Origin of the sequence: Sulfurimonas aquatica (assembly GCF_017357825.1) — a bacterium.
Taxonomy (GTDB): domain Bacteria; phylum Campylobacterota; class Campylobacteria; order Campylobacterales; family Sulfurimonadaceae; genus Sulfurimonas; species Sulfurimonas aquatica.
The window spans coordinates 285,606-400,948 of record NZ_CP046072.1; the positions used below are offsets into that span (position 1 = coordinate 285,606).

At 35.7% G+C, this 115,343-nt stretch carries 84 protein-coding genes, 5 tRNA genes and 3 pseudogenes (2 of these 92 cut by a window edge); 60 read left to right on the forward strand and 32 right to left on the reverse strand.

Going from position 1 to position 115,343, the window contains the following annotated elements:
- The 4 genes from GJV85_RS01480 to GJV85_RS01495 all read left to right on the forward strand — a co-directional run.
- Positions 1–327, forward strand: partial view of an aldo/keto reductase gene (locus tag GJV85_RS01480; protein ID WP_207562115.1) — the 3' end only. It extends 891 nt beyond the left edge of the window; 327 of the gene's 1,218 nt are visible here — the last part of the coding sequence; its start codon lies beyond the left edge, outside the window; it ends in the stop codon at positions 325–327.
- A gap of 82 nt (positions 328–409) precedes the next feature.
- Complete coding sequence (locus tag GJV85_RS01485; protein ID WP_207562116.1) at positions 410–685, forward strand: NifU family protein; 276 nt, start codon at positions 410–412, stop codon at positions 683–685.
- A 66-nt stretch (positions 686–751) separates the two neighbouring features.
- The gene (locus GJV85_RS01490; RefSeq protein ID WP_207562117.1) at positions 752–1,345 is read left to right on the forward strand and encodes a hypothetical protein; all 594 of its coding nucleotides are present in this window, start codon (positions 752–754) and stop codon (positions 1,343–1,345) included.
- Entirely contained in the window at positions 1,335–2,630 is a 1,296-nt protein-coding gene (locus GJV85_RS01495; RefSeq protein ID WP_207562118.1) for a UDP-N-acetylmuramoyl-L-alanyl-D-glutamate--2,6-diaminopimelate ligase, read from the forward strand. Before GJV85_RS01490 ends, GJV85_RS01495 begins: the two co-directional genes overlap by 11 nt.
- Before the next feature lie 5 nt (positions 2,631–2,635).
- Here GJV85_RS01495 and GJV85_RS01500 read toward each other — a convergent pair whose 3' ends face one another.
- Together GJV85_RS01500 and GJV85_RS01505 are read right to left on the reverse strand one after the other, a co-directional pair.
- Positions 2,636–3,256, reverse strand: coding sequence for a hypothetical protein (locus GJV85_RS01500; RefSeq protein WP_207562119.1), 621 nt, complete (start codon positions 3,254–3,256; stop codon positions 2,636–2,638).
- Between the two features lies 1 nt (position 3,257).
- Entirely contained in the window at positions 3,258–3,812 is a 555-nt protein-coding gene (locus GJV85_RS01505; protein WP_207562120.1) for an outer membrane protein, read from the reverse strand.
- A 154-nt stretch (positions 3,813–3,966) separates the two neighbouring features.
- Between GJV85_RS01505 and GJV85_RS01510 the strand changes: the two genes are divergently transcribed.
- The 6 genes from GJV85_RS01510 to tkt are packed head-to-tail and all read left to right on the forward strand — an operon-like array spanning position 3,967 to position 8,818.
- The gene (locus GJV85_RS01510; RefSeq protein WP_207562121.1) at positions 3,967–4,341 is read left to right on the forward strand and encodes a (2Fe-2S) ferredoxin domain-containing protein; all 375 of its coding nucleotides are present in this window, start codon (positions 3,967–3,969) and stop codon (positions 4,339–4,341) included.
- 9 nt (positions 4,342–4,350) lie between these two features.
- A complete protein-coding gene (gene panD / locus GJV85_RS01515) occupies positions 4,351–4,716 on the forward strand; it encodes an aspartate 1-decarboxylase (protein WP_207562122.1) in 366 nt (121 codons plus the stop codon).
- Between the two features lie 3 nt (positions 4,717–4,719).
- Positions 4,720–5,034 (forward strand): YbaB/EbfC family nucleoid-associated protein, encoded by a 315-nt coding sequence (locus tag GJV85_RS01520; protein ID WP_207562123.1) that lies wholly within the window; start codon positions 4,720–4,722, stop codon positions 5,032–5,034.
- Positions 5,035–6,015: a DUF7488 domain-containing protein gene (locus tag GJV85_RS01525; RefSeq protein WP_207562124.1), complete on the forward strand. Its 981-nt coding sequence runs from the start codon at positions 5,035–5,037 to the stop codon at positions 6,013–6,015. It begins immediately after the preceding gene.
- A gap of 19 nt (positions 6,016–6,034) precedes the next feature.
- Entirely contained in the window at positions 6,035–6,886 is an 852-nt protein-coding gene (locus GJV85_RS01530; protein WP_207562125.1) for a polyprenyl synthetase family protein, read from the forward strand.
- A gap of 12 nt (positions 6,887–6,898) precedes the next feature.
- Positions 6,899–8,818 carry a transketolase gene (gene tkt / locus GJV85_RS01535; RefSeq protein WP_207562126.1) on the forward strand — a complete coding sequence of 640 codons (1,920 nt, stop codon included), beginning with the start codon at positions 6,899–6,901 and terminating at the stop codon, positions 8,816–8,818.
- A 4-nt stretch (positions 8,819–8,822) separates the two neighbouring features.
- Here tkt and GJV85_RS01540 read toward each other — a convergent pair whose 3' ends face one another.
- Together GJV85_RS01540 and GJV85_RS01545 are read right to left on the reverse strand one after the other, a co-directional pair.
- Complete coding sequence (locus GJV85_RS01540; protein ID WP_207562127.1) at positions 8,823–9,038, reverse strand: hypothetical protein; 216 nt, start codon at positions 9,036–9,038, stop codon at positions 8,823–8,825.
- The gene (locus tag GJV85_RS01545; RefSeq protein ID WP_207562128.1) at positions 9,039–10,592 is read right to left on the reverse strand and encodes a nitroreductase family protein; all 1,554 of its coding nucleotides are present in this window, start codon (positions 10,590–10,592) and stop codon (positions 9,039–9,041) included.
- Positions 10,593–10,715: 123 nt separating this feature from the next.
- Between GJV85_RS01545 and GJV85_RS01550 the strand changes: the two genes are divergently transcribed.
- The 3 genes from GJV85_RS01550 to GJV85_RS01560 all read left to right on the forward strand — a co-directional run bounded on the left by GJV85_RS01550 (position 10,716) and on the right by GJV85_RS01560 (position 24,224).
- Positions 10,716–12,155, forward strand: coding sequence for a protein adenylyltransferase SelO (locus GJV85_RS01550; RefSeq protein ID WP_207562129.1), 1,440 nt, complete (start codon positions 10,716–10,718; stop codon positions 12,153–12,155).
- 68 nt (positions 12,156–12,223) lie between these two features.
- Complete coding sequence (locus tag GJV85_RS01555; protein WP_207562130.1) at positions 12,224–12,460, forward strand: hypothetical protein; 237 nt, start codon at positions 12,224–12,226, stop codon at positions 12,458–12,460.
- Positions 12,461–12,686: 226 nt separating this feature from the next.
- On the forward strand, positions 12,687–24,224 hold the full coding sequence (locus tag GJV85_RS01560) for a carboxypeptidase regulatory-like domain-containing protein (protein ID WP_207562131.1): 11,538 nt from the start codon (positions 12,687–12,689) through the stop codon (positions 24,222–24,224).
- 71 nt (positions 24,225–24,295) lie between these two features.
- On the opposite strand, the gene GJV85_RS01565 is transcribed toward GJV85_RS01560, so the two are convergent.
- Positions 24,296–25,204, reverse strand: coding sequence for an AEC family transporter (locus GJV85_RS01565; RefSeq protein WP_207562132.1), 909 nt, complete (start codon positions 25,202–25,204; stop codon positions 24,296–24,298).
- A 27-nt stretch (positions 25,205–25,231) separates the two neighbouring features.
- Between GJV85_RS01565 and GJV85_RS01570 the strand changes: the two genes are divergently transcribed.
- Positions 25,232–25,552, forward strand: coding sequence for a thioredoxin family protein (locus tag GJV85_RS01570; RefSeq protein ID WP_207562133.1), 321 nt, complete (start codon positions 25,232–25,234; stop codon positions 25,550–25,552).
- A 4-nt stretch (positions 25,553–25,556) separates the two neighbouring features.
- Here the strand turns inward: GJV85_RS01570 and GJV85_RS01575 are convergent, their stop codons facing one another.
- The 3 genes from GJV85_RS01575 to GJV85_RS01585 all read right to left on the reverse strand — a co-directional run bounded on the left by GJV85_RS01575 (position 25,557) and on the right by GJV85_RS01585 (position 28,886).
- The gene (locus GJV85_RS01575; protein ID WP_207562134.1) at positions 25,557–26,306 is read right to left on the reverse strand and encodes a TrmH family RNA methyltransferase; all 750 of its coding nucleotides are present in this window, start codon (positions 26,304–26,306) and stop codon (positions 25,557–25,559) included.
- Positions 26,307–26,355: 49 nt separating this feature from the next.
- Positions 26,356–28,611 (reverse strand): CHASE2 domain-containing protein, encoded by a 2,256-nt coding sequence (locus GJV85_RS01580; protein WP_242689812.1) that lies wholly within the window; start codon positions 28,609–28,611, stop codon positions 26,356–26,358.
- A gap of 71 nt (positions 28,612–28,682) precedes the next feature.
- Complete coding sequence (locus tag GJV85_RS01585) at positions 28,683–28,886, reverse strand: hypothetical protein (RefSeq protein WP_207562135.1); 204 nt, start codon at positions 28,884–28,886, stop codon at positions 28,683–28,685.
- Between the two features lie 81 nt (positions 28,887–28,967).
- Between GJV85_RS01585 and GJV85_RS01590 the strand changes: the two genes are divergently transcribed.
- Genes GJV85_RS01590 through GJV85_RS01600 form a run of 3 tightly spaced genes read left to right on the forward strand, consistent with a single transcriptional unit; the run spans position 28,968 to position 42,795 of the window.
- Positions 28,968–30,275, forward strand: coding sequence for a tetratricopeptide repeat protein (locus GJV85_RS01590; RefSeq protein ID WP_207562136.1), 1,308 nt, complete (start codon positions 28,968–28,970; stop codon positions 30,273–30,275).
- Positions 30,276–30,286: 11 nt separating this feature from the next.
- The gene (locus tag GJV85_RS01595) at positions 30,287–31,669 is read left to right on the forward strand and encodes a FecR family protein (protein ID WP_207562137.1); all 1,383 of its coding nucleotides are present in this window, start codon (positions 30,287–30,289) and stop codon (positions 31,667–31,669) included.
- The gene (locus GJV85_RS01600) at positions 31,666–42,795 is read left to right on the forward strand and encodes a LamG-like jellyroll fold domain-containing protein (protein ID WP_207562138.1); all 11,130 of its coding nucleotides are present in this window, start codon (positions 31,666–31,668) and stop codon (positions 42,793–42,795) included. Before GJV85_RS01595 ends, GJV85_RS01600 begins: the two co-directional genes overlap by 4 nt.
- A 64-nt stretch (positions 42,796–42,859) precedes the next feature.
- Here GJV85_RS01600 and GJV85_RS01605 read toward each other — a convergent pair whose 3' ends face one another.
- Positions 42,860–43,585 carry a YaaA family protein gene (locus GJV85_RS01605; protein ID WP_207562139.1) on the reverse strand — a complete coding sequence of 242 codons (726 nt, stop codon included), beginning with the start codon at positions 43,583–43,585 and terminating at the stop codon, positions 42,860–42,862.
- A gap of 94 nt (positions 43,586–43,679) precedes the next feature.
- Between GJV85_RS01605 and GJV85_RS01610 the strand changes: the two genes are divergently transcribed.
- From GJV85_RS01610 to GJV85_RS01715, 24 genes and pseudogenes are all read left to right on the forward strand, one after another.
- A complete protein-coding gene (locus tag GJV85_RS01610) occupies positions 43,680–44,378 on the forward strand; it encodes a FecR domain-containing protein (RefSeq protein ID WP_207562140.1) in 699 nt (232 codons plus the stop codon).
- A gap of 11 nt (positions 44,379–44,389) precedes the next feature.
- Positions 44,390–46,435: an adenylate/guanylate cyclase domain-containing protein gene (locus GJV85_RS01615; protein WP_207562141.1), complete on the forward strand. Its 2,046-nt coding sequence runs from the start codon at positions 44,390–44,392 to the stop codon at positions 46,433–46,435.
- 25 nt (positions 46,436–46,460) lie between these two features.
- Positions 46,461–46,943, forward strand: a pseudogene (locus GJV85_RS13825) (GAF domain-containing protein); the annotation flags it as partial.
- A gap of 33 nt (positions 46,944–46,976) precedes the next feature.
- Positions 46,977–47,573 (forward strand): annotated as a pseudogene (locus GJV85_RS13830) (HD-GYP domain-containing protein); the annotation flags it as partial.
- Between the two features lie 144 nt (positions 47,574–47,717).
- Positions 47,718–48,383, forward strand: a pseudogene (locus tag GJV85_RS13835) (HD domain-containing phosphohydrolase); the annotation flags it as partial.
- Positions 48,384–48,438: 55 nt separating this feature from the next.
- Positions 48,439–48,515 (forward strand) — tRNA-Thr (locus GJV85_RS01625).
- Positions 48,516–48,575: 60 nt separating this feature from the next.
- Positions 48,576–48,660, forward strand: a tRNA-Tyr gene (locus GJV85_RS01630).
- A 10-nt stretch (positions 48,661–48,670) separates the two neighbouring features.
- Positions 48,671–48,746, forward strand: a tRNA-Gly gene (locus GJV85_RS01635).
- A gap of 162 nt (positions 48,747–48,908) precedes the next feature.
- A tRNA-Thr gene (locus GJV85_RS01640) sits at positions 48,909–48,983 on the forward strand.
- 88 nt (positions 48,984–49,071) lie between these two features.
- Complete coding sequence (gene tuf / locus GJV85_RS01645) at positions 49,072–50,271, forward strand: elongation factor Tu (RefSeq protein ID WP_207562143.1); 1,200 nt, start codon at positions 49,072–49,074, stop codon at positions 50,269–50,271.
- 47 nt (positions 50,272–50,318) lie between these two features.
- A complete protein-coding gene (rpmG, locus tag GJV85_RS01650; RefSeq protein ID WP_207562144.1) occupies positions 50,319–50,471 on the forward strand; it encodes a 50S ribosomal protein L33 in 153 nt (50 codons plus the stop codon).
- Between the two features lie 38 nt (positions 50,472–50,509).
- A tRNA-Trp gene (locus GJV85_RS01655) sits at positions 50,510–50,585 on the forward strand.
- A gap of 75 nt (positions 50,586–50,660) precedes the next feature.
- Positions 50,661–50,840: a preprotein translocase subunit SecE gene (gene secE / locus GJV85_RS01660; protein WP_207562145.1), complete on the forward strand. Its 180-nt coding sequence runs from the start codon at positions 50,661–50,663 to the stop codon at positions 50,838–50,840.
- 10 nt (positions 50,841–50,850) lie between these two features.
- Positions 50,851–51,378 carry a transcription termination/antitermination protein NusG gene (nusG, locus tag GJV85_RS01665; protein ID WP_207562146.1) on the forward strand — a complete coding sequence of 176 codons (528 nt, stop codon included), beginning with the start codon at positions 50,851–50,853 and terminating at the stop codon, positions 51,376–51,378.
- 20 nt (positions 51,379–51,398) lie between these two features.
- Positions 51,399–51,824 (forward strand): 50S ribosomal protein L11, encoded by a 426-nt coding sequence (rplK, locus tag GJV85_RS01670; RefSeq protein WP_207562147.1) that lies wholly within the window; start codon positions 51,399–51,401, stop codon positions 51,822–51,824.
- A 68-nt stretch (positions 51,825–51,892) separates the two neighbouring features.
- On the forward strand, positions 51,893–52,585 hold the full coding sequence (gene rplA, locus GJV85_RS01675; protein WP_207562148.1) for a 50S ribosomal protein L1: 693 nt from the start codon (positions 51,893–51,895) through the stop codon (positions 52,583–52,585).
- Between the two features lie 190 nt (positions 52,586–52,775).
- Complete coding sequence (gene rplJ, locus GJV85_RS01680) at positions 52,776–53,258, forward strand: 50S ribosomal protein L10 (RefSeq protein ID WP_207562149.1); 483 nt, start codon at positions 52,776–52,778, stop codon at positions 53,256–53,258.
- Between the two features lie 62 nt (positions 53,259–53,320).
- Positions 53,321–53,692 (forward strand): 50S ribosomal protein L7/L12, encoded by a 372-nt coding sequence (rplL, locus tag GJV85_RS01685; protein WP_207562150.1) that lies wholly within the window; start codon positions 53,321–53,323, stop codon positions 53,690–53,692.
- A gap of 216 nt (positions 53,693–53,908) precedes the next feature.
- Positions 53,909–58,057, forward strand: coding sequence for a DNA-directed RNA polymerase subunit beta (gene rpoB / locus GJV85_RS01690; RefSeq protein ID WP_207562151.1), 4,149 nt, complete (start codon positions 53,909–53,911; stop codon positions 58,055–58,057).
- Positions 58,050–62,570 (forward strand): DNA-directed RNA polymerase subunit beta', encoded by a 4,521-nt coding sequence (rpoC, locus tag GJV85_RS01695; RefSeq protein WP_207562152.1) that lies wholly within the window; start codon positions 58,050–58,052, stop codon positions 62,568–62,570. The genes rpoB and rpoC overlap by 8 nt, the downstream gene beginning before the upstream one ends.
- Positions 62,571–62,823: 253 nt before the next feature.
- Positions 62,824–63,198 (forward strand): 30S ribosomal protein S12, encoded by a 375-nt coding sequence (gene rpsL / locus GJV85_RS01700; protein ID WP_207562153.1) that lies wholly within the window; start codon positions 62,824–62,826, stop codon positions 63,196–63,198.
- Positions 63,199–63,303: 105 nt separating this feature from the next.
- Positions 63,304–63,771: a 30S ribosomal protein S7 gene (rpsG, locus tag GJV85_RS01705; RefSeq protein ID WP_207562154.1), complete on the forward strand. Its 468-nt coding sequence runs from the start codon at positions 63,304–63,306 to the stop codon at positions 63,769–63,771.
- Positions 63,772–63,901: 130 nt separating this feature from the next.
- Positions 63,902–65,992: an elongation factor G gene (gene fusA / locus GJV85_RS01710; protein WP_207562155.1), complete on the forward strand. Its 2,091-nt coding sequence runs from the start codon at positions 63,902–63,904 to the stop codon at positions 65,990–65,992.
- Positions 65,993–66,089: 97 nt separating this feature from the next.
- Positions 66,090–66,755: a hypothetical protein gene (locus GJV85_RS01715; protein WP_207562156.1), complete on the forward strand. Its 666-nt coding sequence runs from the start codon at positions 66,090–66,092 to the stop codon at positions 66,753–66,755.
- Here GJV85_RS01715 and GJV85_RS01720 read toward each other — a convergent pair.
- Both GJV85_RS01720 and prfB read right to left on the reverse strand, forming a co-directional pair.
- A complete protein-coding gene (locus GJV85_RS01720) occupies positions 66,752–67,465 on the reverse strand; it encodes an arginyltransferase (RefSeq protein ID WP_207562157.1) in 714 nt (237 codons plus the stop codon). The genes GJV85_RS01715 and GJV85_RS01720 overlap by 4 nt on opposite strands.
- Before the next feature lie 19 nt (positions 67,466–67,484).
- Complete coding sequence (gene prfB / locus GJV85_RS01725; protein WP_207562158.1) at positions 67,485–68,582, reverse strand: peptide chain release factor 2; 1,098 nt, start codon at positions 68,580–68,582, stop codon at positions 67,485–67,487.
- A 50-nt stretch (positions 68,583–68,632) separates the two neighbouring features.
- On the opposite strand from prfB, the gene panC reads away from it, so the two are divergent.
- A complete protein-coding gene (gene panC, locus GJV85_RS01730) occupies positions 68,633–69,454 on the forward strand; it encodes a pantoate--beta-alanine ligase (RefSeq protein ID WP_207562159.1) in 822 nt (273 codons plus the stop codon).
- Here panC and GJV85_RS01735 read toward each other — a convergent pair.
- The 4 genes from GJV85_RS01735 to flgB form a co-directional block, all read right to left on the reverse strand.
- Positions 69,431–71,206 carry a peptidoglycan D,D-transpeptidase FtsI family protein gene (locus GJV85_RS01735; RefSeq protein ID WP_207562160.1) on the reverse strand — a complete coding sequence of 592 codons (1,776 nt, stop codon included), beginning with the start codon at positions 71,204–71,206 and terminating at the stop codon, positions 69,431–69,433. The two genes, panC and GJV85_RS01735, sit on opposite strands and share 24 nt — an antisense overlap.
- A 115-nt stretch (positions 71,207–71,321) precedes the next feature.
- A complete protein-coding gene (gene fliE / locus GJV85_RS01740; protein ID WP_207562161.1) occupies positions 71,322–71,621 on the reverse strand; it encodes a flagellar hook-basal body complex protein FliE in 300 nt (99 codons plus the stop codon).
- Positions 71,622–71,636: 15 nt separating this feature from the next.
- Positions 71,637–72,131, reverse strand: a complete 495-nt coding sequence (gene flgC, locus GJV85_RS01745) for a flagellar basal body rod protein FlgC (RefSeq protein WP_207562162.1) — start codon at positions 72,129–72,131, stop codon at positions 71,637–71,639.
- 10 nt (positions 72,132–72,141) lie between these two features.
- A complete protein-coding gene (gene flgB / locus GJV85_RS01750; RefSeq protein ID WP_207562163.1) occupies positions 72,142–72,573 on the reverse strand; it encodes a flagellar basal body rod protein FlgB in 432 nt (143 codons plus the stop codon).
- Positions 72,574–72,727: 154 nt separating this feature from the next.
- On the opposite strand from flgB, the gene GJV85_RS13625 reads away from it, so the two are divergent.
- From GJV85_RS13625 to GJV85_RS01765, 3 genes are all read left to right on the forward strand, one after another.
- Positions 72,728–73,180, forward strand: a complete 453-nt coding sequence (locus tag GJV85_RS13625; RefSeq protein ID WP_242689813.1) for a prepilin-type N-terminal cleavage/methylation domain-containing protein — start codon at positions 72,728–72,730, stop codon at positions 73,178–73,180.
- Positions 73,181–73,276: 96 nt separating this feature from the next.
- The gene (locus GJV85_RS01760) at positions 73,277–73,714 is read left to right on the forward strand and encodes a type IV pilin protein (RefSeq protein WP_207562164.1); all 438 of its coding nucleotides are present in this window, start codon (positions 73,277–73,279) and stop codon (positions 73,712–73,714) included.
- A gap of 19 nt (positions 73,715–73,733) precedes the next feature.
- Positions 73,734–75,590 carry a primosomal protein N' gene (locus GJV85_RS01765; RefSeq protein ID WP_207562165.1) on the forward strand — a complete coding sequence of 619 codons (1,857 nt, stop codon included), beginning with the start codon at positions 73,734–73,736 and terminating at the stop codon, positions 75,588–75,590.
- Between the two features lie 122 nt (positions 75,591–75,712).
- On the opposite strand, the gene GJV85_RS01770 is transcribed toward GJV85_RS01765, so the two are convergent.
- Together GJV85_RS01770 and GJV85_RS01775 are read right to left on the reverse strand one after the other, a co-directional pair.
- Positions 75,713–76,276: an NUDIX hydrolase gene (locus GJV85_RS01770; protein WP_207562166.1), complete on the reverse strand. Its 564-nt coding sequence runs from the start codon at positions 76,274–76,276 to the stop codon at positions 75,713–75,715.
- Positions 76,269–77,459, reverse strand: a complete 1,191-nt coding sequence (locus GJV85_RS01775; RefSeq protein WP_207562167.1) for a M23 family metallopeptidase — start codon at positions 77,457–77,459, stop codon at positions 76,269–76,271. The genes GJV85_RS01770 and GJV85_RS01775 overlap by 8 nt, the downstream gene beginning before the upstream one ends.
- Before the next feature lie 101 nt (positions 77,460–77,560).
- Here GJV85_RS01775 and GJV85_RS01780 point away from each other — a divergent pair, with 101 nt between their 5' ends.
- From GJV85_RS01780 to GJV85_RS01790, 3 genes are read left to right on the forward strand one after another with little or no spacing between them, the layout of a single operon-like run.
- Positions 77,561–78,346, forward strand: a complete 786-nt coding sequence (locus GJV85_RS01780) for a plasminogen-binding N-terminal domain-containing protein (protein WP_207562168.1) — start codon at positions 77,561–77,563, stop codon at positions 78,344–78,346.
- Between the two features lie 2 nt (positions 78,347–78,348).
- Entirely contained in the window at positions 78,349–79,734 is a 1,386-nt protein-coding gene (locus GJV85_RS01785; protein ID WP_207562169.1) for an FAD-linked oxidase C-terminal domain-containing protein, read from the forward strand.
- Positions 79,735–79,740: 6 nt separating this feature from the next.
- A complete protein-coding gene (locus GJV85_RS01790; protein WP_207562170.1) occupies positions 79,741–80,565 on the forward strand; it encodes a YihY family inner membrane protein in 825 nt (274 codons plus the stop codon).
- Here GJV85_RS01790 and GJV85_RS01795 read toward each other — a convergent pair.
- The 4 genes from GJV85_RS01795 to GJV85_RS01810 all read right to left on the reverse strand — a co-directional run bounded on the left by GJV85_RS01795 (position 80,512) and on the right by GJV85_RS01810 (position 86,393).
- Entirely contained in the window at positions 80,512–81,789 is a 1,278-nt protein-coding gene (locus GJV85_RS01795) for a ComEC/Rec2 family competence protein (protein ID WP_207562171.1), read from the reverse strand. The genes GJV85_RS01790 and GJV85_RS01795 overlap by 54 nt on opposite strands.
- A gap of 1 nt (position 81,790) precedes the next feature.
- Entirely contained in the window at positions 81,791–83,242 is a 1,452-nt protein-coding gene (locus GJV85_RS01800) for a replicative DNA helicase (protein WP_207562172.1), read from the reverse strand.
- Positions 83,242–84,300 carry a flavodoxin-dependent (E)-4-hydroxy-3-methylbut-2-enyl-diphosphate synthase gene (gene ispG / locus GJV85_RS01805; RefSeq protein ID WP_207562173.1) on the reverse strand — a complete coding sequence of 353 codons (1,059 nt, stop codon included), beginning with the start codon at positions 84,298–84,300 and terminating at the stop codon, positions 83,242–83,244. The genes GJV85_RS01800 and ispG overlap by 1 nt, the downstream gene beginning before the upstream one ends.
- A gap of 89 nt (positions 84,301–84,389) precedes the next feature.
- Positions 84,390–86,393: a TonB-dependent receptor gene (locus GJV85_RS01810; RefSeq protein WP_207562174.1), complete on the reverse strand. Its 2,004-nt coding sequence runs from the start codon at positions 86,391–86,393 to the stop codon at positions 84,390–84,392.
- A gap of 95 nt (positions 86,394–86,488) precedes the next feature.
- On the opposite strand from GJV85_RS01810, the gene GJV85_RS13745 reads away from it, so the two are divergent.
- Entirely contained in the window at positions 86,489–86,623 is a 135-nt protein-coding gene (locus GJV85_RS13745) for a hypothetical protein (protein ID WP_255550558.1), read from the forward strand.
- Between the two features lie 13 nt (positions 86,624–86,636).
- Positions 86,637–87,629: an alanine racemase gene (locus tag GJV85_RS01815; protein WP_207562175.1), complete on the forward strand. Its 993-nt coding sequence runs from the start codon at positions 86,637–86,639 to the stop codon at positions 87,627–87,629.
- An 11-nt stretch (positions 87,630–87,640) separates the two neighbouring features.
- Here the strand turns inward: GJV85_RS01815 and GJV85_RS01820 are convergent, their stop codons facing one another.
- Genes GJV85_RS01820 through GJV85_RS01835 form a run of 4 tightly spaced genes read right to left on the reverse strand, consistent with a single transcriptional unit; the run spans position 87,641 to position 90,030 of the window.
- Positions 87,641–88,033: a PI-PLC domain-containing protein gene (locus GJV85_RS01820; RefSeq protein WP_207562176.1), complete on the reverse strand. Its 393-nt coding sequence runs from the start codon at positions 88,031–88,033 to the stop codon at positions 87,641–87,643.
- 1 nt (position 88,034) lies between these two features.
- Complete coding sequence (locus tag GJV85_RS01825; protein ID WP_207562177.1) at positions 88,035–88,265, reverse strand: PP0621 family protein; 231 nt, start codon at positions 88,263–88,265, stop codon at positions 88,035–88,037.
- On the reverse strand, positions 88,262–88,843 hold the full coding sequence (gene rsmG / locus GJV85_RS01830) for a 16S rRNA (guanine(527)-N(7))-methyltransferase RsmG (RefSeq protein ID WP_207562178.1): 582 nt from the start codon (positions 88,841–88,843) through the stop codon (positions 88,262–88,264). Before rsmG ends, GJV85_RS01825 begins: the two co-directional genes overlap by 4 nt.
- 20 nt (positions 88,844–88,863) lie before the next feature.
- The gene (locus GJV85_RS01835) at positions 88,864–90,030 is read right to left on the reverse strand and encodes a fatty acid desaturase family protein (protein WP_242689814.1); all 1,167 of its coding nucleotides are present in this window, start codon (positions 90,028–90,030) and stop codon (positions 88,864–88,866) included.
- Positions 90,031–90,149: 119 nt separating this feature from the next.
- Here GJV85_RS01835 and GJV85_RS01840 point away from each other — a divergent pair, with 119 nt between their 5' ends.
- Genes GJV85_RS01840 through GJV85_RS01860 form a run of 5 tightly spaced genes read left to right on the forward strand, consistent with a single transcriptional unit; the run spans position 90,150 to position 93,946 of the window.
- Positions 90,150–91,070: a branched-chain amino acid transaminase gene (locus GJV85_RS01840; protein WP_207562179.1), complete on the forward strand. Its 921-nt coding sequence runs from the start codon at positions 90,150–90,152 to the stop codon at positions 91,068–91,070.
- A 46-nt stretch (positions 91,071–91,116) separates the two neighbouring features.
- Positions 91,117–92,205, forward strand: a complete 1,089-nt coding sequence (locus GJV85_RS01845; RefSeq protein ID WP_207563110.1) for a prohibitin family protein — start codon at positions 91,117–91,119, stop codon at positions 92,203–92,205.
- A gap of 6 nt (positions 92,206–92,211) precedes the next feature.
- Positions 92,212–92,892, forward strand: coding sequence for a bifunctional phosphoribosyl-AMP cyclohydrolase/phosphoribosyl-ATP diphosphatase HisIE (gene hisIE, locus GJV85_RS01850; protein ID WP_207562180.1), 681 nt, complete (start codon positions 92,212–92,214; stop codon positions 92,890–92,892).
- Entirely contained in the window at positions 92,892–93,404 is a 513-nt protein-coding gene (locus GJV85_RS01855) for a DUF2393 domain-containing protein (protein WP_207562181.1), read from the forward strand. The genes hisIE and GJV85_RS01855 overlap by 1 nt, the downstream gene beginning before the upstream one ends.
- Complete coding sequence (locus tag GJV85_RS01860) at positions 93,401–93,946, forward strand: DUF2393 family protein (protein ID WP_207562182.1); 546 nt, start codon at positions 93,401–93,403, stop codon at positions 93,944–93,946. Before GJV85_RS01855 ends, GJV85_RS01860 begins: the two co-directional genes overlap by 4 nt.
- A 367-nt stretch (positions 93,947–94,313) precedes the next feature.
- On the opposite strand, the gene GJV85_RS01865 is transcribed toward GJV85_RS01860, so the two are convergent.
- From GJV85_RS01865 to purF, 3 genes are all read right to left on the reverse strand, one after another.
- Positions 94,314–97,178, reverse strand: coding sequence for a multiheme c-type cytochrome (locus GJV85_RS01865; RefSeq protein ID WP_207562183.1), 2,865 nt, complete (start codon positions 97,176–97,178; stop codon positions 94,314–94,316).
- Between the two features lie 185 nt (positions 97,179–97,363).
- On the reverse strand, positions 97,364–98,323 hold the full coding sequence (gene mnmL, locus GJV85_RS01870; protein ID WP_207562184.1) for a tRNA modification radical SAM protein MnmL/YtqA: 960 nt from the start codon (positions 98,321–98,323) through the stop codon (positions 97,364–97,366).
- A complete protein-coding gene (gene purF, locus GJV85_RS01875; protein WP_207562185.1) occupies positions 98,323–99,684 on the reverse strand; it encodes an amidophosphoribosyltransferase in 1,362 nt (453 codons plus the stop codon). The genes mnmL and purF overlap by 1 nt, the downstream gene beginning before the upstream one ends.
- A gap of 189 nt (positions 99,685–99,873) precedes the next feature.
- Here purF and GJV85_RS01880 point away from each other — a divergent pair, with 189 nt between their 5' ends.
- The 5 genes from GJV85_RS01880 (at position 99,874) to GJV85_RS01900 (ending at position 112,043) form a co-directional block, all read left to right on the forward strand.
- On the forward strand, positions 99,874–104,898 hold the full coding sequence (locus tag GJV85_RS01880; RefSeq protein WP_207562186.1) for a carboxypeptidase-like regulatory domain-containing protein: 5,025 nt from the start codon (positions 99,874–99,876) through the stop codon (positions 104,896–104,898).
- A 10-nt stretch (positions 104,899–104,908) separates the two neighbouring features.
- Complete coding sequence (locus GJV85_RS01885; RefSeq protein ID WP_207562187.1) at positions 104,909–109,084, forward strand: carboxypeptidase-like regulatory domain-containing protein; 4,176 nt, start codon at positions 104,909–104,911, stop codon at positions 109,082–109,084.
- Positions 109,085–109,172: 88 nt separating this feature from the next.
- Positions 109,173–110,777: a S8 family serine peptidase gene (locus tag GJV85_RS01890; RefSeq protein WP_207562188.1), complete on the forward strand. Its 1,605-nt coding sequence runs from the start codon at positions 109,173–109,175 to the stop codon at positions 110,775–110,777.
- Entirely contained in the window at positions 110,774–111,175 is a 402-nt protein-coding gene (locus GJV85_RS01895; protein ID WP_207562189.1) for a hypothetical protein, read from the forward strand. Before GJV85_RS01890 ends, GJV85_RS01895 begins: the two co-directional genes overlap by 4 nt.
- A gap of 67 nt (positions 111,176–111,242) precedes the next feature.
- Entirely contained in the window at positions 111,243–112,043 is an 801-nt protein-coding gene (locus GJV85_RS01900) for a J domain-containing protein (RefSeq protein WP_207562190.1), read from the forward strand.
- Here GJV85_RS01900 and GJV85_RS01905 read toward each other — a convergent pair.
- The 4 genes from GJV85_RS01905 to GJV85_RS01920 all read right to left on the reverse strand — a co-directional run.
- Entirely contained in the window at positions 112,036–112,977 is a 942-nt protein-coding gene (locus GJV85_RS01905; RefSeq protein ID WP_207562191.1) for a DUF234 domain-containing protein, read from the reverse strand. The genes GJV85_RS01900 and GJV85_RS01905 overlap by 8 nt on opposite strands.
- A 5-nt stretch (positions 112,978–112,982) precedes the next feature.
- The gene (locus tag GJV85_RS01910) at positions 112,983–114,080 is read right to left on the reverse strand and encodes a sugar transferase (protein ID WP_242689815.1); all 1,098 of its coding nucleotides are present in this window, start codon (positions 114,078–114,080) and stop codon (positions 112,983–112,985) included.
- 223 nt (positions 114,081–114,303) lie between these two features.
- Positions 114,304–115,104, reverse strand: a complete 801-nt coding sequence (locus tag GJV85_RS01915; RefSeq protein WP_207562193.1) for a glycosyltransferase — start codon at positions 115,102–115,104, stop codon at positions 114,304–114,306.
- Positions 115,101–115,343 carry the 3' end of a glycosyltransferase family 2 protein gene (locus GJV85_RS01920; RefSeq protein ID WP_207562194.1) on the reverse strand. 663 nt of this gene lie beyond the right edge of the window, so 243 of the gene's 906 nt are visible here — the last part of the coding sequence; the start codon falls outside the window, past its right edge; it ends in the stop codon at positions 115,101–115,103. The genes GJV85_RS01915 and GJV85_RS01920 overlap by 4 nt, the downstream gene beginning before the upstream one ends.

Sequence of the window (115,343 nt, forward strand, 5' to 3'; positions counted from 1 at the left end):
AAGTTTGGATGGATTGGAGACTATGATAGTTTTTTATATGCCCAAATTATTCCGCATATTAAAAAAACATTAGAAAATATTGATGAGCAAGCCTTGGAAGTTATGTTGAACTACATAGATATGTTTTTAATTGAGTATAGAAAAATGGTTGCTTATGAGTGCTCTAAAAGCACTAGAGTGCAACTCAAAGAGGAACTCAAACATTGTAATTCAACTCTTGTAGAGTGTGCAATTGATTTTTTGATTCAAAAAGATAGTATTGACTATGTATTAGTTGGAATGAGAAAACCTAGCTATGTACATGAGATAATGGCTTTAAAAGCATAGTTAATTTTTTTCTTTATGACTTGTTAAGCGATTTTGTCATATTTTATGATTAGAAAAATAAAAAGAGTAAATAAGGATAGATATGATTCCATTTTCAGATGAAGAACTAATAGACCCAGTTAAGTTAGTAATAGATAAGGTAAGACCATCATTAGCGCTAGATGGTGGAGATATCGATTTTATAACTGTAAAAAATGGTAGTGTATATGTCCAACTTAAAGGTGCATGTATAGGCTGTTCTAGTAGTGGTAGTACACTTAAGTATGGGGTTGAACGCCAACTTAGAATGGATATTCACCCAGAATTATGTGTTGTAAATGTTCCTGCTGGAATGGAAAACGACATAGATAACCTATAGTCTAAAAACACCACACTTACGCTTTAGCGAGTGTGGTATCGGCATTTAGTGCCACAAAAGAGAAATATGAGCACAATAAGTAAATTTAAAACATTAACACAAGCAAAAGATAGTTTTTCAAAAGCAGAGTATAAAATAGCATTGGAAAAATTTGCAGAAGTTTTACAAAACTATCCTAACTCTAAAGAGGCTTATAATGGAGCAATCCTTGCTGAAATGGCTTTGAGTGGTGAGGGTGGAGCAGAAGCTCTTTTTGATTATTATGAGATATTAAAAGAAGAAGATACAGAACAAGCAGATAATATTATGGGTGAGATTCTCAAGAATATGGATGGCACTTTAGAAAAACTTAGTGAAGTATTTGCTGATCCACTCCGTGATAGGTTAGAGTTTGAAGATGGAATTTTGTATAGTGACTTTAAGAGCCTACTTAATGATGGAGCAGAATTTAAAGAGACTTTTGAAAACATTATGTTTTCTACTCGTGTGATAATTACCCAAAAAGAGGACTTCCTTGATTTTTTAGATAGGCTGATAGAGCATGATTTTGCAGAGATGGCACTCACTTATCTTGAGAACGCTTTGAGTATTTACCCTAGTGATAAACTACTAAGAAAGCTTTTAAAAAAGTTACCAAAAGGAAGAGTAGTTGAAGATTGAGCTTCCAAATCAAGCCTATAAATATGTTACAGAAAATTCTAAAGAATGCGATGGCGAAACCGCATTTATATTAACAACTCAAAATGAAAAATATTTACAAAATGCTAAAGATAATAGCGCTCACTCTATTATTAAAGTAGATGCAGTAGCAGACCTTTTTCAAATAGATAAAATTAAAATTATTGGTATCACTGGAACAAACGGCAAAACTACAACCGCAAGCGCAATATACTCATTTTTACTTGACCTTGGTTACAAGTGTGCTATGCAGGGCACTCGTGGGTTGTTTATGAACGATGAAGTCGTAGAGGGCAAGACTCTCACTACGCCATCAGTACTAAACACTTATAAGCATATTTACCAAGCTGTAGAAGCTGGATGTGAGTTCTTTATTATGGAGGTTAGCTCTCATGCCATTGTGCAAAAAAGAGTTGAAGGCCTTAACTTTGAACTCAAAATACTTACAAATATAACTCAAGACCATTTAGATTATCATAAGACTTTAGAAGATTATATATATGTCAAAAACTCATTTTTTGCAGATGAGGGTAAAAAACTTATAAACAAAGATGAGCCTAGAGCTAAATTTAACTTTAAGAATGCATATACTTATGGAATAGAGAATCCTTCTACATATAGACTAATGGCATACTCTTTAAATGATGCGAGTAGTGGACTTATACAGTATTTTCAAGAGATAGTTCCTTTTACGGCTTCACTACATGGCTTTTTTAATCTTTATAACCTTATGGCTGCAATAGGGGCCGTTCACCTTGTTACTGGAAAGAAACTAGAAGAGATTGCTGATGTGGTTGATAATTTTGCCGGAGTTAGCGGAAGGATGGAACAGGTTTGCGCCGCACCAAACGTGATAGTTGATTTTGCGCACACGCCTGATGGCATGCAGCAAGTGTTAAACGCGCTAAAAGAGAAGGAACTTCTCGTTGTTTTTGGAGCGGGTGGAGATAGAGATGGGCTCAAGCGTCCAATGATGGGAAGAGTTGCGGCATCTTTAGCAAAAAAAGTTTACCTCACAAGCGATAACCCACGTCACGAAGATCCAGAACTCATCATAGAAGATATACTAAGTGGCATTGATGATAGAAGTATCGTTACGGTAGAACTCAATAGAAAAAAAGCTATAGAGATGGCACTTGATGCTCAAGAAGAAGATGAAGTTGTTGTAATACTTGGAAAAGGGGATGAATCTCATCAGATAATATATGATGAGAAATTTCCTTTTGACGATAGAGATATTGTAAGGGAACTATTAAATCTCAAATAATTTTCTTAGTTTATAGAGTAAGTAATAGTTTTTGGAGCTAAGGTAGTCGCCGTACTATTTAGTTCATTAAATACGACAGCCGTTACATTTGTATCTCCTGCAATAACCGTAATAGTATAGATATCGTTCTCTAAAGTAATAATAGCACTATTATCTGCTAGCCAGTAGATATTTCTATGAATTATTTGGGATGTATTATCTTCAAAATATCCTGTAGCTTCAAGTGTGTAAGAGCCAGTTGCATTAATATCTGCATGAGTAATATTGTAATCCATAAGTTTGATTACACCTACCGAAATAGAATCGTTAAAATCTTTGTAAGCGATACTAATATTTGCATCTCCACCATTGCTAAGTCCAGGATATACAACTCCATATGCTACAGTAGATACATTTGTATCTGAACTTATCCAATCAACACTTTTTGTCGCATCTGCAGTTGTATTATCTTGATAAGTTACTGTCGCACTTAGTTGTGTTGAGAGTTGTGTTGAGTATATTTTAATATCAGAAGAGTCGATTGATATAGACTTAATATCAACTAAAGATGAAGTTTTTGTAGTTCCACCACATGAGATTAAAAAAAGTGTTAATGATAATATTAGTGAGTATGTTAAAAGTTTCATTTTAGAACCTTACATTAAAGCCGAAGTAGGCTGCATTTATATTTGATTTGTGGATATTTTTTTGTGCAATTGTATCAACCGCTTCATATGAGAGATACTTAAACTCATATCCGAGTTCAAAATCAAAATGTTCATTGATAGGTAAAAATACTCCTGCACCAAGGTTAAATGAGCCATAGTTAAGACTATCTTGTAAAACTCTTGTTATGTCAAGTGAGCCACTTCCAAAACCTACTTTAAAAAATGGAAGAAAAAACATATCATTATTAAAAGCTTTAAGAAACTCTATATTGAAACCCATTTTATCGCCATCACTATCAATAGTATTTGAAGATGAAAATATTTTAGAGTCATTTTTTGTATACTCTAGAGATAACTCAACAGCATACTTGGTTCTATCTCCATAGGCTAGTTTGACTTTAGCCAGAGGTGATGCGTTATTTGCATCAATATCGTTAAAACTTTCATTGATATAAGCGAGAGATGTTCCAACATAGACTTTTGACTCAGCATATAAAGAGCTCAAAAGTAGTAGTAAAAGTATATATATTTTCAATTTAAAATTATCCCTTATAGGTAGATATTTAGTATGCAATTATATCCAAAAAGTTTCTTTGTATCTTAAATATCTAAACTTATTTCTATAAATGAGTTTGTATAGATATATTTTTTGCTATAATTCCAAACAAATAAATTAAGGATAATTAATTATGGGAATTCCACAACCAGCTTTTTATATATTTAAATGTGAGCAATCAGCTCCTCCAGGAATGCCAAAACCATCATGTGTTACACCAGACACACAAGACCTATTTCAGTATACAGCTCAGAAGCTCATGAAAGAAGGGATTATGATGACTGCACCAATTGTACGTACTTCATGTATGAATCGTTGTGCACAAGGTCCAATTATGTTAATTGAACCAGGTCATACTATGTATGTAGGTTTAAACAAAGAAAAAATCGACCGTATCATTGAAGAACATATCGTTGGTGGTAATGTTGTTGAAGAATATGTAATAGACTCAGAAATGTGGGATGCTCCAATATCTCCAGCTGACGCTAAAAAACAGATGGGAATGTAGGACATAGTTATGCAAATTGAAATGTTATACAGCAAAATCCATCGTGCTACAGTAACAGATGCCAATTTAAATTATGTTGGTTCAATTACAATAGATGAGGAGCTTTTAGAAGCTGCTAAGATGCGAGTTGGACAAAAAGTTGAAATACTCAATATCAATAATGGTGAGCGTTTTAGTACTTACATCATCTTAGGTGAACGCGGTAAACGCGATATCTGTTTAAATGGTGCAGCAGCTCGTAAAGTACATAAAGGTGACAAAGTGATTATTGTCTCTTATGCTACATATGATGAGAAAGAGCTTGAGAGTTATCAACCAAAAGTTGTAATTCTTGATGATAATAATGACATTGAAACTATAGCGGATTCGATCTAAACTATGTTTAATATGGGTGATATGAGTAAAATGCTTGAGGGAATGCAAGAAAATGCAGAGAAACTCAAGGCAGACTTAGCTAGTAAAACTTTTAGCGTAAAAACTGGAGGGGGCATGGTTGAGCTCAGTGTAAATGGCAATGGCGAAGTTATTGATTTAACTATTGATGATGAACTTATGTCTGATAAGGACTCTTTACAAATATTACTTATTGGCGCCATTAATGACGCAAACAAAATGGTACAGCAAAATCAGCAACAGAGCGCTATGGGAATGTTAGGTGGAATGGGTTCAAATCCATTCGGTGGAGCTTCGTAGGTGATACGCCTACTTCTTATAGTAACCCTTCTAATTGTAAATATATTCGCCTGTGAAGGCGGGTATGACTCATGTATACAAAAAATAAAAGATTCACATACAATTCAAAACTCCTCTCTTTTAATACCGGTAAAGAATAACAAACTTCTTGTATATTCAAAACAGACGCCAAATGCAAAAATTTTAAAATGTGATCCATTTCTCTCCCTTTATCTTGTGGAAAATAAAAAAGGCTTTAAGTATCCATTTGACGTTAATATGAGACTACAACTAGGCTCTGCGGCAGTGAATAATAAAGTCGCTATAGAAGGTAGAGTTAAAACAAACCAAGTTGGTCTTAATGCCTTGGCAACTTACAGTGAACCACTAACTGCTCCTTCACTAATAACCAGTAGTTGCTGTTCACTCGAGGGGATAGTTACACCTAGAGGAATTATTCAAAAAGAGTATATTCAACGATTTTTATCCTCAAAGAGCGCAGACTACTCAGATATAGGCATTAGAGTAAAAAACGATGAAGGTTTTGTTATAGTGAGTGCCAGCAACCCATATATACAAAACAATCCTTTTAAGAAAGGGGACTGCATAGTTGAACTTAATGGTAAAAAAATAAAAGCGGCGTCTCTGTTCATGAGAAAAATTCTATTTTCAAAAGTAGGCTCAAAGCACAAGATTAAAATCAAACGCGGCTCTGAGTATATGACTTTTAAGGTAATTACAACCAAACGCTACGGTGGTGGAGAGTTAAGTGATACATTTTTAGAGCAAAAAGGTATCTATTTTGATTCTAAACTCCGCATTATTAAACTTCCTAAAAATTTTTCAAACTATGGATTAATACTTGGAGATCAGCTAATGCAGGTGAATGGAGTAAGAGTTAAAACGCAGGATGAGCTACTTCGTTATATCGAAGATTTTAAAGAGTTCTCATCTTTACTTTTTATGCGCAGAAACTTCCAGTTTTTTGTAAATATTAAGTAGAAAAACTATACAATTTCAGATGCAAAACTTCGAGAATTTTTTACTAGCTAACTTACCAAAGTCAAAGAGTATACACCCTACTTATGAGAGTGCCCTTCAAAATATGCTTATAGCTGGTGGCAAGCGATTTCGTCCCGCTCTTATGCTTGGCGTTGTAAAAGCGTATAACCCTCTGATGTTAGACTCGGCATATCATAGTGCGTATGCAGTTGAGTTACTCCATACTTATTCACTTATACATGATGACTTACCGGCTATGGATGACTCTCCACTACGTCGTGGTAAGCCAACGCTTCACGTCACTTTTGATGAAGTGACGGCTATTTTAGCTGGAGACGCGCTCAACACCTACTCTTTTGAAGTACTCGCTAACGCGCCATTTTCTGATTCTACAAGGGTAAAGCTTATTCGTGAACTTGCTAGTAATGGTGGTCTTAATGGGATGGTTTTAGGTCAAGCTATAGATTGCTATTTTGAAAACAAACCACTCAAAGTGGAAGATATAAAAATTTTACATACAAATAAAACGGCAAAGCTCATAGCGGCATCGCTAAAGATGGGCGCTATAATTGTAGGTCGTGAAGAGTTAGCAGGCAAACTCTATGATTTTGGTATTAAGCTAGGTCTTTTATTCCAAATTCAAGATGATATTTTAGACGTAACGCAGAGTAGTGAAGAAGCTGGAAAATTAACTAACAATGATGAAGATAAAAATAGTTTTGTAACTATTTTAGGACTTGAAGAGTCGATGAAACAAGCTAATGAATTGGCTGATGAATTAACAAATGAAATAGATAGTTTTGAGCAGAGCTTACAAAGTGAGCTCTCCCCTTTACTAACTAAATATATAAACAGACATAAACAAAACTAAGGAAACTAAAAGATGAGTAATACAATGCGTCAAAAAATGGCAGACAGTATAAGATTTTTAGCGGCAGATATGGTTCAAGCGGCAAATTCAGGCCATCCTGGTGCTCCAATGGGACTTGCAGACATTGCAGTCGTTTTAAGTGAGCATTTAAATCATAATCCTAAAAATCCATCATGGCTAAATCGTGATAGATTAGTCTTCTCTGGTGGACATGCAACGGGCCTTATCTACTCACTATACTATCTTTGGGGATATGGCCTTGAGATAGATGATCTTAAAAATTTCCGTCAACTTGATTCTAAAACGCCAGGACATCCTGAGTTTGGTCATACTGCCGGAATAGAGATTACTACTGGACCATTAGGTCAAGGTATTGCTAATGCTGTTGGTTTTTCAATGGCTTCAAAATTTGTTGGGGCTCAGACTAACTCTGACACGGCAGAGTTAATAGACCATAATGTTTACTGTTTATGTGGAGATGGCGACTTAGAAGAGGGTATCTCATACGAGGCCAGTTCAATTGCTGGACACAACAAGCTTGATAACCTGATTCTGATTTATGATTCAAACAACATTACCATTGAAGGTTCTACCGAGTTAAGCATTTCTGAGAATATTCGTGGTAGATTTGAGTCTCAAGGTTGGGACGTTTTAGAGTGTGATGGTCATAATTTTGAAGAGATTGACGCAACTTTAACAACTGCAAAATCAAACACAAAACCTACTATTATCATAGCAAAGACTATTATCGCAAAAGGTGCTGGTAAACTAGAGGGCTCACACCATGCTCATGGTGCTCCTCTTGGTGATGAAGTAATTGCTCAGGCTAAAAAAGACGCAGGATTTGCCCCCGAGATGAAATTCTTTGTTCCTGAAGACGTGATGGTAAGATTTAGATGTGCTATAGAAGAGGGTGACTATCTTGAGCGTGAATGGATTCATAGACAAAAAACTCTTCCATTAATGGAGCAAAATGAGGCTTTGAGCGCGCTGCAAAATCCAGATTTTTCTAGAATCCAGTGGCCAGTGTTTGAAAAAGCGGAAGCGACTCGTGGGACAAACGGTAAGGTAATGAATGCTATCGCTAGAGCAGTTCCAAGTTTTCTTGGAGGCTCAGCTGATTTGAGTCCTTCAAATAAAACAGAACTTATAGATATGGGTGTATACCCTAAGGGACGAAATATTTACTTTGGTATTCGTGAACATGCTATGAGCTCTATCGTAAATGCTATGGCTCTTTATGGTCCACTTATGCCATTCTCAGCTACATTTTTTGTATTTTCAGACTACTTAAAGCCAGCAGCTCGTATAGCAGCGCTTACTGGAATACAGCAGTTTTTTATCTGGACACATGATAGTATTGGAGTTGGTGAAGATGGTCCAACTCACCAACCTATTGAGCACCTTTCACAATTTAGAGCACTTCCAAACTTTTATGTTTGGCGTCCAGCTGATGGTGCTGAAAATATAGAGGCATGGAAAACAGCTCTAGAGATGAAGAAATCTCCATCTGCGTTTGTATGTTCTCGTCAAAACCTCTCACTGCTTCCATCTGCTGTAGCAGGTGAAGCGGCTAAAGGGGGTTACCTTTTAGCTTCAGACGAAAACGCTACGATAACGCTAATGGCGTCTGGTAGTGAGGTTGAACTCGCTCTTGGCGTTAAAGAGACGCTAAATGCGGCTGGAACTAAAGTAAACGTAGTTTCAGTTCCTTGTTATGACCTTTTCATTGAGCAAGACGCTTCATACATCAACTCTATAATCAAAGAGGGTACAAAAACCGTAGCTATAGAAGCCGCTCGTGGACTTGAGTGGTATAGACTCGCAGACACTGTAATAGCAATGGATAGCTTTGGAGCTTCAGCTCCAGCGGGTCAACTTTTTGAGAAGTTTGGCTTCTCAGTTGATTCTATAATAGAAAAGATAAAGTAAGTTATTACTTCTTCTTTTGCATCTCTTTTTGGTTGCTTTTTTTAGATGAGTTTTTATCTAGAAAGAGTGACATTCCCATAGCCCCACTTCTGAAACCACTTTGATATCCACTATTTGAGTACTCATCTTTACCACCATGCATATCTATTTTTCCTCTCTCATAACTCTCTGAAGCTAAGAGAAAGAGAGAAATAAAAGATAAAGTAAAAAAAGCTTTCATCTACTGATTCCTTTCATATGGAGGTCGCGTTTGGATTCTACTATCTACGTGACCTCGTCCAACTGTAAAGTGATAGAGAGTTTGAAACTGATTATCTTTTAAGCCTAAAATTTCATGAACCATATCATCTAGAAAACAGCCTATCCCTGTCCCACTTAGACCCATAGAAGTAGCTTCAAGATAAAGTTGTTGCCCAATCGCTCCACACTCCCAGTAGAGCTCTTTATATCTATGAGCACCATGAGCGTTAAGTTGTTGGGAGAAGTTTACTAGCATCCCAAGCGAATAGGCTCCATCACTTGCGATATCTTGTGCGCATGATATTGTCTTGCTAAACATTTTGTAGTCATACTCATGGAGCAAGTAGAGATTAGGAAGTTCACTCTCTTTCCAGAGGAAAGCTGGGTTTGACAACTCTTGTAGCTTCTCTTTATCTCTGTCGTTTCGGATTAAAATATAAAGACCTGATGGAGTGTTTTCAACTCTGTTTACAAAAATCACTAAATGAGCTGAGTTCTCTTTTTCATCAAGAGAGGGTGTTACGCTTCTAAGCGTAGCAAAAAACTCAGCTTGTGTGATGGTAGAACTCTCTTTGTCCATAACATGAATGCTACGGCGTTTAAGTATAACTTCTCTTGATTCTTGTGAGGCAACGCGGCGTATCTTTGGTGAGACAACGCTACGTTGTGGAACTTCATTCTCTTGTGTTGCCTTCTCAATCGCAGGAATTATCTCCCACTCCTGCATAGTGGGACTCAACTTGTTCGCATCGCCATTGTAAACAAGTGGTAGAACTTCCGTGAGTTTTTCAAGTGAAAGTTTAGGGTTAACGCTCCCAGGTGAAACAACTAAAATCATATCGGCAATCTCATCTTCATGAAATCTACTCTCTTGCGTTAGTCCTAAAATAGAGTTCATGTCAATATTTGAGACGCTATCGAGTCGTGTTATATTCCAACCGAGAAGTTTTGCACTTACTACAAGGCTATGCCAAGCATGACCAGCATCAAGATTTACATATCTAAATGCACGCTCGCCATACTTCCATACTTCTCTCCATGAGATACTTGATAGTCCAACTAGAAAACTCCCCTTTGGAAGTTCTTCCCACAGAGTACTCTCAAACTCACATAAAACTTCTAGCTCGTGTTTTTTAGGAGCATAGTGCATAATGCTACTTGACTCACCCAAAAGAGGAGGCAAGATTACATAAGATTCCGTAGGGTGAAGGTTACCGCTTGAAGCGTTACATCTAACGGCCCAAGAGTCGCCACCAGCAACTTTCCAAGCGGCAAGTCCTAGGGAGTACTGTAAAAACTGTGAGAGAGACTCTTTTACAAGTGGAGCTGATGGGAGCTCTTCATCAAGTAGAGAGTAGGGTGGTGTTGTATGAGCATCGCAAAGTGGAAGCTCTATCTTTTTTGCACCTGCATACTCTCTAAAAGGATTAGGTTGAGTGGCCCAGTCCATGTAGCCTAAAGAGCGGGCATATCTTTGTTGGGAATGTTTTGTAGTTTCATGATAGTGAAACACTGTTTGTAAGTTTTTATTCATGATGAGAGTTTAGTGATTTTGCCTTAAACAATAGTAAGCCAAAGAACTTAATTTTTCCTCTAAAAAAAACTATAGCTTTGATGTTTTTGGAGTTTTTATAGCTTACTCTGCTAAAAACTCACTATGAAATTTTCAACCCTTAAATTAACAACGCCATATTTAGAACTTGATGATATCTTTTATGATAAAGTAGAACCAACTCCATTAACAAGTCCCTTTATAATCTCCGTCTCACAAGACGCTGCAAGACTCTTAGGAGTTGATGAAGAGCTACTTGATGATGAGAAGTTACTCTCTATAGTAAATGGGACAGAACTACTTGAGGGTTCACTCCCCTTTGCAATGTGTTATGCTGGGCATCAGTTTGGTTATTTTGTTCCGCGTTTAGGCGATGGCAGAGCCATTAACTTAGGTAAGGTAAATGGTCAAAATCTACAACTTAAAGGCTCAGGACTAACACTTTATTCTCGTCAAGGTGATGGACGCGCAGTTCTTCGCTCAAGCATAAGAGAGTACTTGATGAGCGAAGCTATGCATGGCTTAGGTATAGAAACTTCTCGAGCGTTAGCTCTTATAGGTAGTGAAACCGATGTTGCTCGTGAGAGTTTGGAGAAGGGTGCCATAGTACTTCGTCTCTCACCTACTTGGGTACGTTTTGGTACCTTTGAGTACTTTAATGCTTCAGGTGAATATGGAAAACTTCAAGAGCTTGCAGACTATGTGATAGATGAGTCGTTTCCTCATTTAAAAGGGGTAGAAGGAATGTATCTGGAGATGTATAAAGAGATAGTGGTAAATACGGCTAAGACGGTGGCCAAATGGCAGAGCATAGGGTTTAATCATGGAGTTATGAATACCGATAATATGTCTATAGACGGCAGGACTATCGACTATGGTCCCTTTGCGTTCTTAGATGACTATGAAGCGGACTATGTTTGTAATCATACGGATAGGGAAGGGAGATATAGTTTTAAACGCCAACCTGGTACGGCTCACTGGAATCTTGAGCGTTTAGCTAAAACGCTCTCGCCCATAGCAGACTATGCATCCTCTGAACTTATACTCGACGCTTATTTTGCTGAGACTTATGAAGATGAGTACCTCTCGATCATGTACAAAAAAATGGGGCTCTCTCTTAAAGAAGATAAAGACATACTGCTTTTCAAGCATATGCTAAGAGCGCTAGAAGCCGCTAGAATAGACTTCACCCTCTTTTTTAGAAAACTCTCAAGATACGATGGAAAGCACAAAAGCATTTTAGATATTGCAACGTTTCAAGAACCGCTTAGAGAGTGGCTAGAGCTATATGACAAAAGACTTTCTCGTGAGATATTAGATGAGGATAAACGCCATGAAATGATGCTTGGCGTTAATCCAAAATATATACTAAAAAATCATATACTTCAAGAAGCGATAGAGTTAGCTAAGAAGCATGACTTTAGTATGGTAAACGACCTTTTAAGAGTAGCTCAGAATCCATTTGATGAGCATGAAGGTTTTGAACATCTATGTAAAGTAACGCCAATGAGCGCTAAAAATACAAAACTGAGTTGTTCATCTTAGAGTTATAGTCTGAGTGATTTTTCAGTTTTGATAGATATAATCTCATTTAATAAATCTAAGGAAATAAAATGAAATTACAATTAATCGTACTTTTACTAATCACTACAGCTGCAATGGCTTTTGATATGGGTAGTGCTATGGGTGCAGTAGACACTAACAAAGCAAAAGAGTCAGTAGATACAGATAAAGCAATGAAAGCTGTTAAAGAAGGTAACATTAGTGTAGATGCAGCAAAAGATAGTGTAGATACTCAAAAAGCAACTGAGGCTGTTGATAAAAAGAAGTTAATGAAGTCTTTATTCTAGTCTCTACATTTATATAAAAAGTTACTATTATATCTGAGTAGTTGGAATAACTACACAGATATTCTCTCTACCCTCCATCCTCTTTTTTCTTAAAGTAATCTAATTGTTATCCCATGAGTGACTTTCTATCATAATTTTTCAATATTACATATGTATTAATATATTATATTATATTTTATTAATATAATGATATAATTCATGATAATATGTTTTACGGAGTTTAAATATGAAAAATACTATACTAAAAATAAGCACAGTACTAATACTTACAGTATTTCTGGGAGCCTGTAGTGGTGGGGGAGGTGGCAGTAGTTCAGAGACTCCCACAAGTCCAATAACACCAACCACTAAAACCATCTCCGGAACAATCGTAGATGGACTCATAAAAGATGCAAAAGTCTGTCTTGATTTAGACTCAAATGATGCATGTGATTCCGGTGAGCCAACTACTACTACATCTTCAACTGGTGCATATACTTTATCTATAGATTCCTCACTAAACAGTGAACTAAATATCATTTCTATTGGTGGTACAGATATAGCAACTGGTAAACCTTTTGAAGGAACTCTTAGAAAAACTATTAATACAGCAAGCGATAGTGCAAATATAGTGGTAACTCCACTAACTACGCTTGCTCAAAAAATATATAAACTTGAAAAATTACTAGACCCTACTTATACAATTACTAAAGCTCAAGAGAAACTTGCTACTAACTTAGGCATCACTCCAGCTCAAGTAAAAGCAAACCCGCTCCAAGATAAAGAACTATTCGCTGTTACCCAAAAGATAGTTCAAGCTACTCAACTACTCACAACTACTTTACAAAAAGATGATTCAGACAGAGTAGTAAACCAAGAGGTATTTGAAAAGGTACTTACTCAAGTAGCTAAAACAGTCAATGAAGACTCAACTACTAAAGATCTTAATGTAACAACACTTGCAGGAAACATTAGAACTGCAGATGCAGCCGTAACTATTCCTAATGAAGTTATAACTGCAGTCCAAAACTATATAGATGAAGTAGAGAAAAAAATAAAAGAAACTACAACTACGTCTCAGTTAGATGACATACAAGACGCCATAGATACTTTTACGGCAGAGATAATAGCTAAGATAAAAACTTCAACAGATATAGCTACAGATTTACAAACAACTATAGATACTCTAAAAGGAACAACAGCTACATCTATTATAGCGGTAGCCCAAAGCTCTAAGGCAGTAATGACAAGAGCAGTAACCCTTCAAAGTGGAGATACTACAAATACATTTATAACTACACAGTGTGGAACACTCGGTGGTATAGCAGTATATAGCGGTATAGATGAGAACAATGATGGAACCCTTAGTATATCTGAACAGAATCCTACACCTCAAGTAGTCTGTAATGGTAACGATGCACCAGCTGTAAACTTCTCAGCAAACCCACTCTCCATAGGAAATACAAACTGTCCAGCAGGTGGAATAGAACTCATAGCAGGAGATCAAACAACTTACCTCTGTAATGAATCAACTACACAGACTCCTACAACTACAGACTTTACTAAAACATCAACAATCATTGGTACACTAAACCTAGTAACTGTAAATGCAGCCCCTGCTAGAAAAGCAATAGCAAGATTAGCAGTAGCAATAGAACAAGATGAAGTATATTTAATACCAAGCTCAATTAATATAGCTACCACAGAAGAGGTAGAGGCTAAAGCTACAGATGCTACAACACCTATTCCTGAGCCAGTAATAGAACCAATTACAGTAGCAGTAGCAGCTGATAATACATATGAGATACCATATTTACCATCAGGTGAATACTCATTAGTATATATAGATGATGTAACTAATGAAGGTATTAAGATAGATGATATTTATGTAGCACCGGATACTATCGTCACTCAGAATATTGAGTCAAGTGATATAACAGTAAATGGTAGTGTGAAACTATTAGCTAAATCACTACAGCTTGGAACTGACATAGGTACAGCCACTGTAAGACTAAATGAACTTGATCGGAATACGACTACAGATACAAATGGATCAGCAAGCTTTACCGGCTTACCAGAAGGTACATACTCAGTAACAGTAAGTAAAGACGGATACGTATCTAAGTACGTTACGTTCAATATAGCTTCAGGACTTGAAACAGACTTACAAACTATAGAACTTAACTCTAAAAAAGGTAAATTAGTAGGTAAAGTAACAGCAGATGTGGTAGATGATCTTGCAAATATTATAGTTTATGCAAAGTCATCTGATAATTCAATATACACAACACTTACAGACTCTAATGGAAACTATGTATTCAATGCTTTACCAGCAGCAGATGGTTACTCAGTTATAGCACAGGCTCATGACTTTGAGTCTTCTAAAGTAGATAATATCTCTATAGTAAATACGAAGACTTCAAATGCAAACACAATCACTTTATCTAAAGCAGCTATAACAGTTGGATCAGTTGCTGGATTTGCAAGATTTGGAGATGTGAATGCTTCACTTGATCATGCAGGGATTATCGTTTCTATAGAAGGAACTGACTATGAGGCTATAACAGCTAGAGATGGATCCTTTATCCTGAACAATATTCTTGCTGGTGAATATACTCTTAATTTTACAGATTCTAACCACTTAACTCAAACTGCACAGAAATCTATTGTTGCTGGCTCAGTAACAAATATTGATAGAGTGAACTTAGTTCCTAAAGTAGGAAATATTACAGGTAAGATAGTAGATGAGAATAGCAATGGTGTAGAGGGCATACATATTACAGTAATAACTCCATCTCAAACACTTACTACTCTCACTGACTCAAATGGTGTTTATATTATCAATGGTGTAATAGCAGGAACACACGAATTAATAGCTGCTAAACCTGGATATGGTGTTGGAACTACACTAGCAACAGTAACAGAAAACACAACAACAGACATTACTTCAACTCCAACTACCGTTACAAGAAAACTTTTAACAGGAACAATCAACCTACAAAACACGACAGATAATGCAGGAGCGACAGTAACTCTAATAGGTTCAGATATTCCAGCGGCTACAACGGACACTAGCGGGAACTTTACACTTTATGGCGTTGGAGCTGGTAACTACCAACTTCAAGTTACAAAGACAGGATTCATAACGCAGAGTATCTCTCTAGCAGTTACAAGTGATAATGGATACTCTGTTCCTTATACTGTTGAGATGGTTGAGTCATTAGGTACACTCAGTGGTGTAGTGTCTCTTGGTAAAACAGACAACTCTGGAGTAGTGGTAAGTATTGCAAACACTACTTATACAACTACAACAAACTCTATAGGTGCATACTCAATGAGTATACCAGTAGGGACATACACAGACTCTATCCAATTTACTCATCCAAGTTACACAACGGCAACATATGCAAATGACTTTAACATCACTGCTTCACAAACTACTTCAATAGCTAAAGTAGATATGGCGTCACTTACAGGTGGCGTTACTATTCAAGTTACAGATGGTGCAAACCCAGTTGCAAATGCAAATGTAAGAGTTATAGATGGAACTACGTTTACAACAGATGCTAATGGTAATGTTACTCTAACAAATATCAATGTAGGAAACCAAACAGTTACAGCTTCTAAAGATGGGTATGGAATAGGAACACAAAGTGTAACAATCACTTCAAATACAACTCTAGATGCAACAGCTAATCCTATAGTACTGACACAGTTAACATTAACCGGAACAATCAATCTTCAAAACACAACAGATAATGCAGGAGCGACAGTAACTCTAATAGGTTCAGACGTACCAGTGGCCACAACAGACTCAAGCGGTAACTTTACACTTTATGGCGTTGGAGCTGGTAACTACCAACTTCAAGTTACAAAGACAGGATTCATAACGCAGAGTATCTCTTTAGCGGTTACTAGCGATAATGGATACTCTGTTCCTTATACTGTTGAGATGGAAATGAAGTCAGGTGTAATTAAAGGTAGTGTAAAACTAGAGAACCAAATAGATTATTCTGGTGTAGTTGTGACCTTAGATGGCACAGAATATTCTACTATAACTGATTCAAGTGGTTTATGGAATTTATCAGTTCCAGTTGGAAACTATAGCTCAGGTGTTAGTTTCGTTAAAAAGGATTATGCACAAGGAATAGATGATTCGACTATAACAGTAACGGAAATAGGTTCATATATCCTTTCTGAAAAAGTATTATTACAATCAAATGCATCTATAGTTGGAACTATTAGAGTTGACGATACAGCAGATCTAAGTATTGCTGAAGTTAATATTGTTGGAATTAGTGGTGCAGCATCTGGCGTAGAGGGAATGACAAACCCAGAGCTAAATGGTGATATCTCTTTTTCATCACTCCCATTAGGTACATATCTATTAACGGTTAGCTATCCAGATGGACTCCATGAAGTTGTAACTAAAAGTGTAACACTTGACAGTACTAGCATATTAAAAAGTATCGGAGAGATTGTATTAAGAACAAGTTTTGTAACTATTAATAGTAATGAAACATATACTAACTTATTAACAGCAACTCTAAGCATTGGTAGCTCAAACGCTACTTATATGCAGGTAACAGAAGGAAGTACTACATATCCTATAGAAGTATTTTCTAAAACTACAGATATTGTTCTAAGTAGTAACAATGGCCTGAAAAGTGTAACAATAGACTTTTTTGATGTTAATAGCTTACCTTTAAGTTCTGTGAGTGATACAATTATTCTGGATAATATATTAAACAATAATGGCTTTGTTATATCAGGAGCAAATACTTCTGGCGATACTTTACATATTAGTTTAGATATTGGTGAGACTAATGCAAGTGTGATTAGTTCAGTACCGGGTCTCTATACAAATTTAAAACTTTTTGACAATGGTTTAAATGGAGATGAGACAGCAGATGATGGTGTTTATGAAAGAAACTATGTTGTGCACACAGCAAGTGAACTTGAGATAAGAGCAGAAGCAAGAGTAACGGATAAAGCTGGAAATACTGGAAATTACATTAGTTTGAACTCTTTAAAACTAAAAACAGCACCTTCAATTGAAAATGTGAATGTTTCAACAGACGCTTTAAATAATAGCATGAGTATTAGTTTTACAACAAATGAGCCAACTACTAGTTTAATCCGTTATGGAGCGAGTTTTAGTACCTTAGAGAGTAGTGAAAACATAAAAGAAACTTTATCAACAAATCATTCTATAACTTTGAGTAATTTAATAGCAAATGAAGAAGTATATTATGAGATTACAGTGAGTGACTCTTCTAATTTACAATCAAAATATAGTGCTTATGACAAGTTGGCTCCAGCAGAACCACAAAATCTAGCTGTAGTAGCAGGAAACTCTGAAATAGGTATTTTATGGGATGGAATTGTTAGTAGTGAAGTAGCATACAACTTGTACCGTTCAGATGATGGAATTACTTTTACAAAGGTAAATACTCAAGCTTTCAAGCAAAACTACTACCTAGATGAGACAGTAGCAAACGATCAAGAGTACACATACTATGCTACAGCTGTTGATTTACAAGGTAATGAAAGTCTTTCAAGTCAAATACTTTCAGCGACCCCTCTAAGTGTATACACGGGTCCAACACCTTTAACATATAACTTAATAGATACAAATAGCATCTGGTTAAAATCAAGATCACCATATCAGGTCTCTAGTAACACTAAAGTAAAAGCTGGGGTAGAACTTATCTTGATGCCAGGTACTAAAGTCGATTTTACAAACGACTCGATTTTATTACTCGAAGGTCAGCTCAAAGGTTATGGAACAGCAGAGAACTTACTAGAACTCAACAATGGAAGTATAGTATTTGATACAACTCATGAGAGCCTATTGAATTATGCAACTCTTAACTATATGAAAATATACAAAAATATAGAAGCGGAAAATTCAAGACCATACTACTTAACAGAGATGACATTGAACGATAGTACTGTAAATGTAAGTAACAGTTTAAGTTATTCTTCTTATTCAAATTTTTATATAAAAGAGATCAATAGGTGTATGTTTAATGAATCTGGCATAGGCTCACAATATAATGGGCACCAACCAAAAATTGGATCTGCCAACAATTCAACATTTAATACAACAACTGTATACAGTAACTATTACATGGCATATATAAATTCAGCAAGTAATTCTCATTTTAGTAATGCTTCATTTTATGTTGCAAATGCTGTTGAGTCGGCATTTACTAATATAGATAAGTTAAGTGGAAATAGTTTAAGTTCCTCTGAGCTTAACAATGTGTCTGTAGAGAATATTGGTACGATAGAAAAAAGTAGTTTTACGGATGTACAAATAAGTAACTCATATTCAACATCGATAAAAGATAGTAATTTAACAAATACCAATGTTGTTATTAGTGGAGATTACTCAAAACTAACTATGCATTATTCAGTGTTAGATACAAACTCGACTATCTCTTCTAGGTATCTTGATGCGTCTCATAACTACTGGAGTACAACGGATTTAGCCGAGATTACATTGAGAACTAGCTATAGTCCTAGTCAAATAAATGGAACTCACCTTTACCCTATCATTACAAGTTCTGATCTATATAGTGCTGATTTTGATGGAGATACGATTCCTGATTTTATGGATTACGATAATGATAATGACGGGTATTCAGATTTACAAGAAGACTGGGCATCTGATCCTGAATATGGGTCAATATATAACCCTTTAGATGCTACATCTTTCCCTGTAGATAGTCTTGGAAATGTACTTGAAAAAGATAATGACATGGACGGATCACCAGACAGCGAAGACCTAGACGATGACAACGACGGTATAGCAGACATAGACGAAGTAAACTACGGCACAAGCCCATACTTAAGCGATAGCGATGGAGATGGAGTAAGCGATAGCGATGAAGTAGCTTATAAATATGATCCAGTAAATAATGCTAATTATCCATTAATGGGAAATAAGTCAGGTATAAACATAGATAGTTCAAATGTAAATAGCGATGGAGTTGTATATTTAGCCGGTGGCTCAATAACTTTAACAAACGTAACCATCTCGGCAGGGACGAAACTTACGATAGAGAAAGATACGGTAGTATATCTAAACGACTCAACCATAACCGCTACTAAAACGAATCCTATTGTGTTTAGAAGCTCGGGTGCGGGAAGCGGACTACTTTACCTTTCAAATACAAAAATGAGTTATGCGAATGTTAAGTTAGCACTTAGATTGACTTTGGTTACCAATTCTAAATTGTCTTATTCAGATGTTGAGTTTAACAATAGTTATAATACATTAACTGATTCAACTTCATCAATTACTAGCTCGTTTATTAATGGAACAGGTGGTTCTTGGCATAACAACGGATCAATCTTAAATAGTTATGTAACTGGTAATTATTTTTATAATCAAAGTACAGGTATTATTGACTCTTCATATGTAAAATTAACATATGATTATATTTATAACGAAGGCGGAACAGTAATAAATAGTTATGCATTCAGAGTTTATGCACAAAGTAACTCAAAGGTTGAGAACTCAGTTATTGAAAACTTACTTGGTAGTTCAGACCATGCAGAGATAATTAATTCAGATATTAAAATGTCTACAAGTAATGCAAACTTTTTCTTTAATGGCTCATTCATTCAAGATTATTCAGGAAATTTTTATAGTGGACTGGGAACTCCAGAAGATCAAATAGGTGATGGTGTTGTAGAGACAGTATTTACCATTGATACTACAGATACAGTGATGACAGGAGCAACTTATACTGTTGATGGGATAACTAATCCAAGATCTGTTAAAAACTTTGATGAAACAATCACAGCCTATGCAAGCAGTTCTTTATGGTCCCCTCTAAATGTAGGATGCTGGTGGGATAAAAATAATCCGGATGCTTTCCCAGATAAAAACCCACTCGTAAATGTAGCAGTACTTAAAGGAAATGTTTCATTGCCTGACACAAGTGATAACTCAGGGGTAACAGTAAGCATACCAAGTACAAGTTTAACTGCAGTCACAGACACAAATGGTGACTGGAGTATCACTCTGTCTGCTAGAACTTATGATGCTATAGAGTACTCAAAAGAGCATTACATACTAGAGAGTAAAAATATATATGCCCTGCTTGAGACTGGTACGACTACAGATTTAGGTGCTCTTGTCTTAAAGCAAAGTAGTGCTGAAGTGCATGGAACAATTAGTGTTGATGAAGCTAGTGATATAACACTCGCAACTATAACTGCATCAAGAAATGGAGTTGAGACTATAGTAAGTCCAAGTGTAGATGGAAGTTTTGTATTCCCATCACTTCCACTAGGTGATTATCTATTTAGAGTCAACTATCCAAATGGCAGTTGGGAGAGTGTAAGTAAAGAACTTTTACTCTACTCTGGCACAACTGTTTATAGTTTAGCTAACACTCATCTACGTAACAGTTTTGTGTATATTAACAACAATGATTTATACACAAATAGTTTAGATGTAAACCTTTCTTTAACAAATGCTAATGCATCAACTATGCAGATAACTAATGACACGATCGTAATGGCAGAGGAAGCATTTGTAGGACTAAAACAGATAACTCTTTCAAGTGGCGATGGCGTTAAAAACATAAGTGTTAGCTTTAAAGATACACTAGGAAACCCACTTATCGCTGCACAAAGTAGCATTACCTTAGATACTACAGTGAATTTAGTAGGACTAACACATAGTGGAGCTGCTACTAAAGGAGATACTCTTCATATAACTTTAGATGCAAATGAGACAGACGGATTTGCTTCTGTAGATATCATAGGTTTAGTTACAGGTGTAACACTTTACGATAATGGCCAGAATGGGGATAGTGTCGCCAATGATGGTAACTATGAAGTTGACTACTTAGTTGAGAGTGCTGATGAGTTTAACATAGACATCATTGCTAGCTTTACTGATAGAGCTGGAAATATAGCTAGTGTTAATTCTACTACTCCACTAGTCCTATCAACAATGCCAACTATTTCAAACATTCACGAAGTTTCATCTTCTAATGGGGTAACTATTAGTTTTGAGACAAATGAGGGGACTACCTCATACATCAACTATGGCGTTAATCAAATTGATTTAAATAACACTGTAATTATAAGTAATGTAAATGAAACTATACACTCAATTTTTATCGCTTTAAATCCAGGTGAAGTGCTAAACTATGCAGTGGTAGTAAATGATAGTTATGTAGATAGTGTTTTAGATTCTCAAACTGTACAAATCTCAACTCCTTCGGTAAGCGGTGTAAATGCATCTGCTGGTGATTCAGAAGTTGGACTTGTTTGGTCAGGTGTAGATGGAGCTACTGCTTATAACATCTATAGATCTCAAGATAGCAACAACTTTACAAAAGTAAATATGACTACGATTACTGATTTATATTACCTTGATGCTACAGCAATTAATGGTATTACATACTACTACAGAGTTACATCAGTTGATGCCGATGGTGTTGAGAGTGATAAGAGTAGTTCTTTAGTTGCAACTCCTTCTATAGATCTAGCTGGACCTACAGAGATAGATGGAGCGGTAATACTGGCAAATACTATATGGTTACCAAGTAGGTCTCCTTATAAGTTAACAAATAATGTCCTTGTAAAAGAGGAAAAAAAGTTAATCTTACTAGCAGGAACAACTGTTGAGATGTTAGGGACAGATAGACACATAATGAACAAAGGCTATATCTATGGATATGGAAGTGTTGATAGCAGAGTTACCATAGATGGCGGAAGCATAATATTTGACACTACAAATGAGAGTGCGTTGAACTTTGCTCAGCTTAATTATGTGAAGATATATAAAAATCTTGAAACTACAGATGATAGAGCTGCTAGTCCAGCACCAATGAGTATTAATAACTCTGTGATTGAAAGTTATGCACAGTTTAATTTTTATATTAAGTCGATTGATAACACTGTACTCAATGGATTATATGGAGGTTATTTTAATAGTACATCTTTATACTCATACCGATATCAAGGTTTTCCAAGAATAAAAACTATCACAAACTCTGTATTAAACAAAGTTAACAGTAGTGGTGAGCCAGATACAACAACCAATGCAATAGTATATGCTGATAACATTAGTAACTCCTCACTTAATGGGGCTAAGTTTTTAGTTGGAGGAAGTCTAAGTAAGTCTGTTGTTAGTTCTGCTTATGTAGTGGCTGCAGATAATATTGACGATAATAACTTCACAAATAGTTATATTAGTAACTGGAATTCTACTACACTTAATGATAATACTTTAGTAAATACTCAAACTGATATTAGCGGAGACTACTCAAGACTAACTATGCGATACAATGTTTTAGACAGCGACTCTAAAATCACAAATGCAAAATATCTTGATATTTCTCATAACTACTGGGGAAGTGCGGATCTTATAGCTATAGCATTACAAACAAACTACTCCCCATCTAAAGATGATAACACTCATCTTTACCCAATCATAACATCACCACTTCTCTATGAAGCGGATTTTGACAATGATGGCATAGCCGACTATAGAGACCATGATAATGACAACGATGGATACTCGGACCTGCAAGAGGACTGGGATAGTGATCCATTATATGGATCTATTTATAGTCCACTTGATGATACTTCATATCCAGGAAGTGACACTGGGACTCTTATAGACATTGACACAGATATGGACGGATCACCAGACAGCGAAGACCTAGACGATGATAACGACGGTATTTCAGACATAGACGAAGTAAACTATGGAACAAGTTCATATCTAAGCGATAGTGATGGAGATGGAGTAAGCGATAGTGATGAAGTAGCTTATAAATATGATCCAGTAAATAATGCTAACTATCCATTAATGGGAAATAAGTCAGGTATAAACATAGATAGCTCAAATGTAAATAGCGATGGAGTTGTATATTTAGCAGGTGGCTCAATAACTTTAACAAATGTAACCATCTCAGCAGGTACTAAACTCACAATCGAAAAAGATACATATGTATATCTATATGATTCAACGATAGTTGCAACAAAAACTAATCCGATAGTCTTTAGAAGTTCAGGTGTGGGATCTGGAATGCTTTATCTTTCAAATACTAAAATGAGTTATGCGAATATTAAATTGGCACTTAGATTAAATTTATCAAACAATTCTAAATTGTCTTACTCTGATATTGAGTTTAGTAATAATGGGAATCAGTTAATAGATACTACTTCATCAATTATTAGTGCATTTATTAATAGTACAAATGATTATTATAACTACGGAACTATTTTAAATAGTTATGTGACTGGAAGTAGAATTATTCATAACAGCACAGGTATTATTTCTTCGTCATATATCGAATTATCTGATACTCTATACAATAATGGAGGGATAGTTGTATATAGTTATTCGTCATCTATCTATTCTAGAAACAACTCAAAAGTTGAAAATTCAGTTATTGAAGCATTGAGTGCTTATTCTTCTGATAATGCAGAGATAATTAATTCAGATGTTAAAATCAGTTCAAGTCACAATTTCTTTTTTAATGGATCATTCATCCAAAATAGTATAGGAAGTTTTTATGATGGATTAGGAACACCAGAAGATCAGATAGGTGATGGTGTTGCTGAAACAGTGTTTACAATAGACACAACTACTTATACAGTTGATGGTATTGTGAATCCAAGAAGTGCTAAGAACTTTACTGACTGGACTAATGATGTAACAATAAAACAATACTTCTGGGATCCAGCAAATGTAGGGTGCCTTTGGGATATGAACAGTCCAGATGTATTCCCTCTGGCACAATAATAAAACCAGTAGTCTGTAAATAATACTTTATAGTTGCATCGCACCTATGAAGGTTATGTAAGCTGTAAAGCTTACAAAAAAGCCAATACTCTTACCGCAACAAAAATCACCCCTAAAAAGATAAATGAAGATATAAATACAAGTGCCGTGACAACTCTAGCAGAACACTCATAGAGAGAAGCGAGATTTACATTGGCAACTGCTAGTGGCATCATAAGCTCTATAAAAATTATGCCTTTTATCATTGAATCTAAATCGACAAAGTGTAAAACTACAAATGTGATAAGCGGAAGGATGATGAACTTAAACGCGAGTACCCAAGCTACAAGTTTTTTACTTATCTCTTTTATTTTTGTTCCATAAAGATATATACCAAACAAAAAGAGTTGCATTGTCATAGACGCATAAGCTCCCATCATTAATGTGTTTTGTATAACACCACTTGGTTTATAGCCGTAGACGCTTAGGAGTATCGCAACTATAGCCGCCCAAAGAATGGGAAGTTTGAGAATGTTTATCAGTGATGTTCTTGTGTCAAATGTCCCACGGGAGTAGTAAAAGACTCCTATAGTATAAACTACAAACACGTTTACAAGGTTCACAACAGTTGTATAGGGAATAGACTCTTCACCAAAGATGGCGATGTTGATAGGGATACCGAGATTTCCAGTATTTCCAATGATGGCGGCAACCGTAGCTATGGAGTACTCTTTTTTGTCTTCAAACAAAAACTTTGCGACTATTGCTGAAAATATCACGACTATAAGAACTATGAAAAGGTAAATAGATGGAGCATAAAGCAGGGTGATATCTATAGGACGGATGAGAAGTCCCCAAAACGTAAGAAAGACTTGCAAAAAGTAGACGTTTATAAGAGTGATAGTCTTATCGTCTATCTGCTCTTTGAAACTCATTTTTGCGATATAGCCCATAACTATAAAAACATAGATACTTAAAATGGAAAATATAATTGAACTCATAAGGAAATTATACTGTATAATTTTGTTATGAATACAATAGAAAATATAAATAAAACAATAGAAGAAAACTTAGCCGTAATGGTCTACTTCTCAGCTCCGACTTGCAATGTCTGTCACGCCTTAAAGCCAAAACTTCTCGAAGAGTTAGATAAGAACTTTAGCGAGTTTAAAGTGGAGAGTGTGGATATCTCAGTGGAAGAGGATATCGCTCCTCACTTTGGCGTTTACGCCATTCCAACTGTTTTAATCTACTTGGATGGTAAAGAGTTTGTTCGCAAATCTCGTCATATGTCGGTTAATGAAGTTATAGATGAGATTAAACGCCCTTATGAGATTATGACTTCGTAAACTCTTAGGCCATAAATGCGATAAGCGAAGCGGTAACGGCCACGTTTAAAGACTCAACTTGGCGTTTCATTGGGATGCTTATAGAGTCGTTACAGAGTTTTTGAACCTCAGGGCTAACACCATCACTCTCATTTCCTAAAACATAAATAGACTTTTCACTTTTTTTTACGTCATAGATAGTGCTTGTAGCATGAGATGAGAGTGCATATATTTTCGTATTTTCTAGGCTTGGGAGTATATCTTCAAGAGCATCACAAAAGTATATGGGAATTTTAAAAAGAGTTCCAGCACTCGCCTTTATAACAAGGGGAGATATTTTTGCAGAGCTCTTTTTTGGAAGTATGATGCCATCTATATCTGAAGCAGCACATGAACGGATGATCATGCCAAGATTTTGAGGGTTTTGAATGCCATCAAGGGCTATGAGTTTAAAGCTTTTTAACTCTTTTATCTCTTTGGCGTTTGAGTAAGTTTTTGCAATGATATCTATAGCTACACCCTGGTCTTGTTTAGCATTTTTACTGATGCGCGCAAGCACGTTTTTAGCATGGTAGGTTACTTCAACCCCACGCTTAGACGCAAGTGAAAGTATCTCTTTTATAGCTCCATCTTGTTTGTTTGAATCCGCCATATGGAGTTTATGAACTTCAACACTACTATCTTGAAGAACTTCTATAACTACATTACGTCCATAGAGTGTTATAACTTTTTCAAAAAATGCTTTTTTATCTTTATACTCTTGAGAGTCTTGCATACTTTTACCTTTTATTGTAAATATTTTATTAGGAGTGGTATTTTACCCATTATCCCTTAGTCTTATGTACAAACACCCCATTAAAATCAACTGGCGGTTCTTCTATGTAGTGCTCACAGCGTTCAATATACATCTTATAAATATTTTTATTTGATTTATCAAGACAATGTTCTAAATCTTGAAAAATAACTAGAGCCTCTTCAAATTTTGCATTTTTATATAATTCAATAGCTGAGTGATAGTAATCTATCTCTTCTAAAAGTCTCTCTTTAGTAACTTTGTAGAGTGGCTTATCTTTCCATTTAGTGGGTAACTCAGAATAATCAACTATCTGCCAGACTTCTACAGGGATAGATTGCCCCTTTACAGTTACTAGGTCTAAAAATCTAAAAATATACTTATCATTAGGGATTCGCTCTTTTACATAGTTTGAGATGTTGCACATAGAGTTATAATACTTACAGAGCGATTCGAGTCTTGCACCTAAGTTGATAGGGTCACCTATAGCGGTATAGTCACTTCGACCACTACTACCCATCTCTCCAATAGTTGCTATACCAACATTTATGCCTATACCGATTTCGATAGGTTCTAGTCCATTTTTTGCAGACATATCGCAGATAGCTTTAAATCGTTCATCCTGTTTAACTTCTCTATTTAGTGGCTCTACTGCATGAATTTGATCTAAGGTAGCATCAACTGCTTTTTCTACATGGTTTTTCACTACAACCGGAGCATTCCAGTATGACATTATTGCATCACCGATGAACTTATCAACGGTTCCCTCATAATCCATAATGATATGAGTCATTTCATCCATATACTCATTTAAAAACTGGATAAGAACATGTGCATTTCCAGCTGCTTCTGATATGTTTGTGAAGTTTCTAACATCAGAAAACGTGACGGTTATCTCATGCTCTTTAGCGATGAATGTATTGTCTCCTTTTAGAGCTCTTTGCATAATGTCTTCCATAACTTGAGGAGATACTTTTGAAGCAAACTTTCCTTTGATGAGGTTCTTTTGTCTTGTTTCTAAAAAGTAGTTTACGATTATGGCAAGTATGGCACCCAAAAAGAGAGCAAAAAGTGGATAGAAAATGATTAAAATCATTCCCTCTTCAAAAAGCATATGGTAGGAAAAATAGATAAAAGAGAAACCTAAAGTAGATATAACAAAAGGGAGCATAACTGCTCCACTGTAGCCTATACTCATTACTACAAGAATAGACATAACCAGTATCATTAATATTCCATAGGCACTCGCTTCTGCGGGAATATATAGAAAATCCTCTTTAAGTATGTTGTCTATTACGTTTGCATGAACTTCAACTCCAGGATAGATAGAATCATATGGTATGTTTCTAAGATCAAGTAGACCTGCTGCTGAAGTTCCAACTATAGCTATTTTTCCTTCTATCTCTTTAGGGTCAACTCTATCATTTATGACATCAGTTGCGGAGATATACTTAAAAGTGTAAGAGGGACCTCTGAAGTTTACCGCTATTCTTCCATAGATATCCGTTGGAATTTTATACTCCCCTAGTGAAATCGAACGTACGCCCAGCTCATCATAATTTACAAGAACTTTATCCACTTGATTTAGAGCCCGAATGAGTTCTAAGGCTAATGATGGATAAACGCTCATATCATAACTCATAGCAAGAGGAACACTTCTAATCACTCCATCAACATCTGGAGTGGCGTTAAAAAAACCACTAGAGTAAGAGTTGTCTTGAATAACAGGCAGATTTTTTATAACGCCAGTAGGTTGTAAAAGATACTCTCTTTCAAGCTTACCTGTCTGTGTGAAAATGGCAGGGACATCAGGTGCTTCTAAGTCCATATACTGCTTGTTACCATTGAAGTCAAAGGTATAACCTAAAATGGTCGGAGTTTGGGATATAACTGAAGCAAAAACTTCATCATAGTCTATCTCTTTATCATCTGGGACTAAGTCCGCTATACCTAGGTCATTGATGATCTTGCGAGGACTTGTGCGATCTGCTTCAGGGAACATAATATCAAAACCTACAGCACCAACTCCACTTACTGCAAGGTTGTAAATCATTTGAGCTACTATATCGCGACTCCATGGAAATTGACCTATCTCATTTAAAGATTTTTCATCAATATCAATGATGATTACCTGTTCGGTTGTAGGAACTGCTCCACGGTATATAAATAACTTATCTCTTAATTTTTTATCAAAAGTATCGAAGTGAGTATGAAAGAAAATATACATTGTAGTGGTAAGCGAAGCCACTAAAAGTGACAGACTAAAATAGATAAAAAACTTTTTCAAAAAACTCTCCTAAAGAGTAACAATAGCTGGAATTGTAAGTTACTTAAATAATAAAAAACACAAATAAAGTATTAGTTTATAATATGTTCTACTTCTTTTAGAGGATTGGATTTTGAAATACTTGGCAAGGTAGGAATTTTGATAGCTTTGTCATTATACTCTTTATCAATAATGGCACTTTTTTCTTCTATTTCAGGTTGTTGTGAGCTTTGAGAGCTTCCGCATCCTACTATTAAAAATATGCCTAAAATTAAATATATATTTACGATTTTCATCTTCTCACTCCATACTATAATATAGATTTTAGTAATTATACAGTAATATGGCTTTATTATTAAATATTATTAGGGGATGTTATGAAGTTTATATTTGGAATGTTTCTATTAATGTATAGTTTTTCAAGTTTATCAGCTGAAACTATAACAGCTGAAAAAGCAAGTCAGTATGAAAAAGCAAAAACACTTTTTACAGACAAAAAATATGAAATGGCTTATGATGCATTTTATAAACTTTTCCAAGAGAACCTCCAAGATCCAAATATAAACTTTTACCTTGGTCGAACAGCTTATATGCTAAAAAAATTCGACCTTTCTATCTCTGCATATGAGAGAGTACTAAACATAGATGAAAACTCTATTCGAGTGAAGCTAGAGATCGCAAAATGTTACTTTGAACTTAAAAGATATGAAGAGTCAAAAGAACTTTTCACACAAGTTTTAACTAATGATCTTCCTACAAATGTAAAACAAAATATTAATATGTATCTCTCAGCTATAAAGGCTAAAACAAAACAGAACTTTTTTAGTGGTTCCCTTGTTGCTGGTATAAACTACGATACAAATATATATAATTACGCTAATGAGCAAAATGATATCAATACTTTTAACTCTACGGCAACAATAAAAGATAGTTTAGCTCATCAAGAAGCTCTAGCATTAAATCATACCTATAAAATCTCAGATGCAATGAATTTCAAAAATTCACTTATACTTTATTCTAAATCAATTTTAGAAGACCATGATAGAGATATTGTTTTAGCACAGTATACTCCTGCTCTAGCAGTTTCATATGCATCAGATTTTATAGTTGATTATGCTTTATCTTTTAGTCGTATATGGCTGGGCTTTAAGCCTTTTATTACTTACTATGGGATTCATCCAAGGGTTAAGTATATCTACTCGAATACAACATCGTTAGAGACTTCACTAAAGTATCAAAAGAAAGATATGGACTTAGTAAATACTCATCTTGGAACATTAGACTTTACTCTGCAACATATTGCATCAGATAAATTAATGTTGATGCTTTATTCACAGCTTTATAGCGAAAGAAAGTTTTCCTCAAAGTTTACAGATATAGACTATGATATGCTTTATGTTGCACTATCAGGGGCATATAGATACACAGTAAATATCAATCTTGATCTAAAAATGGTGTACTCAAAAAGAGAGTACAAAGATAGCTGGGTACAAGATGTCAATTTACTTAACACACAAGAAGTTAGGAGTGATGATGAATATCAGTTTATGTTAAACACTACTTACTCCTATAGTAAGCATGTACTCTTTAATCTGAACTATATTCATACAAAACACTTCTCAAATATACCATTAAGGGAATTTGATAAAGATTCGATAACAACTAATGTTATCGTACTATTTTAAAGGACTAAACTATGAAATTATTTATACTTATCATTATGTTGACATCAGCACTTTTTGCAAACATAGGAAAAATATCTTCTATGCGAGGTTCATGTGAGATCACTAGAGCTGGTACTAAAATAGATGCTAAAGTAGGGGTGTTACTTGAAGAAAAAGATGTGCTAAATACAGCCAAAAAATCAAAACTTCAAATCATCTTTAAAGATGGGAGTATAGTTACTATAGGAAAATCTTCTACCTTAAATATAGCGGAATATGCATTTAATGCGAACAAACCTAAAAAAGCAAAAGCAAGTTTTGGTTTTTTAAAAGGCTCTTTTAAGTCGATAACTGGAGAGATAGGTAAAATAGCTCCTGATAAGTTCAAACTTCGAACAAAAACTGCAACCATAGGTATTCGTGGAACAACTATCGTGGGTAACCAAGAGAAAGTAGCTTGTACTCAAGGTACCATTACCATCACTTCTTATGGTGTAACTAGAGTTGTTCCTGCAGGAATGTTCTCCCGTACTCCTAAAAACAGAGCTCCTAGTCTGCCTCAAGCATATGCAGGGAGAGATACTGTTGATCCAGATATTGATGATGCTCCTTCGAGTTCAGGTGATGGAACAGCATCAAGTGACCATAACGAACTTGACGATATTCCGGGAGAAGCAGTAACTCCTACTGCTACAGCTCCTACTCCTAGTGAAATAGATCCAAATCCTTCAAATAGGCTCTCTTCTGTAGCACAATTCCTTGATGAGACTAAGCAGGTTGATGTAAAAAATGTTGAATCGAATGTTCTTGAAAAAAAGCCAGTTGTTGCACAGTCTGTGGACGATATCGCTTTGGAAATTATAGCGGCATCTAGTTCTGCATCCATAGTAGAAAGTGTGAAAATAGATACGACAGGACTAAGCAAGGTTACGAGTTTTACAAATGATTATCTAGAGTATGGTTACTGGGAAGAAGCGGGTGCTCCACTTTATACTTACCTAACAGGAGTGGTAACATCAAGTGACACGATAGATCAGATGATACGAAGTTCTGCTAGCGCTACCTATAATGGTGGACTCAGTTCCATTGTTACAACTCTAGATGGAAACAAAGTGGCATCAGGTGGAAGTGTTACTCTAGATGTAGACTTTATCAACAAAAGTTTTTCTGGAAATGTAAATGTAGAAGAGGGTGGATTTGGTGCAAATGTAGCAGGAGACGTACATAAGTATGGTTTTGACACTACGAGTGTGACTACTGCTGTAGGAAGTGATGCAACAAATGTAGGTGGAAGTCTTAATGGACAGTTTTATGGAACAAATGCCGAAGCAGCTGGAGGTAAGTTTAACCTTACAAGTGATAATGCGGGTAGTGTAAACGGTCTGTTTGGTGCTACAAGAGGAGTTTCACAATGAAAACTTTAAAATTACTATACATAAGTCTATTCTTACTTTTTTCTACATATCTAAATGCGGCGATAACTTCTCCAGTTAGTGCTGGCTATACTCTTTCATCAGATGAAACATTTTTTGGTGATTTAAATATCACAGGGGGAACTTTAGACCTTAATGGTTTTAATTTAGATGTTACAGGAAATGTAAATCATACTTCGGGAGCCTTAAATTTAAATGGTGGATCTTTAAATGTAGTTGGTAACTATATAAATACATCAGATACTGCAGGTAACTTAGTTATGACAAATAGCTTAGACTATATGTATGTTGTTGGAAACTTTACTATGAGTGCTACTGCTGATAATAACCTGAGTCTTACAGATGGTACTTTGCAAATCACTGGAAACTTTACTCAAACAGGTAGTGCATTTGGTTTTAACCCAAATACTGCACACACAACAATACTTAGTGGAACATCCCTGCAAACTATCTCATTTGAAGATCCAGGTTTAGGTGCTAGTAATTTTCACCATCTAAACATTACAAATATATCTTTAGGTGGTATAAGTTTACTGAGTGATACTTATGTGAATGGAACATATAATACAACAGCTATAAGCCAGGTAAGTAATGGTTTTAACTTTTATGTTGCCACGGCATTAACAGATTTTGATGTAGTGGGCTCACAACTTCTTTTAAAAGCTCATGGTGGAGCTCTACAGCTTGATGACACTTTAAGTAATTTTACTGCTAATTTAGACTTAAACATTACAACGACTACATTAGAATTTTGGTTCAACTTTGAACAAGTAGGTAGCAGAACTATGGTTAGAGTTCTTGGAGATAATGGTCACTATGTAGACGTACTTTATAGTGGAGAGAGTACACTCCGCTATAGTGATTCAGATGGAGCTACACCACAAGATACATATGGCTCAATTAGTATTTCTGATGGTTTATGGCACCATGTTGCTTTAGTGTATGACGGGGGAGGAAACAGTGTTGCATATATAGATGGTGTAGTTGATGGGAGTGGCTTTTCAACTGCGTTTAACTTAAGTAATGCCGGGATAACCTTTAACCCTAATAATAACATGAATATGATAATCGATGAAGTTCGTATTTGGAATATAGCAAGAACACAAACTGATATAAACTCTTCAAAGAACATTCAGCTTGATGGAAATGAAACGGGACTAGTCGCCTATTACAACTTTGATGAGAGAAAAGGAAGCACCGTAAAAGACGTCACTTTAAATGCTAATGATGGAGCAATAGAAGGGAATGTAACTCGTCTTAACTTTTTAGGGAATGGATTAAGCCTAGATGGCAACGATTACGCAGTAGTATCATCTACGTTGCCTACGTCAAATAGTACAGAACATACTTATAGTGCATGGGTTAATATACCAGATACGGTAGGCTTGCAAACTATTGTTAGGGCTGATCCAAAGCACTTTCTGAGACTTAATGGTACAAACTTAGAGTGGAATATCGCTACAAACCTTGGAGCATACCAATCAGCTATCTCATATGATTTTACAGCATATAAAAATAAATGGACATATGTAACAGCAACCGTAAATACCGCTAATAAAAATGCACAACTTTATATAAATGGTGCCTTAGTTGCTACAAATACATCGGATTTAGGTGACACTCTTGACCACACCTATACAGCAATTGGAATAGGAGCAAGAAATGGAGACGGTGAAGGAATAATAAATGGTAGCGTCGCCGAAGTTTCTATATGGGATAAAGTACTATCAAGATCAGAAGTTCAACAATTTATGGCATCATCACTTCTAGGAAATGAGACAGGCCTTATAGGTTACTGGCCACTTAATATAGGTGGAGGATCAATCGCTTACGATTATACTACAAATGCTAACAACGGAACTATTATCGGTGCTACCTGGACAGATACTGCTCCAACTATATATGGTGATACAATATATACTGCACAGGGTGTAGGTACATTTCAAAAACTAGTTGTTGAAAACAACACTTCCATACCAACATATGCTTATAATGGCACTGCTCCAGATAGCTTTTCTAATTTAGGTAGCACAAGTGGACTTTTTATATATAAAGCAGATGCAAATGAAACATTGGACATAAACGCGACAGATGGAGTTACTACTTTAAACACTCTTTTTAATGTGATTTCTTATCCAGCATTACAGTTATCACTCAACCTTTCAAACGTAAACCTTACAGAGCACAACATAACAAATATACAAGTATTTGGAGTAGATGGAAACAGTGAAGACTTAGTCGTGCCAAATGTTTCAAGTATGATAGATGGAGATAATAATCTAACAGTATCAGTTTATAGTCCAGACAATAATTTTACGATTAGATTTGATGTGAATAATTCTGGTGATGAAAATAGTTACTATTATAACTCTGCAAGTTCTACTATAGACTCAGCATTGATTTATAATGGGACTATTGCTCCTGATGATTATAAAGTTGAGGTAAACTCTACACAAAATAGTTTTAATATTGATTTAAATAGCTCCAAGATTTTTTCTCAGGTAAATGCCCAGTTTAACTTTTCTGGTACGGGTGCTTCTATTATACATACACAAGAGATACATGCACAAACAGTAGATATTGCTTCAAACACTATTTTACATGATAGTAAAGAATCCATTTTTGCTGATACAAGTAAAGCTAATGATTTAAATGCCACATTTCCACATATACAAGTAGATCAGTCTATACGTTATTTTGCGAGTATATCAGGTTCCGCTCCTGTTAAAATATACTTTGCAAATGATGAAAATATATCTACAGATATAGAATATGTGGAACATAATGTTAGTGTAAGTAAACTCTCTTTTACTGCTGCTGTTGATGTAACAGATATTAGTAATATTTTGATAAAGAGAATAGATACTTTTGGTTCTACAGAGTTACTTTATATGGAAGCATCACCTAATCCATTTTATCTACCAGTTATAGATGGGGGCGAATATACTATAGAAGTTACATTTAGTGATGGCACATCTGCTATGTATGACCCATCTACAAATAAGTGGGTAGATAAAGATACCGTTGTTAGTTCTGTAGTAAGTGTCTCGGCTGATTTAAATATTTCGGCTGTTATCCCTACAACCGCTCCTATACGACCAACTCTCTCAATCGTTTCACCAGAAGAAGTAAAACTTTTAGGAAGTTACCCTGACCTTAACAATAGTTATGCCATAGCTCTTTCATCTGATGGTACAAAAGCTTATGTTGCAGATAATGATTTAGGTTTGGTTGTTTTTGATATCACAAGCGATACTCCTGTTTTATTAGGGAGTAGTGGCGTAAGCACACTTTCTTCAGCTCAAGAAGTTGTCCTCTCCCCTGATGAAACGAAGGCATATGTGGCAGATGAAAGTTTGGGGCTAGTTGTTTTTGATATAAGCTCTACAACTCCAGCTAAGTTTGCAGCTAGTTTTTTCCTTGGCATAAGAGGGGTGAAATTATCAACAGATGGAACAAAAGCCTATGTGAACGTATCTTTATCTGGAAGTGAACTTCAGGTCTTGGATATATCAGATCCTGTTAATATAACTCAAATAGGCACTTCATATTATACATTGGCAGATATAAATAGATTTGAAATATCTAGTGATGGTAAAAAACTTTATATGGCAGTTTCAGACATTCAGTCGACTTCAAATGGCTTAACTATTATAGATATATCCACTCCAACACTTTCACTTCTTGGAACTCTTTCTTTAACATATGGAGCTTACGATCTTGTACTTTCTAGTGATGGAGAGAAAGCTTATGTAGCAAACTATGAAGATGGATTAGCTGTATTAGATATATCTTCTAATACTCCAAAAATAATAGGAAAATATAACACTACAGGTAATGCACATAGGATAAAACTCTCAAGTGACGAGAAAAAAGCTTATGTAGGCGACTATCTGAATGGTTTTGTAGTGCTTGACGTAACAACTAACACACCATCATTTATAGCAGAGACAAACACTACTCAAAATGTGTACGACCTTGTTATATCTTCAGATGATTTAAAAGCGTATGTAGCAGATGGAAGTGCTGGGTTAGCAGTAGTGCAAACAGCTTTAGTGCATAAGGTACATGCAGGATTTACATCTTTTGATGTAAACATAACTGTAAATGATGCAGAACAAGATGATTTAAATATAACTGTTGATGTAAATGATAGCTCATTGGTAGTAACACCGCAATGGCCAAACAATGTGCTATGGTCTGAATATAGCAGTGGAAATTTAGTCTTTACAGTTACGAATGATGCAAATGCAACAGGTACAGTTGCTGTGGACATTAATGTATCAGATGGTACAAATGCACCAGTAAATAGACAGTTTTTAATTAATATGAACAACAATGCTCCAGTTTTGGTACAACCAAGTGACTATAATAAAACAGAAGAGTTTACAGACTTTAACGTAACACTAGAGGCAACAGATGCAGATGGAGATGCTTTAACATATAATGCAAGTTCATCTAATACAGGTGTGGCTACTGTATCAGTAAGCTCAAATATAGTAACAATCTCTCCTGTAGAAAATGGAAATGGACTGATAACAATAGACGTGAATGTTACAGACGGTATAGAAACTGTAACACAAAGCTTTGATTTAAATATTACAAATGTAAATGACACTCCAACAGGTAGTGTAACAATTACAGGAACACTAGCACAAAACACAACTCTAACAGCATCAAACACTCTAGCAGATGCAGATGGATTAGGAACTATTTCTTATCAGTGGCAAGCGGATGATGTAAATATATCAGCTGCAACAGCTACAACTTTCACTCTAACGCAAGCAGAAGTAGGAAAGGCAATTACAGTAGTAGCATCTTACATAGATACACAAGGAACAGCTGAGAGTGTTACAAGCTCTGCAACAGGTTCAGTAGCAAATGTAAATGACACTCCAACAGGTAGTGTAACAATTACAGGAACACTAGCACAAAACACAACTCTAACAGCATCAAACACTCTAGCAGATGCAGATGGATTAGGAACTATTTCTTATCAGTGGCAAGCGGATGATGTAAATATATCAGCTGCAACAGCTACAACTTTCACTCTAACGCAAGCAGAAGTAGGAAAGGCAATTACAGTAGTAGCATCTTACACAGATACACAAGGAACAGCTGAGAGTGTTACAAGCTCTGCAACAGGTTCAGTAGCAAATGTAAATGACACTCCAACAGGTAGTGTAACAATTACAGGAACACTAGCACAAAACGCAACTTTAACAGCTGCAAATACTCTAGCAGATGCAGATGGATTAGGAACTATTTCTTATCAGTGGCAAGCGGATGATGTAAATATATCAGCTGCAACAGCTACAACTTTCACTCTAACGCAAGCAGAAGTAGGAAAGGCAATTACAGTAGTAGCATCTTACATAGATACACAAGGAACAGCTGAGAGTGTTACAAGCTCTGCAACAGGTTCAGTAGCAAATGTAAATGACACTCCAACAGGTAGTGTAACAATTACAGGAACACTAGCACAAAACGCAACTTTAACAGCTGCAAATACTCTAGCAGATGCAGATGGATTAGGAACTATTTCTTATCAGTGGCAAGCGGATGATGTAAATATATCAGCTGCAACAGCTACAACTTTCACTCTAACGCAAGCAGAAGTAGGAAAGGCAATTACAGTAGTAGCATCTTACACAGATACACAAGGAACAGCTGAGAGTGTTACAAGCTCTGCAACAGGTTCAGTAGCAAATGTAAATGACACTCCAACAGGTAGTGTAACAATTACAGGAACACTAGCACAAAACGCAACTTTAACAGCTGCAAATACTCTAGCAGATGCAGATGGATTAGGAACTATTTCTTATCAGTGGCAAGCGGATGATGTAAATATATCAGCTGCAACAGCTACAACTTTCACTCTAACGCAAGCAGAAGTAGGAAAGGCAATTACAGTAGTAGCATCTTACACAGATACACAAGGAACAGCTGAGAGTGTTACAAGCTCTGCAACAGGTTCAGTAGCAAATGTAAATGACACTCCAACAGGTAGTGTAACAATTACAGGAACACTAGCACAAAACGCAACTCTAACAGCATCAAACACTCTAGCAGATGCAGATGGATTAGGAACTATTTCTTATCAGTGGCAAGCGGATGATGTAAATATATCAGCTGCAACAGCTACAACTTTCACTCTAACGCAAGCAGAAGTAGGAAAGGCAATTACAGTAGTAGCATCTTACACAGATACACAAGGAACAGCTGAGAGTGTTACAAGCTCTGCAACAGGTTCAGTAGCAAATGTAAATGACACTCCAACAGGTAGTGTAACAATTACAGGAACACTAGCACAAAACGCAACTTTAACAGCTGCAAATACTCTAGCAGATGCAGATGGATTAGGAACTATTTCTTATCAGTGGCAAGCGGATGATGTAAATATATCAGCTGCAACAGCTACAACTTTCACTCTAACGCAAGCAGAAGTAGGAAAGGCAATTACAGTAGTAGCATCTTACATAGATACACAAGGAACAGCTGAGAGTGTTACAAGCTCTGCAACAGGTTCAGTAGCAAATGTAAATGACACTCCAACAGGTAGTGTAACAATTACAGGAACACTAGCACAAAACACAACTCTAACAGCATCAAACACTCTAGCAGATGCAGATGGATTAGGAACTATTTCTTATCAGTGGCAAGCGGATGATGTAAATATATCAGCTGCAACAGCTACAACTTTCACTCTAACGCAAGCAGAAGTAGGAAAGGCAATTACAGTAGTAGCATCTTACATAGATACACAAGGAACAGCTGAGAGTGTTACAAGCTCTGCAACAGGTTCAGTAGCAAATGTAAATGACACTCCAACAGGTAGTGTAACAATTACAGGAACACTAGCACAAAACGCAACTTTAACAGCTGCAAATACTCTAGCAGATGCAGATGGATTAGGAACTATTTCTTATCAGTGGCAAGCGGATGATGTAAATATATCAGCTGCAACAGCTACAACTTTCACTCTAACGCAAGCAGAAGTAGGAAAGGCAATTACAGTAGTAGCATCTTACATAGATACACAAGGAACAGCTGAGAGTGTTACAAGCTCTGCAACAGGTTCAGTAGCAAATGTAAATGACACTCCAACAGGTAGTGTAACAATTACAGGAACACTAGCACAAAACACAACTCTAACAGCATCAAACACTCTAGCAGATGCAGATGGATTAGGAACTATTTCTTATCAGTGGCAAGCGGATGATGTAAATATATCAGCTGCAACAGCTACAACTTTCACTCTAACGCAAGCAGAAGTAGGAAAGGCAATTACAGTAGTAGCATCTTACATAGATACACAAGGAACAGCTGAGAGTGTTACAAGCTCTGCAACAGGTTCAGTAGCAAATGTAAATGACACTCCAACAGGTAGTGTAACAATTACAGGAACACTAGCACAAAACGCAACTTTAACAGCTGCAAATACTCTAGCAGATGCAGATGGATTAGGAACTATTTCTTATCAGTGGCAAGCGGATGATGTAAATATATCAGCTGCAACAGCTACAACTTTCACTCTAACGCAAGCAGAAGTAGGAAAGGCAATTACAGTAGTAGCATCTTACATAGATACACAAGGAACAGCTGAGAGTGTTACAAGCTCTGCAACAGGTTCAGTAGCAAATGTAAATGACACTCCAACAGGTAGTGTAACAATTACAGGAACACTAGCACAAAACGCAACTTTAACAGCTGCAAATACTCTAGCAGATGCAGATGGATTAGGAACTATTTCTTATCAGTGGCAAGCGGATGATGTAAATATATCAGCTGCAACAGCTACAACTTTCACTCTAACGCAAGCAGAAGTAGGAAAGGCAATTACAGTAGTAGCATCTTACATAGATACACAAGGAACAGCTGAGAGTGTTACAAGCTCTGCAACAGGTTCAGTAGCAAATGTAAATGACACTCCAACAGGTAGTGTAACAATTACAGGAACACTAGCACAAAACGCAACTTTAACAGCTGCAAATACTCTAGCAGATGCAGATGGATTAGGAACTATTTCTTATCAGTGGCAAGCGGATGATGTAAATATATCAGCTGCAACAGCTACAACTTTCACTCTAACGCAAGCAGAAGTAGGAAAGGCAATTACAGTAGTAGCATCTTACACAGATACACAAGGAACAGCTGAGAGTGTTACAAGCTCTGCAACAGGTTCAGTAGCAAATGTAAATGACACTCCAACAGGTAGTGTAACAATTACAGGAACACTAGCACAAAACGCAACTTTAACAGCTGCAAATACTCTAGCAGATGCAGATGGATTAGGAACTATTTCTTATCAGTGGCAAGCGGATGATGTAAATATATCAGCTGCAACAGCTACAACTTTCACTCTAACGCAAGCAGAAGTAGGAAAGGCAATTACAGTAGTAGCATCTTACATAGATACACAAGGAACAGCTGAGAGTGTTACAAGCTCTGCGACAACTGCGGTTGCAAACGTAGATGATGCACCAATCCTTACAACACTAGCAGATCCAGTATCCCAAGATGAAGATTTTTCTGATTTTAATATAACACTAAGTGCAAATGATGTGGAGAGTGATGCATTTACATTTACAGCAACATCAAATGATGAAAGTAAAGCGACTGTCAATGTTGTTGGAAATCAACTAGTAGTGAGCTCAACTCTAAATGCAAGTGGAGTAGTAACTTTTAACATAGTTGTTACACAAGATTCAAACACAAGCCTTGCTAATGGTCAAATGATTACACTGAATATAGATCCAGTCAATGACAGACCTCTAATACTTAACACGATAGAAGACCTCTCACTAGATGAAGACAACGGAACTACTAGCTACCAGGTTAATATTACAGATGTAGAAGGGGAAGAACTTAATGTAACTGTTGAGTCAAACAATACATCTATATTAACAGTAAATCCAAACTGGTCAGGTCTTCTAAGTTTTGCTACTTATGGGGAAGTACTATTAGACTTTAACCTAACAACAGTTGAGAATGCAAATGGTATAGTTAGAATCACTATGAATGTAAATGATGGAGATCTAAACTCTACTCAAACTTTTGATGTTAATGTAACAGCTGTCAATGATGCACCAACTCTTGATAAACTAAGTGATATAAATGTAAGTGAAGACTTTGTAGACTTTAACATTACCCTCAATGGAAATGATGTAGATGGAGTTACTATCATATATTATGCAAGTTCTTCTGATACAAATGTTACTAGTGCAGTAGTAAATGAAAATACTCTTATTACCTCTTCAGTACCAAATGAGGTTAAAATAGTCAGCATAGATGCAAATGTAACAGAAGATGCAACTAATGTAGATAATCTAATATATAATGCGAGCTCTTCAGATACAAATGTGGCAACTGTAGCAGTAAGTTCAAACACACTCACCATCTCTTCAGTGCCAAATGCATTTGGAATAGTAAACATAGATGTTAATGTAACAGATGGATTTCTTAGTGCAACTCAAACATTTGTACTTAATGTAAGCTCAATTGATGATGCACCAGTTCTTAGCGCACCACTAGATATTAACACAAGTGAAGACTTTACGGATTTCAACATCACTCTTGAGGCAACAGATGCAGATGGAGATAGTATCTTTTATACAGCAACTACAACTGATGAAAATGTAACTCTAAATGTAGTAGGAAACATTATCGTAGTAACGCCAGTGGCTAATGCAAACGGAGTAGTAAATATAGAAGTAAATGCTACTGCTAATGGAGTAACTGACTCTAAAACTTTTAGCATTTATATCGAAGCAGTGGAAGATGAAGATTTTAATGCTCCAACTATCACTTCTATCGCAGATATATCTAAGCTTACAAACTCACCTGAGTTTCAAGTAGAGTTTTTCATAGATGATATTGAAAAAAGAACTCTTAAACTTGAACTTATTACAAGCACAAATACAGTGCTAGATGCAAATCTTTCTAAGAGTGGGCTAGTAAGCTCTAAAGATTATTCTCAAGTGCCACTATACTTACTGATAAAACCAAGAGTTGATGCAGAAGGAATAGTAGAGTTTGAACTAAGAGTTACCGATGAAGGAAATAACTCAGCTAATCAAAAATTTAAAGTTACTGTGGAAAATCAACAATACCATATCATTACATCAAGTGAATCGGAAGGTGTTTTTGATGAGATACCAACTACAAGCTTTAGTGGTGACTTATATACCCTTAGAACATGGAATGACTACACTTCAGGAGTTGCACACATAGTTGGATATGAGAGGTTAACCATTAACTCAGGCACTATTATGGAAGATAATTACATAGTTGATATTAACGGTTTGGTAACACATACGAAAACTACACCAGATACAAATAGAACCATTAAGTTTGAAGAAGCAGTTGATAATATGGAAACATCATACTTGTACTTAAGTTATGGAATGCCATTTGAGTTTTCTAACCCTAATTCTAAATCTCAAAAAATGTATATTAAAGAAGCTAATGGAGATATTACAAGTTATGTACTGCTAAATAAAGAGGCAAAAGATGAGATATATAAAACTGTCTCAGTTAATCCGAAAATACAAAGAGCATTAAACAATGGTTATACATACCTCTCACTTACTTCTTCAAAAACCCTCTGTGATGAAGATGTAAAAACCGAGTATCTTCAAAGATGTGATCAAGTAAATAGTTTAGATTCTGTGTTTGGCACAAATGAAAACATAGACACAGTAATGAAGTTTGGTAGAGAGTGGATGTACTGGGATAAAGATGCTACTTCAAGTGCAGCATTTACTATACAGAAGTTTTTAACATTAAATCCTCTTGAGGGTATACTTGTTCACACAACAGCAGCTACAACTGTGGAGCTACCATTTGATGAAGATTCATTAGAAGTAAATAACTTTACAAATCTTTTCCCAAGAGGATGGATACTTATGTCAAATACTAAAGAGCAAACAACAGAGGAGATTAAAGCAGCATTAAAAGCACAAAATAAAACTCTAGAGTATATTCTTGTTCTAAGAAATAATGAGTGGCAGATATTTGCTCCACTTAATGATAGCGAAGTTGATAACACTATAACTAGAGTCAGTGATATAAAAAGATATGAGAGTTTTTGGGTTTTATTTAAGTAGGGTAAAGTATCTCTTGAGAGTGAATAACTCTCAAGAGAATAGGACTAGATAAAGTAGTTATAGCCTAATCTATAGTATAAATTATTTCAGTTTTATTTTTTGTAACTTTAGTCTCTAAAAAGCTTAAGCCATTAATTTTTAAAGAAGTAAACTCCTCTATCGAACTTACATTATGTAATGCTAGTTCTCTTAAAACCTTACCTCTATATGCTTTTGCCCAGTGACTTATACTTTTGCCATCTTTTAAAAACTTTAGAGTTGTATAGGGCTTGTTAACCTTATAAAATTTGTCGTAGTAACCTGCACGTAAGTCAAGTATCTCATCATCCCCAAGGTATAGATCGAGTTGGTATGAAAATCTATCTTTATAGAACTTTTCTGGAACAATACTCCCAATGGAGTTCCCTTGCTTTACCTTATAGTTAGCTATAGGATCCCCTCCTAAAATAGGTCCATAAAGGTTTGAAAATATAATAGTATTACTTTTGAGATACTCTTGCTCACTAGCACTCAAAGTCTCATATGCTAGATAGTCATATGCAACACCACTATAACGCTCTATAGCACTCATGAGAGGGGATGAAAAAACATCTTGAAGATAGGGCTCACAACTAGAATATTTTTTTATTCCAAAAAGGTTTTTAATCGCCTCTTCATCTTTACTCATTATGATATCGTTGTAAGTTTGTAAGACGGTCGCTCTAGCATCGTTAGAGCCAAGTAGATCTTTGGATGGTTCATTACCACCCGTATTTTTCCCTTCTGATGGGGAAAATAGTATTTTTAACATTTAAAAACCTTTTATATTTTTGCTTGGAGTATAATTTCAAGGAATTGTATCAATATAAATGATACAATAAGTAAATATTTTTTTGGAGCAAATTATGAAACTTTTCATTATATCCCTATTCTTATCTCTTAGTGCATCTCTTATTGCAAGTACAATTGTAGGAAGTGTTCAAAAAGTGAGTGGTATAGTAAAGGTTAAAAGTACAGATTCGATTAAAAAAAGTAAAATTATCTCTGGATTTGAAATAAAAGAGGGAGATTTAATCTCTACATCAAGAAAAGCATCAGCTGTAATAGCTCTCGTTGATGGCTCGAGCATAGTTTTAGATGCAAGTTCAAGTGTACATTTTAAATCTGCTAAAAATGCAGAACAGACATCAGGAAAAGTGTATTATAAAATTACCTCACGCGATGCAAAAAATACGCTTAAAGTAAAAACACCCTTCGCTATTATAGGTATTAAAGGAACTATTTTTGTGGTTAATGCTAGTGAAAATGGCTCAGTCACACTTAAAGAGGGGCTTATTGGGGTTACAAGTATTAAAGAGGAGTTTGAACTTTACAGAAAATCTGTTGAAGCCGAATTTAATAGCTATCTAGAGGATCAGATGTCTGAATTTGAGAAGTTTAAAAATGATCAAAATAAATATGCCAAACCTATTAAAACAAAAGCATTTGACTTAAAACAGGGAAATAAAGTCTCTTTTAGTGATAAAAAAGTACATGAAGATCAATGGACTAAAGAGGATGATGCAGAGTTTGATCATTTTGAATCTTTAATAAACGCAGAGTAGATTGACAAAAGATGAAAGAAAAACTTCTCTATCTTTTAGTTTTAATTCCCATAGTAGTTGCAACACTACTCCTTCAGCATTATAAGATAGAACCATTTGAGAGTTTTTCACTTACATTTAATGATGTAAATTTTAAATTACAAGATAAAGAACCAAATAAAGATATTGTATTTATCGCAGTAGATGAGCCAAGTGTAAATAAGTTTGGACGTTGGCCATGGAAGCGTGAGTATTTGGCTCAAGGCATAGACTCTTTAGTTGAAGCGGATGTTGTTCTCATGGATATGATTTTTTCTGAAACTACTACGAGTGAACAAGACTATATCTTAGCAGATTCATTAGCATCACTTAAAAATAGTGTATGTGGATTTTTTTTAAGACATAACGCAACACAAGATATCTCTGATGAAGAGTTAGACGTACTAAGTAACTCTTCACTAGATTTACTACAAACACAGATAGCTGAACACTCTAAGCCAAGATTTCCATCTGCACCCTATTCAGAGATAAATATATTGCCAATCATGGAGTCTTGTACTCTCTCAGGAAGCTTTAGTACTGTTCGTGCTGCTGATGATAAACTTCGCGAGTATCCTATTTCTATGTACTTTAAAAACCTTTTATATCCATCTTTGGCCATTCAAGGATTAAGATTAAAGTTTGATAAAGATATACAAAGAGTTGATGATTCTCATCTTGATATAAATGGGAATATTATTAGCCTTAATGAAGAAGGGCTTGTCCGGTTAAATTTTTATAATATTGATAAATATAATGTCATCTCTTTTTTAGACCTTGCAACGGGAAAAATCGCACCAGAGTACTTTAAAGGCAAAATTGCAATTTTGGGAATAACGGAAGTCGGAGCAGGGGATATAGTAAGTACACCAATTGGATCAATTCCTGGACCACTTCTACATTACACATTTATATCAAACCTTTTAGAAAATCATCTGATAGTTGAGCATAATGAATATGCAAAGGTTTTAGTCATTTTTATGGTGCTGTTACCATTTATCTTAGTGCTTTTTATAAAGAAAATAATATATAGAGCAGTGATAAATATATTCATCTATTTGATTTTATACGCTTATATAAGATATATGTTTATTGAAAATATGATCTATATCGATATGTTTTATCCTCTTATCTCTCTTATACTAAGTCTTATCGCCGTTGAAGCAATAGCGTTTAATATTCAAGAAAGAAGTGGTAAGTTTATGAGAGGTGCATTTTCATCTTATCTCTCAGGAGATTTATTAGATCAACTTATAGAAAATCCAGAGGCACTTGCATTAGGTGGAGAAAATAAAGAACTGAGTATACTCTTTAGTGATATTAGAGGATTTACAAGTATTTCCGAATCTATGGATCCAGTTAGTTTAATTACACTTTTAAATAGATACTTCACTCCAATGACTAACTCTGTACTTGAAAATAAGGGGATGCTAGATAAGTACATAGGAGATGCTGTTATGGCATTTTTTAATGCCCCTGTTGATGTAAAAGATCATGCTGATGCTGCATGTATCTGTGCACTAGAGATGATTCTAAGGCTTGAGAAGTTAAATGAAGAGTTAAAGCTAGAGGGTATTCCAGCTATTAGGATTGGCATTGGTATAAATACAGCAAATGTGGTTGTTGGCAATATGGGATCAGACACTAGATTTAACTATACAGTTATTGGGGATGGTGTGAATTTAGCTTCTAGGGTTGAAGGTTTGACAAAAAACTATTCCGTGGATATACTCATAACAGAATTTACAGTAGAAAAGCTCACTAAAGAGTTTGTATACAGAAAAATAGAACCAGTTCAGGTAAAGGGTAAAGACGAAGCAGTACTTTTGTATGAACTTATGCCTTTTAGTGATAAAGCAAAAGAGATTAAGAACTTGTATGATGAAGCACTTGGAGTCTATATAGATAATGACCTCTCTAAGGCTGAAGAGCTTTTTAAAATAATTGTGCAGAAGTATGAAGATGGAGTATCAGAGTACTTCTTAAAGTTAATAAAAGATGGACACTCTTGGGGTGTTCATAAGATGACAACTAAATAGAATTAATTAGGCTTATGGAGTAAATATGAATCAGCCAGTAAGAAGTTTAACTGCCAATGAGATATTAGAGTTAGTATTTAAGTACTTAGCTGAAGTCTCTTCGTCCCAAGATTATGATGAAATCATAGTTACCTTAGCTAATATGGGTAGAGCCCTAACAAGTGCGGACAGATGTACTGTCTGGGTTGTTAATGAAGATGGAACGAAGATATGGACGAAAGTTGCACAAGGAATGGATGCTATAGAGTTACCAATTGATTCTGGAGTAGTTGGAACCTCAATAGTTTCTAATGAGAGAATTATTATAGATGATGTTTATACTGATAACCGTTTTAATCAAGAGATAGATCAAAAAACAGGGTATAAAACTAAATCAATGATGGTAATACCTATGCATGATTACGATGGAAATATCATAGGAGCATTCCAAGTTATAAATCATTTGGGTGAAACTGATAGATTTGACAAACGCGATATGGAAAGACTCACACTTGCAAGTACCTATGCCGCTGAAACACTTGTATCTGCAAAACTTGCTTTAGAAATCGAAGAGACGCAAAAGGAAGTTGTATTTACTATGGGCTCAATTGGTGAGAGTCGAAGTAAAGAGACAGGGAACCACGTTAAACGCGTTGCAGAGTACTCTAGACTCTTAGCGCTTGCATATGGAATGAGCGTTGAAGATTCTGAATTATTGCAGCAAGCAAGCCCAATGCATGATATAGGCAAGATAGCTATCCCTGATAATATTTTAAAAAAGCCAGGTAGGTTTGATGAGAATGAACGCCATATTATGAACAAGCACGCTGAGCTTGGATATCACATGATTAAAAATTCTCAGAGACCACTTCTTAAAGCTGCTGCGATTGTTGCTTATGAGCATCATGAAAAATGGGATGGAACAGGTTATCCAAATCAAACTAGCGGGGAAGATATTCATATTTTTGGTCGTATAACTGCACTTGCGGATGTATTTGACGCATTGGGAAGCGATAGAGTATATAAGAAAGCTTGGAGTGATGAGAGAATTTTTAAACTCTTAAAAGAAGAGAGAGCAAAACATTTTGATCCGAAGTTAATAGACCTCTTTTTTGAAAACCTAGATAAAATTTTAGCAGTGAGAGATAAGTTCAAAGATATTTTTGATGAAGTCAATGAAACAAGTGTAGAGGTGAAAAAGATTGAGATACTTGGAGCTTATGGAACTAAATCCAAAGGGTATGGGACAAGTTCTTTTAGACTCAATAGAAATCATGTGATAGATGCTGGTAACCTTCTTGATGGTTTAGATGTGGCATCTGTTGAAATTGAAAATATATGGGTCACTCATTCACACCTAGACCATATTGTTGATATTGCATATATTTTAGATAACTATTTTAACCTCAGAAGTAAATCACTTAATATACTGGGCCTCCCCGAGACTTTAAAGTCGATACAGGATGACTTTTTAAATGATACAGTTTGGCCAGATTTTTCAAAGATAAAACTTGTTAAATCCGATGAGATGGCTGTTACCTACACACCGATAGAACTTGATAAAGAGTATGAGATAGGTGAGAGCGAAAAGATAATGGCATTTAAAACTGATCATACTGTACCTAGTTGTGGATATAAATTTACAAAAGATGATACAGCGGTGTTAATTACCGCAGATACTTACTCCTTAGATAATGTAATTGAAAAGATTGAAAGTGATAATAAGATTACATCCATAGTAGTTGAATGCTCTTTTCCTAGTGCTATGGATAATTTAGCTAAAGAGAGTAAACATCTAACACCTAAGCTTCTTTTTGAAAAGCTAGAACCACTCAAAAGAGATGATGTAAGACTATTTATTAACCACATTAAACCATCATTTTTAGAAGTGATTAAAGAAGAGATAGACCAATATAAGGGAAAATGGGAGCCAAAAATACTTAAAGATGGTGATTTTATAAATTTCTAATGTATTTGCTTGACATCAAATCTGTTTTAGACTATAATTCTGACTCAATTTCGATGCTGACATAGCTCAGTTGGCTAGAGCAGTTGATTTGTAATCAACAGGCCCGGGGTTCGAATCCTCGTGTCAGCACCATTGAAATTTGAATATTAGAAACAGTGTTAGACCAGAAAACATAAAAAATTATGTAATAGTGGTGGGATAGTCAAGTGGCCAACGACGGCGGACTGTAAATCCGCTCCCTACGGGTTCAGAGGTTCGACTCCTCTTCCCACCACCATAAATGACATGCGGGTGTAACTCAGTGGCTAGAGTTCCTGCCTTCCAAGCAGGCTGTCGAGGGTTCGAATCCCTTCACCCGCTCCATTGAACAAAATTTCTGGAAGCTGAAGTACAATTACGTCCTTACTTCATACAACTATATATTATTTTAATAATAAATACCTATATAGCAATCTAATCACAAAAAAACTAATATTATAAATAAAGAATTATTCAATTATTGCTTACAAAAACTTATCCAACTTTGCTCATGTGGCTCAGTGGTAGAGCACTTCCTTGGTAAGGAAGAGGTCGTGGGTCCGATTCCCATCATGAGCTCCACTTCAGCTATTTAAGTAAATTTAAGCAATAATTGAATGATTTTTGGGTATAATTCCATTTCAATTCACAATTAAAGTCGGAGGACACTATGGCAAAAGAAAAGTTTGAACGTAATAAACCGCATGTAAATATCGGTACTATTGGACACGTTGACCACGGTAAAACAACACTAACAGCAGCGATTACTGCAGTATTGGCAGTAACTAACGGTGCAGCACTTATGGATTATGATGCAATCGATAATGCACCAGAAGAAAGAGAGCGTGGTATTACTATCGCTACTTCACACGTTGAGTATGAGACAGATAATCGTCACTATGCACACGTTGACTGTCCAGGTCACGCGGATTATGTTAAGAACATGATTACTGGTGCTGCTCAAATGGATGGTGCTATTTTAGTTGTTTCTGCAGCTGATGGTCCAATGCCACAAACACGTGAGCACATTCTTCTTTCTAAGCAAGTTGGTGTTCCTTACCTAGTTGTATTCATGAACAAAGAAGATATGGTTGATGATGAAGAGCTAATGGAATTAGTAGAGATGGAAATCCGTGAACTACTTGATACATATGAATTCCCAGGTGATGATACTCCAATCACAGCTGGTTCAGCTCTTAAAGCGCTAGAAGAAGCAAAAACTGGTACTCTTGGTGAGTGGTCAGAAAAGATCAAAGCACTTATGGCTACTGTTGATGAGTATATTCCTGAGCCAACTCGTGAAACAGACAAAGATTTCTTAATGCCTGTTGAAGATGTTTTCTCTATCTCTGGTCGTGGAACAGTTGTTACTGGTCGTATCGAACGTGGTACAGTTAAGATTGGTGAAGAAGTTGAAATCGTTGGTATCCGTGATACTCAGAAAACTACTGTAACTGGTGTTGAGATGTTCCGTAAAGAAATGGAGCAAGCACTTGCTGGTGATAACTGTGGTATTCTAATCCGTGGTATTGGTAAAGATGATGTTGAGCGTGGTCAAGTACTTTGTAAGCCAGGTACAATTACTCCTCACACTAAATTTACTGCAGAAATCTATGTTCTAAGTAAAGATGAAGGTGGACGTCATACTCCATTCTTTAACGGTTACCGTCCTCAGTTCTATGTACGTACAACTGATGTTACAGGTGCAATCACTTTACCAGAAGGTACTGAGATGGTTATGCCAGGTGATAACGTAAGTATTACAGCTGAGTTAATTCACCCAATTGCAATGGAAAAAGGTACTAATTTCGCTATCCGTGAGGGTGGAAGAACTGTTGGTGCTGGTGTTGTTGCAGAGATTCTTGCTTAATTCGCCTTTGGCGAAGCAAGCAAAATCCTTATAAAGGTTAATAAACAATGAGAGAAGCAATTCACTTAGGTTGTGAGAAATGTACTAGACGTAATTATCACACAACAAAAAATAAAAAAACTCATACTGAAAAATTTTCAGTAAGAAAATATTGTAAATTTTGTCGTGAGCATACTGTTCATAAAGAGATGAAATTATAATAATGTTTTAAAGCTAGTTTGACTAGCTTTTTACATCTAGGCGTGTAGCTCCAATGGTAGAGCACCGGATTCCAAATCCGGGTGCTGGGGGTTCGAGTCCCTCCACGCCTGCCACAACATTTATTATTAATGAGACCTGCATTGGGATTATTCATAATAAATGTTACTTTTAACTAATGGAAGCATATAATGAATTTTGGTAAACATGTAAGAAATGCAAGACTAGAACTTGATAAGGTAATTTTTCCTACGAAAGGTCAAGTAAAACAGGCATATATATCTGTAGTTATTGTAGTCTCTGTAATTGCTGCATTTTTAGCATTAGTAGATTTAATGATGTCTTCTATTATGACATCAATTTTAGGTTAAGGAGAAAGTCATGGCACAACAATGGTACTCCATTCAGACCTACGGAAGTGATAGACTTGTTAGAGATGCAATCTTTAACATGATAGAAGAGATGAGTCTTCAAGAGTTCATAACAGAAGTTATAGTTCCAACTGAAGATGTTATTGAAGTTAAAGATGGTAAAAAAAAGGTAACTGAGCGCTCTTTGTACTCAGGATATGTATTTGCTAAAATAGAATTAAATACAGAAATTCAGCACTTGATTCAATCAATACCTAAAGTATCTGGCTTCATTGGTGAGGGAAATACTCCTACACCATTAAGTGAACATGATATTAATGTTATTTTAGATCGTGTAAATAATCGTGCAGCACCAAAACCAAAAGTATTTTTTGATAATGGTGAAACTGTTCGAATTATAGATGGTCCATTTGCAAACTTTACAGGAACTGTTGATGAGTATGATTTAGAACATGGTACTCTAAAACTTAATGTTTCGATTTTTGGACGTGCAACTCCGGTTGATATCTCGTATACTCAAGTCGAAAAAATAATTTAAATTCATAAAAAGGAAATAAAATGGCAAAAAAAGTCATGGATTATATCAAGCTACAAATTGAAGCTGGTAAAGCTAACCCAGCTCCACCAGTAGGACCAGCACTAGGACAACGTGGTGTTAACATCATGGAATTCTGTAAAGCATTTAACGAAAAAACAAAAGACAAGATGGGATTTAAAGTACCTGTTGTTATTACTGTTTATTCTGATAGAAGTTTTTCATTTATCACAAAGCAACCACCAGCATCTGCACTTCTTATGAAAGCAGCTGGATTGAAAAAAGGTACAGACAATCCACTTAAAAACAAAGTTGGAAAGCTTACTCGTGCTCAATTAATGGAAGTTGTTGCTCAAAAAATAGAAGATTTAAACACTGATGATAATGAAATGGCAGCTAATACTTTAGCTGGTTCAGCTCGTTCAATTGGTATTGAAATAGTAGACTAATCTACAAATAAAAATCATCGACCACAGTGATTTAAAACTATGTGGCAGAATTAATATGGAGATTTGTTATGAGTAAAAGATACAAACAATTAGTAGAAAAAATTGATAATACAAAATCTTATTCAGTAGTAGACGCGTCTGCAACTGTTAAAGATTTAACTAGTGCAAAATTTGACGAAACTGTTGAAATTGCTATGAATTTAAATGTAGATCCACGTCATGCTGACCAGATGGTTCGTGGTGCAATAGTACTTCCTCATGGAACTGGTAAAACAGTTCGTGTTGCAGTATTTGCAAAGGGTGCTAAGGCTGATGAAGCTAAAGCTGCTGGTGCTGATATAGTTGGAACTGATGATTTAGTTGCAGATATCAAAGCAGGTGTATTTAATTTTGATGTAGTTGTTGCTGCACCAGATTGTATGGGACTTGTTGGTCAAATTGGTCGTATTTTAGGTCCAAAAGGTATGATGCCAAATCCTAAGACAGGTACTGTAACTCCTGATGTTGCAACAGCTGTTAAAAATGTTAAGGGTGGCCAAGTTAACTTTAGAGTTGACAAAAAAGGTAACATTCATGCAGGTATTGGTAAAGCAAGTTTTGGTGCTGATCAAATTGCTGAAAACTTAAACTCATTTGTTGTTGCAATAAATAAGCAAAAACCAGCTTCTGCAAAAGGTCGCTATATTAAAAATGCTGTTCTTAGTTTAACTATGAGCCCTGCTATTAAACTTGATTTAGTAGAGTTAGCAGACATTAAGTAAAAACTTAAAACACCTTTGGGTGTTTAAGTCTTTACTTTGAAATATTAGTATTTTAAAGTAAAGATTTTTATTTTGAAAATCTGAAATTACTTGGACTAAAGATAGTTGGGGGTATCTACCGTGTTGGTAGTTAGCTTAATCGAGCCTTTCTCGCCCCTCTTGAAGTTATGTCTGGAAAGGAGAAATATATATGTTAAAGTCAAAAAAAGCTGAAGTAATTAACGAGTTAACTACTTCATTTGCTAATACGACGGCAGTTGTTATATGTGACTACAAAGGTTTAACTGTAAGTGAACTTGAAGTATTACGTAAAGCTGCTCGTGCTAAAGATACAAGTGTTCAGGTTGTTAAAAATACCTTAGCAACAATTGCATTGAATAACGCAGAGATGAGTGGTGTAGACATTAAAGATACAAATATTTTTATTTGGTCTGATGATGTTATTAATGCTGCAAAAATTGCTGCTGATTTCGCTAAAAGCAATGATAAATTTGTTATCAAAGCTGGTTATTTAGATAAAGAACCTGCAGACGTGACTAAAATCGAAGCATTCGCTAAACTTCCTGGTCGTGAAGAACTTCTTGGTATGCTTGCTGCTACTTGGATGGCTCCAATCACAAATATGGCTGTTGGAATCGATGCTCTTAGAAAGAAAAAAGAAGAGGAAGCATAGTCTTCACTCTTTCATGTGACTAATGTCACAACAATAAAAAAACAATAAAAAAAGGAGTTACTATGGCTGTAACTAAAGAAGACGTATTAGAATTTATCTCTGGTTTATCTGTTCTTGAGCTTTCTGAGCTTGTAAAAGAATTTGAAGAAAAATTTGGTGTATCTGCTCAACCTGTAGCGGTTGCTGGTGGTGCTGCTGCTGGTGGAGCTGCTGCTGAAGAAAAAACTGAATTTGATGTAGTACTTACTGACGTTGGCGCTAAGAAAATTGGTGTTATTAAAGCTGTTCGTGCTCTTACTGGTTTAGGACTTAAAGAAGCTAAAGAAGCTTGTGAAGCTTTACCATCTACAATCAAAGAGGGTGTAGATAAAGATACTGCTGATGAAGCTAAAGCTGCTTTAGAAGAAGCTGGTGCAGTAGTAGAAGTTAAGTAATTATTTAAATACTTATCATGAGGGCCTTGAGCCCTCAATTTTTGGGCGCTTTTACAACGGGATGTTTGTCCTTTTGTAAAAGTGCCCTTATGTCGTTTATAAGCACTGTAAAATTCGAGACTCATTATGAGCTCACAAATCTATCTAGAGACGTCTAGATATGATAGCTTAACAAATCAAAGTTAAGCCCCTAATTAACAACTTACGAGGTAGCCTATGTTAAACACTTTATATTCCGGAAACCGTCTTCGTGTAGATTTCTCTAAAACACCTCAAGAAATTGAAGTACCAAACTTATTACAACTACAACAAAGTTCATATGATAAATTTTTAATGATAGATGCTAAGGACAGATCACTTAGTGGAATTGAAAATGTATTTCAATCTGCCTTTCCTATTCATGATTCACAAAATAGATTAACAGTAGAGTATATAGGTAGTGAAGTAGCTAACCCTAAATATACTGTACGTGAATGTATGGAACGTGGACTTACTTATGCAGTTAGTCTTAGAATGAAAACTCGCCTTGTCCTATGGGATAGAGATGAAAACACTAAAGAAAAACTTGGTGTTAAAGATATAAAAGAGCAAAGTATATTTGTTCGTGATATCCCTCTTATGACTGATAGAACTTCTTTCATTATTAACGGCGTTGAGCGTGTTGTTGTAAATCAACTTCACCGTTCTCCAGGTGTTATTTTTAAAGAGGAAGAGTCTACAACTGCTGGTAACAAGCTTATCTATACTGGTCAAATTATTCCAGATCGCGGTTCATGGTTATATTTTGAGTATGATCCAAAAGATATTCTTTATATGAGAATTAACAAACGCCGTAAAGTGCCTATTACTATTATGTTCCGTGCTTTAGGCTACTCAAAACAAGATATATTAAAACTTTTTTATCCAATACAAACTATTAGCATACATGATAATAATTTCACTATTGCGTTTAATCCCAAAGATTATGCTGTAAGAATCTCTTACGATTTAGTTGACTTAGACGGAAAAATTATTGTTGCAGCTGGAAAAAGATTATCAGTGAAAAAATCTCAAAAGTTAGTAGAAGATGGTCTTGCAACTGTTCAATACCCTTTAGAGATTCTTTTAGATAGATATCTTGCTGAAGCTATTATTGACCCGGAGACAGGTGAAGTTCTTTTTGATGCGATGACTCGTATTGATGAAACTAAACTTAAAAAGTTAGCTGAAATAGGTGTAACTGAGTTTAAAATTGCAAATGATTTAGCTGAAGGCGTAGATAGATCAGTTATTAATGCATTTAACGCTGATGCAGATTCACTTAAACTTCTTAAGCAAACAGAAGAGATAGAAGATGAGAATGATTTAGCTGCTATTCGTATTTATAAAGTAATGCGTCCAGGTGAGCCAGTTACTAAAGAAGCAGCACGTATATTTGTAAATCAACTTTTCTTTGATCCAGAGAGATATGATTTAACTCGCGTTGGTCGTATGAAAATGAACCATAAATTAGGACTTAATATTCCTGAATATGTAACAGTGTTAACGCATCAAGATGTTATTGAGTCAGTTAAGTATGTTATTAAAGTTAAAAATGGTCAAGGTCATATTGATGATAGAGATCACTTAGGTAACCGTCGTATCCGTTCTATTGGTGAGCTTTTAGGTAATGAGTTACATAATGGTCTTGTTAAAATGCAAAAAGCTATTCGTGACAAACTCTCAACTATGAGTGGTCCAATGCAAGAACTTATGCCACATGATTTAATCAATTCTAAAATGATTACTTCTACTATTATGGAATTCTTTTCAGGTGGTCAACTTTCTCAGTTTATGGATCAAACAAATCCACTCTCTGAAGTAACGCATAAACGTCGTTTGTCTGCGCTTGGTGAAGGTGGTCTTGTTAAAGAGAGAGCCGGCTTTGAAGTACGTGACGTTCACCCTACTCACTATGGTAGAATCTGTCCAATTGAGACTCCAGAGGGTCAAAATATTGGTCTTATCAATACTCTTGCAACTTACTCAAAAGTAAATGAGCATGGATTTATTGAAGCACCATACAAAGTAATGAAAGATGGAAAGATCACTTCTGAAGTTATTTATTTAACTGCTACTCAAGAAGAGGGTGTAAAAATTGCAGCTGCTTCTAATAAAGTAGATGAAAATAATCAGTTTATTGATGACCTTATTGCTGTTAGACAAGATGGAGAGATACTTTTACGTGATCCTTCAGAGTGTGAATATGCAGACCTTTCATCACATATGGTTGTTGGTGTTGCAGCTTCTCTTATTCCTTTCCTTGAGCATGATGATGCCAATCGTGCGCTTATGGGATCAAATATGCAGCGTCAAGCGGTTCCACTTTTACGTGTAAATTCTCCAATGGTTGGAACAGGAGTTGAAAAACTTGTTGCTCGTGACTCATGGGAATGTGTAAAAGCAAATCGTGGCGGGAAGATAGAAAAAGTTGATGGTAAACACATATATGTAATGGGTGAAGAAGATGGAGAAATCTATATTGATTATTATCCATTACAGAAAAACCTTAGAACGAATCAAAATACTTCGTTTACTCAAAAACCAATAGTTAATGTTGGTGACATTGTTAGTAAAGGACAAATTATTGCTGATGGTCCAAACATGGATCAAGGTGAGTTAGCACTTGGTGTTAACGCTATGGTTGCGTTTATGCCATGGAATGGTTATAACTTTGAGGATGCTATCGTTATCTCTGAGCGTATGATTCGTAAAGATCAATTTACTTCTGTTCACATTTATGAAAAAGAAGTTGAAGCTCGTGAACTTAAGCATGGCGTTGAAGAGATTACTCGTGATATTCCAAATGTTAGAGATGACGAGCTAGCTCATTTAGATGAGTCTGGTATTGTTAAAATTGGTACTAATGTTAGAGGTGGTATGATTTTAGTTGGTAAAGTTTCTCCTAAGGGTGAAGTTAAACCAACTCCAGAAGAGCGTCTCCTTCGTGCTATATTTGGTGAAAAAGCTGGTCATGTAGTAAATAAATCACTCTATTGTCCCCCATCTATGGAAGGAGTAATCGTTGATATTAAAGTATTTACTAAAAAAGGTTATGACAAAGACCCTTGTGCTCTTGCGTTAGAAAAAGAAGAGAGAGATTACTTAGAGCGTGAACACTATGATAGACTTCTTATGATAGATAAAGAAGAGATGTTAAGAGTTACAAAACTTCTTACTCGTGAACCACTATCTTCTGATATTAAAATAGGTGAAACAGAGTATAAGGCTGGAGATACTATTAATGGTGAAGATCTTGCAGAAGTAAATCGTTTTGCTATGAATGCCATTGTTAAATCATTCTCAGAAAATATTCAAAATGAGTATACTAAGACTAAAAACCATTTTCAAAAACAAAAGCGTGTATTTAGAGATGAGCATGAAGAAAAACTTACTATATTAGAAAAAGATGACATCCTTCCAAATGGTGTTGTTAAATATGTAAAGATTTATGTAGCTACAAAACGCCAACTTAAAGTTGGTGATAAAATGGCTGGACGTCACGGAAATAAAGGTATTGTATCTATTATAGTTCCTGAAGTTGATATGCCATATATGGAAGATGGACGTTCAGTTGATGTATGTCTTAATCCACTTGGTGTACCTTCACGTATGAATATTGGACAGATCTTAGAGATGCACCTTGGTATGGCTGGGCGTGAGCTTGGAAACCAGATACAAGAGCAGTTTGAGACTAAACAAAAAGATTACATTGATAATATGCGTTCTAAAATGATCGAAATAGCTGATGTTGCAGGAATGATGAATGCAGTAAAAGTAATTGGTGCGATGAGTGATGATGAATTCTTAAAGTATGCTAGAGACTGGGCAAAAGGTGGAGTTCGTTTTGCAACACCAATTTTTGAAGGTGTAAATGCCGTCGAATTTGAAAAACTCTACAAATTAGCGAATATGGATACTGATGGTAAAGTCGTACTTTATGATGGTAAAACTGGGGCTAAAATAAAAGAGCGTGTTAATGTTGGATATATGTATGTTCTTAAACTACATCACTTAGTTGATGAGAAAATTCATGCTCGTTCAACTGGACCTTACTCTCTAGTAACGCAACAGCCGGTTGGTGGTAAAGCACTATTTGGTGGCCAAAGATTTGGAGAGATGGAAGTTTGGGCTCTTGAAGCTTATGGTGCATCTGCTGTACTTAAAGAGATGTTGACTATTAAGTCTGATGATGTAGATGGCCGTGTACGTGCATATAAAGCACTTACTAAAGGCGAGTTAGTACCAGCTTCAGGTATTCCTGAAACACTATTTGTTTTAACAAAAGAACTTCAAGCACTTGCTCTTGATGTTGAGATTATGGACGAGGTGGAAGACGATGAGTAAATTAGTACCAGTAGAAGTAACCGAAGAAAATAGACCAAAAGATATTAAACAACTACAATTCCGTTTAGCATCACCTGAAAAGGTAATGTCATGGAGTAATGGTGAAGTAAAAAAGCCTGAAACTATTAACTACCGTACACTCAAACCTGAGCGTGATGGACTTTTTTGTGCAAAAATATTTGGACCTGTAAGAGATTACGAGTGTCTTTGTGGTAAATATAAAAAGATGCGTTATAAAGGTGTTGTATGTGAAAAATGTGGTGTTGAAGTAACATCTACTAAAGTTCGTCGTACTCGTATGGGTCACATTGAACTTGTAACTCCTGTTGCACACATCTGGTATGTATCTTCTTTACCATCTCGTATTGGTACTCTTTTAGGTATCAAGATGAAAGACCTTGAGCGTGTACTTTATTATGAAGCTTACATCGTTGAATCAGGTGGAGAATCTTACTATGACGCAGAAGCAAAAACTCCTGTTCTTCAGTATGACGTTTTAAACGAAGAACAGTACAGAACTCTAGTTCAGCGTTTTGGTGAGTTAGGATTTAAAGCTCGTATGGGTGGAGAGGTTATTCGTGACTTACTTGACTCAATTGATTTAGTAGATCTATTTACAAATCTTAAAGAAGCAATAACACAAACAAAATCTGAAGCTAAAAAGAAAACTATTAACAAACGTCTTAAAGTTATTGAGTCATTTTTAAATAGTGGAAATAATCCTGCATGGATGATGTTGACTGTATTGCCAGTTCTTCCACCAGATTTACGTCCACTTGTATCACTTGATGGTGGTAAATTTGCTGTTTCAGATGTAAATGACCTGTATCGCCGTGTTATTAACCGTAACCAGCGTTTGAAGCGTTTAGTTGAACTAGAAGCTCCAGAGATTATTGTACGTAATGAAAAACGTATGTTGCAAGAGTCAGTTGATGCACTATTTGATAATGGTCGTCGTGCAAATGCAGTTAAAGGTGCTAACAAACGCCCACTTAAATCATTAAGTGAAATCATTAAAGGTAAGCAAGGGCGTTTCCGTCAGAATCTTCTTGGAAAACGTGTTGACTTTTCTGGTCGTTCTGTAATTGTTGTTGGGCCATCTTTAGCTATGGATGAGTGTGGACTACCTAAGAAAATGGCTCTTGAGCTATTTAAGCCACACTTGATTGCAAAACTAGAAGATAAAGGTTATGCGACAACTGTTAAAGCTGCTAAGAAGATGATCGAAGAAAAAACTAATGAAGTATGGGAGTGTCTTGCAGAGATTGTTGATGGTTATCCAATTATGCTTAACCGTGCGCCAACTCTTCATAAGCTTTCAATTCAAGCGTTTCACCCTAAGCTAATTGATGGTAAGGCTATTCAGCTTCACCCATTAGTTTGTGCTGCATTTAATGCCGATTTCGATGGGGATCAAATGGCAGTTCACGTTCCTTTATCTTCTGCAGCTATTGCAGAGTGTAAAGTACTTATGCTTGCATCTATGAATATTATGCTTCCTGCATCTGGTAAGGCAATCGCTACACCATCACAGGATATGGTACTTGGTATTTACTATGTATCACTAGAGAAAAATAATGTTAAAGGTTCTAACAAACTATTTGCAAATGTAGATGAGATTAGAATTGCACTTGAACATGATGCTCTTGACTTACATGCAAAAGTAAGAACACGCGTTGATGGTCGTATTATTCATACTACTGCTGGGCGTTTACTTATTAAAGCAATTCTTCCAGATTTTGTACCTTCAGAACTTTGGAATAGAGTAATGAAGAAAAAGTATATCAATGAAGTAGTTGATTACGTTCAAAAACACGGTGGTATTGGTATTACTGCAGGTTTTCTTGATAAACTTAAAGATTTAGGTTTCAAGCATGCAACAGAGTCTGGAGTTTCTATCTCTGCTGATGATATTCGTATACCTGAGATGAAAGCTGGTAAAATTGCTGAGTCTAAAGCAAGAGTTATTGAGATTCAAAAGCAGTTTGAAGCTGGTCTTTTAACTGAACAAGAACGTTACAATAAAATTATTGATGTTTGGACAGATACAAATAATACACTTGCTTCTGAAATGATGGATCTTGTTCAAAATGATAAAGATGGATTTAACTCTATTCATATGATGGCTGACTCTGGTGCTCGTGGTTCTGCTGCACAGATCCGTCAACTTGCCGGTATGCGTGGTCTAATGGCTAAACCTTCAGGTGATATTATTGAAACGCCAATTATCTCAAACTTTAAAGAGGGACTTAATGTAATTGAGTACTTCATTTCAACTCACGGTGCTCGTAAGGGTCTTGCCGATACAGCACTTAAAACAGCAAATGCGGGTTACCTTACTCGTAAACTTGTTGATGTTGCACAAAATGTTAAAGTTGTTGAGCATGATTGTCATACACACGAAGGTATTGAGATTTCAGATATATCTGATCAAAATACACTAATTGAGTCTTTAGAAGATAGACTTAATGGTCGTGTTTTAGCTGATGACGTGATCGATCCTATCTCAAATGAGATTCTGTACGCTGAGGGTACTCTTCTTGATGAAGTAAGTGCTAAAGTTATATCTGAAGCAGGTATTAAAACAGCACACATTAGAACGCCAACTACTTGTAAAAGTGAAGCTGGAATCTGTGCACTTTGTTATGGTGTGAATCTTGCAACTGGTCATATTGTAAGAACAGGTGAAGCTGTTGGTATTGTTGCTGCTCAGTCAATTGGTGAGCCAGGTACTCAGCTTACGCTACGTACTTTCCACGTTGGTGGAACTGCATCTTCAACTGCTCAAGAGAGACAAGTTATAGCAACTCGTGAAGGTTTTATTCGTTACTATAACCTTAAAACTTATGCATCTAAAGATGGGAAAAATATCGTTGCTAATAGAAGAAATGCTGCTATTCTTTTAGTTGAACCTAAAATTAAAGCGCCATTTGCAGGTAAAGTAGAAATACAAACTATTCACGATGAAGTACTTATAAGTGTAGTAGGTAAAAAAGATACAGTACGTTATGTACTACGTAAGAATGAGATTGCTAAGCCAAATGAACTTGCGGGTGTAAGTGGACAGATTGAAGGTAAATACTACTTCCCATATGAGACTGGAAGTACAGTAGAAGAAGATGAATCAATTGTTGAGACAATTAAAGATGGCTGGAATGTTCCATCACGTATCCCTTATGCATCTGAACTGTTAGTTGATAATGGAGCTCCTGTAACACAGAAGATTCTTTCTACTGAAGAGGGTACTGTTAAGTATTTCTTACTTAAAGGTGATTACCTTGAGAGATTTGATGGCGTTAAAGCTGGATATGAAGTAGTTGAAAAAGGTCTTTTTGCAACTGTAGTAGATGCAAATAACCGTGAAGCTGTACGTCACTATATCGCTCGTGGATCTGTAATAGTTGCAGATGATAATGAAAGTGTTGATGCTACAAGTATGATAGCTAAACCTTCATCTGATGAGTCTGTTGTTATTGCTGAGTGGGATCCATACTCTAACCCTATTATTTCTGAAGCAAATGGTGTTGTTAGTTATGAAGATATTATAGCTGGTACAACAGCAACAGAGCAGTTAGATGAACTTACTGGTAAAACTCGTCTTATGGTTAATGATCATATTTCATCTGAGTACAAGCCAACAATCGTTCTTGCAACAGAAGATGGTGAACTACTTCGTTATGCAATTGAGCCTAAGTCATCTATATTTGTTAGTGATGGTGCAACTGTTAAAGTGGCAGATATTATTGCTAAAACACCAAAAGCACTTCAAAAATCATCAGATATTACTGGGGGTCTTCCTCGTGTATCTGAACTTTTTGAAGGTCGTCGTCCAAAAGCAACGGCACTTATCTCTGAGATAGATGGTGTTGTAAGTTTTGGTAAAATGCTTCGTGGTAAAGTAAGAGTAATAGTAAGTAACACTGAAAATGGAATTATCAAAGAGTACTTTGTTGATAAATCACATGAGCCAGTTGTTAGCCCGGGAGATTTTGTACATGCAGGTGAGCGTTTAACTACAGGTATTTTATCTTCACATGAGTTACTTCGTATTATGGGTGTTAAAGCACTTTATAACTACCTAGTATCTGAAGTTCAACAAGTTTACCGTTCTCAAGGTGTTAATATTGCTGATAAGCATATTGAAGTTATCTTTACTCAAATGTTACGTCAGATCAAAATTGTTAAGTCTGGAGATACTAAGTTTATAGAGGGAGATTTAATCTCTAAAGCAAAATTTGCTGCTGAGAATGAAAAAATCATTCGTCTTGGTGGTCGTCCTGCGATTGCTGAGCCTTTCCTTGTTGGTATCACAAGAGCTGCTGTATCTGCTGATAGTATTATCTCAGCTGCATCTTTCCAAGATACAACTAAAGTTCTAACAGAAGCTGCAGTATCAGCTAAAGTTGATGATCTTAACAACTTAAAAGAGAATGTAATTATCGGTCGTACTATTCCAGTAGGAACAGGTATTTATAAAGATCAAAATGTTATGTTCGCTGCTACTGAAGATTAGTTAGTAATAATTTAGATAATATACAAGCTTTTTGCTTGTATATTAAATCTTAACTCTATACAAACTAAAGTATTTTTCAGACTAATGTTACCACTTTAGTGCTTCTATATATTCTCACATTCCTATATTATTATTAATTCATACTTAAAATAAGCTAACTTTAATTGCAATTTATGTATTATCTCGTGTCTATAATTCTCTACAAAATGTAAAGAATTAAATTCTACTGGAAAATTAAGTAAAAAGGAATTGTATGCCTACAATCAATCAACTGATTCGTAATGAGCGTAAACGTGTGATTAAGAAATCAAAATCACCAGCTCTTGTTTCATGTCCACAGCGTCGTGGTGTATGTACTCGTGTTTATACGACTACACCAAAAAAACCTAACTCGGCTTTAAGAAAAGTTGCAAAAGTTAGATTAACATCTGGTTTTGAGGTAATCTCATATATCGGTGGTGAAGGTCATAATCTTCAAGAACACTCAATCGTACTTGTACGTGGTGGTCGTATTAAAGATTTACCTGGTGTTAAATACCATATCGTTCGTGGTGCTCTTGATACTGCTGGTGTTGCTAACCGTATGGTTGCTCGTTCTAAATACGGAACAAAACGTCCAAAAAAATAGTTTAATACTGTTTTTTTAATATAAATATTCAATAGCTACAGGATTAATCTTTAGTGATTAATTTTGAGTAAATTTGAAAAAATTGAAGAAGAAGGAAACTCAAATATGAGAAGAAGAAAAGCTCCGACTCGTCCAGTTATGCCAGATCCAGTTTATGGAAGCAAAACATTGACGAAATTTATAAATAAAGTAATGCTAGACGGTAAAAAATCTATAGCAGAGAAAATCATTTACAGTGCAATGGATATCATTAGCTCACGTGGTGAAAAAACTGGTATCGATACGTTTAATGAAGCTATTGAAAATGTTAAACCAATTATTGAAGTAAAAAGTCGCCGTGTTGGTGGTGCTACTTATCAAGTTCCAGTAGAAGTACGCCCAGTACGTCAACAGTCTTTAGCACTTAGATGGTTAATTGACGCAGCTCGTAAGAGAAATGAGAGAACTATGGCTGAGAGATTAGCTAATGAGTTCATGGATGCAGCAACTGATAAAGGTTCTGCATTTAAGAAAAAAGAAGATACTTATAAAATGGCAGAAGCTAATAAAGCATTTGCTCATTATCGTTGGTAATCATTCAATAATAAACTTAGATCACTCTAATCTTTTATGGTTAGAGTGTCTTTAATCGACCTCTTTTATAAGTAAATATAGTTTATTTATAAAAGAGGTTATCTCTCAACTAATTAACAAGGTACAAAACATGGCAAGAAGTCACAAATTAAATGATGTAAGAAATATCGGTATTGCTGCACATATCGATGCAGGTAAAACTACAACAACGGAGAGAATTTTATTCTACACTGGTGTTGAACATAAAATCGGTGAGGTTCATGATGGTGCTGCTACTATGGACTGGATGGAACAAGAGCAAGAGCGTGGTATTACAATTACTTCTGCTGCAACTACTTGTGAGTGGGCTGGAAAGCAGATTAATATTATAGATACTCCGGGACACGTTGACTTTACTATTGAAGTTGAGCGTTCTATGCGTGTACTTGATGGTGCTGTTTCAGTATTCTGTGCTGTTGGTGGTGTTCAACCACAATCAGAAACTGTTTGGAGACAACGTAACCGTTATAAAGTTCCTTCAATCGTTTTTGTTAACAAAATGGATAGAACAGGTGCAGATTTCTATGAAGTTGAAAACCAAATTCGTGAGCGTCTTAAGGGTAATCCACTTCCTATTCAACTTCCTATTGGTGCAGAAGCTGATTTTGAAGGTGTTGTTGATTTAGTTACTATGAAAGAGATTGTTTGGGATCAAGATGCTGCAATGGGTTCTAATTACCATGTTCAAGAGATCCGTGAGTCTTTACAAGAAAAAGCTGAAGAGTACAGAGAAAAGATGATGGAGACTCTTGCAGAAGTTGAAGGTAATGACGACTTTGCAGAAAAATTCTTAGATGGTGGAGAATTTACTGAAGATGAAGTAAAAGCTGCAATTAAAGCTGCTACACTTGGTATGGCTGTTGTTCCAATGACTCCAGGTACTGCATTTAAAAACAAAGGTGTTCAAACGTTACTTGACGCTGTTGTTGCATACTTACCTTCTCCAGTTGAAGCTGCTCCAATTGAGGGTACTTTGATGGATGATGAAGAAGCTCATGTTGCTGTTCCATCAACTGATGATGGTGATTTCGCTGCACTTGCATTTAAAATTATGACTGACCCATTTGTTGGTGTTCTTACATTTATCCGTGTTTACCGTGGTTCATTAGAATCAGGTTCATTTGTTCATAACTCTACTAAAGATAAAAAAGAGAGAATTGGGCGTATCGTTAAGATGCACGCTATTAAACGTGAAGAAGTTAAAGAGATTTATGCTGGTGAAATCGGTGCTGTTGTTGGTCTTAAATCTACAACTACTGGTGATACTTTATGTCAAGGTGAGGAAAAAGTTGTTCTTGAGAGAATGGACTTCCCAGCTCCAGTTATCTCTGTTGCAGTTGAGCCAAAAACTAAAGCTGACCAAGAAAAAATGGGTATTGCACTAGGTAAACTTGCTGCTGAAGATCCATCTTTCCGTGTTAACACTGATGAGGAGACTGGTCAGACTATTATTTCTGGAATGGGTGAGTTACACCTTGAAATTCTTGTAGATAGAATGAAGCGTGAGTTCTCTGTTGATGCTGAAGTTGGTGCACCACAAGTTTCTTACCGTGAGTCTATTAAAGAAGAAGTACAACAAGAGTACAAATATGCGAAACAATCAGGTGGTCGTGGTCAGTTTGGTCATGTTTACCTTACTGTTAAGCCAGGTGAGCCTGATACTGGTTATGTTTTCCATAATGAGATTAAGGGTGGAAGTGTTCCAAAAGAGTATATTCCTGCTGTTTCTAAAGGTTGTGAAGAAGCTATGCAAGCAGGTGTTCTTGCTGGATATCCAATGGAAGATGTTGATGTTACACTATATGATGGTTCTTACCATGATGTGGATTCAAATGAGATGGCGTTTAAACTTGCTGCTTCAATGGGATTCAAAGAAGCTTGTCGTAAAGCAAAACCTTCAATCTTAGAGCCAATGATGAAAGTTGAAGTTGAAACTCCAGAAGAGAATATGGGTGATGTTATCGGTGACCTTAACAGACGTCGTGGACAAGTTAATTCAATGGGTGATAGAGCTGGAAGTAAGATAGTTGATGCTCATGTACCATTATCTGAGATGTTTGGTTATTCTACTGACCTTCGTTCAGCTACTCAAGGACGTGCTACATACTCTATGGAATTTGATCACTATGCTGAAGTTCCAAAAGCTGTTTCTGAAGAGATTCAGAAAAAACGTAACGGGTAATTTCTACTTTTTAAAGGTGTTTCCATTTGGAAATACCTCCCTCTCTCCTCAATAACTACACAAATACTGCTATAATACAAAAAAATTTAGGTTAGATATGTATAAAATAATAATTCTTACAATACTTGTGACACTTTTAAATGCCCAAAATCCAAAGCCTTACTCCGCTCTTGGTGATGTTATCTATGATAATGTACAAAAGATAGATTCTCTTAAGAAAATTAAATATTATAAAGTTTATATTAAAGATATCAAAGCATATGTAAAGGATGTCAAAAAAACCAAGAAGATAGGCTTTGAAATAGAGTCTGGAAAGTCAAAAAATTCTAATAAAGAGTACCTCAATAAACTCAGAGAGCTATCTAAAAGAAATGATTATTTTATGAGAAGTGCAGTGACTTCATATGATAATGCAGTTAAAAATCAAGATAGCACTCTATTTGCCCAACTAATAAATAGTGGACTTATCGATACACAATCAAGAAAGCAAGAGATAATTGATTATTATTTTCTTCATTCGGAAGATATAAATATTGAAGGTGTTATTCAAGAATTTTTAGATGAAGATGCGAAGTTAAAAGCAAAAAAAGAAGCAGAACAAAAAAGATATAAAACAAAAAAACAGAGAGAAGCTGCAAAAATAAAACGTATACGTGAGAATGATAGAGCTGCCCAAGAGAGATTAGAACGTGAGTTAGAACTGGAACTAAGTCGCAAAAAAATGAAGATTAGAGAAGATCAAAAATTAGAGTTAGTTCGTTAAATCCATTTATATTCCTCATACTGATTAGGTCTGCCTTGAAGAGTTTTATAAGGTTTATATTCAGCCTTATATGACAGAGATGGACAACCCTCTACATAATAACCTAAATAAATCCACTTTTTATTCTCTTGTTTAGCTAATTTTATTTGATTGTATAGTGAATACTTTCCTAAAGATAAATATGCATACTCTGGGTCATAGTAAAAATATATTGATGAGATGCCATCTTCTAATATGTCGATTAAATCTACACCAATAAGTCTATTGTCATCATAGTATAATACTTCATATCCAAAATCTTCATGGCCTAATACAAATGAGTGATAGTAGTGTTCAGGAGTTGTTTTATTATACTCCCAATCTTTTTTCTCACTCATATGCAAATGGTATCTATCAAAAACTTTTAAGTGTTCTTGAGAAACTGTTGGACGTTGAATATAGGTGTTTATATGAGAGGCTTTTTTTAGAATTCGCCTAGCTGATTTTGAAAAGTTATAGTTAAGTACATCAATTTTAATGCTCTGGCACTCATTGCATGTAGCACAAATGGGTCTAAAGTACATCTTACCAAATCTTCTATAACCTCTCTCTACTAAATCTTGACAGCTCTCTAATGAGCAATCATTTATGACTTTATAGTGTGTAGTCTGCTGTTTATTGTCCAAGTAGGAACATTTGTCTTCTAAGGAAAATTCTTTAAGTAAATTCATAATGTAATCTTGCCATAATCTAAGAGCGATTTTGTGCTATTAGAACTCCCTCTATCATTTTATCTATATCTCCATCTAAAATAGCAGAGATATTTGAGAGTGCTTCGTTTGAACGAGTATCTTTTACTTGCTGATAAGGTTGCATGACATAGGAACGTATTTGATGTCCCCAACCTATCTCACTTTTAGATATACCATCCTTTTCAGCCTTTTGAGCTTCTAACTCTAGCTCATATAAACGCGACTTTAACATTTTCATGGCCGTTGCTTTATTTTTATGCTGACTTCTATCGTTTTGGCATTGCACTATTACGCCACTCTCTATATGCGTTAGTCGTATAGCCGATTCTGTTTTATTGACATGTTGGCCACCTGCTCCACTTGCACGGTAAGTATCAATGCGAAGATCCTTATCTTCTATGACAATATTAATGTCATCGTCAATCTCGGGAGAGACCATAACGGATGAGAATGAAGTATGGCGTTTAGAATTTGAGTCAAATGGAGATATTCGAACAAGTCTATGTATACCATTTTCTACCTTGAGGTATCCGTAGGCATTTTCACCTTTTATGATGATCGATACATCTTTTATTCCCGCTTCCTCTCCAGACTGATAGTCAAGTACCTCGACACTGAATCCTCTACGTTCAGCCCAACGTTTATACATTCTAAGAAGCATCTCCGCCCAGTCTTGACTCTCTGTTCCACCAGCACCTGGGTGGATAGAAAGAATGGCGTTGTTTGCATCACTCTCCCCACTTAGAAGAACTTCTATCTCCATATCCCTAATCTGTTCCTCTAGTTTTGGAGCATCACCGTACAAGAGGTTTAATGACTCTTCATCATTCTCCTCTTTTGCCATCTCGTAAAGCTCAAAAGCATCCGTTACTGCATCTGAAGCTATTTCATATTTATCTAACTTTCTTTGAAGTTGCGTTTTTTCTTTTTGTATTTTTGCAGCATATGTGGCATCATTCCAAAAATCCTGATCACTCTCAAGCTCTTCAATCTCTTGAAGCCTAGTTTTGATTTTTTGGGGCTCTACAACACCAGTAATATTTTGCATTTTAATGGTTATATTTTTTAAGAGCTCTGTATATTCATAATTATCCATAAAATACCTTATATTCGTTATAATGCGATTATATAAAATAGAGGCTTAAAATGAGGATTATTTCAAAAGTTCTAGAGTTAAAAGAGTATCTAAAAGAGCAGAATGAGAATATTGGTTTTGTTCCAACCATGGGAGCACTTCATGATGGTCACATTTCTCTTATCAAAAAAGCAAGAGCAGAGTGTAAATTTGTTGTAGTGTCAATCTTTGTAAACCCTACTCAGTTTTTAGAAGGTGAAGACTTTGATAAGTATCCTTCTAAAGATGAGGCAGATAAAAAGATATGTCAGTTTGCGGGGGTTGATGTATTGTTTTTACCTCAAGTTGACGAGATTTATTCAGATGATGAAGTGCGAGTGGTGGCTCCAAATGTAAGGGGATTTGTACTTGAAGGTGCGACTCGCCCTGGTCATTTTGATGGCGTACTAAGCGTAGTTAATAAACTTTTTAATATAGTAAACCCAAGATACGCTTATTTTGGAAAGAAAGATGCGCAGCAGTTAAACTTAATATCACTGATGGTAAAACAGCTTTTTATGGATGTTGAAATTATCGCTGTAGATACGGTTCGCGATAGTGATGGTTTAGCTAAGAGTAGTAGAAATATCTACCTGACTCCAGAGCAGCGAGTCGAAGCCCTGAAAATCTCGCGTTCACTCTCTGAAGCATCCAAGATGGTTGGAAAAAGACTTTTGAAATCTAGTGAGATAAAAGCACACATGAAAGAGATACTCAAGCCATTAGAAATCGGTTATGTTGAAGTACTTAATCGTGAATTTGAGCTTATTAGTGAAGTAGAACTAGGTAACAGTGTTATATTAGTGGAGGCTTTAGTTGGGGAGACCAGACTACTTGATAATGTCTGGCTTTAAAGAAGATGGCTTTAGATAGCCATCTTCTATCATAATATCTATAGCTTTTTTAAAAACAGGCACTGCCGTTTGTGAAGCAAACTGACTCTTTTTAGGCTCAATTACAATCACACCTATAGTATATTTTTTTGTTTTGTCATTTGCAAAACCCATAAACGCAGTATTATATCTGTTAACGTACTGGCCTTTTTCAACTTTATGGGCAGTTCCTGTTTTTCCACCAACTTCAATACCTGGTGTTATAGTCTTCTTTCCAGTTCCCTCATTTACAGTTTTTATCAGTATCTTTTTCATTCTTTGTGCTGTAGAGCTTTTTATGACTTGTGTCTGCTCTTCATAGCCAAGAACATCTTCTACTCCATTGTTTTTTATAAAACTTTTGAGGAGTTTTGGAGTTATAATTCTTCCATTATTGTTAAACACACTATAAGCACGTAGTAGCTGCATGAGGTTTGCTTGCATACCGTAACCATAAGAACAAGTAGCCTTATAAATCTCATTTTCCAATCGTTTTGAACTGGGGATAGAGCCACTTTTTTCATAAATAAGGTCAGGAGTAGATTTTTGTGTAAAACCAAACTTCATTAGTCCTTTGTTAAACTCATATCCTGAGAGCTTTTGTGCAAGTTGAGCAATTCCGACATTGGAGGAGTAGACTATAACATTCTCAGCAGAGAGCCAATCAAACCTATGCTCATCGGTAATAACTTTTCGACCAATTTTAAAACGACCATTATGGCCATTTACCAGGTCATAAGGATTTACAAGTCCACGCTCAAGTAATAGAGCAAAAGTTATGGGCTTTATAACACTCCCTGGCTCAAAACTATACTCAATCATCCCACTATTTAGAGAAGGGTAGTCGCTGCGTTTAATATCTTTTGGAAAGAATCTATTTGAACTTGCTAGTGAAAGCATATCTCCATTTGTGGAATCCATTATTGCACACATTATTTGTCTTGCATCTAAATCTAATTTCATTGCATCGAGCATCTTTTCTATTTTTATCTGCAAAGAAACCGGAATAGTTAGTTTTATATCAAGTCCATCAATTTGAGGTTTAGTAAAACTATCTTTATTTAATATAATGTAGCTATTGACATCGCGTTTACCACGACTAAAGCTATCTTGCTTTGCAGAGAGTGCATTATCAAATCTTTTCTCTAAACCTTTTACACCTCTGATAGAAGTGTAACCATCATCTTCAACCTTATGCGGATAGCCAAGAATTGGCGTTAGTAGATTTCCATAAGGGTACTCTCTACTCTCTCCACTCTCAATGATACTGAGCCCATGAATAGAACGCAGCCCAGTTTTTTCATTTTTTAACTCCATGAAGACTTTAAAACGGCGGAGCTCCCAAGCAAGTTTTTTAAGATAGTGTGCTTGAATCTGTGGGATGTTATAGCTAAGAACTATAACTCCTTTGCGTTTAGAGAGGCGTTTTCTTATTTTATCACTACTAATTCCAGAGTAAATACTAAAGAGCTCAATAAAAAGTTCTTTTTTCTCAGGGTCTATGTAGCGGCTATTTACAACTGCTTTATAGAGTTTTTTAGTAGTAGCTAAGTGAAAACCATCAGCACTTATTATACTTCCTCTTTGTGCTCTAGAGTCTTCAGTAGTATGAAGTGAGGGAATATCACGTGACTTTAAAATGGTAATAAGCATTACACTTAAAAATATGATAAATCCAAGAACAATAAGAGTAAAGAGAAGAAGGATTTTTTTACTTTTGTTTTTGTTTACCATTTATCAGTTGCTTTTGTAAGGATTCTTAGCTTTAAGGGAACTAAAGCATAAAGTGGTCGTATTTTAACATAGAAGTGATGAGTAGAGAAGAAAAAAAGAGAAGTTTATAAAACCCTTAGAGTTGAGTTCTACCAATCTCTTTATATGCACTCAGAGCTTTATTACGGATTTCAAGCATAAGTTTCATACTTGTTTCAGCCTTACCAATAGCGAGGGCCGCTTGATGAAGGTCTTTTACTTGACCTGTAGCCATGTCAGCTATAGCCTTTTCACTCGTCTCTTGAGCTTCATTTACTTCGTTTAGTGCTGATTTTAAATGCTCTGCAAAAGCTTCACCACCACCATTCTCAACTTTACTTTTTTGTTTTAGTAAGTCAGCGGTGCCTATGCTAGATAGGCCATTTACATTACTCATAATCTAGTTCTCCAGTTATTGTAAAAGCGAAATTGAACTATTCGCCATATCTTTAGCACTTTGAAATGCTGCAACATTTGCTTGGTAGCTACGTGTTGCTTCTACTAAATCGGCCATTTCTATCACAGGATTAATATTTGGATAGGCAACATAGCCATTTGTGTCTGCATCTGGATGATTTGGCTCAAACATCATCTTAGGTTTTGAATCATCACGTGATATTTTATCAACTATAACACTCATTATAGCAGGATTTACAGTTTTTCCAAAAGTGCCTTCACTGAGTGGATCTTCATATTTAGCACTCTCGGTCATTCCTTCTAAGGCTTTGTTAAACTGCTGGTTAAAGTCGACAGCTTTAAAAACAACCTCTTTACGGCGGTATGGACCACCTTCAGTGGTTCTTGTAGTTTGTGCATTTGCGATATTACTTGATATAGTATTGACACGTACACGTTGAGCTGATAGGCCGTAACCTGAAATATCAAAACTATTTAAAAAATTACTCATCATAAGACCCTTAGCTTATTTTTTGTGATGCTTCAATCACACTCTTGAAGATTGCACCATCTTTTTTCTTTGCCATTACAAGCGCATTAAACATGATAGAGTTTTTACTCATCTCAGTTGTTTCTACATCTATGTCAACGCTATTGCCATCATTTCGAGCCATATGACCATCTCTAAAATACATAGTAGGTTTATAACTAGTTTTTTCATTTTTAAAAGCAATATGTGAATCATCAGTCATTGCCATTTTAAGTTTTTTAGAGTCATTTTGAAAAATTTCAGCTTTTTTAGCGGCTAAAGCATCTTCAAAATGGATGTCACGAGGTTTATAAAAAGGAGTATCAGCATTCGCAATGTTTGATGCTATCATATCTTGACGAGCCGCTCTGTAGTCGAGTGCAGCTGATGCAAGTGATGCTGCTCGTGATATTTCTATACTCATTTTTATTACTCCTTTATTGATATTGAAAATATAAAGCAATTTTAGTTCCATAAATATTAACTTATCACCTTAAGGAAGCTCTTACTTTATAAGGAGCATAATTCGTCTTAAGATTACTAGTGTAATCCAAATATTTTAACTCAAGGAGTTCTTTATGAAAAGAGCTGGTTTTACAATGATCGAATTGATCTTCGTTATCGTTATTTTAGGTATTTTGGCTGCGGTTGCAGTTCCAAAAATGACAGAGACTGCTACATCGGCAAAGGTACAGAATGCTGAAAGTTTTGTTGCAACTTTAAATAGAACCGCAGCACCGAGTATGTGGGCAAAGGCAGTTAGAACAAATAATGGTTCTATACAAAATTTAGTACTTGCTGAATATATAGATTTACCAGATGGTTATACTATAGATTTAGCAGACTGTACAGGTACTGAAACTACAGCTGCGGATGGTACAGTTACAACAACTGGTGCTGAAGTTGGTGCTATAGACAATACTGCTATTCCAACGGCAGAGACTCTTTATTGTGTAGATGGTACAATTGCTACTCCTCCTAGATTTGGTTTTACTGTTGCATTAGCTGCTAAAACTCAAAATAACAATTAATATATTACTTCGTAATTTAAGATTCACTGCTTAATAGTGGTGAGTCTTAACTCTTTAAAATTTCACATAATAATTTATTTACATTAAGGACTCTTCTTGAAGAATTATAGATATGCATTTACAATGGTAGAGTTAGTTATGGTTATTGTTGTCATAGGCATATTAACAGCAATAGCACTTCCTAAATTTGCAGCTATGTCAGAAGAAGCTGCAATTTCCAAAGGTCGTTCAGATATTGCTTCAATACGTTCGGGAATAATTACTGAAAGACAAGCTAGACTTATAAAGGGAGACCCTTCATATATATCTGGTACAGCACTCAACACGGGTGGGCTATTCGCTGGAATATTAAATTACCCTATTCCCGCAAGTACTGACTCTAGTCACTGGAATGATACAGCAACGTCTGATGCAACCAATACTTATAATTATAATATTAATGGAACTAATGTAGGATTTACTTATACAAGAAGTACTGGTATATTTGATTGTACAGATTCTACAGCTACATATTGTGAAGAGCTTACAAAATAATTATATTTAGTTTTTTTATTTGAACTACTACAAGATCTCAATCATAGGCTCACCTCTTGAGCCTTTTACATACCACTCACTAAAATCAATCGATGTCGGAGTAAAAGTTACTTTAGAGTTTAACAAAAAACTTAAAGATGGAGTTCTTCTCGCCTCTTGTAAAAAGCCACCTTTTGATACACTTGAAATTTCAGAGATAACTGAGTTTACTTATTCTCAAGCGCAGACTCAGCTTGCAAAGTTTATATCCTCTTATTATCTCTGTTCATTAGGAGAAGCTTTCTCTTTGATGATGGCTTTTTCTAATGAAGACTTAGATTACTTCGTTCCTCGCTATGGCGAGGATTTGAATTTTATAAGTAAAATTGAACTCTCAAAAAAACAAGAAGAGGCTCTTTTATATCTGCAAACTCATAAAACAAGCTTACTCTTTGGCGATACGGGAAGTGGAAAAACAGAGATATATATGAAGTATTTTGAGCAGCTTATTGCTGAGAAAAAACGAAGCATATTTTTAATGCCTGAAATATCCTTAACGCCACAGATGAGTAAACGCCTTGAAGAGCACTTTGGTGAGAGTGTCGTTATGTGGCACTCAAAACTAACTCCAAAACAGAAGAAAATAGCCCAAGAAAAGATTCATAGTGGAGAGGCGATGATAATCGCAGGTCCACGTTCTGCACTTTTTTTACCTCTCAAAGATTTAGGACTTATCGTAGTTGATGAAGAACATGATGATAGCTACAAGTCCTCTTCAAGACCGCGTTATAATGCAAGAGACATAGCTATATATATGGGTAAGCTCTATGATATACCCGTAGTTTTAGGAAGTGCCACACCATCACTTACTACTTATGTAAAGTTTCCTTACATCAGACTCAAGGGAGGACATTTTGTCTCTAATAAAGAGTTTATATATGAAAGAAGTGTGGAGTCTTTATCTCCTATGATAATAAATGCGCTCGATCAAACGCTAAAGGCAAAAGAGCAGTCTATAGTTTTCCTACCAACCAGGGCAAATTTTAAGTATCTAATATGCCAAGATTGTGGACACACCTATGAGTGCGTCTTTTGTAGCGTAGGTCTGAGCATTCATCAAAACTCTCGTTCACTCAAGTGTCACTACTGTAACTTTACACAGGCTATTCCTCAAGTATGTTCAGAATGTAACAGCTCAAACTTGTCTAGCTCGCGTTTAGGGACGGCCGAGGCTGTTAAAAACATAGCGGAGATACTCCCAAGTGCAAATGTTGAACAGTTTGATAGAGACGTAATAACGACAGCAAATAAGTTGAAAAAAGCGCTTAAAAGATTTAATGATAAAGAGAGTGATATTTTAGTTGGAACACAGATGCTGAGTAAGGGACATGATTATCATGGCGTTACACTTGCAGTAGTTTTAGGAATGGATAATATGCTCAACATGAGTGACTACAGAGCTAGAGAAAAAGCTCTCTCATCTCTCATACAAGTCTCAGGAAGAAGTGGACGGCTAAAAGACGCTAAAGTAGTTGTGCAAACATTTAATGAGCCTTTTTTCAGAACATATATAGGTCAGTATGAGAAGTTTTTAGATGAAGAAAAAGAGTTTCGAAAAGAGCTCTATCCACCCTATAAAAAACTCTGTCGTATACTTTTCTCGCATAAAAACGGAGCCAAGGCACAAGAAGAGATGAGAAAGATGTATGATAATCTTTTGGCATTTAAAAACGTAGAGATAGTTGGCTCTGGAAAATGTGCAATAGAGAGAGTGGCAAATAAGTACAGGTTTGAGATACTACTGCGTTCAGATAAGAGTACAGACATTATTAAGGCGATTCTTGGAAGCCGAGTACCATTAGCAGAGATAGACATGGACCCAATAGAATTCGGCTAAAAATATAAATAGCAATGCATCTTCGTCGTTGCTTTGTTCGTCACATACTTTAAGTATGCTTCCTTACTCGCTGCCTAGAATCTACATCACTATTTATATTTTCCTAGTTAGAAGCTTTTTGGTTAGTTTTTTATGTTTTCAAAGAACCAGTAAAACGCCATCATCATCCCAGGGGTTTTTTGATAACTCTCATCAAACAAAAACTCCCTCGCCTTAGAAGTAGAGAGGTAAATGACTTCTATATCTTCTTCCATTAGTCCCCCACCATCGTTTAGTTTCATACTCTCATCTATTTGGGCATAGTAGAGTGTCTGTTTCGCACCTGATATGCCTACGCTTGTATAAAAAGAGGTCACTCTTTGCATCTTCTTGAGTGGTACGTCAAAGCCACACTCCTCAAGCACTTCTTCTCTAGCAATTTCTATTTTTGATATCTCTTTATCAACTATGCCTGCGCATAACTCATGCATATAGCCATCAGATGGATTGGCATTAAAGATAGGGGGCCGGAGCTGTTTTACTATAACAAAGGAGTCTTTTTCTTTGTGCCAAAGTAAGATGGCAACGCTATCGTGAGTGACTACAGCTTCCCAGATTCTCTGTACACCTTTATGTGTGTAGGTTATCTCTATGGGCTTGACAAAATTTGGCTCTTTTAGAATGGAAATTTTGTTGATTTTATCCATTTGCTTGACACTCTAGAGAGTGAACATAACACTTACCCGTAAACTTTGGAAGCTTCTTAAATTGCGTTTTATTTGCTAAATGAAGATTCACACTCTCATCATAGTTTTTCTTTAGAGTCAGAAAGGCTTTTCTCTCTTTGCCTTTGAGTTTTTTAGTGGTTACTTGAACTACTCGAAGAGGATTTATAGCTCGTCCATGTTTTCTTAGCTCAAAATGTAGGTGTGGTCCCGTTGAGCGACCAGTTGTACCAACATAGCCTATAGTTTGGCCTTTTTTAACATATTTACCACGGTAGATACCTCTGCGAAATGATTTTAGGTGAGCATATCTTGTCTCATATCCATCATTATGTCGTATCTTTATAAGGTTTCCATAACTTCCTAGTCTAGCTGCATAGATAACTTTTCCACTTCCAGCGGCAACTACAGGAGTTCCACGACGTGCTGCATAATCCATACCTAAGTGAGCCTTCCATTTTTTTAGAACTGGATGGTATCTGCGTTTTGTAAAGTGAGAAGAGACTCTAGCACCTCTTACTGGACGAGCAAGTAGAAATCCTTCTACCTCATGACCTTTTTCATCATAATATCTGTCATCATCGTTAAGATAGATAAAGTGGCGTTTCTTTCTCATCTCTATCATGGCAACTTTCAGCGTTGGCATAGAAAAAACTTCACCTAATCTATACTTTTGATCATAAATCATTACAAGCTTATCACCTTTTCGTATGTCATTTTTAAAATTGAGTGAGTTTTTAAAGCTTGCTATAAAGATTTGAGCTAGTTTTTTAGATCCTGTTTCTTTGAGAATATTATAGTTTGGAGAGTGTGTTATAGTAGTTGTAAAGGATTCTGTTCTTGTTGTGCTGATGATAGGAATAGCTTCAAACGCATAAGAGCCTTTGTCTTGATAAATATGAATTTGTAGCTCATCATTTAGAGGTAATAGTACTTGTTTTATTGTTTGGTTAGAATCTCTAAGTATTTGATAGTGGATACCACTTCTCATCTCTTCGGTAAGTCTTTGGTCATCTTTATCTAAATCATAATAGAGTTGTTTTAGAGGAAGAGAATTTTTTTCTAAAAAGAGTAAAAAAGTTTCGCCATTTTTCCATCTATATCTCTGAACATCCGAGGCAAAAGCTGAAGTTATTAGAGCGAAGAGTAAGAAGATTCGTATCACAAATATTAGCCTATAGTAAATTATTTTCAAAGATTAGCAAATTTTTGCTTAGTCTGAGGTTTGTTTGATATAATCGCTTTATATAAATACAAAGAAGTAAAATGAAATATATATTTATACTAATCATGCTTACATTTGAACTTTTCTCAGCAGTAGTTAAAGCACCAATTTTAAGTCTTAATGAAGACATTATTACCATAGAAGTTGATAGAGTAGATGTAGGAATGAGTGGTTTCGTCGTACACAAGATTTCTGATGAACATAGCATTATTTTAAAAAATACAGTTGTGCTAAAGTATGATAAAGAGAGTAAGATAGCAACTCTTAAGATGAGTGAGTTTACTTCTCTTAATAGTGACGCGCTTCCTCGTGGGAAGTGGAAAGTGGAAGTTGGGGATGAAGTTGAGCTGGCGTTTGGATACTCTCGAGCGATTTTAATAGCTCCTAGCGAAGAGGTTTATCATAGAGTTACAAAGTCCGTAAACACTCAGTGGGTGCACTCTGACATCTTTGCAACGTCACTCTCATATACTGGTCACCCAACGCCACTTATTGAAGATTTTCAATCTTTTGGAGAACTTACCAGCGTTGGGTTACTCTTTATATTTTTGGATAAAAAACTTTATACCATAGATATTCAAAGCTTTAAAATTTTAAATATAAGCGACGCGCCCCTAGAACAAGAGTATGTTGAACTTCCTTTTCACTCTAGAGTTGAAAAGATTGCGGCAAACTGGTTTGGTAAAGGCAGCTCAAGACTCAAGGAGTATGAGCCATACTACTATACACTTTTAGCTGAGTATAATAAGGACAATAGAAAATTCTATGAGATTTTAAAAGAAAAAAAACTATTACATATAGTTGATAAATTTGAGATTGGAGAGTAATTATGATAGACAAAAAGCATTTAAAAAAACTAAGTTCAATTGTTGGCGATGATAATATTTATAGTGACAAAGCACACTTAATTGCATATTCATACGACGCTACGCGTGAGCATTTTGAGCCAGACGCAGTTCTTTTTCCTCGTAATGAAGCGGATATCAGTGAGATATTGAAGTACTGTAACGAGCATAGAATAGTAATAGTTCCTCGTGGAGCGGGTAGTGGATTTACAGGTGGCGCGCTTCCAAGTTCAGGGGGTATTATTTTAGGCTTTGAGAAGCATATGAATAAGATTCTAGAGATAGATATGAAAAATATGGTTGCGATAGTTCAACCTGGCGTTATAAATATGGATCTTCAACGCGCGGTAGAAGAGGTGGGTCTTTTTTATCCACCAGATCCAGCGAGTCAAGACTACTCAACTATCGGTGGAAACGTAAGTGAAAACGCAGGTGGGATGAGAGCCGCGAAGTATGGAATTACTAAAGACTATGTAATGGCAACTCGCGCGGTACTTCCAAATGGCGACGTCATCAAAGCGGGTAAACGTACGATAAAAGACGTCGCTGGGTATAACATTAGCGGTATTTTGATAGCTTCAGAGGGGACGCTTGCGGTTTTAAGCGAGATAACGCTGAAGCTTATTCCTAAACCTAAGATGACTAAAACGGCAATGGGCGTTTTTTCAACCGTTAATGACGCAATGGAAGCGGTTTATAAGACCATGGCAAGCGGTATAACGCCAGTTGCGATGGAGTTTTTAGATAACTTGACTATTCGCGCAGTTGAGCAGACTTATCACAAAGGTCTTCCAGTAGACGCCGGCGCGATTTTAATTACTGACGTTGATGGAAACCTAGAGGATGATTTAGATTATCAACTTAGTGAAATTAAACGAGTTTTTAATGAAAACGGATGTACGGAGTTTAAAATTGCGCAAAACGCTAAAGAAGCGGCTGATATCTGGTTTGCAAGAAGAAACGCGTCACAGTCGATTACCGTTTATGGAAGCAAGAAGCTTAATGAAGACGTTACCGTGCCTCGCGCTGTTCTTCCTGAGCTTTTAGAGAGATTTTACGCCATAGCTAAAAAGTATGACGTTAATATTCCATGTTTTGGACATACCGGTGATGGAAACGTGCATACAAACGTAATGGTGGATGGTAAAGATCCTGAGCAGGTAAAAATCGCGCATGAAGCTATAGTCGAGGTATTTCAAGCTACTATTGACTTAGGTGGAACGCTCTCTGGCGAGCATGGAATAGGACTTGCAAAAGCTCCTTACATGAGAATGGCTTTTAGTGAAGAGGAGATGAACCTTTTCAAATCCATTAAGATGGCGTTTGATCCAAATAACATTTTAAACCCTGCAAAAATGGGACTAAACTAAAACTCTATGCGCAATGTAAATGCTCAAATAATCAAACAGATAAAATTTTTGGCAAATAGTTTTATCGACAAAGAGTTAACGCTCTTTGCCGCGAGTTTGAGCTTTTATACCATCTTCACTATCATTCCACTTCTTCTTATCATGCTTACTCTTTTGACGTCTCTTCCAAGTTTTGAAGAACATTACGAGACTATAAAAGTATTTATTTTCTCAAATCTTATGCCGGTAAATTCTGAAGCTATTATGGGCCATATTGATGGTTTTTTGAAAAACTCTGCAAAGATGGGAGTAATGGGCTTAGCTATGATATTAGTAGCATCGCTTCTTTTTTTTAAAAACTTTGAGTTTATAGCAAATAAGATTTTTCATGCACAGCCGCGAACTCTGTGGGAGTCAGTAACAACATACTGGACTATGCTTACCCTTACTCCTATAGCTCTTGGTATCTCTTTTTACATTACAGGCTATATCGCAACACTTATGGCCTCAAATGAGATTACATCTGGGTTTAACATACTGCCACTTGTACCATATATAATCATATGGGGACTCTTTTTTCTTATATTTCAAATAGGGGCAAATGCAAAGATAAATCCTCGCGCATCAGCTATTAGCTCATTTGTAGTTTCCATAGTTTTTAGTATGAGTAAAAATGCATTTATCTATTATGTTTTTTTAAATAAGGCTTACAGTACTATGTATGGCTCTTTCGCTATCGTAATGTTTCTATTTCTTTGGATATACGTCTCTTGGATTATTTTTATTTATGGGCTAAAGTTATGTTACATAATTAATGGCGTATATAAACAAAGAGAAGCTATAAAAGAGTAAGAGATAGATAAACTCTTTTTTATAGAGTGATAAAAGAGAGAAAAGCACTTCTAAAATTAGCCATCCATAACTCAAATCAATTTTCACAGCTGCCGTATCTATCTCAATAAATGCCATAAGTATTCCATCAAAAACATCCCCAAATCCTATAAGGTGCAATAGTATTGATAGAGGATAAAAAAGAGTAAAGAGTGACGTCCAGATTATTGAGAGTGGATGATAGACGCTAAAGTTTGAAAATATGACTAAAGAGTAGGGTAGCATTAAAAGATAGACCCAAATAGGAATGAGAGTAAATTGCCATAATTTACTCAAATGTTTGTAGTGGATAAGAAATAGAAATATATAATAAACGCCACTTATGCTGAGCCAAAACCCAACGCTTAAAAAGAGTCTTGGAAAAAAGATAAGAATCATAACTAGACTAACAAAGAGTGTCTGCATCGAGACTATTTTAACCCCTCTATCATAAAGTATAAAGCCAACGACAAGCATGACAAAAGCACGAAGAAGCGAAGGTGGCGAATCTAAAAAGAGTAGATACAAAAGAAGTATGCCAGATATAAGTACAAAAGAGTCGACTTTATAACTTCTATAGGGAAAGTATCTATTTTGAAAAAACTTGTATGGATACTTTAGTAAAAAAAACAGAACTCCACTAAGCACTCCAAGGTGAAAACCGCTTATTGCGATAAGGTGAGAGACTCCAAGGTTTGAAAATATCCCTTGAAGTTCTCTACTTAATGGTTTAGCGCTAAAGAGGGCTTGGTATATAGAGGAGTTGCTTTTATCTTTGTGTTGAGAGTCTATAAACATATTAAATCTATTTTTTAAACTCTCTTTTTCATCAACTTTAAGGATTTTACTAAAGGCAAAAAAAGTGCTCATATACTCGTAAAAAGATATCTCTCCCGCCCAGGCTTCTATCTGAATATGCTGATATTTTATATCTCTAAGTTTTTTACTCGCAGTTGTGTAAAATACAAATCCTTCGTCACTTTTTAGTTTGAGCACTTGGTAGGTTCTAGGATTTCCTTTTTTTGTTAGTTTTGTTTTTGCGTACTGTTTAAGAACTGTGGCGTTTATAAGAGCGGAGTCAAATTTTGTAAGTTGTTTATAGTTGTAAAATTCGTAAAGAAGTGAAAAGATGAGGATAGAAAAAGTAAGAGTTAAAAAGTAGAGAATCTCTTTTTTGGAGTTAAAAAGGGAGACTCTCTCTATCATCTTAAAGTGCTGGCATATCGATTTGAGGGACTCCAACGTCAATATTTGCAGAACGTGTGTCTATGTTCTCATAGACCGTTTCAACACCAGCGCTATATGCGGGAGCGTCGACAAAACGAGTAAGTTTTTTCTGAAATACAAGCTTTACGTGTCCAGTAGGTCCATTACGCTGTTTTCCGATGATGATCTCAGCATCTTCTTCCTCTTTTTCCACGTACTCAGAGACAAACTCTTTGCCTTCTGCTTTAGCCGCTTTTTCACGCTCTTTTTCTTCTTTATAAAGATATACGTCATCACGGTATACAAAAAGAATAATGTCGGCATCTTGCTCAATAGAACCAGACTCACGAATATCGCTTAGCATCGGGCGTTTGTCATTACGAGACTCAAGTCCACGGTTAAGTTGTGAAAGGGCTACAACTGGCATCTCTAACTCACGTGCGAGCATCTTAAGTCCACGAGAAATTTCAGATACTTGGAGGTGTCTGTCTTGATTTCCAACGCCCTGCATAATTTGAAGATAATCGATTACGGCTATCTCTATTTCAGGGTGTTGATTTTTGAGTTTTCTAAGCTTGCTTCTGAGTTGATTGATGTTTATGCTACCCTGATCATCCACAAAAAGTTTCGCAGAGTTCATTCTATCTATTGCGCCGTTAAGTGAGCTCCATTGGTCGTCATTCATATCGCCAACGCGAAGTTTTTGAAGTGGGATGGAAGTTTGGATGGAGAGTAAACGCAACATTAACTGCTCAGCTGGCATCTCTAGAGAGAAAAACGCCACGCCTTTTCCATTCATAATCAGTGAGTTTACGGTGTTTAGTATAAAAGAAGTTTTTCCCATCGCGGGACGAGCGGCAATGATGACAAGGTCCCCTTTACCAAAACCGGTAGTCATCTTATTTAGCTCATTAAATCCTGTGTCAACTCCAACTAAAACAGAGTTGCCACGAGCCTTCATCTCTTTGATGTACTCCATAGTGTCAAAGGTCATTTTTGGAGAGTCTTTGAAGTCACTTGTCTGATTATCTTGCGTTATTTCATAAAGTTTTTTCTCTACTATGTCTATAACTTCAGCAGAGGGAAGCTCTTCTTCTACTGTTACTCGTTTTATCTCTGTAGTAAGAGTTAATAGATGGCGTTTAAGAGACTTGTCTTTTATCTCATCAACATATGCTTTAGTGTTTGAGATAGGATTTGCAGATAAAATCTCAAGCAGTACCTGCTCATCAAATTTCTTGATCTTAATAAGTTCTTTTTTTATAAACTCTTCATCTATAGGCTGGTCTTTTTGTAGTAAAAGTAACATAGTAGAGTAGATATCTTTGTGGGCTGGAAGATAAAAATCATCTTGTTTAAGAGCAACGCTTAGCTCGTCAAACTGACTTGGTTCAAAGACTATAGAGCTTAAGATGCTGCGTTCAAACGCAAGGTTGTAAAGGTTGTCTTGCATTATGCACGCTCTGCCATTTTCTCTACTTCAAGAACAAATCTATCTACAAGTTCAGCTTCATCAAGATTTGCAACAACGTCACCTTTTACCATGACAAGACCCTTGCCTTTTCCATAAGCGATTGCAACATCAGCATGAGCAGCTTCACCTATTGCGTTTACAACGCAACCCATAACTGAGACATTCAGTGGCGTTTTGATGTGAGCAGTGCGTTTTTCTATTTCACTTACTGCTGTTACTAAGTCAGCCTCTATTCGCCCACATGTTGGACATGAGATGATGTTAAGGCCATCTGGCATAGCTCCACTATCTTTGAGAATTGCGCGAGCCACATTTATCTCTTCTTCTAACTCACCAGTGATACTTACGCGCATAGTGTCACCTATACCCTCAAGTAGGAGCGTTCCAAGCCCTATAGAGCTTTTTACAGTCGCATGAAAAAGCGTTCCCGCTTCTGTAACGCCAAGGTGAAATGGATAGTGGTTTTTAGGACGAAGCATTCTATATGCGTCTACTGTCCGCCCTACATCACTAGCTTTAAGTGATATTTTTATATCTTCAAAACCTAAGTCTTCAAGATACTTGATGTTGTACTCAGCTGAAGCTACCATTCCCTCTGCCGTTTGACCATACTTGTTTTCAAACTCTTTTTCTAAACTACCTGCATTTACACCGATACGAATCGGGAGATTACGCTCTTGACAAGCTTTTACTATCTCTTTTATTCGAGATTTCTCACCAATATTACCAGGGTTAAAACGTATGCAGTCTACAGACTCAGCAGCAACAAGCGCAAGTTTATAGTTGTAGTGAATATCTGCAACAAGTGGTAGCGAAATCTGCTCTTTTATAGATTTGAGGGCGAGTGCGTCTTCCATATCGGGAACGGCAACTCTAACTATATCAGCACCAGCAAAGTGCAAGCGATTTATCTGCTCAACAGTTGCCGCAACATCATGAGTGTTTGAGTAAGTCATTGATTGTGTACTAATAGGTGCATCACCACCCACAGCTACATTTCCAACAAATATTTTTTTAGTAGGGTATCTTTTTATCATACTTGGATTTTAGCTTTTTTATTATGAAAAAGGGCTTTGATTTGAGGTTTACCTCAAGAGAACCTTGAGGTAGGTATATAAGAGTTATATTAGAATTTAAAATCTAAGTTTGTATAGACGTAACGTCCTGGTTCATTCATCAGCATGATATCACTTGGAGTACCATCTGTAATAAGCGTTAAGTCGGCATAAGTATTACTTTGAGCATACGTTTCATCAAGAATGTTGTTTACCCCAAGAGTAATGTCAAAGTCTTTATTCACGGCATGTTTTATTTTCGCGTTTAAAATACTCCACGCTTCTAACTCTTGCTCACCGTTGTCGCTATCTATATCACTCCATTTATCACTTGCTTGCACTTCAATAGTTGCTATGGAGTTATTTGCATATTCATAGTTCAGAGCGATATTTCCACGTAGTGGCGCCATATCTGCTAAGTCTGTATCGCTTTGACCGGCAAGCGCTTCAGATTTTTCACCCTTTTTATAAGACGCTCCTAAATCTACCGTAATGTCATCAGTCGCATAGTATGATGCGCTCAGCTCAGCTCCATAAATTGTCGCGTCAATATTTTGAAACGCGTTTACCGGTACGTTCTTTTTAATGTAGATATAATCACTTAACATAGAGTAAAACGCTTTTGCTTTAAATTTGAAAGAATCAGCATTTGCCTCATATCCTAAGTCAACTTCTTGGTTAGTTGTTTGCTCAAGAGTAGGCGTTCCAGTAAGATTTGCTTTAGAACCTACAAAGTAGAGCTCTCTAGCGTCAGGTACGCGAGAAGATTGTCCAAAACCTAAGAAGAGTTTATTTTCATTATTAATATTATAAGTACTTAATAAATTTGCGTTTATTGCAGAGTAGTCATTAGATTGATATGAATCATTTGTAATGCGAGTTATATCATATCTTGCTCCAAGCGTAATGTCTAAGTCACCATAACTTTTATTTATTTTTGCAAAGAGCGCCATATTTGTCGTCTCGGCGTTATCTATGCTAGTGCTAGACGTAGTTGCAGTATCTGGAAGTCTATTGTCATTTTTATAATAGTTTCCATTCCAAGTTCTTTTACTTGTGTCAAGACCAACTAGAACTTCGTGAGAAGCTATGTCAAGAGTGTTTTTAAACTTTAAGCCCTGCATAGAAGTCTTTAAGTGACTTGTGATTGTTCCCATAACCGTAGCGGCCATTCTATACTTTATGCTCATTGGATGGTCAACGTCAGAGTAGTAGTACTGTAGATTTAGATTTTTGTACGTATCGTTTAAAGCGTCTACGTTGTACTCAACGCTATAAATGTTTGAATCATCATAGAGCGCGTCCATTTTAGAGTTTCCATAAAGAATATTGTTACTTCTATTTGCCGTAACGCTTAAGCGCAACTCTTGATTTTTTGCAGTAGTAACAAATGCTTTAGCCATAATGCTTTTTTTACTATAAGCTTCCATATCATGGTACGGCGCTTGTAATTTTATACCATTTAAAGCAGCTGGATTAGTAGCGGCATAGTTGTCCATTTGCTCAGCTATAGAATTACCATCGCCATCTCTATATTGATTGGCGCTTTCCGTTGAAGCAGTTACTAAAACTCGTACTATATCATTTCCTCCACTAGCGGTAGCTCCAAATTTTTTATAGCCCCAAGAGCCAAAACCTACATTTATTGAAGCTTTTTCTTCGGCAGTTGGTTTTTTAGTCTTTATTTTTACTCCACCACTTAGCGTTCCAAAGTTAGTAACGTCATAAGGACCTTCAGTAACTTCCACTTCAGTTATTTGATTTGCCAAAATGTGAGATACTGGGGGATCCATTCTGTTTGGACAAGCACCATAGACCTTTGTACCATCGACTTCTATAGAGATATTGTCGCGTTTTTGTCCACGGATGAGAATATCGTTTGCTATTCCACTACGGCGAGACATGTCTATACTTGGCACGCCATCTTTTAGAGCTTCTGCAACGTCTGCTGACGTTTGTGCTTTTTGAGCAACTTCCATTATAAGAGTAGACTCAACTCCAATGGGAGATACTTCCACGTCAGTTGCATATAAAGACGCAAGAGCGACTAGAGATAAAGGGATAATTTTTTTCATTGTTTGTAACCTCAAAATATTTAATTGAAATATAATAGTTAAAGAGTGTTACGTATGTGTTAAGTCATAAGTTATTTTTTGATAAAATTCGCACTATGAGTAAAATAGAGAAAATAAAACGAATCATTTTGATAGCCCTAGGCTTTGGACTTGCAACTTATCTTATTATGAGTGGATCTGCAATACTTAATCAAGACCAAAATAGCACTATAGTAGATAGTAAAAAGTAGGTATAATCTTTTCATGTCATACATCACGCTTAGTAGAGAAAACTTTTTTTATAACCTTGATAAAATAGCCAAGCAGACAAAGTCGGTAGATAAAATCGCCCTTGTCTTAAAAGATAATGCTTATGGTCATGGAATATGTGAGATGGCATCTTTGGCAAAAGAGTATGGCGTTACAAAAGCCGTTGTGCGCTCAAATAACGAAGCAAAAAAAGTAGAAGAGTTTTTTGAGTATGTTTTAGTTTTAGCGGATATCCCCCAAGAAAAAAGTCCTAAAGTACGCTATACGATTAACGATATTAGCGCCATTAAAAAATTCCCAAAAGATACGTTGGTTGAGTTAAAAGTAAATACTGGAATGAATAGAAATGGCATCTCCATGGATGAGGTTCAAAGTGTAATAGAGCTTATACAAGAGCAGGGCTTAAAACTTGAAGCGATTTTTACTCATCATGGCTGTGCAGATGAACTCAACGGAGTCTATGAGTTACAAAAAAGTAATTTTCTTGAAGTAAAAAAGAGTTCGCCGAAGGGTCTGCGTTTTCATTCATGTAACTCAGCGGCGCTTTTTCGAGAGAGTGATTTCAGTGAAGATATGGCAAGAGTGGGCATAGCGGCTTATGGATGTATGGAATTGCCACGGGAGATAAGTTTAGAAGAGTTTAAACCAGTTCTTTCACTTTATGCTCAAAAGATCTCTTCTCAAGTTGTTAAAAAAGGTGAATACATTGGTTATGGTGCAACACTTGAAGTGTGTGATGAATGTCTAGTGAGTAACTACGACATAGGGTATGGGGATGGTTTTTTTAGAGCTAACTCAAATGTTTATGAAACACCAGAAGGCGTAAAAATAGCGGGAAGAGTCTCTATGGATAACAGCTCTTTTTTATCTAATGAAGAAGAACTATTACTCTTTAATGACGCAAGTAAAGTGGCGGAAGTTGTAGGAACTATTAGTTATGAAGTACTCACGTCTCTTAAGGCGTATATTAAACGCCAGATTGTTTGAGTCTTATTTATTTAAGAGTTGATTTTTATAATGGCGTCTGAAAATATAACGCCGTCTATCCCAAGACGCGCCATCTCTTCTATATCCTCTTCATCGTCTATCATTATCAATATTTTTGCGTCAAAAAGATAGTTTTCAGCGATAGCTTGTGCCGTTTTAATTAGTTTCTTTTTTGTAAGTATGTACTTGGCATTTAATGCAGACGCATAAATAAGCTCATTGATATCTTTGACACAAAGCGCAAAGTCGATTGCATTTTCGTTTAGATACTCGATAATGTCAAGGTTATCCTCGCTAAATTCTAAAAAGATAGTAGAAGAGGGTGGCGTTTTTTTTATGGCGTCTATATCTATAATATGGTAAAAACTCTCACTCTTTATAAATCTATGTCCAAATAGTAACATTTTAATTTACCTCGCTTAAGCACTCTTTTGAGCAGTAGTATTTACCATTGCTAAGCATACACTCACTAACCTCTGTGTAAACGCCACACTCTGCACACTCTATCATGTCGTTTGTTTTGAGGGTCTCTTTATCTTTGTTCTTTTTCTTTGTATCTGTTATGGGTTTCTTTTTGATAAACATAAAATATACAATTGCAATAACTGCCATAACGAGTAAAACTTTGAGTATCATATATCTTCTCCTAGAAGTAAGTAGTGTCTATTTTTAGTCTCTATAATTTTATGGTTTTGTATCTCTTGAACTTCATCAAAGACTTTTTCACCCTTATAAAAGAGAAGTTTTGAATGCTTATCTCTGAAGTTTTCACTTAGCTTTAAAAGCATCTTTGTATCTGTTACGGCACGAGACGTTACAAGGTCAAATATTTTTGGTTCCATCTGCTCTACTCGTTTTTTAACAACCGTTACGTTAGAAAGACCTAAGTCGGCTTTTATAAACTGTAAAAAACTAGCGCGCTTCGTGAGTGGCTCAACAAGCGTTACATGAGTATCTGGAAGAGCAAACGCCAATATCATACCTGGAAAACCAGCGCCTGTTCCTATATCCATAAGAGAGTTGACCTTAGGCAAAAAGCTAACGGGAAATACGGCATCATAGATAAACTCATCTACGGTATTTACATCTTTGGCACCTGTAAGATTATGGATTTTATTCCACTTAAAAAGATGCTCTTTATATTTTTGAATATTAAAAAAGAAGTTCTCAGGAAGTTCTATGTTGTCACTAGCAAGTGCCGCTTTTAAATCCATTGAATATCTCCTTTGTTTTCTTAAACGCCATCTATGCGAAGTAGTTTTGTTTTTCCAACCATCAAATCAACAGTCATTAAAATTCTTTTAAATACAGAGTCTTGACGATACTCTAGGTTATGTTTTTTGCATATTTCTTTTACCATAGGTTGCATCTTTTGGTAAAAACTAAGAGGCATATTTGGAAAAAGATGATGCTCTATTTGGTAGTTTAAAAATCCATGCATAAAGTCAATAAAGTCCGTTCCAGTATTATAATTAACGCTTCCCATAATCTGTCTTAGATAGTACTCGCCCTGAGTTTTATGTGGCGTTGAGAACTGGTAAATGTCTTCTGCTGAATGGTTGGGCACTATGACTAAAAATGAGTGAAGGTTTGCTAGGAGCTCAGCGACTAAAAGAAGGATCAAAACGTTTAAAACGGCACCCATTCCAAATGGGAAAAATAGAGCGGGAAGAAGTATAAACTGAAAAACTCCATAAGGTAAAAAGTAGTGTCTCCATAACTCACGACCATTTTTTGTAAAGGGAGTCAGTTCATAACCCTGAGATCTTGGGTCGTTTACGGCTTTGCGTTCTTTGTTATCTAAAATTCTCAGCGTATTTGGAGCGTAATACGCTACTTTCCAAAATGAAGCAAAGGTATAAACTATCGCATATTTAAAAAACATAGGCATATTTATCTTATGAAGCCATTCGAGGTTTTTTTCTACGTTATCAGGATCGTCCAACTCTCCTAAATGATAGTGGTGCATGATGTTATGCTCAAAGGCCCAAGCGTCTGGTTTTATCCAGTCAAGCCAGTCTATCCATCTACGACTTCCTTTGGCAAAACCATCTTTAGTATAGTTTTTAGGAACGTTGGGAACTTTGTCATATGCGCCATGCAAAATAGGATGCGTTACGTTTGCCCATCTTGCTAGGTTCCCAGTTGAGATAAAAATAGCCCCAAGGATTCCTATGAACCAAAATGCAAATGGAGAAAAATCGGTAGTTGCATAGTCTAAATATATAGCAAGTATGATAGTGAAAAATCCTAAAAACGTAGAAAATCTTCCCCATCTTTGCATTTTTAAAAGATGTAAAAAGTCATCTTCAGTCGTTGCGCCAATAGACTTTTTCATATCTTCTATATCGCGTTGTAACTCTTCTTGGTCTATATCTTTGTAATCAGCATATTGTGGCAAATATTATTCCTATATAATGTTTATTAGATGGAATTATATAGAAAAATACTTAGAGTTAATACTATATGAATAGCATTTAAGATAAAATAGCATCAATTATAAAAAAGTATGGAGAATTTATGGACGCTGCCAAATATATCTGGATGAATGGAAAGTTTGTAGCTTGGGATGATGCTAAGGTACATGTACTTTCACACACAATACATTACGGAAATGGTGTAATAGAAGGAACAAAAGCTTATAAAACTGCGAAAGGTTATGCGATATTTCGTTTAAATGAGCATACGACAAGACTTAAAGAGTCTGCTAAAATGACTTTGATAAATATTCCTTATTCAGTTGAAGAGATGAATCAAGCTCAGATAGACCTTATAAAAAAGAATGAATTTGTAGGTGATAATGTCTATCTTCGTCCCTTTGCATTTTTAGGTTATGGTGTTATGGGAGTTTATCATAAAGATGCTCCCGTTGAGACTGTAATGTCTGCATGGGAATGGGGCGCTTACCTTGGAGAGGATGGCCTTAAAAAAGGTATAAAGCTTAAGATAGCTTCTATGACTCGTCCATCAAATACTTCAAACATGGGTAAAGCAAAAGCGACTGCAAACTATCTAAATTCTCAAATGGCTAAATACGAAGCTATTGATTGTGGGTATGATGAAGCACTGCTTTTAGATGACCAAGGTTACGTTGCAGAAGCATCTGGGGCTAGCTTTTTCATGGTTGTTAATGGCATTTTAGTATCGCCGCCAAGTGATAACGCACTTGTTTCTATAACACAAAAGACAGTTATTGAAATAGCACAAGATATGGGCATAAAAGTTGAACGCCGTCGTATCTCTAGAGAAGAACTTTATGTAGCTGATGAAGCCTTTTTAACAGGAACGGCAGCAGAGATTACACCGGTACGCATAATAGACGCAAGAGAGATAGGTAATGGTTCTCGTGGCGAGATGACTGAGAAACTTCAAAGTACTTATTTTGACATTGTATTTGGTAGAAATGCTAAGTATGAGCACTATTTAACATATATAGACTAATAAATTTCAAGGAAATATTAATATGAAAACAGAGGAGAATATACTTATGGCATCAGATATGAATGATTATTTTAACAAAAAAAAGAGCGAGGGTAGCGGTGGATCTAACAAGTCTGGCGGTGGCTCAGGTGGTGGTCCAAAAGGTCCTCAAATGCCAAATATTGATTTTAATTTAGGTGGTGGTAAAGCTGGTATTGCATACTTTGTTATAGCGATGATTATTTTACTTGTTTTAGCAAAACCATTTACAATCATCGAAGAGGGTCAACGTGGTATCTTAAGTACAAATGGTAAGTACCAAGACCAAGCTCTTCTTCCAGGTCTTCACTTTATAGTGCCAATCATCCAAAAAGTATATGTTGTAGATACAAAAGTACGTATCATAAACTATGCATCAAAAATGGAGTCAAATACGGGAGCATCAGGAATACTTACAAAACCAGCCGTTACAGTTCTTGATAAGCGTTCACTGCCAGTTTCTATTGAGCTTACCGTTCAGTATCGCCTTAACTCTCAGTTTGCGGCACAGACTATTTCAAACTGGGGATTTTCTTGGGAAGATAAAATCATCAATCCGGTTGTTCGCGACGTAGTTCGTAATGTGATTGGTAAATATGATGCAGAGGCATTAACGCAGATGAGAAATGAGCTAGGTGCTGAGATAGAAGCAGGAATAAGAAAGAGTGTAAATGGCCTTCAAAATGCTCCTGCAGTTTTACAGTCAGTGCAGCTTCGTGACATTCTTTTACCTCAAAAAGTAAAAGATCAAATCGAGCGTGTTCAAATAGCAAAACAAGAAGTTCAAAAAGCAGAACAAGATGTTCAGCGTGTAAAACAAGAAGCATTAAAGCGCGCAGCTGAAGCAGAAGGTATGGCTCAAAAAGCAAGAATCGAAGCACAAGGTGTGGCTGACGCGGTTACAATCGAAGCTGATGCAAAAGCAAAAGCAAACATCTTGATTGCTAAATCTTTAACACCTAATCTTCTAGAGCTTGAGCAGTTGAGAGTTCAAGGTATGTTTAATGACGCTCTTCGTGAAAATAAAGATGCTAAGATTTTCTTAACACCTGGTGGTTCAACTCCAAATATTTGGGTTGATACTAAAGACGTTAAAAAAAGAACGACAGCAAACTAATCTGATATGCAAGAGATAATAAATAGAGTAGATTGGGAGAAGATAGATCTTCTTCCAGTTGTTGTTCAAGACGTAACAAACAACGAAGTTCTGATGATGGCGTTTATGGATAAAGAAGCGTTAGAACTCTCTTTAACTACAAAAATCGCACACTACTTCTCACGTTCAAAGCAACGCATTTGGAAAAAAGGTGAGTCAAGTGGACATACTCAAACCATTCACTCCTTTAATATAGACTGCGATAACGACACACTTCTTATAAAAGTTACACAAGAGGGTGTGGCATGTCATACCGGCCGTCGTTCATGCTTTTTTACAGAGCTAGAATCAGGTGAAGCAAACTCTGAGGTAAAAGTAAATTCTGAAGCTATGTATGGTGTTATAGATACACTGTATCACACTATACAAGAACGTAAAAATGCAGATCCAGAATCATCATGGACAGCAAAGCTTTTTGCAAAGGGTGAGAATACCATACTTAAAAAAGTGGTAGAAGAGTCTGGTGAATTTTGTTTTGCATATAAAGATAATGATGAATCAGAGATGGTTTATGAAGCGGCAGATTTGACTTACCATATGCTTGTAGCACTTGCTGCAAAAAATATATCTCCGGATAGAATAAAACAAGAACTCGCACGAAGATTTAACATGAGTGGTATAGCTGAGAAAAATGCAAGAGAGGACTAATGAAGTCAAAAATCACGGAATTTATAAATAATTTAATTTTTTATGATTTTATACTCTATGGTGCTACTTTTTTCTTCTTCGCATTTTTTATAATCTTAGCAATAGTTTTTAAAGATAAAGCTGGAAGAGCTTTTTTCTTTGTACTTCTAGGATTTAGCAGTTTTCTAACAGGACCAACACTTGGTTACCACTATATGCACAAAGCACTTTTTAAAAATTCTACAGAGATTATAAGTCAAAAAAGATTGAGTTTTACTGAAGCTGTAGTACTAAAAGGCACGATTACAAATGAGTCTGCTAGAGATTTTAAGAGCTGTATAGTTACTGCTAGTGTTTATAAAGTAACATCTAATAAATATAGAAATTATCTTTATGAGTTTAAGCCTTTTAAAAATATGTCGATGGTCGTAGATGATATCATGATGGCTCAAACGAAAGAGTTTAAGCTGATAATCGAGCCCTTTACATATAAAAGGGACTACAATATATCTCTAGAGGCGGATTGTAAATGACACTTTTAAACTACTGGCACTTCATATCTTTTGGAGTAATTTTTATAATCTTTGTTGGAGGTGTACTGAGTGCATTAAAACAAGAGAGTGCAAAGATAAAGTTCGGAATGCTCTTTTCTGTGACACTTATAAGTATTTTCTTTGCTGTTTTTTCTGTCTTAGTTGTTGATAAGTATACCAAAGTTGTAAAACTGCACAAACTGAAAAATAAAAGACTTCTCAGTACTGAAAAGATTATCTATACGGGAATCGTTAGAAATGAAGGTAATCATGATATAGGTAAGGTTACTTTTGAGATAAAACTGGTAAATAAAGGTCATGCTACAGGAAATGTAAAGGGTGGAAACTTTTACAAGTCTAGTGGCTTTATGGACTTTTTTGGCGGCGGATACAACTTAAACTTTAAACCACAATCAATTACAAAAGAGTTTGTAGTTGCTACAAACCTTAAACCAGGAGAAGCGAAGTCTTTTAGAGTCTATTTTCCATTTCCACCTTATTTTAGAAGTGTTTCTCAGTTTAGTAAGGTTTGGGGTCACTAACTACTAAGGAGTGAATCCCAAGAAAAGAAGAACAACAACTCCTTTTTCCCTTGGAGTTTGTTAGGTTTAACTACTCCAGTGTACATCTCTATTCCTCTTCATCATTTATGTAACTATAGATCTCGTGTATACATATAAATCAAAGAACTCTAAACTCATGCTAATGGCTATATTGGGCTCTACCTTTTTTTAAGTGAGCTTGGATATAAGATTTTGATTTGTGCTCCCCTTGGGTATAGTTATGTAGTATATTGATAGAGATATAAATGTATGTAAAGATATAAGTATGAAAGAGTATGAAGAATGAAGCTTATTTATGAAGAAATTCAAACTACCTTAGAGGTAGTTTGAACGAAGAAGAGTCTCTCTATTTTGTGTCAGAGAAAACTTCAGTTACTAAGTGCTTATTGAAATCACTATATGCTTGATTTAACCAACCCGGAGTAGAGTTTGGATATTCTGTGACAGAACCATCTGCAGCAGTATAAGTGTAAGAGCCATCTAAGAACTGACCATTAGCACCTTTTTGCATGTAGTATACTTTATATGTAGCAGATACACCTGTTTTACCACTAATATCATAAGTTAAAGTATATGTTTCAGTCTCATTTGGACTTAATCGTGTATCACTTTGAACTTTGTTAGAATCAAATCCAGGACGAACAACAAATGTACTTGTTCCATCTACATCATACATTTTACCAGTTTCGTGTCCATAGATACGTGTAAACTTTTGAGTTGCATTTGAATCGACAATAGCAGAGTTAAAAACAAGGCCACTAGTTTTACCGTCTGTAACAACTTGGGATTTAACAGTTGCATCAGTAGCAGAAATAGCTACTTTTCCTACACCGCTATCACTATAAAATCTTTGTGATGTAACTGTACCACTTAAGTCAGCTACCTTCCCTGTAAAGTTTAATGCATCGCTTCCATTTTCTACTAAAGTTACTGTAGTAGGTTGACTAGAATGTAAATTTTTCCCAGTTAATGTTGCTAATGTATTATCTATATTTGTAAATGTTGATTTTCCAGTTACAGATGTAGGGGCAATGATATCACCATTAGCATCAGTTACAATAACACGTGTAAGTACACGTCTCATAGGGTGTGCACCTGGGAACATATGTCCTGTTTCATTTCTGAAAGTAGTTTTTAGAACAAGAGTTGAACCATCATTACTTTCTTCTTTTAAAGTTGCATCAAAACCACTTTTTATTTTTGCAACAGCAGCAGTTTTATCACCACCTGTTTTACTTGCACCTAAGAATCCATGAGAATTAAACCAACCATCACGTTCAGGATTTTCTCCAGCTGCAATTGTCGTGTCTTTTGAATCTAGTTCTGGTGTAAGAATGTACCCTGCGGCAGTTTCAAACTCTTTTGCATCAAAGTCTAAGTCAGGTCTAGCCCATTGATGTAAAAGATTACCTTCGATTCTCTCCATGTGACATTTTTGACATTTTGGAGAAGTATCTGTATCTTCTGTTGGTGTATCCATACCTGTCGTGACAGCTATTTGAGTTGAACAAAGTTCCATAAATTCACCTCTAACAGTACCTGTACCTTGGTCTGCTGTTGCATCAAATGCTCCTGCAGAACGTTGGTGACATGACAAACATAGTGACTTACCATTGTTTCCAAAATGATTATTATCCTGATTAAAATGAGGATTTGCTAGTGCTTTTCTGTCTGTAGTATCATCAGCATTTTCATTTGACTTACCACTGAGCCCAAATGGTCCATAGAATGGTCCACCAGTAAAGTGAGTATTGTTCTCATCATGAATATTTTTACTTGCCATAGTGTATCTACCATCTGCAGCTCTTCCTGTAGTGTCAGTTGCACTTTTTGTTGTGCTTGCATAGTCAGTTGGTTTTTCAGGTCCCCATAAGCGGAAGAATTTGTTCATATCTGCATTAGTTGCATCTTTATTCCACTCTAAGTCTGTAGCCGTGTCATGTTTCACTGGTCCATGTGGTCCAACTCTCATATCTTTTACAAGTCTATACTTGTCTCCCTCTTTCATCATTCTAGGAGTCTCTATACTATGACAAAAAGCACAGTTAATACCTTCCATATTTGCTTTATGACCAATTTGGTATGTTGCTTTATATATTTTTTGTGCACTTGCATTAGAAGCTATTACTACCGCTTCTTTAGTTGCATCGTATGTAGTAGTTGTCGTTGCTAAGTTTGATTCATGAGTTGTTTTTAAATCAGCTAATTCAGTTGCATCTAAGTTACTTGAAGCCGCTACTTCTGATATGGTAACTTTAAAGTCACCTGCATAGTATGCACCTGGAGCATGACATTTAATACAAGTTTGAGCTACACTTTTGAACATGCTCTTTGAACCAACACCAACATCGACTTCTTGGTATAAGACATCACTTGTTGTACCAATTTTAGAGATTTGAACACGTAGAAAATCTTGAAACTTAGATTGGAAGATTGGATCCACCCAAGATTTACCATGCATAGAGCCTTTCCATGTATCGTAAAGTTCGTTGTGACAGTTTTGACACTTGTTTTCTGCTGAGTCAAAAAGAGTATTTCCAAAGCCTGTACCTGTATGGTACTCAGCTGCAGCTGCTGACATTGGAGCTTTTCTTACTTGGTTTTTGTAGTCGATGTAGCTAATTGTGTTACCTACTACAACTTGAGAACCTAAAGATTGTGTTGTATCTGAAGCAAGTACAGTTGCTATAGTCTCTTGTACATGTGTTTGTGCTTGGGCTACTGTTACTGTCTTAGTGCGTGTAATCCCAGCATCTATAAGTTTAGTTTTAAGGTCAGCAATATTTGCAAGTGCTGTCTTATCAGCTGTTAGTGCTATAGTTTTAGCACCACCAAGCCACTCTGCAACTTTTTCTTTAATTGGTTTAGTTACAGTGATACCATTAGTTGGGTCACCATCTTCATCTATAGACTGAAGTAAAGTGATAACTTTATCTTCATTTTCAATGAGCTTCTGTCCATCCTTGAGGCCTTTTTGTTCTCTAAGAACTAAGTCGCCTAAGCTAAACTTAACAGTGTCGCCATCGGAAAACTGGAATGACCCATCTGGACCAGTTTCTCCCGCTCCCCCACTTGTCGTTGAATAATCAACACCTTGAACCGGCGAGTCAATATAGTAACCCGTTAGTACTTTGTTTTCACTACAACCGCTAAAACCACTAGCGAGTAACGCAGCAAGTCCAATAGAACCTAAAGTCTTTGAATACTTCATCTATACCCCTTTGTATGTAATGTGATAATTATATAATGTTTGTTTTTATATTATCGAAGTATCACATAAAAATATTTATACATTTTTTTGAAATGTTTCTTAATGTAGCAAACTAATTATTAATTTAAGTTGATGTGATTTTTATATGATTTTATTGTGAAGAAATTGTGAATTGTTGATAGGGTTTAGTATTTAAGCCCTATCTTTTTTAATGCACTGTTTATGTTTTTTACTTGAATATTTTTGTCTCGACACCAAGATGGTGCAAGAAGTGAATCATCATCTAAGCCAGCAGTTATTCTCTGAACGTTTACATTTTTAGGTTTCATCAGTAAGGATTTCATAAGTACGTCAAGGTACTCTTGTTCACTAATTGGAGTGAATTCTCCACGATTGTATTCATTTGCCAATGCTGTGCGTTTAACTACATAAAGTGGGTGGTACTTTACTGAATCAATACCCCACTCATATGCTTGTTTTGCAGTTTCTAGCATCATCTCTTGTGTTTCATTTGCTAAGCCAAAGATAAGATGGCCACATACATTTAGCCCGGCATCTTTAGATTTTATAATCCACTCTTTTACATTCGCAGCATCATGTCCACGATTAATCTTTAAAAGTGTTTCATCATATACTGACTGTATTCCAAACTCTATCCATATCTCTTTATCTTCATTTAGTTTTGCAAGATACTCTAATGTCTCCTCAGTAATACTATCTGATCGAGTACCGATGCTAAGGCCTACAACATTATCAAATGAGAGAGCTTTTTCATAGAGAGCTTTTAGTGTGTCAAATGGAGCATAGGTATTTGTGAAAGATTGAAAATAGACAAGAAATTTCTCTGCGCCATACTCTTTAGCTTGGCGTTTAGAGATAGCATTAAACTGAACCTCTAACTGTTTGAGCTGTTTTTCTAGGTATGGATTTTCTGTAGAGTTAAGGTTGAGATGAAAGCCTTTTAGTTCTTGAACTTGATCGGTACTTGCACTAAAGGAGTCGTTTTCACAAAAAGTACAGCCACCTTTAGCCACCGTTCCATCTATATTTGGACATGTGAAACCAGATATATTGATACCTACTTTGTAAACTTTACAACCAAACTTATTTTTTAGGTATCCACCATATGTATATATCTGTTCCATTAAATTATGTATTTACCTGTAAAACAAGCTGTACAGTACTTGTCCTCATCCAAATCAGAATCTACACTTCTTAGTAGTGAGACTTCATCAAGGTAAGCAAGTGAATCTGCTTCTATATAGTCGCAAATTTCTTGAGTAGTCATATTTGCGGCTATAAGTTTATCTTTACTTGGTGTATCAACACCATAAAAACATGGATCAGTTGTTGGTGGAGATGAAACTCTCATATGAACTTCACTTGCACCTGCTTCTTTTAGCATTCTTATGATTCTTCTAGAAGTTGTGCCACGTACTATTGAGTCATCTACTACAATTACTCGTTTACCTTTAATGATGTCAGTCATCGGCGAAAGTTTCATTTTTACTTTAAGGTCGCGCATCTCTTGAGTAGGTTCGATAAATGTTCTTCCTATATAGTGATTTCTCATAATTCCCATTTCATAAGCTATGCCACTCTCTTGAGAGTAGCCAATAGCTGCTGGAACGCCACCATCGGGAACTGGGATAATAAGATCTGCTTCTACAGGTTTTATCCTTGCTAACTCTTGTCCCATATTTTTTCGCGTTTGATAAACTGACTGACCAAATACGAATGAATCTGGACGTGCAAAGTATACATACTCAAATATACAGTGTTTTGGAGTAGCTTCAAAAACTTTAATACTTTTAGGTTTTTTTCCATCTTCAAAAATAAGAAGTTCTCCAGGCTCAACATCACGAATAAATGTAGCACTTACTAAATCAAATGCACAAGTCTCTGATGCAACAATATATCCACCATTTGGAAGACGACCTAAACTAAGTGGACGAAATCCAAAACGGTCTCTCATTGCAAACATTTTCTTTCTGCTTAAAAATACAAGTGAAAACGCGCCCTCTATTTTTTTTACGGCATCTATAATTCTATCTGTAAGTTTATCTTTTGCACTTTTTGCGATTAGGTGAATAAGGTTTTCAGTATCCATAAAGGTCTGGAAGATTGCACCTTTTTTTATAAGTCCATTACGAACTTCTTCTGCATTTGTAAGGTTACCATTATGAACTATTGCCATCTCACCAAGATCATATCTTGCAAAAACTGGCTGTGCATCTAATATAGAATCGTCTCCTGCCGTTGAGTAACGTGTATGGCCAATAGCACTTGAACCACTAAGAGTTGCAAGTTTTTCTTCATTAAAAACTCTCATCACAAGACCACGGTCTTTTATAGTATGGAGTTTTTTGCCATCTGATGAGCTAATACCTGCAGCTTCTTGGCCTCTGTGTTGAAGCGAATGTAGAGAGAAATAAGCTAGTTTAGAAGCTTCTTCATGACCAAATATTCCGACAACGGCACACTTTTCATTCATATTTTCGAGCAAAATCGTATCCTTAAGAGCAGAGGGTTAATTATTGTTGCAATTATACTCAAAATTCAATTAATTTTATAAATATTTAGATTAAAGATGAAAATAATATTAAATAACATAACAGTATGATCTTTTGTTTTTAATCTATTCTTAATTAATATGATAATACAATTGTATTACATCTAGTTTAAGGAGGGTGCTTTGTTTAAGAAAACTTTAATGTATTTTTTATCCATAACATTGTTAAGTATAATGTTAGGATGTACAAGCGGTGGAGGTGGTGGATCTTCTAGTCCTGAAGTAGTAACTGAAGTAGTTACTAATCCACCTGCAGTAGTTGTGGACCCGGTGGTAGTAAATTCTTCTACTTCATTTTCCATTAACACAAGTAGTGTTTCAGATAATTTAAGTAGAGGCACTGCATCAAGTACAAGTGAGTTTGGAGATAATTACAAACTTGTTGTACTACGTGGTTCGGCAGATATAACAGCGGACTATTCAGATAGTATCAATACAACAAATGAAAATGGTGTTATAAATATAGAATTTTCAAAAGTTACAACTGATGGAGTTCTAACAAGTGGATCAGATGGACTTCTTGTAGGGGATATCATTACATTAGAAGTTTCTGGTTATGCTCCTCAGCAATTTGTTGTAACACAATCCATGTTGGATTTAAATGCTAATGCTTTAGTCCTAAAACAGATTGACTCTCGTCAAACTTTTACATTAGAAAACCTAACAAGTGGAAGCGATAGAGTAAGTGCTAGATCTTCAATGGGTGCAAAAGTATACTCTACTGATACAGAAGTTGTATTTGAAACACTTAACAAGTCTGTTCAACTATCATTTGATACAGAAGGGTTTAACCGTTTAACTCAAAGCATAGCTCGTTTACCACAAGCAGATGGAAATACACTTGTGACTATGGATATGACGACAGTTGATCCAAACCTTGAAGACGATGCGGCTATTGGTGATTTTTCTTACAAACCAACTGCTGCTGACAATAGAGACATATCTCGTGCGACGATGGCAGATAATGATGAAGACACAGGTTTGGAGTCTGTTGTTATGGCAAATGTCGAGATGAGAACTTCAAATGGTGACACTATAGATTGTTTTGGTGGCGGTAATTTTGATGAGGCTACCCAGACATGTGATGATGACAAAATAGCTACTTTAAAAATGAAAGTACCTGCAAGTCAGTTTGAAAGGTATGCAAAATCATATAATAATGGTTCACTTATTGTACCTTTGTACTCATATAGTAAATCTGAAGCAACTTGGATAAGACAAACAGACTCTTCAGGCGAACCTATAGACGGTGAATTAGTATTAGAGGATAATGATGCAAATCAATTGGCTAATGAAGGAGACACTCTATTTATTGTAGGTACTGTTGGGCACTTTAGTTACTGGAATGGAGATTATCCAATTCAAAATACATGCTTAAAGGGAACTATAGTGCCGGGGGCAAATGGTATTCCTTATGGTACACTAATTAAAACACAAGGTATAGATTATTCTGGTAGAAAAACATCTCAACGCCTGAGTGATGAGACTACGGCATTTGATAAGTTAAATGCTAGAAGAAGCTCACAAGTAGATGTTTTTATAGAGTATTCTGATGGATCAACTAGCTCTCATAAAACAGTTTCAACGACTGAGAGTCCCGTCACAGATGAATGTCAAGATGTTGGTGAATTCACAGTTGATGATGGCACTCTTATAACTATAACTGTAGAGGACCAAACAGGTGCTAAACTTAATAGAGCTCGAGTACGTGCTGCCGGAAGTTCAAAATACACTGATGAAAATGGAACTGCTGAGTTTACTATATATGGTTCGGGAACTTCAGTTACGGCTTACTACTACCTAGATGGCAACTCTTTTAGTGCACAAAAAGATGTTAATGAAACTGCAACAGTAGTTATAGACACATCGTTAACAGAGCTAAAAGGCAGTGTTAGCGTTAAAGAAAATGGAGTTAGTTCTCCTGCCGTAGGCGCGTATGTATATGTAAGAGCAACAGATTATAGCTATAGCAGATCTGCAAGTGTAAATGATGATGGGACATATAGTGTTAATTTACCAAAAACAAAAGTTGCTGATCATACTGAAGTTAACATTCGCGTTTCATACTACTATAGAGAGTATGCAAAATATCTTTATGCTAACGTAGATAAAACATTAGATGCAAATAGTATTAATAATATAGATGCTATTGAGTTGACAATTAAGCCTGTAACAATTACTGGTCGTGTGACTCAACGTTTCGCTACAGATGATAAGATAGGGATTAGCGGTGCTTATGTTTATTTGGGTAGAAGATCAGTTTATGCGGATAGCGAAGGCTATTATGCAGCTACTATATTTGATGAAGGTGATGACAATATAACAGCTTACGCTTATGATTACTCATCATATAAGTCTTCAGAGAAAAAATATCTCAATCCAATAGATGGGAACCAGAGTATTGATTTCCAAATAGATAACAGACCATCGTATATCACTGGTAAAGTAATAAATACAAAAGGTGTGGGCATTGAAAATGCACGTGTATATTGGACAGGAGATTGGAGATCTGTAAGAAGCGATGAAAATGGTTCTTTTACTATTAAAACTTATACAATGGAAGAAAACAATAGAAACTATGTAGTAAGAGCATACCTTGATGGTAAATATAAGGATTATGATGCTAACTTAAGCACTATAGGTACAACAGTGGACGCTGGTTATTTGACATTTGACTTTAATATCGCTCCTGTGATTAAGGATGTGGTGTTAGATCCATCGGACCCAGTTGCAGGAAAAGAGTTCTTGGTGCAAATTGATGCTTACGACATTGATGGTGATGAACTTACTTATACACTTGAAAATCGCTATAGTGGATACCATGAAGTTACTATCTCAGATACTAGCGATAGTGGAGTTTATAATGTGACAGCAAATAGTGCTGGATCAATCTATTTACTAGTTACTGTTAGTGATGGCGTTAAAGAAACGACAAAATATTTAAGTCGTTATATAAAAAGAAATTCTGTACCATATATAAGTAGTGTAAGTGGTGTAGTAAGTGACTATGATAAGTCATCAGATATGAATGTAACCGTATCTGCTTATGACAATGATGGAGACTCATTAACGTATCTATTTGAATTGTTAGATTTAAATGGTAAGAATCATAATGACAAATTAACTCAGAATGATAATAGTGTGCTTATAAGTAAAAGTATTGCTAATGCTTCATATAAGTTAAAGGTCAGTGTGAGTGATGGTGTAAATCAGAGAGAGGCCAAAAAATCATTTACAGCAGATAATAATATTAAACCAGTTATCTTAGACATCTATGCGAATACTGTTCCGACAAAAAGTAAAGCATTTTACGCTAAAACTACAGATACTATTAGCTTAGAAGCAAATGCAAGCGATGCAAATGGTGATGCATTAACATATTCTTGGAGTATTGCAGGAAAAACATCTACGGATAAAACTTTTGCATTAGGAACAGTTGGAATAGGTACTTATACTGGGTATCTTCAAGTTAGTGACACAGCGGGTCTTTATGACACTGCAAAATTTTCATTAGTGATAGCGGCGAATCAAAAACCGACTTTTAGTTCATTAACATGGGAGCCTACTATTATAGTTAAAGATTCAAATGGAATCTATACTAATGGAGATGATGAGAATATTAGTGATGTGACATTAACGGTTGTGGCAGCTGATGAAGAAAATGATACATTAGAGTATACTTTTGGTAACATAGACGGAGATACGATAGTAGGTACTGCAAGTGCAAATAGTGCAACATACCCACTTAACACTTTGAAAGCTGGAAAACATGCGGTAAAAGTTACTCTAACTGATGGAACAAATACAGTGGTTAGATACACTTCTTTTGAAATTAAGCAAAATAACCCTCCAGTTATAAAAGCTTTCTATGTTCCATATACGGCAAAAAGTGCTTCTGTCATCAATGTAAACGCATTTGCAGTGGATAATGAAGGGGATACTTTAACATATAAATGGAGTACGACAAGCGGTACTCTCAGTGGTGAGACTACATCTAATGCTAAAGTTGCTTTACCGACAGTTACTTTAGACACAAATGTAACCGTTACATTAGATGTGACTGCTGGAAAAGACACAGTAAGAAGAACACGTGTTGTGACGGTAAGACCAAATCAGCCACCAACTATTAAGACTAAGCGTTTTTATTCGACAAGTGTGATAGAAGGTGATAAGGTGAACTTTGAAGCTACGGCTTATGATATAGACGGTAGTGTTAAATCGTATGAATGGTTAGTTGATGGGACGGTGGTGACTACTGGTACTATTTCTAGTTTTACAGCCAACACAGTAGGCGTTTATACAGTGTCATTAAGAATTACAGATGATAGCAATGCACAAACAGTAGAAGAGTTTACTAAAGACAAACTTACTGTTAGTGCTAAAAATGCAGCACCGATTATAAATAGTTTAGTTGCTACATCAGTAAATTTACTTCCAGGCGAAGATACAAACTTAAGTGTGAGTGCAAGTGATGCAGATGGAGATTTGATTAGTACAGTTTGGAGTAGCACAGGTGGTACTTTAACGTCTAACAATGATAAGGCGAGTTTCTCGGCTACGGAAGTAGGAACATATACCATTACAGCTAAAGTCACAGATGGTACTCATACTCCAGTGCAAAAAAGTATTGAGGTTACTGTTGAGAGTGTGACATTTAACCTTAGCGCTTCTAAAACTTCGGTTATCACTGGAACAGAGGTTACACTTAACAGCTCTTTTAGCGATTCAACTATAGTCTCAAGTGCGACTACTTGGAGTATTTCTTCAAAACCAGCTGGTTCAACTGTAAGTGTAGTAGGCGATGGATCATCAGGGAAAATATCACCTGATGTGGCAGGAACATATACTTTAAAAGCTCAAACGTCACTCTATGGCATAACATACTCAAAAGAGATTTCTATCTCAGCAAGTACTGAGATTGTAGGTAATGTTATCGAAGGTGTTATTGAAGGTGCTAATGGAGATATATTAGTGGGTGCTCAAATTAGACTTTACAACAAAGCTGATAGTGCTATATATGATGTAATGCTAACAAGTGATGCAGATGGAGGGTATAAGTTTACTGATATCCCTGCTGGTGATTATTACCTAGTTGTCTATGCTGGTCAAGACTATATTCAGACGACTCAAGTCGTAACTGTTAATTAAGGAGTTTAAGATGAAAAATTTAAATCATAAAAAAGGAAATAAAATGGCAAAATCAATAACAGTGTCCCTCATCGCGTCTATCGCATTGATTGGTGGCATGGGTCTTTCTGGATGTACGAGTAATGAGGCTACAACTTCCACAGTTACGATAGAGCAGCATGAAGTAATGCAAAGCGTAAACTTAACTGGTAGAGTCTCTGTGGATGCAGCTCGCGCAACAGCATCTGCGACTCAAGGTGTTTATAGTGTTGTAGCTTATAATCTTAATGATAGTACTGAGTATAAAACACTTACTGACTCTACGGGTTCATATGCTCTTTCGGGCATGACAGAGGGTGAATACCAAATAGTTGCAAGCAATAGTGGTTATGCGATCGCTACTGCGGTGAGAAAGACTATGTCTCGTGGAACTGCAGCAGTGGTTAACATCACTCTTACGGCAGCAGGTTCAATAAAAGGTACTGCAGTTGGTGCGGGTCTTGTTTCCATACCTGGTACATCTTACATATCTACTGTAGCTCCTGATGGTAGTTATGAGCTTATAAATGTTCCAGTGGGAGAGTATACGTTAAATTTTGGGCTTAACGCAATTACAGAGGGCTATACAAATATAAATAAAACAGTATCCATTGTAGCAGGTGCAAACACAGTTGATCCTGTAAACGTTTATGCTTTAAATGTTCAACAATATGATAATACATGGGGAACGGTATTAGGTATGCATTATGGGGATGGCTATGAATTTTCCTTTAATAGATCTGTTTCTGTTGAGCAACTCTCAGGAGCTATTACTTTAAGTGATGGAAAAGATACTTATCCGGTTAAAATAGATGCAATGGATCTATACACAAATTATGTTAATGTACATTCAGAAGATTTACTCCCTGCGGGCGATTACACTTTAACTTTGAGTAAAGATATAGGTTTAAGTGAAGATGTAGTCGTTACGTTAACTTTAAATAACACTGCGGTAGTATGGAGTGATACATATGAACAAGAAAGATCTATGGGTATACAGTTCGCAACTGACACTAATCTAAGTGCTGAAAACATAACTGTAAGTGGTGATGACGGTTCAGCTGTGAGTGTGTTAATTCATGAAGGTGAAAATAAAAATGGCTATATCTTATCAGGTGATTATAAGTCAGGTGTGAATTATACGGTTGCATTAAGTGGTTTAGCGACTACGGAACTCTTTTATCCAACAGATTATGGAGTTAAGACATACGTCTCTTTTTATGCTGCTAAAGCGAATATTCAAGCTTATGGAATTGAACCAGGGGATACTATCTCAACTTACTTTAATTCGAATGACGTTGATTTAGGCTCAGTTTCTATTACATTGACAAATAGTGACACAGGTATAAGTAAAACATTTGATGTAAAAGACCCTTTAGTTGATGTAAGAAGCACTGCTTATTATAACTACTATTATGGTTCATATGTTTATGTAGATTTAAAACCTGTATTAAAATATGCAGAAAACTATACAATGACGGTAAACGCTACAAATGTATATGGTGAAGATATGAGTAGTACTACTACTTTTTCAACTCCTGTTCCTATCTTTACTGACATAAGTCCGGATATGCAAGACGGCTTAGATCTTGGAATGCTTGCATATGGTGATCAAATGTACAGTTCAATGTTCTCAGCCTCTTTTAACGTTAAGATGAACACGAATAAAGGAACAGCCACATTAACTGACATTACAAATAGTGATACTGTAGATACTATGGGTTCATTCTATATGTCAGATAGTGAGTATGGTGCGATGCCTGCTTCATTGAAACCATCAACATCGTATGAGTTGACATTTAGTGGTTTTGAAGCAGTTGATGGAACGGCTATACCTGATAAAACGACTACATTTAAAACACCAACAAGTTCGATAGTGTTCTCAAGTATTCAAAATGCTCAAATCGTAGACCCTGAAATGATAAATAATCAAATAACATTTAGTATCTTTGGAATGTTGGATGGTGAGCAAAAAGCAACTCTTGAGGGATTAGTGGGAATAACTCAGTACGGCGAGGCTATAGGTGTAAACGAAACTCATCCTACTCCGAAGTTTATCTGGAGGGACCTGCCGACTGGTTTTACAATGTTAACGATTGCATTTACTATAGAAGATGACTCTAACTACGAGATAAAATTGAGTGATCCTCAAGCTATACCAGAGATGATTCTTCCATACACTATGTTAAGCTTCTCTACACTCAAGCCAAAAGAGACAGTGGTAGAGAATACTTTACGTTCATTTTCAATTATAGGGAATGCATATATTTCTAATAGTATTTATGCCCCTATCGGTGCTTATTATGATGAACCTATGTATACTAATGATGCACAAAGTAATGTTAATGTAAGTATGAGAGTTCCATATTTAACGACTACAAACTCTTCAGAGTGCTCTAGTAACTCTCCTGTAATAGATACAGAAACATATGCGGGAATGGTTAGCGTTAGTGAAAGTGACGGAACAGTTGTAGATATAAATGCAACGGCTAGTGATAATGGTTCAAGTTATGAATATTATTATTACGATGCGAATGGAAACTATATAGGAACACATTATTTATGTTATACAGATGTTTATGTAAGTGGAAGTTTTGCAGAAGATTATAACACTACTTACACATTGGCTGTAGATACGACATCAGAAGACTTTACAAATGTTGTGAGTCCTCAAAACACCACTTCGTCTTACACTTATAGTGTGGCTCCATATGGTACTGTATATGTAAATGCTTACGGTAATTCAATGGATGGCGTGATACAAATGAGTATATCGTCAAATGTGGCATTGAGTGTGGAAGAGATGAAGAATAGCTTAGTTGTTAATACTGATGATAACCTATCCGTGTTAGATTTCTATGTTTCTGGTTATCCTTATGTTGATATAGATGAAAATAACATATCTACTGAGTATTCAAGAAGCTTCGGAGTGACTCTAAGCCAATCAAACTACTCTTATACGAAATATGAAGTTTCATCTCCTGCTGGAATTAGCTCGTATGATGTGAAAAATGCTACAGTAGGTGCTAAAGTCTTAACTTCACCTATTAGTGGAGTATTCCAAAGTGTGCCAGACTTAACGCCTATGACGGTTTTAGGTGCAGAGTCTGAGTCAGTGGCAAATGACATGATTGTTATTGCATTAAATAAACCTGTCTATTTAAAAGACATAGCGACGTTTGATACAAATGGCACTCCTTCAGATGTGGCGTTTGAATTAATGGATGATGCAAATGCTAGTGTAACAATCACAGATGTAAAACTCTCGGATGGATCAATGCTTGCAGATATGAATGCTTCAAGTAGTTTTGTATTTACATTGGCAGAAGCTATGGATGTGACTAAAGAGTATACTTTAACATTAAAATCAGGTTCTAAACTTACTTCTCCTGTGAGTAAATTGACTCTAAGTGGCCCGGTTGCTTTACCTGTAATGACAAAAGTTATAGAGATAGCACAACCAATGTATCTGTATCAATATTACGGGATGAAAGATCAAAATGTAGACTTGGGTGTATCGGGTTATGTCAGTTCTTATGCTGGGTCTAATTATTTTACTGCAACAAAAATCACTGCAACAAGTGGATATATGATTAATCAGGAGGATGTAACATCCCTCTTCTCGGGAACATATCAGACAGATAGTGGTTATGATGCATACTTTGAGGGAGATTATGCTATTCAAAAAAATCAAAGTTACTCAAGTATAGATGCTACTATAGCAGTTTCTGCTACTGATAGCTCAGATAAAACTGTAACAGCAATGAAAACATTTGATAAACTTTACCGATCTTATGTTCCATCAATATCAAGTGTTTATACCAATGGAACTGATGCTAATGTTCAACTTCAAATGTATAATTTTGATTCTTATTCAACTGATGTGAATGAATCAAACTTTAAGGTATATAACTATGATGCAAATACATCTTTATTTACAACTGAAGTATCTGGTGCGATAAGTAGTGTGACACACACTAGCGGAAGTAGTTCTGTATATGTCGACATTAACACAAGTGTATTAGATGCTAATAGTAGCTATGGTGTGAGAATGATGGGTGTGCCTTATTACGGTACAGAATATCCTTCTGACTTTACTCAGGATAGTTTTATATTTGGTGGTATTGTTGAGACTACAACAGCTAATCCAACAGATATACCTCTATAATTAATATAATATAACTTAGCTTCTTTTATTTAGAAGAAGCTAAGTGTATACCCTCTTTTTGTAAGCTCCTTTGTGCTACAATTTTTATATGAAATCATATATCTTTTTTTTAATCGTCATCTTTTTTTTATTTGGTTGTGGTAGTTCTAGGTCTGCACAGAGTAATGAGCCTCTAGATGATAATACAACTCAAAATGAATCTTTAGAAAATAATGCAGAGATAGACGATAACACAACTCAGATTGATGCTAATCAAACTCAAAATGATCCTCTTATGACATACCAGTGGTACCTATATAACGAAGCACAAAATGTTGGTGACGCTAAAGGTGGAAGTTATGGTGAAGATATTAACCTAAAAAGTGTTTGGGATAGCTACACAGGAAAGGGAGTGAAAATCTCCATCGTAGACACAGGTATAGACTCTAGCCATAAGGACTTACAAAATGTGGATCAAAACTTAAGCTTTCGTTATAGTGATGAAATAAATACAAGCGATTTAACTAGCTCGCAAACAAATAACTCTTTAGCAAATGCACATGGAACGGCATGTGCGGGAATAATAGGTGCACAAAAAAATAGTTATGGAATTCGTGGGGTGGCTTATGGTGCAACACTTATAGGATTGAATGTTTACTCTAATCCTACTGATGAGACTTTTTTACGAGCACTCTCTTATGAAGGAGTAGATATCTCTTCAAACAGTTGGGGAAACTCAGGCAACTCTCTTTTTGATGATACATATACAGTTTCAGGAATAGAAAGTGGACTGGAAAAAGGCCGTGAAGGAAAGGGAACTATATATGTTTTTGCGGCATCAAATCTTGCTACAAACTCAAATACATTTACACCTGCTAGTCATAGAGGTGCCATAACGGTTGCTGCTACGGATGCAGATGCAAAGCAAGCATCATACTCTAACTATGGATCAAATATACTCTTATGTGCTCCTGGTGGTGAAGATGGTTATAAAGAAGTTGCTATCGTTACAACTGATCTAACTGGAAAGAACTTTGGAATGGATGAGGGCATTATAGATAAACTAGAGGAAAATAATGGTGACTACACAGCTGTAATGAATGGCACTTCTGCAGCGACTCCTATGGTTTCGGGAGCTGTAGCTTTAATGCTTGAAGCGAATCCAACATTAACATGGAGAGATATCAAATATATTTTAGCGAGAAGCGCGAGAGTGAATGATGCATCTAATGACTCATGGCATTTAAATGGAGCAGGATATAGTGTAAGTGAAAAGTATGGCTTTGGTATGTTAGATGTGAATGCATCCGTGGAGATGGCTCTTGATTTTAAAAAGCTAGGTAATGCTTCAGAGACGACTTTGAGTCGAAACTCTATCACTCAAGCAATCCCAGATAATAATACAAAAGGCATTGTTAGCAGTGTTACTATTCTTGAAGATATACTTGTAGAGCATGTTGATGCATGGGTTGATATAACGCATGCATGTATAGGACAATTGAAGATAAAACTAACTTCTCCCTCATCAACCGTTGTAAATTTGGCATATGCAGATGGTATTAGTGGGAAGTATGAACAATGGAGATTTGGAGCAGCTCACTTTCTTGATGAAAATAGTAATGGAGAGTGGAAGCTAGAAGTTATAGATCCAAATGGAGGGTGTAATGGTGCTCTTAACGAGTTTTCATTAAAAATATATGGGAGAAAATTATGATAAACACTAATCATATTTTGATAGGAATTTTTATATCGGTATCGCTGTTTGCAGAGGATGTTACACTTAAAATAAAAAATACTATACCAATAATTTTAAAAAAAGTAGATAAAGGCCCACAAAATTCACCTACAAAAGCACAAGAGAAAATCTACTATAAAGATGACGAAATGCTTATTTTAACAAATAGTGTATTTATCTACTTTAATAGTAATGTAGATGTAGAAAAGTTCATGAAAGAAAATAAGCTAAGAGTGCTAAGAAAGTTAAATAAGTTGTATGTTGTTGAATTTTTAGAAGATATTGATTATATAAAAAAGATAAATGCATTAAATGAATTTTCTGAAGTTATCCAGGTTAAACCAAACTGGATTAGATCTTCCAGGGGACCAATGTAATAAAGTCTTTGATTTTGGAACTTAATTTGCTTTATATCATAAAACTATCCCAATAAAGGTAGGATATATGGATATTGTATTACGTAACAATCTCATTCTTATCACTACAGGATTTGAGACATTAAATACAGACTGGATGAGAGAGTTCTTAAATCATCATGCCCGCGGTATGCTCTTTTTGCCTAAGGCGGTTTTAGTGTTTAGAAATGAGACCCTAATCGAAGTTAGAGAAGAATTTTTAAGTCAGTTGAGCCAGTTTCATGCTGCTAAACATGATTTTAATCATGAGTTTTTTCTGCGTTCAATGTTGAAGTATGGAACGCAGCCTATTAAGATTGAACTTGATAAACTTGAAGAACCAGAGACTTTACAAGTACATCTGTATGCATATGATAAAAACACAGTTTTAATATCTTTGGACCAGCCAAACTCATGGGTATTAAACTATATGCGCTCACAGCTTGAAGTTTATGTGGAACGTGGAACGGACCTCTCTTTAGTTATAGATGTGTCTGACTATAAAGCAAAAGCTAGACTCGAGCGTGCTTTAAATAAACGCCATATCTTACATTATCAGATTCAGTATACATATGACAATCATTTTATGTCAAAACTCTACTCTGACTTTGCAAACTTTAGTTTTGGGGATCTTTGTAGAGATGAAGATGATGTTCATACACAGTTTTACACAGTTTTAGAATGTCCTGTAGGTGCAAGTCAAGATGCTCTTAAGAAGAGTTATAAAAAACTTACTAAAGTCTATCATCCAGACAAGATTATTCATGAAGCGCCACATATGGTTGAGCACTACACACAAAAGTTTCAACTTCTTCAAGAAGCTTACACAGCGCTAAGAGTAGTTAGTTAATAAAATTTTCTATCAGTTTCTCTTTAGAGCTGTTTTTTACAAGGGCTTCAAAGTCTTCGCTGCTAAAAAGTGCAAGTTTTGCTCCTCTCATATTTAGGAGTTCGTTTGAGAACCCGCGTTTAGAAAAGAGAACGATTTGAGTAGGTTCTATTTCCAGTTTTTCACATTTTTCATTTAACTTATGTAACTCTTTTTTATTTACTATGTGGTTTGTCCATTTACACTCACCAGCATAAATTTTCTCATCTTGAGTTATTGTAAGTATATCAATCTCTATATTTGCATCCCAGTAACTTCCTGAACTGATAATTTGAGAATCTCTTAAATTGTAATTTAAAAGTACTTCTGAGAGCTCTTCAAAAACAAGACTTGTATAACTGTTATGTTTAGCTTCAAAATTTTCAAAGAGTTTACTAAAATCTTTATTTTTTATATTTTTAATTTGAGGTGCAATGAAGTAGAACCAAAAACGCACAAAAGGGTGAGTGAAGAGGACCTTATGAGAGATTCTATGTCTTGAGTCCTTGCGTTTGAGTTTTGCTTTTGGATTCTCTTCGCGTGGGTGTTTTTCTCTTGAGTACTCCATCTGAATTAGACCACTCTCTTGAAGAGAGTTGAGCGCTCCACCACCATTACCATTATTAAGGCCAGCTCTATTAAAGGCAGAAAATATTCTTCTATCTCCAACCGCTAAGGCTTGAAGTAAACGCTTGTTTGTAGGCTCATTAAGTGTGAGCTCTTCAATTTTCTCATTTAAAATTTCAAAGTTGTCTAGAATAAGTTCTCGGATCAGAGTAGTTATTGGCTTAGAGGTGTCAATATCCCATCCTAAACCACCAAATACAGCAAAGTAGGATATAAAGATTTCCATGTCATCAGGATAATTCCTAAAATAAAAAGAGCGAAATTGTTGAAGAAGTTTAGAGTTTGTCATATGATTTATTTTACCCCTACTTTAAATAGTACAACTTTAATTGTTTTGATTAAAATGACAAAGTCTGCCCATAAAGACCAGTTTTGGATATACCATTTATCTAATTCAACTCTTTCGTTAAATGTAAGGTTATTTCTTCCACTGACTTGCCATAAACCAGTAATACCAGGTTTTACTTTTAGAATAATCTCTTCATGTGATTTACCAATTTTATCTTTTTCATTTAACATATATGGTCTTGGCCCAATCAAACTCATTTTACCCTGCAAAATGTTATAAAACTGTGGAAATTCATCTAAGGATGTTTTTCGTAGAAAGTTTCCTACTCTAGTAATTCGGGGATCGTTTTTATACTTATGGTACAAAGCATAGTAATCTACTTCTTCAGGGTGATTTTTTAGATACTCTTTTAAAAGAATATCACTGTTTTTATACATGCTTCTATACTTATAACAACTAAAAACTTTTGAGTCTTTACCTAATCGCTTTTGTTTAAATATTACTTCACCCATAGAGTCCAGTTTGATTAGGAGACTTATGAAGATATGTAAGAATAGGGCAAAAGGAAAAATTAAAATGACAATAATCTTTTCAAAAATATATTTAATAAATATATTTTTATAGTTGAGAAGTTTGTTTTCAATATGAATTGCTGATAAGCGAATATTTGAATACTCAGCTATACTTGCATGAGATAAGTCAAGATGGTCCATGTACGGTATCACATATATATCTTTGGTTTTTTTAGAGTAGCTCTGTATAAGTTGCTCCAGTTCAGCTTTATCAAAACTCCTTGAGGCTATTAGTGCCAAGTCATAATCTTTACTGTCTTCTTTATAACCAAAATACCAATTATTTTTGATCTCTTTGGATAATATTATTTTTTGCTTATCTTTCGCAACGATATTTATTTTAAGTTTAAAAAAGTCATATTTGAAAAGAATCTTTTTAATCAATCTTTTTGAAAAAGGGAGTAAAAAAGATGCAACCAAGAAAAAAACAACAATAAAAATTCGAGAAAATTCTTCAGACATTTTTGTTAAAGTCAGCATTGTAAATATAGTCAAAAAAGAGAAAAACAGAGCTTTGAAGATTTTTTTCATGTCTTCCCAAAAGTCATTTCTAATAAAGTATATTTTTTCTAATATAAGCATAAAAAGTACAATCATAATAAGCCAGTAATATTTATCTAAATTATTATAGTTAAAATTTGGTAGATACTGAAGGAGATAATTGGATCGTACAAAAAGTGCAACCTCTAATGAAGCTATGAGAGTAGTCGCATCTATGGATAGTAAAATTATAAATAGTATATACGATGCAGTGTTACTTGGAATCTTGTTCATGAATAGAATTATACTTTAATATATCACTATTTCGATACTTTAGAAAAAATTTAATTGCTGATACAATATGCCACAATAATAGTTTGAAGCTTTTAGAGGAACCTTTACGGTGTTCATGATATATCTTGTAATGAGGATTAATTACGGTTTTACCAAACTCTTTTGCTCTGATAAAGATATCAACATCTTCCATATAAAGAAAAAACCTTTCGTCAAATCCATTTATTGTTTCAAATACGGAAGAATTAAAGACAAAGAAGCATCCGTGTGCGAATGGTATTTCTGTTGTCTTGATAAATGAATTATTTTTGTATTCATCTTTGATGACTAGTTGATTAAAAAAACCTAAAAAGTTAAATTTTCTTATAAATAAAGATAGAAATGTAGGTATGTTCCTAACTATAGTTTGGTCATCTCCATTAGGATACAAAACTTTTGGTACAGATAATGATATATCTTTGTTGTCACTCATCCAGAGAATCATCTTTTTTATCTTATTTGACTCAAAGTATACGTCTGGATTTATTATGAGGTGAATATGAGATTTTTCAGTTATATTTTTAAATGCTAGATTATGTCCAGCACCAAAGCCTATATTTTGTTGTGTATGTATATATTTAACACCTTCAAAACTTAAGACAAACTCTTTTAAGTTAGCTTTATCTGAATTATCAATAATAATCAGTTCTTTTTCTAGACTAATTTGTAAAAAACTTTCGATTACATTTTTTAAAATTTCTTTTTTTTCATTGTATATTACTATGCTTGCGCTAATTTTCATATTTTAATCAATAATCCGAGATTTCTTATAAACCCATGTTTAAAGAGTTTATATTTTAGAAGTATTCTTCTTTTTTGGTAATATGTTTTTTGATTAAGAGATATAAATTCATTAAGCATTTGCCTTGTTTCATCATTAATTTCATTCTCAAACTGCTTTAAAAAGGCTTTTGCTTGATGTATATTGTGATCTAAACTTACTTTATTAAAAATTATTTTAAGTACAAAACCAATATCAAA

Coding starts and splice junctions, on each gene's coding strand:
- GJV85_RS01485 (WP_207562116.1), top strand. CDS start 410: ATGATTCCATTTTCAGATGAAGAACTAATAGACCCAGTTAAGTTAGTA.
- GJV85_RS01490 (WP_207562117.1), top strand. CDS start 752: ATGAGCACAATAAGTAAATTTAAAACATTAACACAAGCAAAAGATAGT.
- GJV85_RS01500 (WP_207562119.1), bottom strand. CDS start 3,256: ATGAAACTTTTAACATACTCACTAATATTATCATTAACACTTTTTTTA.
- GJV85_RS01510 (WP_207562121.1), top strand. CDS start 3,967: ATGGGAATTCCACAACCAGCTTTTTATATATTTAAATGTGAGCAATCA.
- panD (WP_207562122.1), top strand. CDS start 4,351: ATGCAAATTGAAATGTTATACAGCAAAATCCATCGTGCTACAGTAACA.
- GJV85_RS01520 (WP_207562123.1), top strand. CDS start 4,720: ATGTTTAATATGGGTGATATGAGTAAAATGCTTGAGGGAATGCAAGAA.
- GJV85_RS01530 (WP_207562125.1), top strand. CDS start 6,035: ATGCAAAACTTCGAGAATTTTTTACTAGCTAACTTACCAAAGTCAAAG.
- tkt (WP_207562126.1), top strand. CDS start 6,899: ATGAGTAATACAATGCGTCAAAAAATGGCAGACAGTATAAGATTTTTA.
- GJV85_RS01540 (WP_207562127.1), bottom strand. CDS start 9,038: ATGAAAGCTTTTTTTACTTTATCTTTTATTTCTCTCTTTCTCTTAGCT.
- GJV85_RS01545 (WP_207562128.1), bottom strand. CDS start 10,592: ATGAATAAAAACTTACAAACAGTGTTTCACTATCATGAAACTACAAAA.
- GJV85_RS01550 (WP_207562129.1), top strand. CDS start 10,716: ATGAAATTTTCAACCCTTAAATTAACAACGCCATATTTAGAACTTGAT.
- GJV85_RS01555 (WP_207562130.1), top strand. CDS start 12,224: ATGAAATTACAATTAATCGTACTTTTACTAATCACTACAGCTGCAATG.
- GJV85_RS01560 (WP_207562131.1), top strand. CDS start 12,687: ATGAAAAATACTATACTAAAAATAAGCACAGTACTAATACTTACAGTA.
- GJV85_RS01565 (WP_207562132.1), bottom strand. CDS start 25,204: ATGAGTTCAATTATATTTTCCATTTTAAGTATCTATGTTTTTATAGTT.
- GJV85_RS01570 (WP_207562133.1), top strand. CDS start 25,232: ATGAATACAATAGAAAATATAAATAAAACAATAGAAGAAAACTTAGCC.
- GJV85_RS01575 (WP_207562134.1), bottom strand. CDS start 26,306: ATGCAAGACTCTCAAGAGTATAAAGATAAAAAAGCATTTTTTGAAAAA.
- GJV85_RS01585 (WP_207562135.1), bottom strand. CDS start 28,886: ATGAAAATCGTAAATATATATTTAATTTTAGGCATATTTTTAATAGTA.
- GJV85_RS01590 (WP_207562136.1), top strand. CDS start 28,968: ATGAAGTTTATATTTGGAATGTTTCTATTAATGTATAGTTTTTCAAGT.
- GJV85_RS01595 (WP_207562137.1), top strand. CDS start 30,287: ATGAAATTATTTATACTTATCATTATGTTGACATCAGCACTTTTTGCA.
- GJV85_RS01600 (WP_207562138.1), top strand. CDS start 31,666: ATGAAAACTTTAAAATTACTATACATAAGTCTATTCTTACTTTTTTCT.
- GJV85_RS01605 (WP_207562139.1), bottom strand. CDS start 43,585: ATGTTAAAAATACTATTTTCCCCATCAGAAGGGAAAAATACGGGTGGT.
- GJV85_RS01610 (WP_207562140.1), top strand. CDS start 43,680: ATGAAACTTTTCATTATATCCCTATTCTTATCTCTTAGTGCATCTCTT.
- GJV85_RS01615 (WP_207562141.1), top strand. CDS start 44,390: ATGAAAGAAAAACTTCTCTATCTTTTAGTTTTAATTCCCATAGTAGTT.
- tuf (WP_207562143.1), top strand. CDS start 49,072: ATGGCAAAAGAAAAGTTTGAACGTAATAAACCGCATGTAAATATCGGT.
- rpmG (WP_207562144.1), top strand. CDS start 50,319: ATGAGAGAAGCAATTCACTTAGGTTGTGAGAAATGTACTAGACGTAAT.
- secE (WP_207562145.1), top strand. CDS start 50,661: ATGAATTTTGGTAAACATGTAAGAAATGCAAGACTAGAACTTGATAAG.
- nusG (WP_207562146.1), top strand. CDS start 50,851: ATGGCACAACAATGGTACTCCATTCAGACCTACGGAAGTGATAGACTT.
- rplK (WP_207562147.1), top strand. CDS start 51,399: ATGGCAAAAAAAGTCATGGATTATATCAAGCTACAAATTGAAGCTGGT.
- rplA (WP_207562148.1), top strand. CDS start 51,893: ATGAGTAAAAGATACAAACAATTAGTAGAAAAAATTGATAATACAAAA.
- rplJ (WP_207562149.1), top strand. CDS start 52,776: ATGTTAAAGTCAAAAAAAGCTGAAGTAATTAACGAGTTAACTACTTCA.
- rplL (WP_207562150.1), top strand. CDS start 53,321: ATGGCTGTAACTAAAGAAGACGTATTAGAATTTATCTCTGGTTTATCT.
- rpoB (WP_207562151.1), top strand. CDS start 53,909: ATGTTAAACACTTTATATTCCGGAAACCGTCTTCGTGTAGATTTCTCT.
- rpoC (WP_207562152.1), top strand. CDS start 58,050: ATGAGTAAATTAGTACCAGTAGAAGTAACCGAAGAAAATAGACCAAAA.
- rpsL (WP_207562153.1), top strand. CDS start 62,824: ATGCCTACAATCAATCAACTGATTCGTAATGAGCGTAAACGTGTGATT.
- rpsG (WP_207562154.1), top strand. CDS start 63,304: ATGAGAAGAAGAAAAGCTCCGACTCGTCCAGTTATGCCAGATCCAGTT.
- fusA (WP_207562155.1), top strand. CDS start 63,902: ATGGCAAGAAGTCACAAATTAAATGATGTAAGAAATATCGGTATTGCT.
- GJV85_RS01715 (WP_207562156.1), top strand. CDS start 66,090: ATGTATAAAATAATAATTCTTACAATACTTGTGACACTTTTAAATGCC.
- GJV85_RS01720 (WP_207562157.1), bottom strand. CDS start 67,465: ATGAATTTACTTAAAGAATTTTCCTTAGAAGACAAATGTTCCTACTTG.
- prfB (WP_207562158.1), bottom strand. CDS start 68,582: ATGGATAATTATGAATATACAGAGCTCTTAAAAAATATAACCATTAAA.
- panC (WP_207562159.1), top strand. CDS start 68,633: ATGAGGATTATTTCAAAAGTTCTAGAGTTAAAAGAGTATCTAAAAGAG.
- GJV85_RS01735 (WP_207562160.1), bottom strand. CDS start 71,206: ATGGTAAACAAAAACAAAAGTAAAAAAATCCTTCTTCTCTTTACTCTT.
- fliE (WP_207562161.1), bottom strand. CDS start 71,621: ATGAGTAATGTAAATGGCCTATCTAGCATAGGCACCGCTGACTTACTA.
- flgC (WP_207562162.1), bottom strand. CDS start 72,131: ATGAGTAATTTTTTAAATAGTTTTGATATTTCAGGTTACGGCCTATCA.
- flgB (WP_207562163.1), bottom strand. CDS start 72,573: ATGAGTATAGAAATATCACGAGCAGCATCACTTGCATCAGCTGCACTC.
- GJV85_RS13625 (WP_242689813.1), top strand. CDS start 72,728: ATGAAAAGAGCTGGTTTTACAATGATCGAATTGATCTTCGTTATCGTT.
- GJV85_RS01770 (WP_207562166.1), bottom strand. CDS start 76,276: ATGGATAAAATCAACAAAATTTCCATTCTAAAAGAGCCAAATTTTGTC.
- GJV85_RS01780 (WP_207562168.1), top strand. CDS start 77,561: ATGAAATATATATTTATACTAATCATGCTTACATTTGAACTTTTCTCA.
- GJV85_RS01785 (WP_207562169.1), top strand. CDS start 78,349: ATGATAGACAAAAAGCATTTAAAAAAACTAAGTTCAATTGTTGGCGAT.
- GJV85_RS01790 (WP_207562170.1), top strand. CDS start 79,741: ATGCGCAATGTAAATGCTCAAATAATCAAACAGATAAAATTTTTGGCA.
- GJV85_RS01795 (WP_207562171.1), bottom strand. CDS start 81,789: ATGATAGAGAGAGTCTCCCTTTTTAACTCCAAAAAAGAGATTCTCTAC.
- GJV85_RS01800 (WP_207562172.1), bottom strand. CDS start 83,242: ATGCAAGACAACCTTTACAACCTTGCGTTTGAACGCAGCATCTTAAGC.
- ispG (WP_207562173.1), bottom strand. CDS start 84,300: ATGATAAAAAGATACCCTACTAAAAAAATATTTGTTGGAAATGTAGCT.
- GJV85_RS01810 (WP_207562174.1), bottom strand. CDS start 86,393: ATGAAAAAAATTATCCCTTTATCTCTAGTCGCTCTTGCGTCTTTATAT.
- GJV85_RS13745 (WP_255550558.1), top strand. CDS start 86,489: ATGAGTAAAATAGAGAAAATAAAACGAATCATTTTGATAGCCCTAGGC.
- GJV85_RS01815 (WP_207562175.1), top strand. CDS start 86,637: ATGTCATACATCACGCTTAGTAGAGAAAACTTTTTTTATAACCTTGAT.
- GJV85_RS01820 (WP_207562176.1), bottom strand. CDS start 88,033: ATGTTACTATTTGGACATAGATTTATAAAGAGTGAGAGTTTTTACCAT.
- GJV85_RS01825 (WP_207562177.1), bottom strand. CDS start 88,265: ATGATACTCAAAGTTTTACTCGTTATGGCAGTTATTGCAATTGTATAT.
- rsmG (WP_207562178.1), bottom strand. CDS start 88,843: ATGGATTTAAAAGCGGCACTTGCTAGTGACAACATAGAACTTCCTGAG.
- GJV85_RS01840 (WP_207562179.1), top strand. CDS start 90,150: ATGGACGCTGCCAAATATATCTGGATGAATGGAAAGTTTGTAGCTTGG.
- GJV85_RS01845 (WP_207563110.1), top strand. CDS start 91,117: ATGGCATCAGATATGAATGATTATTTTAACAAAAAAAAGAGCGAGGGT.
- hisIE (WP_207562180.1), top strand. CDS start 92,212: ATGCAAGAGATAATAAATAGAGTAGATTGGGAGAAGATAGATCTTCTT.
- GJV85_RS01855 (WP_207562181.1), top strand. CDS start 92,892: ATGAAGTCAAAAATCACGGAATTTATAAATAATTTAATTTTTTATGAT.
- GJV85_RS01860 (WP_207562182.1), top strand. CDS start 93,401: ATGACACTTTTAAACTACTGGCACTTCATATCTTTTGGAGTAATTTTT.
- GJV85_RS01865 (WP_207562183.1), bottom strand. CDS start 97,178: ATGAAGTATTCAAAGACTTTAGGTTCTATTGGACTTGCTGCGTTACTC.
- mnmL (WP_207562184.1), bottom strand. CDS start 98,323: ATGGAACAGATATATACATATGGTGGATACCTAAAAAATAAGTTTGGT.
- GJV85_RS01885 (WP_207562187.1), top strand. CDS start 104,909: ATGAAAAATTTAAATCATAAAAAAGGAAATAAAATGGCAAAATCAATA.
- GJV85_RS01890 (WP_207562188.1), top strand. CDS start 109,173: ATGAAATCATATATCTTTTTTTTAATCGTCATCTTTTTTTTATTTGGT.
- GJV85_RS01895 (WP_207562189.1), top strand. CDS start 110,774: ATGATAAACACTAATCATATTTTGATAGGAATTTTTATATCGGTATCG.
- GJV85_RS01900 (WP_207562190.1), top strand. CDS start 111,243: ATGGATATTGTATTACGTAACAATCTCATTCTTATCACTACAGGATTT.
- GJV85_RS01905 (WP_207562191.1), bottom strand. CDS start 112,977: ATGACAAACTCTAAACTTCTTCAACAATTTCGCTCTTTTTATTTTAGG.
- GJV85_RS01910 (WP_242689815.1), bottom strand. CDS start 114,080: ATGAAAAAAATCTTCAAAGCTCTGTTTTTCTCTTTTTTGACTATATTT.
- GJV85_RS01915 (WP_207562193.1), bottom strand. CDS start 115,104: ATGAAAATTAGCGCAAGCATAGTAATATACAATGAAAAAAAAGAAATT.